Source organism: Amycolatopsis sp. NPDC048633, from assembly GCF_040650695.1.
Taxonomy (GTDB): Bacteria; Actinomycetota; Actinomycetes; order Mycobacteriales; family Pseudonocardiaceae; genus Amycolatopsis.
The window spans coordinates 166,119-256,090 of record NZ_JBEZHS010000009.1 but is presented as its reverse complement, the minus strand read 5'-3'; the positions used below and the strand labels follow the sequence as shown (position 1 = coordinate 256,090).

The window sequence follows — 89,972 nt, the reverse complement described above, 5'->3', positions numbered from 1 at the left end:
CCTCCCGCCCGCGCCGCGCCGCGGCGGCCCCCCGCCCCGCGCCCCCGGCCGCGGGGGGCGGGCGCGCCGCCCCCCCCCGCCGCCGCGCTCGGCGACCTGTCGCGCACGCTCGTCGGCGACTCGCAGTTCCGCTGGCTGGGCCCGGAAAAGGGCGTCGCGCACATGGCGGTCGGCGCGGTGGTCAACGCCGCGTGGGACCTCGCCGCGCGCCGCGCCGCGCTCCCGGTCTGGAAGTTCGCGGCCCGCATGACGCCCGAGGAACTCGTGTCCCTCGTCGACTTCCGCTACCTGTCCGACGCGCTCACCGAAGCCGAAGCCCTCGACATCCTGCGCGCCGCCGAGCCCGGCCGAGCCGAGCGGACCGCACAGCTGGAAGCCGACGGCTACCGCGCCTACAGCACGTCACCCGGCTGGCTCGGGTACGCCGACGCGAAGCTGGTGCGGCTGGCCGAACAGGCCGTCGCGGACGGCTTCGACATGATCAAGCTGAAGGTCGGCGGCAACCTCGAGGACGACGTCCGGCGCATGAAGCTCGCCCGCGAAACCGTCGGGGACGGCATCCGGATCGCCGTCGACGCCAACCAGCGCTGGGACGTCCAGGCCGCGGTCGACTGGATGACCGAGCTCGCGCCGTACGACCCGTACTGGATCGAGGAGCCGACGTCGCCGGACGACATCCTCGGGCACGCGGCGATCGCGAAAGCGCTTGCCCCCATCCGGGTCGCCACCGGCGAGCACGTCCAGAACCGCGTGGTGTTCAAGCAGCTGCTGCAGGCGAACGCGATTTCGGTGCTGCAGCTGGACGCCGCCCGCGTCGGCGGCTTCAACGAGAACCTCGCGATCCTGCTGCTGGCCGCCAAGTTCGGCGTCCCGGTGTGCCCGCACGCCGGCGGGGTCGGGCTCTGCGAGCTCGTCCGGCACCTCTCGATGTTCGACTTCGTGGCGGTGTCCGGCACCGACGCGGACCGCTCGATCGAGTGGGTCGACCACCTGCACGAGCACTTCACCGATCCGGCCGTCGTCGAACGCGGCCGGTACCTCGCCCCGACCGCCCCCGGGTTCTCCGCGCGCATGCACGACGCCACCCTGCGCCGGTTCCGCTTCCCGGACGGTCCCGAGTGGACGGAGACCGCAAGTGAGTGAATTCGAGGGCCTGGTGGCCGCCGTCACCGGAGGCGCCTCGGGGATCGGCCTCGCGACCGCCACCCTGCTGGCCGAACGCGGCGCGCAGGTGGCGATCCTCGACCTCAAGCCCGAGGGCACGCCGTTCGCCGGCTTCCGCTGCGACGTGAGCTCGGACGGCGAAGTGACGTCGGCGATCGACGCCGTCGTGGAACGCTTCGGGCGCCTCGACATCCTCGTCAACAACGCCGGGATCGGCGCGCAGGGCGACGTCACCGGCAACGACGGCGACGAGTGGCACCGCGTGTTCGACGTCAACGTCGTCGGCATGGTCCGGCTCGCGCGCGCCGCGCTGCCGCACCTCAAGAACTCGCCGTCCGCGGCGATCGTCAACACCAGCTCCATCGCGGCCTGGGCCGGCCTGCCCAACCGCGCGCTCTACTCGGCCACCAAGGGCGCGGTGCTCTCGCTGACCCTGGCCATGGCGACCGACCACCTGCCCGACCGGATCCGCGTCAACTGCGTGTGCCCGGGCACGGCGGACACCCCCTGGGTGAGCCGGCTGCTCGACGCCGCCGACGACCCGGCGGCCGAACGCGCGGCCCTCGCGGCGCGCCAGCCGATGGGCCGGCTGGTCACCGCCGACGAGGTCGCGAACGCCATCGCCTACCTCGCCAGCCCGCTTTCCGCTTCGACCACCGGCACCGCGCTCGCGGTCGACGGTGGCATGTACGGCCTGCGCCCGCGCGGCCCGGTGCAACCCCAATAAGGCTTTTTTCGCTGTCATCAAGGAGGATGCGGTGCACAACAGGGTGATCCAGGTGGCCGCCACGGCCGCCGTCTGCGGCCTCGTGCTGGCCGCCTGCGGGTCCACCAAGGACAACGCGACGGCGCCCGCGCCGGGCGGCGGTGCCGGTGGCAAGGTCGGGGCGACCCTGCCGCTGCTGACCTCGCCGTTCTGGCAGGCCTACAACAACTACGTGCCGCAGATGGCGAAGACCGAGGGCGTCGACGTCCTCCCGACCGTCAACGCGGACAGCGACCCCGCGAAGCTGATCACCGACATCGGCACCTTCCTCAACCAGGGCGTCAAGGGCCTGGTCGTGACGCCGCTGGACTCGGCGGCCATCGTCGCCGGGCTCAAGCAGGCCGAGAACAAGGGCGTGCCGGTGGTCGCGGTCGACGTCGCCCCCGAGAGCGGCAAGGTCGCCATGGTCGTGCGGGCCGACAACAAGGCCTACGGCACCAAGGCGTGCGACGCGATCGGCGAGAAGGTCAAGTCCGGCAAGGTCGTGCAGATCCAGGGTGACCTCGCCTCGGTCAACGGCCGCGACCGCTCGGAGGCCTTCAAGGCCTGCATGGCGCAGAAGTACCCGGGCATCCAGGTGCTGGACATCCCGGCCGAGTGGAAGGCCGACAAGGCGTCCTCCGGCCTGGACAGCATGCTGACCGCGAACCCGGACATCAAGGGCGTCTACATGCAGGCCGGCGGCGTCTACCTCGCCCCGACCCAGCAGGCGCTCAAGCGCAAGAACCTCTCCTTCCCGGTCGGCGACCCGAAGCACATCGTGCTCGTGTCCAACGACGGCATCCCGCAGGAGCTGGCCGCGATCCGGGCCGGTGAGCTGGACGCCACGGTGTCCCAGCCGGCCGACGCGTACGCGAAGTACGGCCTGTACTGGCTGAAGAAGGCCATGGCGGGCGAGACGTTCAAGCCCGGCCCGACCGACCACGGCAGCACCATCGTCGAGATCAGCCCCGGCATCCTCGAGGACCAGCTGCCCGCGCCCGTCATCACCAAGGCCAACGTGGACGACAAGGCCCTGTGGGGGAACAACCTGTGACCGCGCTGCCCGCCGGCGAATCCGCCCTCCCGGTGGTCAGCGCCGTAGGAGTCGGGAAGCGCTACGGCCCCACCGTGGCGCTCCACGACGTCAGTCTCGACGTGTTGCCCGGCGAGTCGCACGCGCTCGTCGGGCGCAACGGGGCCGGAAAGTCGACGCTCGTCACCATCCTCACCGGCCTGTCCGCCACGGACACCGGGCACGTCGAGTTCGGCGGCGAGCCGGCCCCCGCGCTGACCAAGCAGGACGACTGGAAGGCGCGCGTCGCCTGCGTGTACCAGCACGCGATGGTCGTCCCGCAGCTCACGGTCGCCGAGAACCTGTTCCTCAACCGGCAGGCGGGCGGCGGGTTCGCCATCGGCTGGAAGTCGCTGCGGCGCAAGGCCCGCGAACTGCTCGACTCGTGGGACGTGCACGTCGACGTCGACACCCCGGCCGGCGAGCTGTCGGTCGAGGACCGGCAGTTCGTCGAGATCGCCCGCGCGCTGTCCTACGGCGCCCGGTTCATCGTCCTCGACGAACCGACCGCGCAGCTGGACAAGCAGGCCATCGAGCGGCTCTTCGAGCGGATGCGCCAGATGCAGGCCAACGGCGTGACGTTCCTGTTCATCTCGCACCACCTGCACGAGGTGTACGAGGTCTGCCAGGCCGTCACGGTGCTGCGCGACGCGAAGCACGTGCTGACCGCGCCGGTGGCCGAGGTCGGCCGGGCCGAGCTGGTCGACGCGATGACCGGCGAACCCGGCGGCCTGTCCGTCCGCGACGCCGCCACGCGCGACGCCCTGGAGGCCGACGCGCCGGAGATCCTGCAGGTCGACGGCCTGTCCGGCGACGGCTTCTCCGACGTCTCGTTCCGGCTCCGCGAGGGCGAGGTCGTCGGGCTCGCGGGCAGCAACGCCAGCGGGAAGCACCAGGTCGCCGAGACGGTCTACGGCCTGCGGACGCCGTCCGCGGGCACGGTCCGCGTGGACGGCAAGCCCTTGCGGCCGGGCGACATCCCGGCGGCGCTGAAGGCCGGGATCGGCTGCGTTCCCCGGGATCGGCACCACGAAGGCCTGGTGCTGGAACACCCGATCATGGACAACACGACGCTGTCCATTTTGGACAAGATGGGCCGGGGCGGGATCGCGTCGCCGAAGACGCGGTTCACGAAGGCGTCGCAGGCACTCGCGGATTACGGCATCGTCGCCGCGAGCGCCGAGCAGCCGGTGTCCGACCTGTCCGGCGGCAACCAGCAGAAAGTCGTCCTCGCGCGGGCCCTGGCCAGCGACCCGCGGGTCGTGGTGCTGATCAACCCGACGGCCGGCGTGGACGTGAAGTCGAAGGAGGCGCTGCTCGCGGTCGTCGACCGCGTGCGTGCCGAAGGCAAGGCGGTGCTGATCGTCAGCGACGAGCTCGACGACCTGCGCCTGAGCGACCGGGTCCTGGTGCTGCGCGCCGGGGCCGTGGTCGCCGAGCACCAGGCCGGGTGGTCCGACGGCGACCTCGTGGCCGACATCGAAGGAGTCGAGCTTTCGTGACCGACGTGATGACCGATCCGCAGACGGAGCTGCCCGCGCCACCCCGGCGCCGCAAGGCCGTCTGGCTGCGCGAACTCGCGCTGCTGCCCGCGCTCATCGTGGTGTTCGTCATCGGTGGCCTGGTCGACGACACGTTCGTCGGCTGGAGCAACATCGTCAGCATCCTGACCGCGTCGGCGGCGCTGTCGCTGGTCGTGCTCGGCGAGTCGCTGGTGCTGATCACCGGCAAGTTCGACCTGTCGCTCGAGTCCACGATGGGCCTGGCACCGGCGCTCGGCGCAATGGTGGTCATCCCGGCGGCGTCGGCCGGCTTCGGCATGGAGCTGCCCGCCGCGATCGGCCTGCTGGTGATCCCGCTGTGCGGCGCGCTCGTCGGGTTCGTCAACGGCTTCCTGATCGTGAAGCTCAAGCTGAACGCCTTCATCGTGACGCTGGCGATGCTCACCGTGCTGCGCGGCGTCCAGGTCGGGTCGACCAAGGGCAAGACGCTGTTCAACCTGCCGGACTCGTTCACGAACCTGGCGACCACGACGTTCCTCGGGCTGCCGATGTCGGTCTGGCTGGCCGCGGCCCTGTTCGCGATCGCCGGCTGGGTGCTGCGCTACCACCGCGTCGGCCGCGCGCTGTACGCGATCGGCGGCAACCGCGAAGCCGCGCGGGCGGCCGGGGTGCGCGTCGACCGGATCGCGTGGGCGGTGTTCGTCGTCGCCGGCATCCTCGCCGCGATCGGCGGGCTCGCGTATACCGGTTACGTCGGCGCCCTCGGTGCGAACCAGGGGTCGGGGCTGATCCTGCAGGTCTTCGCGGCGGCGGTGATCGGCGGCGTCTCGCTCGACGGCGGCAAGGGCACCCTGGTCGGTGCCCTCACCGGCGTCCTGCTGCTGTCATCGGTGTCGAGCCTGCTCAACTACGCGCACGTGACAGCGGAGTGGCAGGGCGCGATCTACGGCGCCATCATCCTGGTCGCGCTGATCATCGCCCGCTACGCCGGCGGCAAACCCCAAACCTGAGCCCGGTCGCGTGATCATCCGACGTTCAAAGCCGGAGGTGCGTGTGGTGTCAGGAAGCTTCCGCGGACAGGTCGGGCATCGTCGGGTCGTCGGCCGTGCCCAGTGCGTTGCGCAGCCACTGCTCCACGCCCGCGACGTGCACGGTCGCCCACGAGCGCGCCAGTTCCGGCTCGCGGGCCGCGATCGCCTCGTAGATCGCCGAGTGCTGTTCCCGGGTCTTCGCGACCGCGCCCTCCTGGGTGAGGCCGCGCCAGATCCGGGCCCGGGCGGTCGGCCCGGAGAGGCTGTCGAGCAGCGAACAGAGCACGGGGTTGCCGGAGCCGTCGGCGATCTTGCGGTGGAACTGCAGGTCGTTGGCGACGAGGGCCTCGACGGTCGGCGAGTCGGCCAGCTCCCCGAGCAGGGTGCCTAGCTCCGCGATGTCGTCGTCACTCATGTGCAGCGCGGCCAGCGCGGTCGCGGCCGGTTCGAGGATCCGCCGCACCGCGAGGAAGTCGAGGACGGTGTCGTCGCGGTGGAAGTCGACCACGAACGTCATGGCGTCGAGCAGCAGGTTCGGCTCGAGGCTGGTGACGTACGTGCCGTCGCCCTGGCGGACGTCGAGCACCCGGATCAGGCACAACGCCTTGACGGCCTCCCGCAGGGAGCTGCGCGAAAGCCCGAGCCGCTGGGCCAGCTCGGCCTCCTTCGGCAGCCGGTCGCCGGGCGCCAGCTCGCCGGAGATGATCATGTCCTTGATCTTGTCGATCGCGACATCGGTGACGGGCATCGTGTCCGCCCTTCCCTGCAACAGACCTCGGATGTTTGGGTGGTACTCCCCAGCGTGCCATGTCCCGGCGAAGGAGTGGTGATGACCCACCAGGCCGCACCGCAAAGAGTGGCTCTGCACACCCGGCTCGAACCCGGCAAGGAGGCCGAGTACGAGTCCGTCCACGCGGTGATCCCGCCCGAGCTCGACGTCGCGCTGCGCGAGGCCGGCGTCCGGTCGTGGCGGATCTGGCGTAACGGTCTCGACCTCTTTCACGTCGTCGAAGTGGACGACTACGCGGCGATGCGGGCGGCGTTGCGGGACCACCCCGCGAACATCCCGTGGCAGGCCAGGATGGCCGAGCTGCTGGCCGTCGAGGACGACTACTCCGGCGACGACACCGGCATCGGACTGGTCTGGGAACTGCCGGTGAAGGAGTGACGGAGTTGGAACTCTCCCTGTCCCCGCTGGGACTCGGCTGCGCGCAGCTGGGCAACCTCTACCACGCGATCAGCGACGAGACCGCGGCCGCGACCGTGCGCCGCGCGTGGGACGAGGGCGTCCGGTACTTCGACACCGCGCCGCACTACGGCCTCGGCCTCTCCGAGACCCGCCTCGGCGCCGCACTGCGCGCGTACCCCCGCGACGAGTACGTGCTCTCGACGAAGGTCGGCCGCGTGCTGGAGCCGAACCCGGACGGCGCCGGCGCCGTCGACGACCAGGGCTTCGCCGTCCCGGCCGCGTACAAGCGCCGGTGGGACTTCAGCCGCGACGGCGTCCTGCGGTCCCTCGAGGACAGCCTGACGCGGCTCGGGCTCGACCGCGTCGACCTCGTCTACGTGCACGACCCCGACGACCACTTCGAGGAAGCCCTGCGCGGCGCGTTCCCCGCGTTGCGCGAGCTGCGCGAGCAGGGCGTGATCGGCGGGTTCGGCGCCGGGATGAACCAGGCGCCGATGCTCGGCGAGTTCGTCCGCCGCACCGGCCTCGACGCCGTGCTCGTGGCCGGCCGGTACACGCTGCTCGACCAGCCGGCGCTCGACGAGCTGCTGCCGCTGTGCGCCGAACGCGGCGTCACGGTGGTGGTCGGCGGCGCGTTCAACGGCGGCATCCTGGCGACCGCGGAACCGGGCAGCGTCTACGACTACGCCGAGGCGCCGGCCGAGCTGGTCGAGCGGGCGAGCCGGATCGCGAAGATTTGCGCGAAACACGGCGTCGAGCTGCCGGAAGCCGCGCTGGCGCTGCCGATGGCGCACCCCGCGGTGGCGTCGGTCGTCGTCGGCGCGCATGATCCGGACCAGGTGAGCGTGAACGCGCGGCGCGCGCGGGCCGCGGTGCCGCCGGCGCTGTGGACCGAGCTGGTCGACGCGGGCTTGCTGCGCGCCGACGTCGTGATCGCCGAAGGAGTCTCATGATCGACGCCCACCACCACTTGTGGGACCCGTCGCGGCGCAAGTACCCGTGGATGGCGGGGGCGGCGCTCGACCCGATCCGCCGCCCGTACACGGTGGACGACCTGCGCGCGGTCACCGCGGCGGCCGGCGTCCACGCGACGGTGCTCGTCCAGACGGTGTCCTCGCCGGAGGAGACGGAGGAGTTCCTCGCGACGGCGAAGGCGGAGCCGGTGATCGCAGGCGTCGTCGGCTGGGTCGACCTGCGGGCCCCGGACGTCGCGGACCGGCTGGCCGCGCTGCGGGCCCAGGGGCCGCTGGTGGGGATCCGGCACCAGGTGGAGACCGAACCGGACGACGACTGGCTGCTGCGTCCGGAGATCGTCGCCGGGCTGAGCACGGTGGCCTCGGCCGGGCTGGCCTTCGACCTGCTGGTCCGCCCGCCCCAGCTCCCGGCGGCGAGCGAGCTGGCGTTGCGGCTGCCGGAGCTGCGGCTGGTGCTGGACCACGCGGCGAAGCCGCCGATCGCGGCGGGGGAGTGGGAGCCGTGGGCGTCCGGGGTGACGGCGCTGGCCGGCCGGGAGAACGTGGTGTGCAAGCTCTCCGGGCTGGTCACGGAGGCGGACTGGACGGGCTGGGAGGTGGCGCACCTGCGCCGCTACGTCGACCACGTGCTGGACGCGTTCGGCCCCGAGCGGCTGCTGTTCGGCTCGGACTGGCCGGTCTGCGAGCTGGCGGCGTCCTACGAGCTGGTCCTGGACGCGGCGATCGCGCTGACCGGCGGGCTCTCGGATGCCGAGCGGCTGGGCGTGTTCGAGCACAACGCCCGTCGCGTCTACGGCTTGGATGCGAGCGGGGAAACGTCTTCCAGGGGGTAAAAGAGGTTTCCCCGCCCGCCGCTGGGGTGGTCTAGAACTCGTCTTCGTGGATCATGCCGCGCAGCCGGGTCAGCGCCCGGTGCTGCGTCACGCGCACGTTGCCCGCGGAAATCCCGAGCGCTTCGGCGGTCTCCTGCGCCGAGAAGCCGACCGCGATGCGCAGGGTCAGGATCTCCTGCTGCACGCGCGGCAGCGAGGCCAGCAGCCGGCCGAGGCGGGCGCCGAGGTCGAGGTGCAGCGCGTGGGACTCGGGCTCGTTGCCGGCGACCAGCGGGCGCTCCGGGAGCTCGGGGACGGGCTCGGAGCGGTCGCGGGCGACGGCGCGGTAGGCGTCGGCGACCTTGTTGGCCGCGATCGCGTGGACGAGGTAGAGGAAGGAGCCGCCGCGGTCCTGGTAGTCCGGGAGGGCCTTCAGCACCGCGAGGCAGACCTCTTGGGCGACGTCGTCGGCCGAGAGGTAGGAGAGGTCGCGGCCGCCCATGCGGGCCCGGCAGTACCGCACCACGACCGGCTCGATCATGTGGAGCAGGTTGTGGATGGCGGCGGGATTGCCCTCGCCCGCGTCTTTGACGAGCGGGTCGAGGTCCTCCTTGGTGAGCCGTCCGCTGGGCCTCGGCAATGACTCCGGGGTGCGATAATCGCGATCGCTGCTGTCGGACTGCTCGGCGGTCCTCGTCGGTGCTGTCATGAGTCGTCTCCCCGGCCGACCCCAGACCGTCGCTGCCGGGGGATCAACTCTCTGTGACTATCCGATCGCAGATACTCCGGGAGATCCCGGCTCACCTGCGATCCGTGCGACGCTGGGTAATCGTAAGCACCTCATGGCGGATCAGTCCAGATTTCAACGACCAATACCCCGTTAGCAGCAGTGACCGTGATGTTCCCGCGACCAGCCCGTGCACATTGCGATTAATCGGTTTCAGGATGTGCCGAGTTCACCCGTCAGTGGAAGACGACCACGGAAGTGGCAGTCATGGTCACGGCGAGCGACACGACGGCGGGCAGCGCGGGGCCCATCACCACCGGCGGGGCGGTCCGCAACACCCGTTCGCGGCGCGCGGCCACCGCTGCGAGCAGGGCGGATGTCACGGCGGCGAACAGTACGGGGACCAGAGAGACACCCCAATGGCGCTGGGCGGCGGAGTGCAGGAGAAGTACGGTGCAGGCGGCGGAGGCGAGAGCGGTCCGCCGCCAGGCGAGCCCGGTGCGCTCGGCCTGGGCGCCATCCGGGGTGGTCACGCGGTGACCCGCAGGTCGATGACGGTACTTCTGACGTCGCGATAATCGCGAAAGCGCGGTATTCGGGGGCGCAAGGGGTGCCGGGCGGGGTTGGGCCGAATGGCTTGAACGGCTGCCGGAGGGGCATACGGGGGCTGTTCGGACGGCCCAACGGCGTGTGCGGTGCGTGGTCGGGTATGCGGGCCGGGTACGACACGGGTGGTCCGCATCGGCCGCGGAACCCGGCTGGTCCGGTGCGGCGGCCGGTCCCGCGGGAGCTGTGTGGTCCGTGTGGGCTGAGGTGGCTCGGCCGGCTCCCTCACGACACCACCAGCAACACCGCCGCCGCCACGATCAACACCAGCAGGCCGCCGGTCAGCGCCACGATCATCAGGCTCCGCGGCAACGGCTCCCCGGCCCGCATCGCGATCTGCACCCGCCGCCACCGCGGATAAGCCGTCGCGGCCAGCGCCGCCGCCAGTGCCACGCACAGCCCGGCGAGCACCGCGCTGGCCGTCGCCGGCGCCGGGACCAGCTGGTGCACCGCGACCCCGCCGGCCAAGAGCCCCAGCGCCGTCCGGAGCCACGCGAGGAACGTCCGTTCGTTGGCCAGAGTGAAGCGATAGTCCGGTTCGCTGCCGCCCTCGTGGGGCGTGATGTCGTCCGAGGCCACGCCTCCAGACGCTAGCCGGTGTGCGCGGCCGCGGCCCCTTCGGAACGGTGCGCGAACACCCACCAGCGCAGCACGGCGAACCGCACGAACCCACCCACCACGCTGGCCAGCAGCAGCGTGCCGGTCTCCTCCCACGACGTCGGCCGCTCGACGACGGCGTCGAGGATCGCCAGCACGGCCGAGCCGTACCCGGCGTAGAAGGCGAACGTCAGAAAGTCCTGCAGGTGCCGCTTCCCGGCGTTGCTGGGCCGCCCGGCGAAGGTGACGCGGCGGTGGAACTCCGTGTTCCCGACCGTCGTCAGCGCGATCGCGACCAGGTTCGCCACCTGCGAGCCGAGCTCGTCGCGCAGCAGGAGGAACAGGACGGCCTGGACGCCGGTTGTCACTACGCCGGCCACGACGTACCACGCGGCGTGCGTGCCGAGCTCGTGGTGCCGCTCCGGGTCGGTGGCGAGCAGCCGGTGTCCCGGCGCGCACCTGGTGGTGGCCATGATCCGAAGCTACCCCGCGTTCACAAACTTGTGAATATGTTAAAGCGGTTGAAGAAATGTGATCCCGGCGACACCGCCGGAGTTTCGGCGCTCCCGGCCTCGGGTAGGTCACCGGCGATGACGGGAGAAACCTGTGACTGAACCGGAAGGCCTGGACCCCAGCGAGGCGCTGGACGAGGACGAACTGCGCGTGGACCCCCTCGAAGCAGGTATCGAACCGCCCGAGCACTGGAGCGCCGCCGACCGCTTCGGCACCACGCCCAGAGAAGCCCGCGAAGGCGAGCCGATGGCGCAACGCCTCGCCGAAGAGGTGCCGGACACCGAGCCGGAGCCGGTCCCGGAGCGTCCGCTCGCGGCGACCCCGGCCGACCAGCTCGACGAGACCGTCGAGGACGCGCCGGCCGACTACGAGCAGGTGGCCCCGGCCGACGAGATCCCGCGCCGCCACGCCGACCCCGATCCGCGCGAAGAGGCGGACTACGCGGGCGGGTCCGTGGCGGACGCCATCCGCGAGGCGCGGCAGGGCTGATCCGCTCAGACTGCACGCCCGAACGGACGCCCCTAGCGTGGGGCACCACAGTGCACCGGACCGCGACGAAGGAAGGCCGAAGATGCTGACCGTGACCGAAGCCGCCGCCGAGGCGATCACCGCACTGACCAGCCAGGGGGAGGGCGAAGCCGGACTCCGCCTGGCGGTCCAGAACGCCGACGGGGAAAGTGCCCAGCTGGCGCTGTCCGTCGCCCCCGAACCCGCGGAGGGCGACAGCGTGCTGGGCGTCGAGGAAGGCCCGAAGGTCTTCCTCGAGCCCCAGGCCGCGGCGTTGCTCGACGACAAGGTGCTCGACGTCCAAGAGGACGAAGCCGGCGGAGTCGCCTTCGCCGTGCTGCCGCAGCACACCAGCTGACCGCGGCGGTCGGGCCTTTCGCAGCGTCGCGAAGGGTCCGTTCGCCCGGGTGCCGACGTCATGAACGACTCGTTCATGACGTCCGGCGCGGTGAACGAGTCGTTCATGCGCTCGCTAGCGGGCCGCCCAGTCGCTGACCAGGACCGCGGCCCGCACCCGCAGCAGTTCGGCCGCGTGCGTCCGCGCGTGGTCGAGCGACGGCGCGTGGTCGATCAGCGCGCTGCTCCCCACCACGCCCAGCCGTGCCAGCCCGGCGGCGTCGAGCTGGATCCGCCCGGCCAGCGCCAGCAGCGGCACCCCACGCGGCCGCGCCCGGTCCGCGATCCCGGCCGGCGCCTTGCCGTTCAGGCTCTGCTCGTCGAGCGAACCCTCCCCGGTGATGACGAGGTCGGCGCCGTCGAGGGCCTGGTCGACGCCCGTCAGTCCCGCGATGAGGTCGAAGCCGGATTCGACGACCCCGCCGAGAGCGATCGCCCCCGCGGCGACCCCGCCGCCGGCACCCGCGCCCGGAATCCGTGAGACGTCCGGAGCGCCGCCCACCTGAAGTGCGTGCGCCCACCGGCCCAGCGCTTCGTCGAGCAACTTCACCTCCGCCGGCCCCGCGCCCTTCTGCGGCCCGAACACGGCCGCGGCGCCCTCCGGCCCCAGCAACGGGTTCGTGACGTCGGTGGCGACCGCGACAGGCACGCCGTCGAGGCGTTCCCGCACCGGCGTCAGCTCGGTCGAGGCCACTCGCGAGAGCGTGGCGCCGCCCAGGCCGACCGGCGCGCCGAACGCGTCCAGCACGCCGGCGCCGAGCGCGCCGAGCATCCCGGCCCCGCCGTCGGTGCTGGCCGTGCCGCCGACCGTCAGGACGAGCCGGCGAGCGCCGTGGATCAGCGCGTCGCCGAGCAGTTCCCCGACGCCCCAGGTGTGCGCGGCCAGCGCGGTGTGCGGGCTCGGCTCGACGAACTCGATCCCGCACGCGCGCGCCGATTCGACGTACGCCGTACCGTCCAGCACCGCGTAAGAAGCCTGGACCGGGTCTTCGAGCGGCCCGCGGACGGCCAGCCGGACGATCCGCGCGCCCGCCGCTTCGAGCACGTCGAGGGTGCCTTCGCCGCCGTCGGCGACCGGGCAGGAGACGATTTCGGCGTCCGGCAAGGCGTCCCGCACGCCGAGCGCGATGGCCTCCGCGGCCTCGACCGCGGTGAGACTGCCCTTGAACTTGTCGGGCGCGATGACGACACGGGTCACGGCTTCACCTCCGTCAGCGGGGGACGCCCGGCGAGCACCGCCGCGACGTTGCGGGCCGCCAGCACGGCCATCGCCGTGCGCGTCTCGAGCGTGGCGGACCCGAGGTGCGGGCTCAGCACGACGTCGTCGCGGCCGAGCAGCCGCGGTTCGACCTCGGGCTCCTTCTCGAACACGTCCAGCGCGGCGCCCGCGATCTCCCCGGCCTCCAGGGCGTCCGCGAGCGCGGCTTCGTCGACGACCGGGCCGCGCGTCGTGTTCACCAGGTAGGCGCCGGGTTTCATGGCGCGCAACGCGGCGGCGTCGATCAGGTGCCGCGTCTCCGGCGTCAGCGGGCAGTGCAGCGAGACGACGTCCGAGCGTTCCAGGAGTTCTTCGAAGGAAACGGAACCCTGTTTCGAACGTCCGGTGTAGACGATCGACATGCCGAACGCTTCGGCCCGCTTCGCCACCGCCCGGCCGATCTGGCCGAAGCCGACGATGCCGAGCGTCTTGCCCTGCAGGCCCGAGCCCAGCAGGAAGCCGAGGTGGAACGACCAGGGTGTGCGCGAGCGCAGCAGCCGTTCACCCTCGCCGAGGCGCCGCGTGATCGCGAGGAGCAGGCCGAAGGCGAGGTCGGCGGTGGCGTCGGTGAGCACACCCGGGGTGTTGGTGACGACGACGCCGCGTCCGGCCAGCGCCGGGACGTCGACGTTGTCGTAGCCGACGGCGACGTTCGCGACCACCTTCAGCCCGGGCCCCGCGGCGTCGGCGAGCGCGCCGTCGAGCCGGTCGTGCAGCATGCCGACCACGGCGTCCGCGCCGGCCGCGAACTCGTGCAGTTCGGCCGGGGTGAGCGGCCGGTCGGCGGGCGACACCACCACGTCGCCCGCCTCGGCCAGGACCTTCACCGCGGCGTCGGGAATCCACCGGGTCACCGCGATCTTGGGCACCCGGACAGCCTAGCCCCCGAGGACGGCTCCGAGAACGATCTCCGACTGCGCCGCGGCACCCGCGCCGTTGGGGTGGAAGGGGAACGCGAGCAGCAGCGGGTTGCTCGCCGAGATCGGGATCAGGCCCTCGGCGTACCGCACGGTGGGCGCCTGGCACGCGTCGTGCCCGACGGTCGGGGTGTAGGTGTCGACGAGCTCGGCGTCGTTGGCCGCGGCGACCCGGGCGAGCATGGCGTTCATCTGGAGGAACTTCGCCTGCAGGTAGGCGATGTCGCCGTCGGCGATGGGGATCACCGGCCAGCACCCCTTCCCGCTCGCTGGCAGCCCGGCGAGGTAGTTCACCAGCAGGACCCGTGCCTGCGGCGAACGCTCGTGGATCTGCTGCAGCGCGTTCGCGACCTTGGGCTCGCTCGCCGTGACCGCGTTTTCCAGCTGGTCGACGCCGCCCGCGGTGAACTTCGCCTTGCACGTGCTCACCGGCAGGAGGTTGAGGCACTTCGTCACGGCCGACGCGAGCCCGATGTCGTTGCCGCCGATGCCGACGGTGACCAGGTCCGTGGTGGCCGTGAGCCGGTCGAACTGCGGTGGGTTGGTCCCGCCCAGCGGCAGCTTCTGCGGCTGGGTGAAGTCGGTCGTCGTGGCCCCGCCGCAGCTGGCGTCGCGGAACGTTTCGACGCCGAGCGCGCCGGCGACCTCGTGCGGGTAGTCCGAAGTGGACTGTGCGCAGTCGAGCGGGGTGAACTGGGTGGCGGGCGGGAGGGTGACGAAGACGTCGGCGGTCCAGGAGTCCCCCAGGGCGACGTACTCGTGGTAGCTCGTGCTCGCCGACGCCGGAGCGGCGAAGGCGAGCATGGCGAGCGCGGGCACGACGAGCAGAGCGGACAGGCGCTTGCGCATGCTGCCTCCGTTGGCGAGCGAAGTGAAGGACTTTCACATTCGGCTCACGTCCGGTGAAAAGTCAATCCAGGTCACCCGTCCTGGTGACGCCGGTCGGCGTGGGTATTCAGACCCTGGTCAGCCGCACGACCGCGCTCGCGTACCCGCTCCCGGGCAGGTCGACGCCGAGACCGTGGCTCAGCAGCACCGCGCCGTCGTGCTCGACGCCGTCCTGGTCGCGGTACCGCGCGGAAGGATCCAGCCCGGCCAGGCGTGGCGGGGTGACCGGCCGCGCGAACTCCGTCGGCCGCCGCCAGAAGAACACGACCACCTGGCCCTCCAGCACGTACTGCACGGCGGTCAGCGCCGACTTCGCCGGGTCCGCCAGCCGGTACAGCTCGCCGTGCTGCACCACCGGCCGGATTTCCTTGTACAGCGCGACGAGCCGAGTCGCCTCGTCGAGTTCGGCGGCGCTCCACCGCGGCAGGTCGCCGCCCAGGCCGAGCACTCCCGCCATCGCGACGTGGAACCGGAAGCTCAGCGGCGCTTCGCGGCCGGTGGTCGGGTTCGGGCTGTCGGTGACCCAGGCCGACATCGTGCCGGCGGGGTAAATCTGGCCGTAGCCGTGCTGGATGGTGATCCGGTCGGCGGCGTCGGTGTTGTCGGACGCCCAGATCTCGTCGGTGCGCGCGAGGATCCCCAGGTCGGTGCGCCCGCCGCCGCCCGCGCAGCCCTGGATCCGCAACGCGGGGTGATCGGCGCGCAGCCGGTCCAAGATGGTGTGCACCGCGCGGACGTGCTCGACCCAGAGCCGGCCGGCGTCCTCGCCCGCCGTGGGCCAGCCGGCCTCGGTGAACGCGCGGTTCATGTCCCACTTGAGGTAGTCGATGCCGTGCTCGCCGACCAGGCGGTCGAGCCACTTGTGCGCCCAGTCCGCGACGTCCGCGCGCGCGAAGTTCAGCACGAGCTGGTTCCGCAGCGTGGTGCGCGACCGGTTGGCCATGTGCAGCACCCAGTCCGGGTGCGCGCGGTAAAGATCGCTGTCCGGGTTGACCATCTCGGGCTCGACCCACAGCCCGAACTTCATCCCGTGCGCGTGGACGGCGTCGACCAGGGGCCGCAGGCCGGCCGGGAAACGCTGGGCGTTGGCGGTCCAGTCGCCGAGCCCGGCCGTGTCGCCGGTGCGGGCGCCGAACCAGCCGTCGTCCATGACGAACAGCTCCGCGCCGAGCTTCGCCGCGGCGTCGGCGAGGGACGTTTCGGTGGCTTCGTCGACGTCCCAGCCGGTGGCCTCCCACGAGTTGTAGACGATCGGCCGCAGCTCTTCGGGGTGCGGCTGGACGAACTCGCGGACGTAGGCGTGCCACCGACGGCTGGTGCCGCCGAAGCCGTCGGCCGCGTAGAGCCCGGCGAACACCGGCGTCTCCCAGGTTTCGCCGCGCAGCAGCCGCCAGGTGACGTGCTCGTGGCCGAACCCGCCGGTCCACGTGACGCGGCCGGTGTGCGTGTGCTCGACGGTGATCCGCCAGCTCCCGCTCCAGGCGAGCGCCGTCGACCACACTTCGCCGGACGTCTCGGTCGCGTCACCCGCGTCGAGCATCACCCACGGGTTGACCTGGTGGCTGGACACCCCGCGGCGGCTGGTGAGGGTGGTTTCGCCGACCGCCAGCGGTTCGCGCAGCACGCCGTACTCGGCGCTCCACGCGCCCGTGGTGCGGGTGAGCCGGGCGCCGTCGCGCCGGGGGAGCGTCCACGACGCGGAATCCGTGCGCAGCAGGGAGATCGGGGCCACGCCGGTGTTGCGCAGCGACGTCCAGCGCTCGACGACGTCGCCGCGGAGGCGATAGTGCAGGGCGAGTTCGAGGGGGTAGTGCCGGTCGGCGAGGCGGACGACGAGCGCCTCGTCCTCGATCGCGAAGCCGTCGTAACCCCACTCGAGCGCCGACGTCCCGTCCTCGTACCGCACGGCCAGCGCCGCGACGCCGAAGAAGGCGCCGCCTTCAGCCGGCAGTTCCTGTCGCTCGTCGCCCGGCTCGTCGAAGCTGCTGTCGGCCGGGTTGCGACGCGCGGCGACCTGCGTGGCCTGCGCCAAGGTGAGCGGCGGGCCCCAGTGGACGTGCCGCGGCCGGTCGTCGGCGTCGAGCCGGAAGGCGTACGAGCTCTCGGGGGTGCGCAGCAGCCAGAGCCGGTGCGCGGGGTCGTGTTCGACGAGCGACATGATCCCGAGCGTAGGCATGACCAGCCGAAAAATAAATTCTTGACGAAGTTAATTAATACTGCCTACCCTTCCGGCCATGCCTCGCAGTGCACCGGCAAGGGCGCCGATCACCAGTCCGGCGGCCGCGACCGTCTTCACCACGGTCCTGACCGAAGGGCCGGTTTCCCGCGTCGACGTCGCCCGGCGGACCGGCCTGTCGTCGGCCGCGGTCACCAAGGCGGCCCGGCCGTTCATCGAAGCCGGCTACCTCGAAGAGCTCGCCTCCGAAGGCCGCACGGGCCCCGGCGCGGGCCGGCCCGCCAACCCCCTCGCCATCCGGCCCGACCGCGAGTACTTCGTCGGCGTCAAGATCACCGGCGACGACCTGATCGGCGTGGTCACCGACCTGCGCGCCGACGTCCGCGCCAGCGCCCACCACGCGCTGACGAGCCACGACGTCGACCACGTCGTGCGCGCCTTGGCCGACCTCGTCGGCGAGCTGCTCGCCGGCGCGACCCCGGACGGCACCAGCAACCTGCGCGAACGCGCCTACTGCCTGGGCGTCGCAGTGTCCGGCGACGTCGACCGCGCGTCCGGCGTCGTCCGGTACTCGCCGTTCCTCGGCTGGCGGGACGTGTCCCTCGCCGAGCTGCTCGACGAGGCGACCGGCCTGACGACGACCCTGGAGAACGACGTCAAGGCACTGACCGTCGCCGAGCAGTGGTTCGGCGAGGGCGTCGGCGCGTCGTCGTTCGCGCTGGTCACGGTGGGTACCGGCATCGGCAGCGCGCTCGTGGTGAACGGCGACCTGGTCCGCGGCGCGCACGGCGTCGCCGGCGAGATCGGGCACGTTCCGGTCGCCGACGGCGGTCCGCCCTGCCACTGCGGCGGCCGGGGCTGCGTCGAGGCGATCGCGTCCACCGAGGCGATCCTGCTGCGCGCCCGCGAAGTCTCCGGCGAACCCGGGCTGACCATGGACGACGCCGTGACGCGCGCCCGCGGCGGGGACGAGCCGCTGCGCGAGGTGTTCGCCGCGGCCGGCCACGCGATCGGGCTCGGCCTGGCCGCGCTGGTCAACCTGTTCGGCCCGGAACGGGTCGTCGTCTCCGGGGAAGGCGTCGCCACCTACGACCTGTTCGAGGACCAGATCCGCCGGACCTTCGCGGTCCAGGCGTTCGGCAGCGCCGCCCGCTGCGGCCTGGTGATCCGGCCACTGCCGTTCGAGGAGTGGGCGCGGGGCGCGGCCGCCGTCGCCATCCAAAGTCTTTTCGTCGCCGAGAGCGTGTAAGGAGAGATCGAGTGAGCCCTGAGACATTCAGACTGAATCGTCGAAGCTTCCTGGTCGGTTCCGTCCTGTTCGCCGGGGGAGCGGCCCTCGCGGGCTGCACCTCGGACCCGCTGAACAAGAACGCGGGCGCCGCCTCGGGCGCGAAGGTCACGTTGCAGCAGTGGTACCACGCGTACGGCGAATCCGGGACGCAGCAGGCGGTCCAGCGTTACGCGCAGGAGTTCACCAAGGCCAACCCGGACATCGCGATCAACGTCAGCTGGATCGCCGGCGACTACGAGACCAAGCTCAACTCGGCGATGCTCACCGCGCAGGCGCCCGACCTGTTCGAGCTCGGCGACTTCCGGTACCAGAACGTCAAGAACGGCCTGCTCGCGCCGCTCGACGACATCGTCACGCCGGTCAAGAACGACTTCAGCCCGGCCGCGCTGGACACCGTGACCGTCGACGGCAAGATCTACGGCGTCAAGATGATCGACGACGTCATGATGCTGTACTACCGCAAGAGCGCGCTGCAGGCCGCGGGCGTCCAGCCGCCGCAGACGTTCGCCGAGCTGCTCGAAGCGACCCGGAAGCTCACCAGCGGCAAGCAGAAGGGCCTCTACGTCGGCACCGACGGCGTCGGCGAGGCCGCGACGCTGCTGCTCTGGTCGGCCGGCGGCGACTTCTTCGACAGTAGCGGCAAGAAGGTCGCGTTCGCTTCGCCGGAGGCGGTCGCGGCGATCGCCGGGCTCAAGCAGCTGCACGACACCGGCGGCCTGCTCCAGGGCTACCCGACCGACTGGTCCGACCCCGGCGCGTTCGCCAACGGCGCCACCGCCATGCAGTGGGGCGGCCTGTGGTCGCTGCCGGACATCAAGAAGGCGCTCGGGGACGACTTCGGCGTCGTCGCGTGGCCGAAGTTCGGCGACGCCGGCAAGCAGGTCGCGCGGGTCGGCGGCTGGTACCAGCTCGCCAATGCGAAGTCGGCCAATTTGGACGCGGTCAAGAAGTTCATCGACTGGCTGTGGATCAAGAACGCCGACCTGCAGAAGGACTGGTGCGTCAAGTACGGCTTCCACATCCCGGCCCGCAAGCCGGTCGCCGCGCAGACGACCGAGTTCTCCAGCGGCCCGGCGAAGGACGCCGTGACGATCTCGCAGCAGAACGGCAAGTCCTACTCGGGACTGTGGAACAAGGCGTCGGCGACGCTGTTCCTGCAGGCCGCGACGAAGATCGCGAACGGGCAGGCCGACCCGGCCGCCGAACTGGGCGACGCGGCGAAGAAGGCCCAGGCCGAAGTCGACAAGCAGCTGGCCTGATGACGGCCTTGATGGAGGCTCCGGCGGTCCCGGTGGCGGCGAAGAAGCGCCGCCGTCGCCGGGACTGGCGGGCGATCGGCGCGTTCGTGGTGCTGACCGGGCCGGTCGTGATCGGGCTGGGGCTGTTCAAGTACGTCGCGATCGCGTGGAGCTTCCTGCTCAGTTTCAACGACGCCCGCGGCACCATCACCATCGGGCACTGGATCGGCTTCGACAACTACGCGTTCCTGCTCGGCGACGACGCCTTCCTGACGTCGCTGTCGACGATCGCGCTCTTCACCGTGTTCATCGTGCCGATCACGTTCGTCGCGTCGCTCGGTCTCGCGGTGCTGATCAACAGCATCAAGCGCGGCAAGGCGTTCTTCCGGACGATCTTCCTCATCCCGGCGGCGGTGTCGTACGTCGTCGCGGCACTGGTGTGGAAGATGGCGCTGTTCAACGGCCTGCCGTCCGGCGTCGCGAACGTCCTCGGCGGGCTGTTCGGCGCCGACCCGGTGCCGTGGCTGTCGGAGACGAGCCCGCCGGTGTACTGGGTCGCGGTGGTGACGCTGCGGCTGTGGCTGCAGGTCGGGCTGTACATGATCCTGTTCCTCGCGGGACTGCAGGCGATCTCGCCGTCCCTGTACGAGGCCGGCGAGCTGGACGGCACGACGAAGTGGCAGGCCTTCCGCTACATCACGCTGCCGCAGCTGCGGAACACGTCGGTGGCGGTGCTGCTGCTCATCCTCATCGCCGCGTTCCAGGCCTTCGACGAGTTCTACAACCTGTTCGGCACCGGGCTGTCCGGCACCGCGACGGCGCCGGTGAAGCCGCCGCTGGTGTACCTCTACGACTCCGCGCTCGGCGACCAGAACTACGGCGTCGGCTCGGCGGGCGCGTTCCTGCTGACCGTGCTCATCGTCGTGATCACCCTGCTGCAGGGCCGGTTCGTCGGCTTCGGGAAGAAGGACTGATGGCCGTCGTCGCGGTGCCCCGGAAGGCGCCGAAGTACGTCCTCGCGTCGGTCCTCGCGGTGATCTTCCTGACGCCGTTCTACATCATGCTGCGCAACGCCCTGATGACGCGGCAGCAGGTCAGCTCGCCGGACTGGTCGTGGCTGCCGGACCCGCTGTCGTGGGTCAACTTCGGTGACCTGTTCGCCGACGCGTCGGTGCCGATGGCGCACTCGCTGTGGAACTCGTTCCTGGTGGCAATCGTCACCGCTCCGGTCGGCACGCTGTTCGGCTCGATGGCCGGGTACGCCCTTGCCCGGATCAACGTGCCCGGGCGGCGTGCGGTGTTCACGTACGTGCTGGTCACGCTGATGATCCCGCAGTCGGTGACGTTCGTGCCGACGTTCGTCGTCGTCGGCTCGATGGGCGGGGTCAACACGGAGTGGGGGATCATCGCGCCGAACCTGTTCAGCGCGTTCACCGTGATCCTGTTCCGCAACTTCTACCTGCGGTTTCCCGTCGAGCTGGAAGAGGCGGGCCGGCTCGACGGGCTCGGCTACCTGGGCGTCTACCGGCGGCTCGTCCTGCCGAACTCGGGGAGCATGATCGCGTCGCTCGGCGCGCTGATGTTCATCGAAAGCTGGAACGCGTTCCTGTGGCCGCTGGTGATCGGGCAGGACCCGTCGTCGTGGACCGCGCAGATCGCCCTCTCGACGTTCCTGACCGCGCAGTCGGTCAACCTGCCGGCGCTGTTCGCCGGCGCTCTGGTCACCATCGCGCCGCTGGTCGCGATGTTCCTGGTCGCCCAGCGGTTCATCGTCAGCGGGATCGCCGCGAGCGGGCTCAAGGAGTAGGTCCCCGTCCCCGTTTTGAGGAGTGTTCAGTGAAGCGCCTCCTTTCCGTTTTCCTCGCTGTGCTCGGTTTTCTTTCCCTCTTGGTGCCGGTCGCCGAGGCGCGGACGCCGTTCGTCAAGCCGTTCATGGGCTGGAGCAGCTGGAGCCTCGAGTCGTCGACCCGCGCGGGTTACGGCACTTCGTGGCTGAACGAGTCGCACGTCCGCGACGCGGCCTCGGCCATGGCATCGAAGCTCAAGTCCGCGGGCTACACCTACGTCAACATCGACTCCGGCTGGAACGCCGACCTCTCGTGGGTGTTCCACACCGACGTCAACGGGATCCCGACGCCGGATCCGGGGCGGTTCCCGTCCGGCATCCCCGCGTTGGCCTCCTACGTGCACGGTCTCGGGCTCAAGCTCGGCCTGTACGCCGTGACCGGGCTGGAGAAGGAGGTCTACGACAAGAACGCGCCCATCCTCGGGACTTCGTGCCACGCGCAGGACATCGCCTATCGACCGCTGACGCCGTCGAACGGCTGGGGCGGCAACTGGAAGGTCGACTTCAGGAACCCGTGTGCGCAGAAGTACTACGACTCGATCGTGGCTCGCTTCGCGTCCTGGGGCGTCGACTTCGTCAAGGTCGACGGCACGACCGCGGACAACGTCCCGGATATCGCCGCCTGGTCCAAGGCGATCGACCACGCGCGGCGGCCGATGTGGCTGACGGCGAGCGCGTGGCCGGTGCCGCGGTCCATCGGGCCCGCTCTCGCTCCGCATGCCAACGGCGTCCGGATCGACACCGACGTCGAGTGCTACTGCGAGACCGTGTCCACCTGGGACAGTTCGGTGAAGGCGCGCTGGACGGACCTGCCGAACTGGCAGGGGGTGTTCGGCTCGCAGTACCGGCCGGACCTGGACTCGATGCCGATCAGCAACAACACCGGCAGCGGCATCCAGGACGGGATCTCAGACGTCGAGCGGCAGAGCGTCATGACGTTCTGGTCGATGGCGTCGTCGCCGCTGTACGTCGGGGGAGACATCTACTTCCTGGACTCCGCCGCCGTCTCGATCCTGACGAACCCCGAGGTCATCCGGGTCGACCAGTCCGGGTCCTACGCGACCCAGGTGGCCGGCGGGAACCTCCAGGTGTGGAAGAAGCGCGCGCCGGACGGCCGGACGTACGCGGCCGTCTACAACCTGGGTTCCACGCCCGCGGACATCACGGTGGACCTGGGTGTTCCCGGGGCGCGGCCGGTGCGTGACCTCGTCGCGCGGAAGGACCTCGGGCGGTTCCGGGGCTCGTGGACGGCTTCTTCGGTGCCGCCGCACGGCTCCCGGCTGGTCCGGATCGGCTGACTCCTTGTCCTCGAAGGGGACTTTCCTCGCTGGTCACGCGCGGAAAGTCCCCTTCGTCATGCCTGCGTCATCCATTGGGTGGAAGACGTCTGGTCGGCGGCCCGCGCGGCATGCTATGTTCGGTTTCAGAACGAGTGTGCGTGATGCGAACTAATGCGGGAGAGTGAGATGGCAGAGCTGCTGTCACTGGAGGAGGCCGTCGGCCGGCTGGTGCACGACGGCGACACCGTCGCGCTCGAGGGCTTCACGCACCTCATCCCGGTCGCGGCCGGGCAGGAGATCATCCGGCAGGGCCGGCGAGGTCTGACGCTGGTGCGGATGACCCCGGACATCGTGTACGACCAGCTGATCGGCGCGGGCTGCGCGAGCAAGCTGATCTTCTCCTGGGGTGGCAACCCCGGTGTCGGCTCCCTGCACCGCTTCCGTGACGCGGTCCAGCACGACTGGCCGGTACCGCTGGAGATCGAGGAACACAGCCACGCGGGCATGGCGAACCGGTACGTCGCCGGCGCGTCCGGCCTGCCGTTCGCGGTGCTGCGCGGCTACACGGGCACGGACCTGCCCGCGCAGACCGACACGATCAAGCCGATCACGTGCCCGTTCACCGGCGAGCGGCTCACCGCGGTCCCGGCGCTGAACCCGGACGTCACGATCGTCCACGCGCAGCGCGCCGACCGCGCGGGCAACGTCCAGATGTGGGGCATCACCGGCGTCCAGAAGGAAGCGGTCCTGGCGGCGAAGCGCTCGATCGTGACGGTCGAAGAGATCGTCGACGAGCTGGAGCCCCGGGTGGGCGCGGTGATCCTCCCGTCCTGGGTGGTCACGGCGGTGGCCGAGGTCCCGGGCGGCGCGAAGCCGTCGTACGCGGCGGGCTACTACGAGCGCGACAACTCGGCGTACCAGGCGTGGGACGAGGTGGGCCGTGACCGCGACGGGTTCACGAAGTGGCTGAACGAGCTGACCGGGGTGAAGGCATGAGCACCGACTACACCGCCGACGAGATGATGAGCGTCGCGGCGGCCCGCGCGCTCGGCGACGGCATGTCCTGCTTCGTCGGCATCGGCCTCCCGAGCAAGGCGGCGAACCTCGCCCGCCGCGCGCACGCCCCGAACCTCACGCTGATCTACGAGTCCGGCTGCCTGGGCGCGAAGCCGTCTCGCCTCCCGCTGTCCATCGGCGACGGCGAGCTGGCCGACACCGCCGACGCGGTGGTCAGCGTCCCCGAGGTGTTCAACTACTGGCTCCAGCCGGGCCGGATCGACGTCGGCTTCCTCGGCGCCGCCCAACTGGACAAGTTCGGCAACATCAACACGACGGTGATCGGCTCCGACTACCACGACCCGAAGGTCCGGCTGCCGGGCGCGGGCGGTGCCCCGGAGATCGCGGCGTCGTGCGGCGAGGTGTTCATCGTGCTGCGCCAGAGCCCCCGCGCGTTCGTGGAGAAGGTCGACTTCGTGACGTCCTTCGGCCACGGCTCGGGCAAGGGCGACCGCGAAGCGCTCGGCCTCCCGGGCCAGGGCCCGACGCTGGTCGTCACCGACCTCGGCCTGATGCGTCCCGACCCGGAGACGGCCGAGCTGACCCTCACCGAGCTCCACCCGGGCGTGGAGCTGGAGCAGGCGATCAAGGCGACGGGATGGGCCCTGAAGGTGGCGGACGACCTGAAGGTCACCCCCGCCCCGACCGAGCAGGAGCTGACCCTCCTCCGAGAACTGGAGAACGCGTGATCCGCCGTGGCAAGGTGAATCGGTGACCGTCGCCCTGCTCTCACAACCGCACTGAACCGTCCCCACTCGACCACCCGGCGACCTTCGCGCCGCCGACCCGGAAGGCGAACGCATGACCGACGTCTACGTCCTCGACGCGATCCGCACCCCGTTCGGCCGCTACGGCGGCGCACTGGCCGGCGTCCGCCCGGACGACCTGGCCGCGGGCGTGCTCAAGGCCCTCGTGGCCCGCACCGGCCTCGACCCGTCCACAGTGGACGAGGTCACTCTCGGCGATGCGAACGGCGCGGGCGAGGACAACCGCAACGTCGCCCGCATGGCCACCCTCCTGGCCGGCTGGCCCACGAGCGTTCCCGGCAACACGGTCAACCGCCTGTGCGGCTCCGGTCTCGACGCGGTGATGCAGGCCAGCCGCGCGATCCAGGTCGGCGACGCGTCCTTGGTGGTCGCCGGCGGCGTCGAGTCCATGACCCGCTCGCCACTCGTCATGCCGAAGCCGGAGAAGGCCTTCCCCGCGGGCAACCAGACCCTCTACAACACCGCGCTCGGCTGGCGCATGGTCAACCCGGAAATGCCGTCACAGTGGACGATCTCCCTCGGCGAGTCCACCGAAAAGCTCGCCGAGCGCTACGGCATCGGCCGTGCCGAGCAAGACGAGTTCGCCGCCCGCAGCCACGTCAACGCCGCGAAGGCGTGGGACGAAGGCTTCTACGACGACATGGTCGTCCCGGTCGAAGGCGTGGACCTGGCCCGCGACGAAGGCATCCGCCCGGACTCGAGCGCCGGGAAGCTGGCCAAGCTGAAGCCCGCCTTCCGCAAGGAGAACGGCACTGTCACGGCGGGCAACGCCTCCCCGCTGAACGACGGCGCGTCGGCGCTCCTCCTCGGCGACGAAGCGAGCGCGAGCCGGCTCAACGCGACCCCGCTGGCCCGGATTGCCGGGCGCGGCGCGGCGGGCGTCGACCCGGACGTCTTCGGCATCGGCCCGGTGCGCGCGGCGGAGATCGCCCTCGAGCGCGCCGGCATCGGCTGGGACGACCTGGTCGCGGTCGAGCTCAACGAAGCCTTCGCCGCCCAGTCGCTGGCCTGCCTGCGCGACTGGAAGAAGCTCGACCCGGAGATCGTGAACACCCACGGCGGCGCGATCGCGATCGGCCACCCGCTCGGCGCGTCCGGCGGCCGCATCCTCGGCACCCTGGCGCACGACCTCCACCGCCGCGGCGGCGGCTGGGGACTCGCCGCCATCTGCATCGGCGTCGGCCAGGGCCTGGCCGTCGTCCTCGAAGGCCGGTAAGGGAGAGAAGACATGGCTACTCCGACCGAACTCAGGCTGCCCCGCTACGGCGAAGACCCCGAAGGCACGCATCCCCCGCTCGACTTCACCGGCTATCGCTCCACGGCGCTGCGGTACCCCAAGCAGGACCTGGTGCTGCTCCCGCAGATGCTGACCGAGGTCACCGGCCCGCTGCTCGGGCCCGGCCGCCTCGGCGAGCTCGACAACGACCTCACCCGCCGGCACGCCGGCGAACCGCAGGGCCAGCGGATCATCGTCACCGGCCGGCTGCTCGACGGCGACGGCCGCCCGGTGCGCGACTCCCTCGTCGAGATCTGGCAGGCGAACGCGGGCGGCCGCTACCGCCACACCGGCGACCGCTGGCCGTCGCCGCTCGACCCGAACTTCGACGGCGTCGGGCGCGCCCTGACCGACAGCGACGGCCGCTACACCTTCACCACCATCAAGCCCGGCGCGTACCCGTGGAAGAACCACGACAACGCCTGGCGCCCCGCGCACATCCACTTCTCGGTGTTCGGCTCGGCGTTCACGCAGCGGCTGGTCACCCAGATGTACTTCCCGGACGACCCGCTCTTCTCCCAGGACCCGATCTTCAACTCCATCCCGGACGAGAAGGCCCGGCAGCGCATGGTCTCGCGCTACGACCACGAGATCACGCAGCCGGAGTGGGCGCTGGGGTTCCAGTTCGACATCGTCCTGCGGGGGAGCGAGGCGTCGGTGTTCGAAGAGGAAGAGGACGAGGACGAATGACCAAGCTGCTTCCCACCCCTTCGCAGACCGTCGGCCCGTACCTGTCGATCGGGCTGCCCTGGCCCGACGGCCCGCACGTCGTGCCCGAGGGCACGCCCGGCGCGTTCTGGATCCGCGGCGTCGTCCGCGACGGCCACGGCGACCTGGTCCCGGACGCCATGATCGAGACGTGGCAGGCCGACCCGGACGGCGGGTTCCGCCACCCCGACGACCCGCGCGGCGAGGCGTCCGGCGACTTCCGCGGCTTCGGCCGCTGCCCGACCACTCCCGAGGGCACGTACGGGATCCTCACCGTGCTCCCGGGTGTGGTGCCCGGCGAGGGCGGCGCCACGCAGGCCCGGCACATCGACGTGTCGGTGTTCGCGCGCGGCCTGCTCAACCGGTGCGTCACGCGGATCTACTTCGAGGACCAGGACAACTCGGAAGACCCGGTGCTGGCGACGGTCCCGGAGGAGCGGCGCGGCACGCTGATCGCGGCGAAGACCGGCGACGGCTACCGGTTCGACGTGCGCCTCCAAGGCGACGGCGAGACGGTGTTCTTCCGGGTATGACGAGCGCGAACGGAGGTGACGGCGTGGGTTCCGTGCGGCTGCACCGGGTCGTCGAAGGGCCCGAAGACGGGCCGGTGGTGGTGTTCGGCGGATCGCTCGGCAGCGACATCCGGATGTGGGAACCCCAGGTCGTGCCGCTGCTGGAGCGCGGCTTCCGGGTGGTCCGCTACGACACGCGCGGGCACGGCGCCTCGCCGGTGCCGCCGGGCCCGTACGACCTCGAAGACCTCGGCTTCGACTTCATCGCGTTGCTCGAAGACCTCGGGGTCGCGAAAGCGCACCTCGTGGGCTTGTCGCTCGGCGGGATGACGGGGATGTGGCTCGGCGCGCACGCGCCGGACCGGATCGCGAGCCTGGTGCTCTGCTGCACGTCCGCGAAGCTCGGCCCGCCGGAGATGTGGGCCGACCGGGCCCGCACGGTCCGCGAGAAAGGCACCGGCGCGGTGGCCGCCGCCGGGGTCACCCGCTGGCTGACCCCCGGGTACGCCGAGCGGCACCCGGACCGCGCCGCGTTCCTGCGCTCGATGATCGCCGCCGTCCCGGCCGAGGGCTACGCGGAATGCTGCGGCGCGATCGAGCGGATGGACCTGCTCGACGTGCTGCCGAAGATCACCGCGCCGACCCTGGTCATCGCGGGCGCCGACGACCCGGCCACCCCACCGGAAGGCCACGCCGACCTGATCGCGGCGGGCATCCCGGGCGCGCGGCTGGAGGTCGTGCCGGACGCCGCGCACCTGGGCAACTACGAACAGCCCGAAGAATTCACGAGGCTGATCCTCGAGCACTTGGAGGCGCTGTGACACCGAAAGACATGAGCGAAGACCGTCACGAGCAGGGCATGAAGGTCCGGCGCGAGGTGCTCGGCGACGAGCACGTCGACCGCGCGGTCGCGGGCACCACGGACTTCAGCCGCCCGTTCCAGGACTACATCACCGAAGGCGCGTGGGGCTCGGTCTGGGCCCGCGACGGCCTCGACCGCCGGACGCGCAGCTGCGTCACGCTCGCGGCGCTGACCGCGCTGCAGGCGCACAACGAGCTGCCGATGCACGTCCGGGCCGCGGTCCGCCACGGCCTCACGGCGGCCGAGATCGGCGAGGTCCTGTTGCACACGGCGGTCTACGCGGGCGCCCCGGCGGCGAACGCGGCGTTCGCCATCGCGCAGCGCACCCTGGCCGAGCTCGGCGAGCCGACCGCCCTGCCCGCTGACGCCGGATAAGGTGCCGGACATGGACGCGGGGAGGCCCATCGAAGCCGAGCTGGACAGCGAGCCGGCGCACCGTGGTGCCCACCACGTGCAGTCGCTGGAGCGCGGCTTGGCCGTGATCAAGGCATTCCACGCGGACGCGGCGGAGCTGACCCTGAGCGACGTCGCCCGCGCGACGGGCCTGACCCGCGCCGCGGCCCGCCGTTTCCTGCTGACGTTGACCGACCTCGGCTACGTCCGCACGGACGGCAAGTACTTTTCTCTGACGGCCCGCGTCCTGGAGCTGGGCTACTCGTACCTGTCGAGCATGACGCTGCCGGAGGTGGCCCAGCCCCACCTGGAGCACCTGTCGGCGGGCGTCCACGAGTCGAGCTCGGTATCGGTCCTGGAGGGAACGGACATCGTCTACGTGGCGCGGGTGGCGGTCTCCCGCATCATGACGGTGAGCATCAACGTGGGAACCCGCTTCCCGGCGTACGCGACGTCGATGGGGCACGTCCTGCTGGCCGGCCTGAGCAAGGCGGAGCTGGAGGCGTACTTCGTGGTGGCGAAGCTCGACCGCCTGACGGACCGCACGGTCACGGCCCCGGACCGCCTCCGAACGGAACTGGCCAAGGTGACCGACCAGGGCTGGGCCATGGTGGACCAGGAACTGGAGGAAGGCCTCCGCTCGGTGGCGGCCCCGATCCACGACCGCCAGGGCCGGGTGGTGGCGGCGGTGAACCTGTCAACGCACGCGAGCCGCACAACGGCGGAGTCGGTCCGGAAGGACCTGGTACCACCCCTACTGGAAACGGCGAAGGCAATAGAAGCCGACCTGGCAGTAGGCGCCCCCGGCCGAGCCCATGGCTGAGCAAGCCCCCACCCGACCACCAACGGACAACTCGGCCGAGCCCGTGGCTGACCGGTGTCGGCGGACTGCCCGGCTGGTGCTGGAGTTCCCGCCGACCGACTCGCCTTGGCCTTCCGCAACGGCGCCCCGCGCAAAGCCGGCGCGCCCATGACCTCGGCCGCACCCCGCACTCCGCCCGTCGCGGGCCTTCTTCTCGCCGCCGGGGCCGGCCGTCGCTTCGGCGGCCCGAAAGCGCTCGCCGAACTCGATGGCCAACCCCTCGTCCTGCGCGCACTCGCCACCCTGACCGCCGCCGGCTGCACTCCCGTCCGAGTCGTTCTCGGCGCGGCGGCCGACGAGGTCAGCGCACTCCTGCCCGACCCCACCCAAGCCATACGGGCCGAAGGCTGGGAGACCGGGATGGGCGCTTCCCTCAAAGCCGGCCTCGCCGCGCTCGCCCAGGAAACCGGCCCGGTCGCCGCGCTGGTGCACCTCGTCGACCTGCCCTGGGTGGGTGCGGACATCCTCGCCCGCGTCGCGGCAGACGCGACCCCCGAAACCGTCGCCCGCGCGGCCTACGACGGCATCCCCGGCCACCCAGTCCTCCTCGGCCGCCACTGGTGGCCCGAAATCGCCGAAACCGCCCAGGGCGACCGCGGCGCCCGAGACTGGCTGTCAGGCCGCCCCGACCTGAAGCTCATCGAGTGCGCCGACCTGGGCAGCGGCCGCGACGTCGACCACCGCACCGACCTCCCCACCTGACCACCACCCGCACCCCACCCGACTCGCAAGCTGACCCCCCCAGACACACAAACCGACCCTCCGGGTACGCGAGCCGGCTCTGCAGGTACGCGAGCCGACGCTCCGGGCACACGGGCCGACCTTCCAGGCATGCGAGCCGACTCCCCAGGCACACAAGCCGACCCTCCAGGCACGCGAGCCGACCGCCCAGGTACGCGAGCCGACCCTCCAGGTACGCGAGCCGACCCTCCAGGCGCGCGTGTCGTCCGCCCAGTCACGCGTGTCGACCATCCAGTCACGCGTGTCGTCCCTCCGAACACCCCGAGCCACCCCGTCCACCCCGTCCACAACGGTGACCCGCGCCGAGCCGTCGCGCCGCCTACGATCGACAGCGTGACCGACTCGCCTGAAGAACTCGCCGCCGCGCTGGACTCCACCGGCTACCTCGCCGATGACGGCCTCGCCACCGCCGGGTTCCTCGCCCTCCGCATGGGCCGCCCGCTGTTCTGCGAAGGCGAACCCGGCACCGGCAAGACCTCGCTCGCCATCGCGCTGGCCACCGCGCTCGACCGGCCGCTCGTCCGCCTCCAGTGCCACGAGGGCATCGACGCCGCCCAGGCGCTCTACGAATGGGACTTCCCGCGCCAGCTCCTGCACCTGCGGGCCCTCGAAGCCGCCGGGGACGGGCGGGTCGACGTCGAGTCCGCCGAGCGCTCGCTCTACACCGAACGCTTCCTGCTCGCGCGCCCGCTGCTGCAGGCCCTCATCACCTCGCCGTGCGTGCTGCTGGTCGACGAGATCGACCGCGCCGACGACGAGTTCGAAGCCTTCCTCCTCCAGCTGCTCGACGAGCACGCCGTGACCATCCCCGAGTACGGCGAAGTCCGTGCCGAGGTGCCGCCGCTCGTGGTGCTGACCTCGAACCGGACCCGCGAAGTGCACGACGCCCTCAAGCGCCGCTGCCTCTACCACTGGCTGGAGCACCCGGACTTGGCGCGCGAGGTCACCATCCTGCGCCGGCGGATTCCGGACATCGGCGAGCTCCTGGCCCGGCAGATCGCGGAAGCGGTGCACCGGCTCCGCGAGATGGATCTGCTGAAGCCGCCGGGGGTGGCGGAGTCCCTCGACTGGGCGAGGGCCCTGCAGGCCCTGCATCGCGACGAGCTCGACGCGGCATCGGCGGCGCGGACACTCGGTGCCGTCCTGAAATACAGCGAAGACCTCGACCGGGTCCGGGCGAAACTCGACGCCCTGTTCGCCTGACCGCCGGATAGTCCACAAAGGACCGCGTTAATTGCGTTGACCACCTCGGCGGGCTCCGGCATGCTTTTCCCAGCACAGCAGGCAACACCACCGAGAGGAGGAGATCGTGACCGAAGTCCGGCAATACCGATGCGGCACGATCTCCCGTGCCGTTCGCTGAATCTTCCTGAAGGCTCTTCGCGCCCACCCCTCGCTACCTCGGGTCGGTTGCGGCGAAGAGCGCGGTCTGCGCCCGTCCGGGGAGGGACGTGCGCGCAGACCGCCCCGTCCCGGTAGCTCAGCAGGACAGAGCGCGGCGCTACGAACGCCGAGGTCCGAGGTTCGACTCCTCGCCGGGACGCAGAGACAGCACGCAGGTCGGACAGCACGGGCGAGGCGCTCGTCCACCCCTTGAACCCGGTCGAGCGCACAATGGAGTCATGACCACCGCCGCCGATCCCGTCGCCGGGTACGCCGGGTTCGCCGCCGCTCTGCGCGAAGCCGGGGTTGCCTGCGACGCGCGTCGCGTGCAGGCCTACCTGGCCGCCGTCGCCGAGATCGACGTCGCCGAGCCCACCCAGCTCTACTGGGCGGGCCGCCTCACGCTGTGCTCGAGCCCCGACGATCTCCCGTGCTACGAAGAGGCCTTCAGTCAGTGGTTTTCGATCGAAACCACCACCCCGCAGCGCGCCAAGTCCGCCATGCCGAAGCAGGCCCGGATCGCACCGCTCGTCGACGCCGACGGCTCGAACGCCGAGGGGGGCGACGGCCCTGAGCAGCTGAAAGTCGCCGCGAGCGCCCAGGAGGTCCTGCGTCACCGGGACCTCGCCGCGCTGACCACCGCCGAACGCGAACACCTCCGCGAGCTGCTGGCCACCCTGAAACCCGTGCCCCCGAAGCGGCCGGCCTCGCGCAAGACCCCCGCCAGGCGCGGCCGGCTCGATCCCTCCCGGACGCTGCGCGCCATGCTCGCCAGCGGCGGCGAACCCCTGAAACTGGCGTACGTCCGGCGGGCCAGCAAGCCGCGGCGGGTCGTGCTGCTCATCGACGTCTCGGGTTCGATGAGCCCGTACGCCGACGCCCTGCTCCGGTTCGCCCACGTCCTCACGCGCAGCGCCCCCCAGTCCGTCGAGGTCTTCACCCTCGGCACGCGGCTGACCCGGGTCTCGCGCCAGCTGCGTCAACGCGACCCGGAACGCGCGATGCTCGCGGCGGGCTCGGCGGTGCCGGACTTCGCCGGTGGCACCCGGCTCGGCGAGACGCTGCGGGCGTTCCTCGACCGCTGGGGCCAGCGCGGCGTGGCCCGCCGCGCCGTGGTCACGGTGTTCTCCGACGGCTGGGAGCGCGGCGACACCGGTCTGCTCGGCGAGCAGCTCGCTCGCCTGCGCCGGCTCGCGCACGCCGTATTCTGGGTGAATCCGCACGCCGGCCGTGCGGGGTACGCTCCGGTCCAGTCGGGCATCGTGGCCGCACTGCCCCACATCGACCGGCTGCTGGCCGGGCACACCCTGGCCACTTTGGAACGACTGCTCGGGGAGATTTCCGATGCGTGACGTACTGGACGACGTGTTCCGCCGCTGGTCCGACGGTGAGACCGTGGGGCTCGGCACCGTGGTCGCCACCTTCTCGTCGGCTCCGCGCGCCCCCGGCGCCGCGATGGTCGTCGCGCCCGACGGCACCGTCGCCGGCAGTGTGTCCGGCGGCTGCGTCGAAGGCGCGGTCTACGAGCTGGCGCAGGAGGTCGTCGCCGAGCGCAAGCCGGTGCTGCAGCGCTACGGCGTCACCGACGACGACGCGTTCGCGGTCGGCCTGACCTGCGGCGGGATCATCGACATCTACGTCGAGCACGTCGACCGCGCGTCGATGCCGGAGCTTGGCGACGTCGTCGCGTCGGTGCGCAGCGGCGAGCCCGTCGCGGTCGTCACGGTCATCGAGCACGAGCGCGAAGGCCTGGTCGGCGAGCACATGATCGTCTGGCCGGACCGGGCCGTGGGCTCGCTGGGGTCGTCGCGGATGGACGACGCCGTCGCCGACGACGCGCGCGGCCTGCTGGCCAGCGGCCGCACCGGCACCCTGCACTACGGCCCGGACGGGCAGCGCCGCGGCGAGGGCATGGCGGTGTTCGTCAACTCCTTCGAGCCGCCGCCCCGGCTGCTGGTGTTCGGCGCGATCGACTTCGCCGCCGCGATGGCGCGGATGGGCGCCTACCTCGGCTACCAGGTCACGGTCTGCGACGCGCGGCCGGTGTTCGCCACCAGCAGCCGCTTCCCGGACGCGCACGACGTCGTCGTCGACTGGCCGCACCGGTACCTGCAGGCGGAAGCCGCGGCGGGCCGGATCGACCAGCGCACGGCCATCGCGGTGCTGACCCACGACCCGAAGTTCGACGTGCCGCTGCTGGAGGTCGCGCTGCGGCTGGACGTCGGCTACGTCGGCGCGATGGGCTCCCGCAAGACGCACGACGACCGGTTCTCGCGCCTGCGCGAAGCCGGGATCACCGAGCCGGAGCTGGAAAGGCTGTCCTCGCCGATCGGTCTCGACCTCGGTGCGCGGACTCCGGAAGAGACGGCTGTGTCGATCGCCGCGGAGATCATCGCGCTGCGGTGGGGCGGCGGCGGCAAGCGTCTCGCGGAGCTGACCGGTCGCATTCACGGCTGAGGCGCTCGGGGGAAGCGCTGCTCCGGGTGGCCCACAAAAGTTCACCCATCCGGACTTCCGCAGATGCGGAGTTCCACAGTGGATACTCGCGTATCTGCGGAACAGATAGTTGAACGTGTGACATCAGGACTTGTCCGCGCGAAGGTCGCGTAGCACGCTCGGGAGTCTGTGAGCCCGATCACGGTCGGGCGGGCCGTTCCCGAACCGGCTTTTGGAGGCCTGATGCGCATTACCGTCACTGTCGACGGGACGAAGTACACCGACGAAGTCGAGCCCCGCACCCTGCTGGTGCACCACCTCCGGGAAAAGCTCGGGAAGGTCGGCACCGTCGTCGGCTGCGACACCAGCAATTGCGGCGCCTGCACCGTCCACCTGGACGGGCACAGCGTGAAGTCCTGCTCCGTCCTGGCCGTGCAGGCCGACGGCTGCGAGGTCACCACCATCGAAGGCCTCGCCCGCGACGGGCAGCTGCACCCGGTGCAGAAAGCTTTCCACGACAACCACGCCCTGCAGTGCGGGTTCTGCACGCCGGGCATGATCATGCAGTCGATCGACCTGCTGGCCGACAACCCGGACCCGGACGAACAGGCCGTCCGCGAAGGCCTCGAAGGCAACCTCTGCCGGTGCACCGGCTACCAGAACATCGTCCGCGCCGTGCGGGACGCCGCACAGAACATGAGTCCCGGCGCCGGTCCCGAAGCCGAGCGGATCACCGAGACCAAGCACGCCGGCGTGGGTGGTGACTGATGACCGCCACGATCGAACCGGAAGTCGGAAAGTCACGACGCCGCAAGGAAGACGAGCGGCTGATCACCGGCCGCACGCGCTGGACCGACAACATCGCGCTGCCCGGGATGCTGCACATGGCGGTCCTGCGCAGCCCGTTCGCACACGCCAAGATCGTCTCGATCGACACGTCGGCGGCGAAGGGCGCGTCCGGCGTCGTCGCCGTCTTCACCGCGAAGGACCTCGACCCGGACGGCTCGATCGGCATGCCCTGCGCGTGGCCGATCACGCCGGACATGAAAGCCCCGCGGCGGCCGATCCTCGCCTCCGACCAGGTCAACTTCGCCGGTGAAGGCGTCGCGGTCGTGGTCGCCCGCACGTCCGCCGAAGCGCACGACGCGCTCGAAGAGATCGACGTCGAGTACGACGAGCTGCCGGTCATCCTCGACATGGAAGCCGCCATCGCCGACGGCGCCGCGCTGGTCCACGAGGACCTCGGCACCAACACGAGCGCGGTCTGGAAGTTCGACTCCGCCGAGGCCGGCACCGGTGGCAGCGTCGAGGAAGCGATCAGCTCGTCGGAGGTCGTCGTCAAGCGCCGCTTCCGGCAGCAGCGCCTCGTCCCGGCGTTCATGGAGCCACGCGCCTGCGTCGTCGACCCGACCAGCGCCCAGATCACCATGTGGGCGGCCACTCAGGTCCCGCACATCCTGCGCGTGATGTCGGCGCTGACGCTCGGGATCCCCGAGCACAAGCTGCGCGTGATCGCCCCGGACGTCGGCGGCGGTTTCGGCGGCAAGATCGGTGTCCTGCCCGAAGAGATGATGTCGCTGCTCGTCGCGCAGAAGCTCGGCAAACCGGTCAAGTGGAACGAGACGCGGTCCGAGACGATGCTCGCGGCGCACCACGGCCGTGACCAGATCCAGGACATCACCATCACCTCGACCCGCGACGGCCAGGTGACCGGGCTCAAGGTCGAGCTGCTCGCCAACCTCGGCGCGTACAACGGCCTCGTCGGTCCCGGGGTGCCGATCCTCGGCGCGTTCATGTTCAACGCGATCTACAAGTTCCCGGCGTACCACTTCGCGTGCACCAACGTGTACACGACGACGACGCTGACCGACGCCTACCGCGGCGCCGGCCGCCCGGAGGCGACGTTCGGGATCGAGCGGATCATGGACGAGCTCGCCGTCGAGCTCGGCATGGACCCGATGGAGCTGCGCGAGAAGAACTGGATCAAGCACGAAGAGTTCCCGTTCACCACGGTGTGCGGGCTGACCTACGACTCGGGCAACTACGAAGCCGCGACGGCCAAGGCCAAGCAGCTCTTCGACTACGACGGCCTGCGCGCCGAGCAGGAGAAGCGCCGGGCGTCGAAGGACAAGGTGCAGCTCGGCATCGGCATCTCGACGTTCACCGAGATGTGCGGGCTCGCGCCGTCGCGGGTGCTCGGCTCGCTGGCCTACGGCGCCGGCGGCTGGGAGTACGCGTCGATCCGGATGCTGCCCACCGGCAAGGTCGAGGTGACCACCGGTGCGTCCGCGCACGGCCAGGGGCACGAGACGGCGTGGAGCCAGATCGTCGCCGACCAGCTGGGCGTCGCGTTCGAGGACGTCGAGATCCTGCACGGCGACACGCAGTCGTCGCACAAGGGCCTGGACACCTACGGCTCGCGGTCGCTGGTGGTCGGCGGGATCGCCGTCATCAAGGCCGCCGAGAAGGTGGTCGCGAAGGCCAAGCCGATCGCGGCGCACCTGCTCGAATGCGCCGAGGACGACCTGGAGTTCGCCAACGGCAAGTTCACCGTGAAGGGCACCGACACGTCCACGACCATGGGCGACGTCGCGCTCGCGACGTTCTTCGCGCACAACCTGCCCGACGGGATCGAGCCGTCGCTCGACTCGGACGCGACGTTCGACCCGGAGAACTTCTCGTTCCCGCACGGCACGCACCTGTGTGCCACCGAGGTCGACACCGAAACGGGCCGGATCAAGCTGCGCTCGTACGTGTGCGTCGACGACGTCGGCGTGGCGGTGAACCCGCTGATCGTCGAGGGCCAGGTGCACGGCGGGCTCGCGCAGGGCATCGCGCAGGCGCTGTTCGAAGGCACCGAGCACGACGAGAGCGGCACGCTCACCACCGGCACGTTCGCCGACTACCTGCTGCCGTCGGCGGCCGACCTGCCCTCGTTCACCACGGACCGCACGGAGACGCCGTCGACGACGAACCCGCTCGGCGCCAAGGGCGTCGGCGAAGCGGGCACGATCGCGTCCACGCCGGCCGTCGTCAACGCGGTGATCGACGCGGTGCGGCAGTTCGGGGTGAACGACATCGAGATGCCGTTGACGCCGATGCGGGTGTGGCACGCCCTGCGGCACGGCACCACCGACGCCGGCGGCCCCGGCCGCGAGGAAGCCGGCGGCGGCCTCGGCTCCATCGACGCCACCGGAGGTGCGCAGTGATCCCGGCTTCCTTCGACTACGTCCGCCCGTCCACAGTGGACGAAGCGGTGCAGGCGCTGGCGTCGGCGGGCGAGGACGCCAAGGTGCTGGCCGGCGGGCAGAGCCTGCTGCCGGTGCTGCGGATGCGGCTGGCCACGCCGACGACGCTGATCGACCTCGGGCGCGTCGCGGAGCTGCGTGGCGTGCGCGAAGACGGCGATGAGCTGGTGATCGGGGCGATGACCACGCACTACGACGTCCAGCGTGACCCGCTGGTCGCCGAGCACGCGGCGCTGCTCAAGGAGGCGACCGACACGGTGGCCGACCCGCAGATCCGCCACCGCGGCACGCTCGGCGGCGCCATTTCGCACGCCGACCCGGCCGGGGACCTCCTCGCGCCGGTGCTGGCGCTGGAGGCGTCGCTGGTGCTGGCCGGGCCTTCGGGGCGCCGGACGATGCCGGCCGCGGAGTTCTTCCAGGACCTCTTCACCACGGCGCTGGCCGCGGACGAGCTGCTGGTCGAGGTCCGCGTGCCCAAGCACACCGGGTGGCGGGCGCACTACGAGAAGTTCAACCGCGTCGCCCAGGCGTGGTCGATGGTCGCGGTCGCGGTCACCGTCCGCACCGAAGCGGGCGTCATCGAGGAGGCCCGGGTCGCGCTGACGAACATGGGCTCGACCCCGGTGCGCGCTTCGGGCGTCGAAGCGGCGCTGGTCGGGGCCCAGGCCTCGGCCGACTCGATCGCGGCGGCGGCGTCGCACGCGGCGGAGGGCACGAATCCGCCGGTCGACAGCAACGCCGACGTCGAATACCGCCGTCACCTGGCCGAGGTGCTGACGGGCCGGGCCATCGCGGCGGCGGCCGGCGCCTGACGTTCGGAGTTCGTCCCCCTGGCCGCCGCCCCGGCGGCGGCTAGGGTGGGCACCGGACACCTCAGGTCTGGCAGAGAGGAGGTCGGCCCGTGCGGCTCGACCACGAATTCACCGTCCCGGCTCCGATCGGCGAGGTCTGGCAGGCGGTCGTCGACCCCGAGCGCGTCGCGCCGTGCATGCCGGGCGCCACGCTGACCAAGGTCGAAGGAGACAAGTTCAGCGGGACGGTGAAGGTCAAGCTCGGGCCGATTTCCCTGCTGTACAAGGGAAACGGCGAGTTCCTGGAGAAGGACGACGCCGCTCACAAGGTCACGATCAAGGCATCGGGCAAGGACTCCCGCGGATCGGGCACGGCAGCGGCGACGGTGACGCTGACGCTGACGGAGGCCGAAGGCGGGACGCACGGCACGGTGGCGACGGACCTGTCGATCACGGGCAAGCCGGCCCAGTTCGGCCGCGGCCTGATCAGCGAGGTCGGCGGCAAGATCCTGGACACGTTCGCGGGGTGCCTGTCGGGCAAGCTGGCCCCGCCGGAATCGACTCCGGCTCCGGCTGAGCCCGCCCCGGCGCCCACGCCCGAGGCACCGGCACCCGAGCCGACGGCGACCGCGGAGCCGGTGGCCAAGCCGGCGGTCAAGCCCGCCCCGACGACGGCCGAGATCAACACGGACCCGAAGCCGGCGACGGAGCGCCCGCCGCTGCGCAGTGTTCCGGCGGCCCCGGAGACGGAAGCGATCGACCTGCTCGACTACGCGGGGCAGTCGGTGTTGAAGCGCCTGGCGCCGGTGGTGCTGGGAATCGCGGCGGTGGTCGGCCTGGTGGCGATCATCCGGGCGCTGCGGAAGTAGCCGCTGTTCGGCGGTGGGGCGAAGCTGAGCTGGGCCTGCGTTGCGCGGGTGAGGTGGGTTTGTGCTGTCCGCTCGCCGCGCGGGCGAGCTGGATTGGCGCAGGTGCCCGCGCTGTGCTCGGCCATCTGCGCTGGTGGCGGCGACACGCGCATCCGGGATCGCGTGGGTGGGATTCCCCCTTCGGCGTTCTCAGGTCCGCCTTCCCGGCGCGATGATCCTTTGGTGAGCCGCTGAGCTGGGTGGATCTACCCTGCGCGGGTCTTCGGGCAGGTGTGTTGCCCGCAATTCGCCCGGACTGGCGACGCGCTTCGTCGGAACGGCTACGCTGGGCTACCTGGTCGGCCGAACTTCGCGCAAGGGGTACGTCACGATGCCGGTCCGTCACTTCTGTGGCCTCGGCTCTTGAGAGCCCAGGCCGCCGTGCGCCGGGAAACGCTTTCCGCCTGGCCGGGCTGGCCCGCGCGATGGGAGATGTGGGCCGGGGCGAAAGCCCGCTGGATCACCTACGCGCTCGGTTGTGAGCTGGTCGCCGTCGTCGCGACCGGGGCCGCGCTGGTCACCGGGTTCGGCGGGCCCGTGCGGCCGGTCTGGTTCGCGGTGCTGGTCGCGCTCGGCGTCGCGCAGGCCGAAATGTCGCGCCGCATCGAGCGGCTGCGGCGGTGGATGAGCGGGCAGACCCACATCAACGTCACGTCGGTCTGGTACCTCGCCGGCGTCGTCCTGCTGCCGCCGGCCTGGGTGGCACTGCTGGCCGTCGTGCTCTACACGCACCTGTGGGTGCGCGTGTGGCGTCAGGTCCGTACGCGGCCCGCGCATCGCTTCGTCGCCAGCACGGCTTGGGCGATGCTCTCGTGCTTCGCTGCTTCGTCCGTTCTCGCGGTGTCCGGGCTGCACGGGACGCCGTTGCAGACGACGCGCGGGCTGTTCGCGCTCTGCCTGGCCGCCGCGGTGTTCGAGCTGGTGAACATCGGCCTGGTCTCGGCCGGGATCTACCTCTACACGAGCAAGCGCTCGGCGGCCGACCTGATCGGCACCTGGGAGGACAACGCCTTCGAGCTGGCGACCCTCTGTCTGGGCGGCCTCGCCGCGCTGGCGCTGGCCGAGCAGCCGGTGCTGGTGGTGTTCGTCGTCGCGCCGTTGTTGCTGCTGCACCGCTACCTGCTGCTGAAACAGCAGTTGCAGGTCGCGGCCGTCACCGACGAGAAGACGGGGCTGCTCAACACCGCCGGCTGGCACGACTCCGCGGTGCGCGAACACACCCGCGCGCACCGGCGAGGCTCCACCGGCGGCTCCACCGGCGGCGGCTTCGCGGTGCTGATGATCGACCTCGACCACTTCAAGCGCATCAACGACACGTACGGCCACCTCACCGGCGACGACGTCCTGGCCGCGGTCGCGGTGGCGATCTCCGGCGCGGTGCGCCAAGGCGACACGGTCGGCCGCTTCGGCGGCGAGGAGTTCGTGGTGCTGCTGCCGGCCATCGGCCGCGTCGACGTGCTCGGCATCGCCGAACGCGTGCGGGTGGCGGTGGGGGAGCTGAACGTCGTGATCTCGACCGGCAGCGGCACGGTGCGGGTGAGCGGGCTGTCGGTGTCGATCGGAGTGGCCCGCCACCCGGAAACGGGGCCGACGCTCGATGACGTGCTCCGCGCGGCCGACGCCGCGTTGTACCGCGCCAAGGAGGCTGGACGTAACCGCGTTGCCGTGTGACCGGCGACGCGCGGCTGGCTGGGGTGGCCGGTCGCGCCGGCGGGTGAGGTTCGGTTGTACGCCGGTTGTCGGGGTGGCTGGGCGCGATCGTTGTCGGTGGGTGGGGGTTGGGCTGCGCGTTGGTTGCCGGGGGTGGCTGGGCGCGGTCGTTGTCGGTGGGCGAGGTTGGGCTGCGCGTCAGTTGTCGGGGTGGCTGGGCGCGATCGTGTTGGTGGGCGGGGGTTCGGTTGTACGCCGGTTGCGGGGGTGGCTGGGTGCGGTCGTGTTGTCGGGCGGGGGTTGGGCTGCGCGTTGGTTGCCGGTGTGGCTGCGCACGATCGTGCTTCCGAGCGAGGTGAGCTGCGCGCAGGCCTCGGGTAGCTGCGATCGCGCCGCCGGCTGAGCTGGCGTATGGATTGGCTGCGCGAGGCTCGTGGCCGACAGCGCCGCGCGTTCTCGCAAGCCCGCGCGCAACCAGAAGCCGTGTGATCTATGGCGCGAAATACCCTCCGCTGCCAGCCGTTGAACCTCACATGAGCGGTGCGGATCACGAGACCGACGTGGTGGTGATCGGTGCGGGGCAGGCGGGACTCTCGGCCGCCTATCACCTGCGCCGGGCCGGGTTCGCCAACGACCGTGGCTTCGTCGTCCTCGATCACGGGAAGCGCGCCGGGGGCGCGTGGCAGTACCGGTGGCCCTCCCTCGTGCTCGGCAAGGTGCATGGCATCTACGACCTGCCCGGCATGGCCTTCGGCCGCCCGGACGTGACGCGGCCCGCCTCCGAAGTCGTTTCGGAGTACTTCGCGCGCTTTGAAAGCGTCTATGACCTCCCGGTTTTCCGGCCCGTCGACGTCCAGTCCGTGACGCGGGCGGGGGAGCGATTGGTGGTGGCGAGCCCAGCCGAGTCCTGGGCCGCGCGGGCCGTGATCAGCGCTACCGGCACGTGGGACCGGCCCTTCTGGCCGCACTATCCCGGCCAGGAGAGCTTCGCCGGCCGCCAGGTGCACACGGCGGACTACACCGGCCCCGAAGAGTTCCGTGGCCGGCGGGTCGTCGTGGTCGGGGGTGGGGCGTCGGCCGTTCAGCTACTCATGGAGTTCGCCCCGCTCGCTCGCGCGACCGCGTGGGTGACCCGGCGTCCGCCTGTGTGGCGCGACGAGCCGTTCAGCGAGAACTGGGGACGCGACGCCGTCGCGAAGGTCGACGAGCGCGTGCGGGCCGGGTTGCCGCCCGAGAGCGTGGTGAGCGTGACCGATCTCGCCGTGACGCCGGAGGTGCGGGCCGCGCGCGCGGCCGGGATCCTCGAGCGGCGGCCGATGTTCGAGCGCATCACGCCCGACGGCGTCGAGTGGGCGGACGGCTCGCGCTTCGACGCCGACGTCATCCTCTGGGCGACGGGTTTCCGCGCGGCGATCGACCACCTCGCGCCGCTGCACGTGCGCGAACCCGGGGGCGGGATCCGGATGGACGGTACGCGCGTGGTGCGTGAGCCGCGGCTGCACCTCGTGGGGTACGGGCCATCGGCCAGCACGGTCGGGGCGAACCGGGCGGGGCGCGCCGCGGCCACCGAGATCAAGAAACTGCTGGGTTGAGGTCATACATCCGAAGCTACCCGAACATCTGAGCGAAGATCATCGCTGGATCGGGTGAACTCCGGCGACCGCGCGCGACACGATTTTGTTGTGAAACAAGGGAAGCGTGCGCGAGGTGATGGGCGCTGCCCCCGGTTCCCACGCTACCCGCGACCACCGACAAAAACGGGAAAGGTCGGGCGTCTGCGACCCCCTGTCCCGAGGTGCGGAGCAGTGCGCCGCTCAACGGGAACCCCTTTGACCAGCGGAAAACCCGCGAAACTCACCCTCTTGACCGATTCAACGACAAGACACGTCTTGTCAGCCGAAACCGGTCACCGATACAGTCCGCCTTAGTTAGGAAACTTTCTTAACAGATTGAACGCCGCAGCCCACCAGCCACCGCCAGGCCCAGAAGGAGCGCGACGTGCCGTCGACCCGTCTACGCACATTCACCCGTCTCACGCCCGTGATAGCGGCGATCGTCCTGCTGCCCTCGGCGATCGCCACGGCCGGTACCCAAGCCGATGTCCTGCTCTCCCAAGGGAAACCCGTCGCGACCTCCACCACCGAGAGCTCGTCGTACGCCGGAACCAAAGCCGTCGACGGCAGCACCACCACCCGCTGGGCCAGTGCCGAAAGCGCCGACCCGCAGTGGCTGCGGATCGACCTCGGCCAGTCCGCCGCGATCCACCGGGTCCTCCTCACCTGGGAAGCCGCCTACGCCAAGAAGTACCGCATCGAAGTCTCCGACGACGGCACGAACTTCACCGCCGCCACCACCGTCGACAACGGGGACGGCAAGACCGACGACCTCACCCTGAACGCCCACGGCCGGTACGTCCGCTTCGTCGGCGTCACCCGCGCGACGAGCTACGGCTACTCCTTTTGGGAGATGCAGGTCTTCGGCTCCACGGACTCCTCCGGCGACACCCAGGCCCCGACCACCCCGGCCGGCCTCACCGCCGGCCCGACCACCGCCACCAGCGCCGCCCTGACGTGGAGCGCCGCCACGGACAACGTCGGCGTCGCCGGGTACGACATCCTCCGCGACGGTACCGCCGTCGCCACCAGCACGACCCCGTCCTACACCGACAGCGGCCTCACGCCCGACACCAGCTACTCCTACGCCGTCCGCGCCCGCGACGCCGCCGGCAACGTCTCGGGAAACAGCGCCCCGGTCACCGTGAAGACCAAGGCGGGCAGCGGATCCGGCTTCGTCCTCGCCGCGGCGGGCGACATCGCCGAGCGCTGCACGGCGAGCAGTTCGAGCTGCGTCCACGTGAAGACCGCCAAGCTGGTCGAGCAGATGAACCCGGCCGCCCTGATCACCATGGGCGACAACCAGTACGACGACGCCCACCTCTCGGACTTCAAGTCCTACTACGACAAGACCTGGGGCAAGTTCAAGAGCATCACCCACCCGATCCCGGGCAACCACGAGTCCTACGACGACACGCCGTTCAAGGGCTACGAGGACTACTTCGGCGCCATCGCCAAGCCGCAGGGAAAGCGTTACTACAGCTGGGAAATGGGCAACTGGCACTTCATCGCTCTCGATTCCAACGACTTCGTCACCCACGACGACTTCGCCGAGCCGCCCCAGATCACCTGGCTGAAGCAGGACCTCGCGAACAACAAGAAGGGCTGCGTCGCCGCGTACTACCACCACCCGCGCTGGAGCTCCGGCGACCACGGCGACAACAAGGACAGCCTCGAGCTCTGGAACATCATGACCGCCAACAAGGTCGACCTCGTCCTCAACGGCCACGACCACGACTACGAGCGGTTCGTCCCGCAGAACGCCGACGGCAAGGCCGACGCGAAGGGCCCCGTCGAGATCGTCGGCGGTTCCGGCGGTGCGAACCTCTACGACCTGAGTCCCGCCCACGCGACGACCGCCAAGCTGCTGAAGACCTTCGGCGTCCTGAAGCTGTCGATGACGGACAACTCGTTCCAGTCGCAGCTGATCGGCGTCGACAGCAAGGTCCTCGACAGCAGCCCGACCTACACCTGCCACCGGTAGGAGCGGGCATGTACATCGCGGCAAGCCGTACCTCGGACCTGGCGGCCGGCACCGACCGGAAACCCGCGCTGAAACGGGTGTCCGCCAACGTGGTGGCGCTCGGCATGGTCAGCCTGGTCACCGACGTCTCTTCGGAGATGGTCACCGCCGTCCTCCCGCTCTACCTGGTGCTCGGCCTCGGCCTGAACCCGCTGCAGTTCGGCCTGCTCGACGGGCTCTACGCGGGCGCCACCGCCCTCGTGCGGGTGCTCGGCGGGCACCTCGCCGACCGGTGGCGGCGGCTCAAGGCCGTCGCCGGGTTCGGGTACGGCTTGTCCGCGGTGTGCAAGCTCGGCCTGGTCGCGGCCGGTTCGTCGGTCGCGGCGATCGGCGTCGTCCTCGCCGCCGACCGCACCGGCAAGGGCCTGCGCACCGCCCCGCGCGACGCCCTGATCTCCCTCAGCAGCACGCCGGACGCGCTCGGCCGGTCGTTCGGGGTGCACCGTGCCCTCGACACCGTCGGCGCGTTCCTCGGCCCCCTGGTCGCGATGGCGGTGCTCGCGCTGAGCCTCGGCAGCTACACGAGCGTGTTCTTCACGAGTTTCTGCGTCGCCACGATCGCCGTGCTGCTGCTGGCCTTGTTCGTCAAGGATCATCCCGGCGGCGTCGACCGCGCCGCAGTTTCCGCCAGAGCCGCGTTCAGCCTCCTGAAGCAGAGCGACTTCCGGCGCGTGACCCTCTGGGCCGCGCTGCTCGGCCTGGTGACCGTCGGCGACTCGTTCGTCTACCTCGCCCTCCAGCGGCGCTGGGAGATCGCGGCGACGTTCTTCCCGCTCCTGCCGCTGGGCACCGCCGGGGTCTACCTGGTGCTGGCCGTGCCGCTCGGCAAGCTCGCCGACCGCGTCGGCCGCTGGCCCGTCTTCCTCGGCGGCCACGTCGCCCTGTGCCTGGCGCTGGTCTTGCTCTGCGGCCCGGCCTACGCGGTGCTCCCCGTCGTCGCCCTCGGCCTGCACGGCGTGTTCTACGCGGCCACCGACGGCGTCCTCATGGCCGCCGCCGGCCCGCTCATCCCGCGCGAACTCCGGGCCACCGGGATGGCGGTCGTGCAGACCGGGCAGGCCGTGGCCCGCATGCTCTCGTCCGTCCTCTTCGGACTGGCCTGGACGCTCTGGGACCTGCGGCCCGCGGTGCTCGTCGCCGCGGTCTGCCTGGCCGTCGTCGCCCTCGCCGCCGCTCTCGCGAAACCGGTGCGCCCGTGAAGAAACTCGTCCTCGCCCTCCTCGGCACGGCACTCCTGATCGCCGCGGCCGTCGGCTACACCGTCAGCGCCCGCCACGACACCGCGGACGCCGAACCGGCCGCCCCGCTCGCGCTGAGCCCCGGTCAGCTGCTGTTCCGCGACACCGCCACCGGCCGCGTCGGCACCATCGACCAGGGAAAACGGCAGCTCAGCGGCCTGAAGTGCGACCGGTTCGCGGCGGCGAAGCAGACCGCGGTGTGCCTCGCGGTAAAGCCCGGCACGCTCCCGGCGGTGACCGACGTCCTCGTCCTCGACGACCACCTCGCCGTCCGCCACAACGAAACCCTGCCCGGCACGCCGAGCCGCGCCCGGGTGTCCCCGGACGGCAAGCGCGTCGACTGGACGCTGTTCGTCACCGGCGACTCGTACGCGCAGACCGGCTTTTCGACGCGCGCCGGGCTCTACGAGGTCGACACCGGACGGCTCGTCAAGACGATCGAGGAGCTCCCGGTGTTCGTCGGCGACCAGCGGTACTTCGCCGCGGACGTCAACTACTGGGGCATCACGTTCGCCCCGGACGGCAACCGCTTCTACGCCACGCTCGGCAGCAAGGGAAAGACGTACCTCGTCGAAGCCGACTACGCGCGCTACCGCGGGAAGACCGTCAGGGAGAACGTCGAATGCCCGTCGCTCTCCCCGGACGCGACCCGGGTCGCCTTCAAGAAGAAGACGAGCGAAGGCGTCTGGCGGCTGTCGGTCCTGGACCTGAAGACGATGCAGGAAACCGAACTGGCGGAACAGCGAAGCGTGGACGACCAGGCGCTGTGGCAGGACGGCCACACCGTCCTCTACGGGCTGGACAACGCCGTCTGGGCGGTTCCGGCGGACGGTTCCGGCGCACCGCGGAAGCTGGTGGACAACGCCGCCTCGCCGGCCGTCACGGGGTGACGCCGACCGCCGCGAACAACGTCCGGACGCCCAGGTCGCGCAGCTCCTCCTGGGTGATCGTCGGCTGGTCGAGCCAGGCGAGGATCGTCGTCGAGACGAACGCGAGCCAGCCGCGGACGGCCAGCCGTGTCACGTCGGTGATGGGCGTCAGCCGGCTGACGGCGTCCAGGATGCGCGAGGCGTTCGCGGCCATCCCGGCCTCGCGGATCTCCTGGATCTCGCGGTCGGCTCCGCTCGCGGCCCGGTGCACGATCCGGTAGCCGTCCGGGTGGGTGCGCGCGAACTCGAGGTACACGTCGAGCCCGGCTCGCAGCTGCTCCGCCACGGGCAGCGCCGGGTCGGGCTCGCTCATTTCCAGGAGCTGGTCGCGTTGCGCGCGGACGATCGACGCGAAGAAGTCCTTCTTGGTGGGGAAGTAGTGGTACAGCAGGCCGCGGGAGACCTGGGCGATCTCGGCGACCTCCTCGATCCACACCTCGTCGTACGGCCGTTTCGCGAAGAGTCCGGCCCCGATCGTGAGGAGCTGCTCGCGTCGCTGCTCGGTGCTCAGCCTCGTCCGCATTCCCCCGACCTTACTTGACACGGGTTCAGTAGCGGGGGATCGTGACCCTATTGGATCCGAGTTCAATAGGGGGTACGCCGTGGACACCACCGGGCTTCCGCACCGGCCGGGCCGGCTGCCGGTGATCGGCGACCTGATCGGGGCGAACCCGCGCACGCCGCTGCAGGACACCCTGCGCATCGGCCGGCGGATCGGGCCGATCTTCACGCGCAAGATCTTCGGGTTCGAGATCGTCTTCGTCGGCGGCGTCGACCTGGTCACGCAGCTGAACGACGAGACGAAGTTCGGCAAGCACGTCGGCATGGGCATCGAGAACCTGCGCGCGCTCGCCGGCGACGGGCTGTTCACCGCGCACACGCACGAGCCGAACTGGCGGCTCGCGCACGACATCCTGCAGCCGGCTTTCTCCGCCGAGGCGATGCGCCGCTACCACCCGGTCATGCTGGACGTCGCCCGCGAGCTCGTCGCGCGCTGGGACGCCGCGACCGGGCCCGTCGACGTCGCCGCCGACATGACCCGGCTGACGCTGGAGACGATCGGGCTCGCCGGGTTCGGCTACCGGTTCGGCTCGTTCGAGCGCAGCGAACCGCACCCGTTCGTCACGGCGATGATCCGCGCGCTGCGGTACGCGCAGCTGCAGAACGTCAAGCTGCCGTTCGTGCGGCGCGCGTTCGCCGGGACGGCCGAGCAGAACCAGGCCGACATCGCGACCATGACGAACCTGGTCGACGAGGTCATCGAAGCCCGTCGCGCAGCAGGCGAGGAGAGCCGCGACCTGCTCGGCCTGATGCTCACCGAGGGCCACCCGGTGACGGGGGAGCGCCTGGACCCGGTGAACATCCGCAACCAGGCCATCACGTTCGTCGTCGCGGGTCACGAGACGACGTCCGGCGCGCTGTCGTTCGCGTTGTACTACCTGACACGCCACCCCGAGCTGCTGGCGAAGGCTCGCGCCGAGGTGGACGCGGTGTGGGGCGACCGCGAGCCGGCCTTCGGAGACGTCGCGAAGCTGCGTTACGTGCGTCGCTGCCTCGACGAAGCGATGCGGCTCTGGCCGACCGCGCCGGGTTACGCCCGCGAAGCACGCGAAGACGTCGTGCTCGGCGGCGAGCACCGGATGCGCGAGGGCGACTGGGTGATCGTGCCGCTTCCGCTGGTGCACCGCGATCCCGCGGTGTGGCCGGACCCGGAGAAGTTCGATCCGGACCGGTTCGAGCCCGCCGCGGTGAAGAAGCGGCCGGCGCAGGCGTACAAGCCGTTCGGGACGGGCGAGCGCGCCTGCATCGGCCGCCAGTTCGCGCTGCACGAGGCAGTGCTGGCATTGGGGATGGTGTTGCAGCGCTACGACTTCGACGTCGATCCGTCGTACGAGCTCAAGATCGTCGAGTCCTTGACGCTCAAGCCGAGCGGGTTCACCTTGCGGCCGCGGGTCCGGGCGGCGACCACCGCGGTCGCCAAATAGACGAGCTGTTCCGGGATCCGGAACCACAGCGGCACGTCCGCGTGGTGGATGTTCGCGGGGAGCAGGCAGACGAGCAGTGCGGCCAGGCACCAGCCCGCCACCACCCGCGTCCGGTGCAGGACGAGCCCGAGGGCGCCGAGCAGCTCCAAGACGCCGGTCACCGACACGACCAGGGACGGGAACGGCACGAACGGCGGAACCATGGCCGCGAGGTCGTCGTGGCCGGGCATGAAGCCGAGGCCGCTCGGGGCGAAGTGCGCCGACGCCGTCATCACGAGCATCACCGCGAGTCCGTGGGCGGCGGCGATCCGCCACGGGAACTTCAGCCGGAGCAGGAGGCTCGCGACCGCGAGCACGGCCAAGGTCATGGCAGTTCCAGGTCGGGACCGTCGCCCGCGACGGTCATCGCTTCGAACCGGGACACCGGACCGGGGACGATCTCCAGCCGCGCGTCGCCGACGGTGAACACGGGGGCGGGCGCCACGCCGAGCATGCGCGCGTACCGGTCCACGGTCGCGTCGAAGTCGGCCGCGGCGATCCGCACCGCGGCCAGCCTGCGGGCGCCGTTCGGGTGCTCGACGGCCTGCGTGTACTCGCGCGTCAGGTGCTGGGCGATGCCGACGTACCCCTCCGGCGTCGAGCGCGGGTCGAGGTGCACGGCCCGCGCCCGCAACGTGCCGCCGCCCTCGACGTCGCGTTCCAGGTCGAGAACGCCGGAAGCGGGGATACCCGGCAAAGAGAGGGCCGAGACGTCGGGCGTCTCGAAGTTGAGGATCCGGAAGCCCGTCCCCATTTCGCGGCTGTGCCAGGGATCGGGTGCGGTGTCGTCGACGATGCCCAGCAGTTCGAGGTAGGCGTTGCCGAGGTACACGCACTGGTTCGCCGTGCAGCCGGGTACCGGCGGCGAACCGGGTTCGGCGCTGAGCAGGTGCCGTGAGCGCGGGCTCACGGTGAACCCGAGCGCGGTGTACCGGGCCGCGAGCCCGTCGAGGTCGCGGGTGACGACGCCCGTGTGGTGAAAGCCGGTGATGGTCATGCGCCGATCGTGCGGCCGCGAGCCGGCCGGGAGCCCGTCCGGAAAGGACGGAAGCCGGAATCCGGCACGCACCTATCCTGGCCGGGTGGAATCCGTCAGCCTCGACGAGCTCGACCGGCAGCTGCTGCACGCGCTGCAGCTGGACGCGCGGGTGCCGTTCAGCCGGATCGCGGCGGTCCTCGACGTCTCGGACCGCACGGTCGCCCGCCGCTTCACGCGCCTGCGCGAAGCCGGGGCGGTGCGGGTCAGCGCGGTGCCGCGGGGACGGTCGGAGTGGCTGGTCCGGCTGCGCGTCCTCCCGCACGCCGCTGCCGGGCTCGCGCAGTCGCTGGCCGCCCGCGCCGACACCGCGTGGGTGACGATCCTGTCCGGCGACACCGAGATCGCGTGCGTGCTGCGCACCGCCGCGCCCATGGCGGAGCTGAGCCGGCACCCGCACGTCACCGACGTCCGCGCGCAGCAGATCCTGAAGTCCCTCATGGACGGCTGGTGGCCGGGCCGCACCTCGGCCCTGACCACCGAGCAGATCGCCGCCCTGCGGGAGCCCGAGGCCGAGCCGGCGCCGGTCGAGCCCACCGACCTGGACCGGCGGCTGCTGCCCGCCCTGGCCGCCGACGGCCGGGCGGCGTACGCGGACCTCGCCGGACGCGTCGGCTGGTCGGAGTCCGCGGTGCGCCGGCGCCTGGACGAACTGCGCCGCGCGGGGCGGCTGCGGTTCCACGTCGAAGTCGACCCGGCGCTGTACGGCTACACGACGCAGTGCCTGCTCTGGCTCGCCGTGGCCCCGGCGCAGGTCACGACCGTGGCCGAGGCCCTTTCCGCCGACGACGAGACCGCGCACGTCGCCGCGACGACCGGCCCCCACCACCTCCTGGCCGTCGTGGTCTGCCGGACCCCGGACGACCTCTACGCGTACGTCACCGAGCGGGTCGGCGCGCTCCCGGGCGTCGAGCGGATCGAGACCGCGACCGTCAGCGCGTACACCAAGCGGTTCGCGCCGGCTCAGGACCGCAGGTAGCGCACCTGGTCAGCCTTCGAACGGTCGTACTCGTCCCGGCCCGCGAGGTGCTCGGGTACGCCGACCTCCCACCACGCGCCGGCCTCGGTCCACGCCGACGGCTGCGTCTTGACGACGACCACGGCCGGGCGCCGTTCCGAGACCGCCGCTTCGCGAGCCTGGGCGTAGGCGGAACGCAGTGAGTCCACATCGGACGCCGTGAACACCAAGCAGCCCAGCGATTCCGCGTGACGAGCGAAGTCCACTCGCGGCGGCGAAGCGTGCGAAGTCGTGCAGTCGGCGTAGAAGTTGTTGAACGGCTTCCCGCCCTGACCCTCCTGGAGCCGCGCGATCACCGCGTACCCGTCGTTGTCGCACACGACCGCGACGAACGGGTGACCCGCGAAGGCGGCCGAGAACAGCTCGGAGTTCAACATCAGGTACGAGCCGTCACCCAAGAGCGTCGTCACCAGGCCCGGATGGGCGATTGCCGCGCCCCACGCGCCGGACAGCTCGTAGCCCATGCACGAAAAGCCGTACTCGACGTCCATCGAGACCGAGCCGGACCCGCGCCACCCGCCGATCAGCTCGCCCGGCAGCCCGCCGGACGCCGTCATCACGTAGTCGTCCGGCGCCGCCAGGTCGTTCACCACGCCAACGACCTGGGCGTAGGACGGAACCTCGGCGTCAGCCGAGCGCAGGGAGTCGACGTGCGCGTCCCAGGAAGCCCGCTCGGTCTCGGCTCGCGACGTCCACGACGGGTCGACCCGCCAGCTCTCCAGCTGCGCGCCCAGGTCGACGAGACCGGCGTCAGCGTCAGCGACCACGGAGAGAGCGCCGTGCTTCACCGCGTCGAAGCGGGCCGCGTTGAGCGCGACCAGGCGGACGTCGGGGGAGAAGACCGTCCACGACGCCGTCGTGAAGTCCTGCAGCCGCGTCCCGACCGCCAGGACGACGTCGGCCGCGGCCGCGAGGACGTTCGCCGACGTCGAGCCGGTGACGCCGAGCGGCCCCGCGTGCAGGGGATGGTCGTGGGACACCAGTGTGCGGCCCGCGGTGGTCTCGACGAGAGGGATCCCGTGCCGCTCGGCGAAGTCCAGGGCGCGCCGCCCGGCGCCGGAGTACCGGACGCCGCCGCCGAGCACGAGCAACGGCCGTTTCGACGCACGCAGGACGCTCGCCGCTTCGGTGACCGCACGCCGGTCGGGACGCGGCCGGAGCGGCCGGTGCGTCACCGGGGCGAACAGCGCGTCGGGGAAGTCGTACGTCTCGGCCTGGACGTCCTGCGGCAGCGCCAGGACGACGGGCCCGCTGTCCGCCGGGTCCGTGAGCACCCGCGCGACCTGCGGCAACGTCGAGAGCAGCTGCTCGGGCCGGGTGATCCGGTCGAAGTAGCGCGAGACCGCGCGGAAGGCGTCGTTGACCGTCGCGGTCGCGTCGCCGAAGGGCTCGATCTGCTGCAGCACCGGGTCGGGCGCGCGGCTGGTGAACGTGTCGCCCGGCAGCAGCAGCACGGGCAGCCGGTTCGCGTGCGCGACGCCGGCCGCGGTGACCATGTTCAGCGCGCCCGGCCCGATCGACGACGTCACGACGCCGACCTGCCGCCGGTGCGTGGCCTTCGCGTAGCCGACCGCGGCGAGCGCCATGCCCTGCTCGGTGTGCCCGCGCCACACCGGGATCTCGCCGCGGTGCTCTTCCAGGGCCGTGCCGAGGCCGAGGACGTTGCCGTGCCCGAAGATCGCGAAGACGCCGGGGAAGAGCGGAACTTCGCGCCCGTCCAGGGTTTCCGAGCGCTGGGCGAGGATCCAGCGGACCAGGGCCTGAGCCGTCGTCAGCTTCACTGGACACGCCCTTCGTGGTCGGTCACCGGACAGCGCGGATCGAGGTCTTGTGACGCCCACGTGTCGCGGACCCAGCTGTGCGCCGGGTCGTCGCAGAACGCCATCGACCGTTCGGGCGCCGGTCCGGCCAGGACGTTCAGGTAGTACATCGGGTAGCCGGGCGCCGCGACGCACGGGCCGTGATAGCCCCGCGGGATCAGGAAGACGTCCTGGTCGCGCACGGCGACGTCTTCGTCCAGGTCGCCGTCCGCCGTGTACGTCCGATGCAGGCCGAAACCCTCGCGCGACGGCGTCACCCCGTCGCGGCCGGCGACGCGGAAGTAGTAGATCTCCTCGTTGACGACCTCGCACTCGGACGCTTCGTCGTGCTTGTGCGGCGGGTACGACGACCAGTTGCCGCCCGGTGTGATCAGCTCGCACGCGTTGAGCTTGTCGGCGTGGTCCCAGACCCCCGGCACGCCGAAGTTGGTCACCTGCCGCGTCGCCTGCCCGGCGCCGCGGACCTCGACCGGGACGTCTTCGGCGGGTCCGTACTTCGGGGTCAGCCGCCGGGTGCAGCGCGCCATCGGCAGCGCGACCTGCGCGCCGGTCTCGGAAGTCAGCTCGACCTCGGCGTCGCGGGGGACGTAGACGAAGTCCGTGACCCGGGTGAACACCGACTCGCGCCCTGCCAGTTCGAACTCCTCGCCGTCGACGCGGACGTTGAGCGAGCCGGACAGCGGGAGCACGAACGCCTCGAACTCGCCGGTCCTGACCGTGCGCGGGAGCCGGGTGCCGATCCGGAGCACCCGCAGCCCCGTGTACGCCCAGCCCGCCGAATCCGGGGTGAGCCGGACCGGGTCGGCGTCGTCGGACAGTGTCCCGAGTGGACGGTGCAGCTTGCTCACTTCGCGGCCTCCAAGACCTTCGCGGCGGCTTCCACGGCAGCGCGGGTGTTTCCCTCGGACGGGTAGAGCAGGGTGCGGCCCAGGACCAGGCCGCGCACGACGTCGTGGCGCAGCGTCCGGCCCCAGGAGGCCAGGCCGGCGGCCTGCAGCGTCGGGACGGTGCCCGGGTCGGAGTCGACGAGCCGCAGCATCTTGCCGCCGTCGACCAGCGTCCGGGCGTCGTAGCCGGTGAAGCGGTCGTCGATCTCCCAGTCCGCGCCGGCGCGGACGTGGAGGAGGTCCTTCCAGCGCTCGTCGGTGAGGATCACAGCAGCTCCTCGATCTCCGCGGCGGTGGGCATGGCGTCGGCGCAGGCCAGCCGGGACGCCACCAGCGCACCCGCGGCGTTCGCGTACTCGGCGATGCGCACCGGGTCCCAGCCCGACAGCAGCCCGTGGATCAGCGCGCCGCCGAAGCCGTCGCCGGCGCCGAGCCCGCAGACGACCTCGACGCGCTGCGGCGGCACGGTCCGGCGCTCCTCCGGTGTCGCCACGAGCACGCCGTCCGCGCCCTTCTTGATCACCGCCAGCCGCAGGCCGCGTTCGAGCATCCGGTCGGCGGCGGCGTCCGGGTCCGCGGTGCCGACGGCGACCTCGACCTCGGTGCGGTTGCCGACCGCGACGGTGACGTGGTCGAGCAGCGCGCCGATCTCTTCCCGGGCCTGGTCCACCGACGGCCAGAACATCGGCCGGTAGTCGAGGTCCAGGACCGTGTGCGCACGACGCCCGCGGGCTTCCAGGATCTTCCGCTGCGTGGTGCGGGCCGGCTCGGCGGAGACGCCGGTGCCGGTGACCCACAGCAGCGGCACGGACTCGACGACGTCCCAGGGCACGTCGTCGTCGGTGAGCGTCAGGTCGGGCGCGATGGGGGAGCGGTAGAACAGCAGCGGCGGGTCCGCGGGCGGGTTCAGCTCGCAGAACACCACCGGCGTCTGCAGGTCCGGCGAAGTGGCCACAAAGGACGGTGAGACGCCGAAGCCGTCCAGCGCCTGCCGGACGTAGTCGCCGAAGCCGTCCGGCCCGACCTTGGTCAGGACCGCCGTGCGCCGGCCGAGCCGCGCGGCGGCGACCGCGACGTTGGTCGCGGTGCCGCCGAGCGACTTGGCGAACGTGCTGACGCCGGCCAGGGGGACGCCGCTCTGCTCGGGGTAGAGGTCGACACCCACCCGGCCGATCGTCAGCGCTTCGAGACTCATGGGGTCTTTTCCACCTGCCGCAGTTCGTGTTCCAGGGCTTCCAGCTCCGCACCGCCCGCCATCTGCCGGGTCAGCTCGTTGATGTCGATGTCCTTCTTCTCGTACGCCCCGAGCGGCGCACCCCGCTTGAGCAGCAGGAACCGGTCCGCGACCGGGAACGCGTGGTGCGGGTTGTGCGTGATCAGCACCACCCCGAGGCCGCGGTCCCGGGCCTGCGCGACGTACTTGAGCACCACGCCGGCCTGCTTGACGCCCAGGGCCGCCGTCGGTTCGTCGAGGATCAGCACCTTCGCGCCGAAGTACACCGCCCGCGCGATCGCCACGCACTGGCGCTCACCGCCCGAGAGCGTCCCGACCGGCTGTTCGACGTCCCGCAGGTCGATGCCCATGTCGGACAACGCCTGCTTGGTCGTCTCGCGGCCCTTGCGCCGGTCGAGCATCTTGAACGGGCCGAACCCCGTCGTCGGCTCCGAGCCGAGGAAGAAGTTCCGCCAGACGCTCATCAGCGGCACCACCGCGAGGTCCTGGTACACGGTCGCGATGCCGTGGTCGAGGGCCTCCCGCGGCGAGGCGAGCCGCACCGGCTGCCCGTCGATGAGGAACTCGCCCCGGTCGTGCTGGTGCACGCCGGCCAGGATCTTGATCAGCGTGGACTTCCCGGCGCCGTTGTCGCCGAGCACGCAGGTCACCTCACCCGCGTTGACCACAGTGGACACATCGCGCAGCGCGATGACGCTGCCGTAGGTCTTCCCGATCTCGCGAACTTCGATCAGGCTCATCGGCGTACCCTTTCCGCGCGCCGCCGGAAGGCGTTGTTGACCAGGACCGCGGCCAGCAGCATGATCCCGAGGAACAGCATGAACCAGTCGCTGTTCCACTGCGCGAACACGATGCCCTGGCGGGCCATGCCGAAGATCAGCGCGCCGATCGCCGCGCCCACCGCCGAGCCGAACCCGCCGGTGAGCAGGCAGCCGCCGATCACCGCCGCGATGATGTACTGGAACTCCAGCCCGATGCCCTGGTTGGCCTGCACGCTGGCGAAGCGCAGGATGTTGATCGAGCCGACCAGCCACGCGCCGAGCGCGGTGCCCATGAACAGCAGGATCTTCGTGCGCACCACCGGCACGCCGACCGAGCGGGCCGACACCTGCGACCCGCCGACCGCGAAGATCCAGTTGCCGAACCGGGTCCGCACCAGCAGCCACGCGGCGATCGCCGTGACGACGACCCACCAGATGATCGACGACTGGAACTCGGTGCCGCCGATGCTGAACGTGGACGCGAACAGCGCCCCGGCCGACTCGTAGCCGCTGGTCGAGCGCATGCCCGAAACCTGGACGGTGTTGGTGACCAGCCGCGTCACGCCGAGGTTCAGCCCCTGCAGGGCCAGGAACGACCCCAGCGTGACGATGAAGCTGGGCAGGCCGGTCTTCATGACCAGCCAGCCGTTGAACGCGCCGACGCCGAGCGCGAACACCAGCGAGACCAGCAGCGCGAGCCAGACGTTCAAGCCCGCCTGCGTCGCCAGGATCGCCGTGACCAGCGAGGTCGACGCCGTCATGACACCGGCCGAGAGGTCGAACTCGCCGCCGACCATGAGCAGCGCGACCACGACGGCCATGATGCCCAGCGTCGAGGAGTCGTCGAGCCAGGTCGCCACGCCGAGCGGGCTGAGGAACTGGCCGGTGACGACGGAGAAGAAGACGAACACCAGGACCGCGCCGAGCAGGGCCCCGATCTCCGGCCGGACGACCAGCCGGTCGGTCAGGCTCTTCTTCGCCACGCGTTCGTCGGGTTCTGCCTGGATCGCTGCGGTCATTTCACTCCCCTTAGCGGGTGCCGCGCTGCGCGTACGGGGCCACGGTGTCGATGTTCGTCTTGTCGACGAAGCCGGGGCCGGTCTGCACCGGGTGGCCGCCGCCGATGGTGTTGCCGTTCTCCTTGTAGAGCTTGAGGAACACGATCGGCAGGTAGCCCTGCTCGTACTGCTGCTGGTCGACGGCGAAGAGGATGGTGCCGGCCTTGATGGCCGCGACGACGTCGGCGTTCAGGTCGAACGTGGCGACCTGCGCCTTCGAGCTCGCCTCCTTGGCCGCGTCCACCGCGCGGGCCGCGACCTGCGAGTTCAGCGCCAGCACGGCGTCGATCGACGGGTCGGACTGCAGCGCGCCGCGGATCCGGGCCTGCGCGTCGGTCGGGTTGGAGATGTCGACCTGCAGCGTCGAGACGTTGCCGAACGCCTGCTTCGCGCCGTCACAGCGCTGGTTCTGGCCGATGTTGCCGGCCTCGTGGATGACGCACAGCAGCTTCGTCTTGCCGGCCGCCTTGAGGCGCTGGCCCGCGCCCTGGCCGGCGAGGCCCTCGCTCTGCCCCACGTGCGCGATCGCGCCGAACGCCGCGCTCTGGTCCTCACCCGAGTTGATCGTGACCACCGGGATGCCGGCCTTGACCGCGTTTTGGATCGACGTCTGCAGGGCCTGCGGGTTCGCCATCGAGACGACCAGGCCACTGACCTTCTGCGCGACGGCGTTGTCGATCAGCCGGGCCTGGTTGCCGGGATCGCCGTCGGCGAAGTAGTCGACGCCGATGTTCAGGTCCTTGCCGGCCTGCTCGGCGCCGTTCTTCACGACGTTCCAGAAGGCGTCGCCGGAGGTGCCGTGCGTGACGACGGCGATCTTCAGCGGGCCGCCCGTGCTCGGGGCCGCGGCGGACGGGGCGTTCGAGCTGCTGGACGAGTTGTCGGCGCTGGGGCCGCTGCAGGCGGAAAGCACCAGTCCGGTAGCGGCGATCGCCGCCACACCGGCCAGCTTCTTGAAAGAGAACACAGTCACTCCTTTGGGACCAGTTACAGGGAGTCGATGATCTTCGCGAGGTGGGCCAGGCTGCGCCCGGTGTCCCGGCGGGGGAGGTCGTCGGGGCTGGAGTCGCCGAGGGCGGTGTCCTGTTCGAGGACGTACCAGCCGTCGTAGCCGGCCGCCTGGACGGAGCGCACCATCGACGCCACGTCCACGTCCCCCTCGCCGAGCGGGGTGTAGATGCCCCGCCCGACCGCGTCGGTGTACCCGAGCCGTCCCGTGCGGACTTCGGCCGCCAGGTCCGCTCGGACGTCCTTCAGATGCACGTGCCCCACCCGTTCGGGATACCGCTTGGCCAGCTCGACCGGATCCGTCCCGCCGATCATCAGGTGCCCGGTGTCGAGGCACAAGCCGAGATCGGAATCGGCGAGGAAGCGCTCGACCTCGGCCTGCTGCTCCACGTGCGTCCCGACGTGCGGGTGCAGCACGGTACGCAGGCCGTGAGCTGCCGCGATGTCGCGGATCTGGCCGGCGGTGCCGATGAGCGTGGCCCATTCGGCGTCAGAGAGCTTCGGGCGTTCGTCGTAGCCGTCGAGCCCGGTCGCGGCGGCGAGGACGAGGACGTCACCGCCGCACGCGGCGAACAGCGCGGCCGACTCCTCGGCTTCCTTCAGGGCGTTTTCCTGGTTCGCGTGCAGCACGACGGCGAGGAAACCGCCGACGAGCGTCAGGTCGTGCTTCCCGAGCAGCTCCCGCAGCTCCGCCGGGTCGCGGGGGAGGTACCCCGGCGGGCCCAGCTCCGTCGCCTGGACGCCCAGCCCGGCCATCTCGCCGAGCACGGTCGCCGCGTCGAGCACTCGCCCCCACCCCGGGACTTCGCAGACGCCCCAGGAGATCGGGGCGGCGGCGACACGGATCTTCACTGTCATAGGGACGACTCCGTTGCTCTGATCGGGTGCGTTGGAGCGCTCTATTGATTAGAGCGCTCTAATCTTGTAGCGTCCGTCACAGCAAGTCAAGGCTGAGTTTTCCGTGGTCAGGGGAGGTGCGGTCATGCGTCCGACCATGGAGGACGTCGCCGCGCGGGCGGGGGTTTCCCGCGCACTGGTCTCCCTGGTGATGAGGAATTCACCGAAGGTCTCCGATGTCCGGCGCGCCGCTGTTCTGCGTGCGGCCGAAGAACTCGGCTACCAGCCGCACGTCATGGCGCGGTCCCTGGCCAGCCGGACGTCCACTGTGCTCGGCGTGATGGTCAACGACCTGCGCAACGCCTTCTTCGCCGACGTCGTCGAGGGACTCGACGCGGCCGCCCAGGCCGCGGGCTTCGACCTCGTCCTCAACACCGGCGGCCGCCGCCCCGCGCGCGAGGGGACCGCCTTGCGCAGCCTGCTTTCCTTCCGGCCGGCGGGAGTCATCCTGCTCTCGCCGGTCGTGCCCGCGTCGGCCATCGAAGCCGCGGCCCGGCAGTGCCCGGTGGTGCTGGTCTCCCGCACGTCGCGAGCGTCCGGTGTGGACACCGTGAACGACGACGGCGAGGCGGGGTCGGCGCTGGCTGTCGACCACCTCGCCGGCCTCGGGCACCGGCGCATCGCCCACCTCGACGGCGGTGGCGCGGCCGGGGCGGCCCAGCGCCGCCGCGGGTTCCAGGCGGCGATGCGGCGGCACGGCCTGGACCCGATCGTCGTGCGCAGCGAGCACACCGACACTGGTGGCGAGAAGGCCGTGCGGGAGCTGCTGGCGACGTACTCGCGCGCCGAACTGCCCACGGGTCTGGTGGCGGGCAACGACTTCAACGCCGTCGGCGCGATCTCGGCACTCGAAGAGGCCGGGCTGCGCGTGCCCGAGGACGTCTCGGTCGTCGGCTACGACAACACTTCGCTGGCCGCGCTGCGGCACCTTTCACTGACCACAGTGGACCAGCCGCGGACCGAAATGGGGCGGCTGGCCTTCGAGGCCTTGATCGAACGCGTCCGCGGGGAGCGCACGGAGCCCGTCCGGCACCTGCTGCACCCCTCCTTGGTGGTCCGCGCGACCACGGCCGGGATTTCTGCGACAGGAGGAGCACGACGATGAGGTTGGGACTGGCGGGCACCGGCCGGATCGGCACCGCGCACGCGGAGACGCTGAAGGGGTTCGACGAGGTGGACTCGGTCGTCGTGGCCGACGTCGACAGCGTGCGCGCCCAGTCGGCTGCCGCGAAGCTGGGTGTCGAGGCGGCTTCCCTCGACGAGCTGTTCGCGGCGGGGCTCGACGGCCTGGTCGTCACGGCCGCCACCGACGCGCACCCGGGTCTGATCATCGCGGCGGTCGACGCGGGCATCCCGGTGTTCTGCGAGAAGCCGGTCGCCGCGGACATCCCCGGCACGCTGGCCGTGATCGACCGCATCGGCGCCTCGGACGTCCCGGTCCAGATCGGCTTCCAGCGCCGCTTCGACGCGGGCTACGCGGCGGCGCGCGCGGCCGTCGCGTCGGGCGAGCTGGGGTGGCTGCACACGCTGCGCGCGACGACGTTCGACCCCGCGCCCCCGCCGGCGGAGTACGTCGCCCACTCGGGCGGGCTGTTCCGCGACTGCGGCGTGCACGACTTCGACATCATCCGCTGGGTGAGCGGCCGCGAGGTTTCCGAGGTGTACGCGATCGGCGCCAACCGCGGCGAGCGGTTCTTCGCGGACGCGGGCGACGTCGACACGGCGGCGGCGACGCTGACCCTGGACGACGGCACGCTGGCGACGGTGTCACTGACCCGCTACAACGGCGCGGGCTACGACGTGCGGCTCGAGGCGCTGGGGTCCGTTTCGGGGGTGGTCGTCGGCCTGGACGACCGGGCGCCGCTGCGGTCGGTGGAGCCGGGCGTGGCCCCGCTGCCGGGCCCGGCGTACCCCGGGTTCATGGAGCGCTTCCGCCCGGCGTACACGACGGAGCTGCGGGCGTTCCTGGACGTCGTCGCGGGCCGGGCGCCTTCGCCGTGCGTCGCGGCGGATGCGTTGGAGGCGTTCTACATCGCGGAGGCGTGCGAGCTGTCCCGCCGGGAGCGGCGTCCGGTGGAGCTGGCGGAGGTCAGGCGCTGAGCAGCTTGCGGACGGTGCGTTCGACGAGCGTCGCGGCTTTCGGCGGGGGAGTGCGGCCGGTCGAGAGGTAGCGGTGGACGACCGCGCGCGGGATCTCGACCAGGGCGAGGACGACTTCTTCGTCGGTGCAGCCGGTGAGCGGCGGGAGGGCTCGCGTGGCGCGTTTGAGCGTGTCGCGCAGTTCTTGCTCGTCCTCGGCCACGGCTTTCGCGGCTTCGGGTGACCAGTCGGCGGGCCCGAAGGCGTGCTTGCCCGCGTCGAGGACCAGCGCGCCTTCGGGATGCTTGCGGCACCAGTGGACGACGCTAGTCGCGGCTTCGACCGCCGCTTCGATCGTCGTCGCATCGCCGAGGCTCCGGGTGAAGGTGTCCTGGAAGTCGCGCAGGGTCCGGCGCCAGAGCTCGGCGAGCAGCGCGGGCCGGTCCGGGAAGCGGTGGTAGATGGAGCCGTTGGGCGCCCCGGCGGCCTTCGCGGTGGCGGCCATGGTGACGGCGCGGGCCCCGCCTTCGGCGAACAAGGCCGTGGCGGCGTCGAGGAACTGCGCTGTGGTGTGCGTCGCGGGGCGGCCCATGTTGTAGAGATTATGCTCTAATACGTTCTGGAGGACAGTCTCTAGAACGGAGAGTCTCGTGGTCCGCAACGTGCACACCCGAAGGTTCCCGGTCTCGGCCGACCGGCTGGTTCCACTCCTCGAAACGCTCGGCACCCCGGAGGACCGCTTGTGGCCGGTCGCCGACTGGCCCCCGACCCGCCTGGACGGCCCCCGCGCGCCGGGCACACCGGCCGGTCACGGACCGGTGCGCTACGTCGTGGAGGAGGTGGCACCGGACCGGCTGCGGTGCCGGTTCACGGCCCCGGCGGGCGTGGTGGGGTACCACGAGCTGACGATCGACGGCGGCGCGCTGACCCACGTCCTGGAGGCATCCCTACACGGCTGGGCCCGGCTGACCTGGCCGTTGTTCTTCCGGCCGCTGCACGACGCGCTGCTGGAAGGGTTGCTGGACCGGGCGGAGCTCGAGGTGACGGGCCGGGTGGCGCGGCCGGTCCGGTGGTCGCCGTACGTCCGGTTCTTGCGCAAGCTGGGCAAAATCGCCTCGCGCGGCGGCCGTCCTGCGGCGAAACTCCGAGCGTGACAGTTCTGACCCCGCTCGACGAGCCTGCCCTGGCGCGGCTGCTCGACGCCGCTGTCGCCGGCGCCGATCCGCTGGAGGTCATGCCCCCGGTCTCGGGCCCGCCCGGCTGGACCTCGTCCCGTCGCGACGCGTTCTTGGCCTTCCACCGCGGCCGGACCCTGGACCCGGCGACGGCGGTGGAGCGCACGTGGGTGGTCGACGTGGACGGCACGGCGGTCGGCGCGGCCCGCCTGGAGCGGCACGGCGACGCCGTGGAGGCGGGCATCTGGCTGAGCCGCGAGGCCCGCGGCCGCGGGATCGGCACGCGGGTGACGGCGTTGCTGCTGGCCGAAGCGCAGCGCTCGGGCGCGGCCCGCTTCATCGCCTCGACCACGCCGGGCAACGGCGGAGCCCGGGCACTGCTCGGCGGAATCGGCGCGGCGCTCACCGCGGAAGGGGACGAGGTCGCGGCGGAGCTACCGCTGAGCTGACCTCAGCTTCGGCAGGATCTCCGTCCGCACGTACTCCAGCGCATCCCGTGATGGCTCAATGTGCGGCCCCTGCACCCACACGACCCCGTGCCGCACAGCCGCCGCCGTCACGCGCTCGCGCAACGATCCCACCACTCCCGCCCCCAGCACCAAGGCGTCGACCACGCCGAGCCGGGTCAACACCGCTTCCTCCGAAGCGACGCCGTCCGCGGCGAGACCCGCCGCGGACAGCGCCGCTGTCACCCTTGAGACCGTGGCCGGGTTGCGGCCGAACAGCAGCACCTTCATGCCACCCAGCGTCCAACCTCAAGGGCACTCGAAGTCAAGACAGTTCGAGCGTGGGGGAGTACATCTCGATCCAGTGGTACAGGTCGAGCAGGCGGTCCAGGCCGACCCGCGCCGCCGGGTTCATGGTCGCCGGGTCCACTTCGGACGTCCGGTGCGCCCACGCCTTGTCGACCAGGCCGAACACCGCGTGGCCCGGGTCCGCGAGGACCTCCTTGGTCTGCTGCTGCAGCGCCGCCGCGTAGCCCGGGTCCTGGGTCGACGGGTACGGGCTCTTGACCCGCTGGGCCACCGACTCCGGCAGGACGTGCTTGGTCGCGTGCCGCAGCAGGCTCTTCTCGCGGCCGTCGAACGTCTTCAGCGACCACGGCGTGTTGTAGACGTACTCGACCAGCCGGTGGTCGCAGAACGGCACGCGGACCTCGAGCCCCACCGCCATCGACGCGCGGTCCTTGCGGTCGAGCAGCATCCGCACGAACCGGGTCAGGTGGAGGTTGCAGATCGTCCGCATCCGCGCGTCCCGCGCGGACTCACCGTCCAGGTGGTCGACCGCGTCGACCGCGGTCCGGTACTGGTCCGCGACGTAGGATTCCAGGTCCAGCTTCTGCCGCAGCTCGGTCGTGTAGAGCGACGCCCGGTCGTCCATCATCGACGTCCGGAACGCCAGCCACGGGAACGTGTCCGCGTTGACGGCCTGCTCGTCGTGGAACCAGCGGTAGCCGCCGAACACCTCGTCGGCCGACTCGCCCGACAGCGCCACCGTCGACTCACTGCGGATCGCCTTGAACAGCAGGTACAGCGACGTGTCCATGTCGCCGAGCCCGGCCGGGATGTCGCGGGCCTTCAGCACCGCGCGCCGCACCGCCGGGTCGCTCAGCTCGGCCGGGTTCAGCATGACGTCCTGGTGTGCGGACCCGACCAGGTTCGCGACGTCGCGGATGTACGGCGAGTCGGCGGTGTCGCGCATCTCGTCCGGCTTGAAGTTCTCCTCCTGGCCGAAGAAGTCGACCGAGAAGGTCCGCAGCTGCTCACCCTGCTCGGCGAGGTGGGGCGCGGCGAGGCCGGTGACGGCACTCGAATCGAGCCCGCCCGACAGCAGCACGCAGCGCGGGACGTCCGCGACGAGCTGGCGGTGCACGATGTCGGTCATCAGCTCGCGGACGCGGGCGACCGTGGTCTCCTGGTCGTCCGTGTGCTGCTTCGCGTCGAGCTTCCAGTACGTGCGGGTGCGGATGCCCTCGCGCGTCACGGTGACGATCGTGCCGGGCTGGACCTCTTCCATGTCCTTCCACAGCGACCAGCCGGGACGCTTGGTGAACGCCATCAGCTCGCGCAGGCCGTCGGTGTCGACGACCTTCTTCGCGAGCGGGTTCTCGAGGATCGCCTTCGGCTCGGAGCCGAACAGCACGCCGTCGCGAGTGGGGTAGTAGTAGAACGGCTTGATGCCCATCCGGTCGCGGATCATGACGAGCCGGTCGTCGCGCTCGTCCCAGATCGCGAACGCGTACATGCCGTTGAGGTGGTCGACGACCTCGTCGCCCCACTGCAGGTAACCGTGCAGCACGACCTCGGTGTCGCTGTCGGTCTCCCACTTGTGGCCGAGCTTCGTCAGCTCTTCCTTCAGCTCGGTGAAGTTGTAGGCCTCACCGCTGTAGACCATCGCGACGTCGCCGTTCGGCGTGTGCACGGACATCGGCTGCCGGCCGCCGGGCAGGTCGATGATGGCCAGCCGCCGGTGGCCGAGCGCGACGTGCTTGCGCACCCAGGTGCCCTCGTCGTCCGGGCCGCGGCAGGACATGGTCGCCGTCATGGCGTCGACCACGTCCCGGCGGCGGGTGAGGTCGGCGTCGTAGGAAACCCAGCCGGCGATACCGCACATAGGTGAATCCCCTCTCGCAGATTTGCTTAGCCGATACAACTATCGGTAACACAGGTGTAACACGGGCCGAAGATCTTGTCTGCCCGAATTGCACTTTCCGCACTTGTTCGGTCACTCATTGTGTCGCGAGTCACTAACCAACTGCATACAGTGAGATGCGGGCAAACGTTTGCGTGACGCCCGCCACCCGCCATAAAGACGGCGTAAATGGGTGTCAGGAACGCGTCAAGAGGCCGTCAGCCGCAGGTCGGGACGGGGTCCCGCAGCCGCACAGTGAACGCGTCCGGTCACCGAACCCGGTGACCCGTCTTGAGAGGTGCCCTGTGGCCGACTTGCTCTACGCCGTCCTGCTGATCGGCGTGTTCGTGGTGCTCGCACTGGCGCTGCGCGGGCTGGAGAAGCTGTGAGCGGCGCGGGAACCGTGGCCAACGTCGTCGGCGGGTTGCTGGCGCTGGGTCTGCTCGTCTACCTGTTCGTCGCCTTGATCAGGCCGGAGAAATTCTGATGTCCGACACCGCGGCCGGGCTCATCCAGCTCGGCCTCCTCCTCGCCGCCCTCGCCGCGGTCTACAAGCCGCTCGGCGACTACCTGGCGCGCGTCTTCTCGACCGAGAAGCACTCGAAGCTCGAAAAGGGCCTCTACAAGCTCTTCCGCGTCAACCCGGACTCCGAGCAGCGGTGGCCGACCTACGCCGCCGGCGTGCTCGGCTTCTCGTTCGTCTCGATCGTCCTGCTCTACCTGCTGCAGCGCCTGCAGCCGCTCCTGCCGTGGAACCTGGGCCGCGGCTCGGTGAGCCCGGGCGTCGCCTTCAACACGGCGGTTTCGTTCGTCACCAACACGAACTGGCAGTCCTACGTCCCCGAGACGACGATGGGCCACTTCGTGCAGATGGCCGGGCTGACCGTGCAGAACTTCCTGTCGGCCGGCGTCGGCCTCGCCGTGGCGATCGCGGTGACCCGCGGGTTCGTCCGGGCGAAGACCGACCGGCTCGGCAACTTCTGGGTGGACCTCACGCGCGGCACGGTCCGCGTGCTGCTGCCGATGGCGTTCGTGTTCGCGATCGTGCTGGTCGCGCTCGGCGTCGTGCAGAGCCTCAAGGCGGGCGTCGCCGTCACCAACCCGGACGGCAGCCAGAGCACCATCGCCCTGGCTCCCGCCGCGAGCCAGGAGACGATCAAGGAGCTCGGCACCAACGGCGGCGGCATCCTCAACGCCAACTCCGCGCACCCGTTCGAGAACCCGAACGCGTGGACCAACCTCATCGAGCTGTTCCTGATCCTGGTGATCCCGGTCAGCCTGACCCGCGCGTTCGGGAAGCTGGTCGGCAAGCCCAAGCAGGGGTACGTCCTGCTCGGCGTGATGAGCCTGCTGTGGGCCGCGTCGCTGGCGATCATCTGGTTCTCCGAAGCCAACGCGAGCAACCCGGCCGCACTGGCGGCGGGCGCGAGCATGGAAGGCAAGGAGCAGCGGTTCGGCATCGGGCTGACGTCGATCTTCGCCGACACCACCACGGGTACGTCGACCGGCGCGATCAACGGCGCCCACGACAGTCTCTCGGGGCTCGGCGGCGGGGGACCGTTGCTGAACATGCTCTACGGCGAGATCTCGCCGGGCGGCGTCGGCACCGGCCTCTACGGGATCCTGGTCATGGCGATCATCGCGATGTTCCTGGCCGGCCTGATGGTCGGGCGCACGCCGGAGTACCTGGGCAAGAAGCTCGGCAAGCGGGAGGTCACCTGCGCGGCGATCGCCATGCTGGCGATGCCGACCGTGGTGCTCCTCGGCTCCGGGATCGCGCTGCTGCTGCCGGACACGGCGGGTGCGCTCGGCAACCCCGGCGCGCACGGCCTGTCCGAAATCCTCTACGGCTACGCGTCCACCGGCAACAACAACGGCAGCGCGTTCGGCGGCCTGACCGCGACGAGCGACTGGTTCCAGTCGTCGTTCGGCGTGGCGATGCTGATCGGCCGGTTCATCCCGATCGTCGCCGTGCTCTGCCTGGCCGGTTCGCTGGCCGCCCAGCGCAAGGTGCCCGAGACCGCCGGCACCCTGCCCACCACCGGACCGCTGTTCGCCACCATGCTCACCGGCACGGTGGTGCTCGTCGCGGCCCTCACGTTCATCCCGGCGCTCGCGCTCGGGCCCATCGCGGAGGCACTCGCATGACCGTCACCGAAGAACGACCTCAGGTGACCCCGACAGAAACCGCCGGGCGCGTCGGCGCCGGGGTGTTCAGCCCTCGCCAGCTCTGGACGTCGCTGCCCGACGCCTTCCGGAAGCTCAACCCGAAGCACCAGCTCGCCAACCCGGTGATGTTCGTGGTGTGGGTGGGCTCCGCGCTCACCACGGTCTTCGCGATCACCGACCCGAGCGTGTTCACCATCCTGATCGCCGTCTGGCTGTGGTTCACGGTCCTCTTCGCGAACCTCGCCGAGGCCGTCGCCGAAGGACGCGGCAAGGCACAGGCGGAAAGCCTGCGGCGGTCGAAGAAGGAGACCGTTGCCCGCCGGCTCACCGCTACCGGCGAGGAGCAGGTACCCGGCGTCGAGCTGAAGATCGGCGACCTGGTCGTCGTCGAGGCGGGCCAGGTGATCCCGGGCGACGGCGACGTCGTCGAGGGCATCGCGACCGTCGACGAGTCGGCGATCACCGGCGAGTCGGCCCCGGTCATCCGGGAGTCCGGCGGCGACCGCAGCGCCGTCACCGGCGGCACGACCGTGCTGAGCGACCGGATCGTCGTCAAGATCACGACGAAGCCGGGCGAGTCCTTTGTGGACCGCATGATCGCGTTGGTGGAAGGCGCTTCGCGGCAGAAGACGCCGAACGAGATCGCCCTGACGATCCTGCTGTCGACGCTCACGATCATCTTCCTGCTCGCCGTCGTGGCGCTGCAGCCGATGGCCCGCTACTCCGGCAGCGAGCAGTCCGTGATCGTGCTGACCGCGCTGCTCGTCTGCCTGATCCCGACGACGATCGGCGCGCTGCTCAGCGCCATCGGCATCGCGGGCATGGACCGCTTGGTGCAGCGCAACGTCCTCGCGACGTCAGGCCGCGCGGTGGAGGCCGCCGGCGACGTCTCGACACTGCTGCTCGACAAGACCGGCACGATCACCTTCGGCAACCGCCGGGCGACCGAGCTCATCCCGGTCGGCTCGTCCACGCCGGACGAGCTCGCGCGGGCCGCTCGCCTGGCCAGCCTCGCGGACGAAACCCCCGAGGGGCGCAGTGTCGTCGAGCTGACCGAGGCCCAAGCGGGTCAGGACGAGCGCGGCGAGTTCGTCCCCTTCACCGCGCAGACGCGGATGAGCGGGATCGACATCGGCAACCGGCGGATCCGCAAGGGCGCCGCGAGCGCCGTGCGCGCCTGGGTGCGCGACAACGGCGGCGAGTTCCCCGACGAGACCGAGCGCGTGGTCGACGAGATCAGCGCCCAGGGCGGCACGCCGCTGGTCGTCGTCGAGGACACCGTGGTGCGCGGGGTGATCCGGCTGTCCGACGTCGTCAAGCCGGGCATGAAGGAGCGGTTCGGGGAACTGCGGGCGATGGGCATCAAGACGGTGATGATCACCGGCGACAACCCGCTCACCGCCAAGGCCATCGCCGCGGACGCGGGCGTCGACGACTACCTCGCCGAGGCCAAGCCCGAGGACAAGATGGCCCTCATCAAGCAGGAGCAGGAGGGCGGCCGCCTGGTCGCGATGACCGGCGACGGCACCAACGACGCGCCCGCGCTCGCGCAGTCCGACGTCGGCGTCGCGATGAACACCGGCACCTCGGCCGCCAAGGAGGCCGGGAACATGGTCGACCTCGACAGCGACCCGACGAAGCTGATCGAGATCGTCGAGATCGGCAAGCAGCTGCTGATCACCCGCGGCGCGCTGACCACGTTCAGCGTCGCCAACGACCTCGCGAAGTACTTCGCGATCCTGCCCGCGATGTTCACCGGCATCTTCGCCCAGCTCGGCGCGCTGAACATCATGCACCTGGCCACGCCGAAGTCGGCGATCCTCAGCGCGGTCATCTTCAACGCGCTGATCATCGTCGTGCTCATCCCGCTGGCCCTGCGCGGCGTGCGGTACAAGCCGTCGTCGGCCTCGGCCCTGCTGCGCCGCAACCTGCTCGTCTACGGCCTCGGCGGGATCGTCAGCCCCTTCCTCGGGATCTGGCTGATCGACCTGCTCGTGCGCCTCATCCCTGGAATCGGGTGAATCTCGTGAACACTCTCGTCAAGCAGACCTGGGCCGGGCTGCGCGTCCTCATCGTGATGACCGTCCTGCTCGGGGTGATCTACCCCCTGGCGGTGTGGGCGGTCGCCCGCATCCCCGGGCTGGAGGGCAACGCCGAAGGCTCGGTCGTCACGCAGAACGGCCAGGCGGTCGGGTCGTCGCTCATCGGCGTCGACCCCGTGCCGGCCGACCCGGCGCACGACCCGTGGTTCCACAACCGCCCGTCGGCGCTGTCGAAGGACGCGCTCGGCCCCGGTGACCCGTCGACCTCCGGCGCGTCCAACAAGGGCCCGTACAACGAGGACCTGGTGAAGACCATCCAGGAACGGCGCGACGCCATCGCCAAGCGCGAAGGCGTGTCACCCGACCAGGTGCCGCCGGACGCCGTCACCGCGTCCGGTTCGGGCCTCGACCCGGCGATCAGCGTCGCCTACGCCGACCTCCAGATCGCCCGCGTGGCGCAGAACACCGGGCTTCCGGTCGACCGGGTGCGGCAGCTGGTCGAGGCGAACACCTCGGGCGCCGGGATCGGTGTCCCCGGCGTGAATGTGCTCCAGCTCAACTTGGCCGTGCGAGCCGCGGCCGGAGGGGCACACTGACAGCGTGACCACCGCAAAGAAGCCGCGCCGGGGGGAGCTGAGGATCTACCTCGGCGCGGCTCCGGGCGTCGGCAAGACCTTCGCCATGCTCGGCGAGGCGCGGCGGCGGCTCGACCGCGGCACCGACGTCGTCGTCGGGCTGGTGGAGACGCACGGCCGCGACAAGACCGCGGTGCTCCTCGAAGGTTTGGAGACCGTGCCGCGGCGGCACGCCGGCCACCGCGGCCGCGAGTTCGACGAAATGGACGTCGACGCCATCCTCGCCCGCGCGCCCGAGGTCGCCGTCGTCGACGAGCTCGCCCACACGAACGTCCCGGGTTCGCGCAACGCCAAGCGCTGGCAGGACGTCGAGGAACTGCTGGCGGCCGGCATCGACGTGCTGTCCACGGTCAACGTGCAGCACCTGCAGAGCCTCAACGACGTCGTCGAGCGGATCACCGGCGTCACCCAGCAGGAGACCGTGCCGGACGAGGTCGTCCGCCGCGCCGAACAGCTCGAGCTGGTCGACATCACCCCGGAGGCGCTGCGGCGGCGGCTCGCCCACGGCAACGTCTACCCGGCCGAGCGGATCGACGCCGCGCTCGGCAACTACTTCCGGCCCGGCAACCTCACCGCGCTGCGCGAGCTCGCCCTGCTCTGGGTCGCCGACCAGGTCGACGTCGCCCTGCAGCGCTACCGCGCCGAGCAGCGGATCACCGACACGTGGGAGGCGCGCGAACGCGTCGTCGTCTCCATCACCGGCGGCGTGGAGAGCGAGACGCTCATCCGCCGCGCCAGCCGGATCGCCACCCGGGCCGGCGCCGAGCTGCAGGTCGTGCACATCCTGCGTGGCGACGGCCTCTCCGGGCTCGGGCCCGCCGCGATCGCCCGCTGCCGGACGCTGGCCGAAGAGGTCGGCGCGACCTTCCACACCGTCGTCGGCGACGACGTGCCGACCGCCCTGCTGGACTTCGCCCGCGGCGTCAACGCGACCCAGCTGGTGATCGGCACCTCGCGGCGCTCGCGCGTGGCGCGGCTGTTCGACGAGGGCATCGGCGCCGGCGTCGTGCGGCAGTCCGGGTCGATCGACGTGCACATGGTCACCCACTCCGAAGCCGGTGGACGCCTGCGAGCCCGGCTCAGCGCGAGCCCGCTGGGGTTCTCGCGGCTGGTCGCGGGCTGGGTGCTCAGCGTCGTGCTGCCGGTGCTGGTCACCGTCGTCGGCTTCTTCATCCCGGCCGGGCTCGACTTCGCCACCGACGTCATCTCCTACGTGCTGGCCACCGTCGTCGTGGCGCTGGTCGGCGGCCTCGGGCCGGCGCTGGTCGCGGCCGTGCTCGGGGCCGGGCTGCTGAACTTCTTCTTCACGCCACCGCTGTACACGCTGACCGTGCACACCCCGCAGAACCTCGTGACGCTGATCGCGATGGTCGTGGTCGCGGTGCTCGTCGCGCTGGTCGTCGACCAGGCGGCGCGCCGGGCCACGCAGGCGGCGCGGGCGCGGACCGAGGCGGCGCTGCTCGCGTCCTACGCCCGGACCGTGCTGACCCACGCGAACCCGATCGAGCGGCTGCTGGAGAAGGTCCGCGAGAACTTCGCGCTGACGTCGGTGACGCTGCTGGAGAAGCAGGAAGGGGAGTGGCGTCGGGTGGCGGTCGCGGGGGAGCACCCGTGCGCGGACCCTGATGAGGCCGACGTCGACATCGCCGTCACCGCCGACGTGCACCTGACCCTGCGCGGCCGCGCCCTGCCTGCCGCGGACCGGCGGGTGCTGGAGGCCGTCGCCGGGCAGGCGCTGCTGTCCCTGCGCCAGCAGCGCAGTGCCGACGCCGCGGCGAAAGCCGAGCGCAAGGCCGAAGCCACCGAGCTGCGCACGACGTTGCTTTCGGCCGTCGGGCACGACCTGCGGACGCCGCTGACGTCGATCAAGGCGTCCATCGGCAGCCTGCGCGCGCCGGACCTTCGACTGTCCGAAGAGGACACCGCCGAGCTGATGGAGGCCATCGAGCTGTCCGCGGACCGGCTGGCCGGGCTGATCGACAACCTGCTGGACTCCTCGCGGCTGGCCACCGGAGCCGTGGTGCCGCACCTGCGTCCGGTCGGCTACGAGGAGGTCGTCGCGCACGCGCTGTCCACGGTGGACGCTTCGGACGCGGTCGTGGTCGCGGTCGACGACCAGCTGCCGTCCGTGCTCGCCGACCCCGGGCTGCTGGAACGGGTGGTGGCGAACGTGCTGGACAACGCGTTGCGGCACGGCGGAAGCCCGGTGTCCGCGCGCGCCAGCGCCCACTCCGGCCACGTGGAGCTGCGGATCGTCGACCACGGCAAGGGGCTGCGCAAGGGGACCGCGGACTCGGCGTTCGCGCCGTTCCAGCGCCTCGGCGGCGACCGGGACACGACGCCGGGGGTCGGGCTGGGGCTGTCGGTGGCGAAGGGGTTCACCGAGGCGATGGGCGGCACGATCCGTGCCGAGGACACCCCGGGCGGCGGGCTCACGGTCGTGGTCTCGCTGCCCGCTTTCAGCGTCGAGTTCGAGGAAGAGGGGGTGCGATGACCGAGCCGGGTGCCACCGTGCTGGTGGTGGACGACGAGCCGCAGATCGTGCGGGCGCTGCGGATCAACCTGACCGCCCGCGGCTACAAGGTGATCACCGCGCACGACGGCACGGCCGCGCTCAAGGCGGTGGCCGAGACCAAGCCCGACGTCGTCGTGCTCGACCTCGGGCTGCCGGACCTGGACGGCACGGAGGTGATCGCCGGCCTACGCGGCTGGACGACGGTCCCGATCATCGTGCTGTCGGCCCGCGGCGACTCGGCGGACAAGGTCCAGGCCCTCGACGCGGGCGCGGACGACTACGTCACGAAGCCGTTCGGCATGGACGAGCTGCTGGCGCGGTTGAGGGCGGCGGTCCGCCGCTCGGCGGTGACCGGAGCGGACGACGTGGACGCGGTGGTGGAGACGTCGTCGTTCAGCGTGGACCTGGCCGCGAAGAAGGTCCGCCGCACCGACGGCGTCGAGGTCCACCTGACGAAGACGGAGTGGGGCGTGCTGGAGCTGCTGGTCCGCAACCGCGGCCGGCTGGTGGCGCAGAGGCAGCTGCTGCACGAGGTGTGGGGCCCGTCGTACGAGCGGGAGTCCCACTACCTGCGGGTGTACCTGGCCCAGCTGCGGCGCAAGCTGGAGCCGGAGCCGTCGCGGCCCCGGCACCTGCTCACCGAGCCGGGCATGGGTTACCGCTTCGAGGTCTAGGACGGCTCCGGACGGGGTACCTCACCGGGCATGGACGGGTCGAAGACGTGGCTGCTCGGCGGTGACCGCATCCCGCCGGTGATCGTGCTGACGCTGGCCGTGGGGGCGACCTTCGGCGTGACCGGCTGGATCCTCACGGCCTTCGACGGCGATGAGGTCGGCTGGGCGAGGTGGCTGCGCGTCGCGGCCGCCGGCGCGGGAGCCGTGCTGACGGTCTACCTGTGGAGGGTGTTCGCGCACCGTCTCCGGCGCGACAGCTAGCACCACCCCACCCCAGCCCGGCCGGACGCCAGGCGAGCGCCCCAATGTGGCCTTCGGTGCGTTGAACGCACCCAAGGCGGCCTTCGGTGCGTTCAACGCACCCAAGGCCGCCTTGGGGCGGTCGGATTTCTTACTGCGCGTGCGTGCTGCTCCCGGTCGGACCCGAGGACGCGTCGGTCGGCGTGGCCGTCGGCGAACCGCCGGTGCTTTCGCCGCCGCCGGTGGTCGTCGTCGTCGGTGTGGTGGGCGGCGTCGTCGGCGTCGTCGGGGTGGGCGGCGTCGTCTTGGTCGTCGGCGGGGGAGTCGTGGACGTGTGCGGCGGGGGCGGGTTGCCCGTGTCGTTGCGCGGCGGGGGCGTCGAGGCCTGGGTGACCACGGTCGTCGTGGTCTTGCCGTCCGGGCTGACCGACACGACGGTGGTCGGCGCGCTCGGCGACGTCGTGGCCGACTCGCTCGACGGTGCGCCGCCGACGGTCGACGGGCCGGCCGACGAGGGCGTGTTCGACGCCGTCTGCAGACCGGCCTGCGAGGTGCCCTGGCCGCCGGTGCCACCGATGCCGCCCGCGCTGCCGCTGGGGTCCGGGCCGGCGAGCTCGGCGACCGCGGCGAACGCGGTCGCGACCACCAGACCGGCCACCCCGAGCACGACGTACCCGGTGCGGTTCGGTTTGCTGCTCTTCGGCGGGGCGGTGTCGATCCTGGTCACGTGCGAGCTCGATGCGGACCCGTCGGGGCGGGGCATTGCAGGCTCCTCGGGGGTTCGGGAGAGGCGCGGTGTTTCTCGAAGATGCAGCGAGGCCGTTAATCGATCACTGCTTTCCCAGGTGGGGGAACCCGGGAGGACGACCTCGGCGGCGAGGCTATCACCGTCGGTGCCCTATTCGCCCAGGTAGTGGGCCTGCGCGATCACTGTGCGCAGTCGAAGTGTCCGGAAAGGATGAAAGCGTGAGTGAGGAACAAACGAACACCCGATTGACGGCGTGGGTCCGCGGGCGCGTCCAGGGCGTCGGTTTCCGCTGGTGGACCCGTAGCCGGGCGCTCGAGCTCGGACTGGTCGGCAGTGCTCGCAACATGCCCGACGGGCGTGTCGAGGTCATAGCGGAGGGTGATCGAGACCACTGTGAGCGGTTGCTGGCCGCTCTCCGGTCCGGAGAATCACCCGGAAGTGTGGAGAGTGTCGTCGAGCGCTGGTCCGACCCGAAAGGGGGACTCGGCGGCTTCCTCGAACGCTGACGCCGGCCTTGGTACTTCCGGGGCGGGTGTGGCGCACGAGGTTGCTGAGCAGATGCGCGCTGTGCTAAGGCGCGCCGATGAGGGGGCGCGTCCGGCGGTGCCCGGGGACCCCCGGGTAGCCTGGGACGATTGAATCGCCAGTACCGGCAGCCAGAGGGGTCAGCACCCAGTGCACCTGAAAAGCCTGACGCTCAAGGGCTTCAAGTCCTTCGCTTCGGCCACCACGCTGCGCTTCGAGCCGGGCATCACCTGCGTGGTCGGGCCGAACGGTTCGGGCAAGTCCAACGTGCTGGACGCGCTGCGCTGGGTCATGGGCACCCAGGGCGCCAAGGACCTGCGCGGCGGCAAGATGGAGGACGTCATCTTCGCCGGCACCGCGGGCCGCGCCCCGCTCGGCCGCGCCGAGGTCACCCTCACCATCGACAACGCCGACGGCGCGCTCCCCATCGAGTACGGCGAGGTGTCGATCACCCGCCGGATGTTCCGCGACGGCGCGAGCGAGTACGAGATCAACGGCGACCGCTGCCGCCTGATGGACGTCCAGGAGCTGCTGTCGGACTCCGGCATCGGCCGCGAGATGCACGTCATCGTCGGGCAGGGCCAGCTGTCGGCGATCCTCGAGTCGAAGCCCGAAGAGCGCCGCGCCTTCATCGAAGAGGCCGCCGGCGTCCTCAAGCACCGCAAGCGCAAGGAACAGACCCTGCGCAAGCTGGCCAACATGCAGGGCAACCTCGACCGCCTCGGCGACCTCACCACCGAGCTGCGCCGCCAGCTCAAGCCGCTGGGCAAGCAGGCCGAGATCGCCCGCAAGGCCCAGTCGGTCCAGTCCGAGCTGCGCGACTCCCGCCTGCGCCTGCTCGCCGACGACCTGGTCACCCAGCGGGGCACGATCGAGCGCGACGAGGCCGACGAGAAGACCGCCCGCCAGCGCCGCGCCGAGGTCGAGCAGACCCTCGAGATCGTCTCCGCCGAAGAAGCCGAGCTGGAGTCCTCGCTCGCCGAGGACGCGCCGCTGCTGCAGAGCGCCCAGGAGACCTGGTACAAGCTGTCCGCGCTGGCCGAGCGTCTGCGCGGCACCGTCCGGCTCGCGATCGAACGCCAGCGCCACCTGTCGGCCGACGTCTCCACCTCGACCGGCGGCCGCGACCCCGAAGAGCTCCTCGAAGAGGCCGAGCGCGTCGCCGAGCAGGAAGAGGAGCTCAACGAGGCCGTCATGGAGGCGCGGGAGCTGCTCGCCCAGACCGTGCTGCGGCGCGAAGACCTCGAACAGCGCGTCCAGGCCGCCGAGCGTGCCCACTGGGCCGCCGTGCGCGCCATCGCCGACCGCCGTGAGGGCATGGCCAAGCTGACCGGCCAGGTCGAGGCGCTGCGCAGCAAGAACGGCGCCACCTCCGACGAGATCGACCGCCTGAGCGTCTCCCTCGAGGAGTCCGCGGAACGCGCCGAGATCGCCGTCGAAGAGCTCGAAGTGGCCAAGGCGGAGGGCGGCGTCGAGGAGTCCGACGACTCCGGCCTGATGGACCGCCACGACCGCGCGGTCGAGGCCAACAACGCGGCCAAGGCGCGCGTCGAAGAGCTGGTCAAGGCCGAACGCACCGCCGAGCGCGAGATCGCCTCGGAGAAAGCGCGCGTCGAGGCCTTGTCGATGGGCCTGCGGCGCAAGGACGGCGCGGGTGCGCTGCTCGGCGCGTCCCACGAGCTGCCGGGCCTGCTCGGCTCGGTCGCCGCGCTGCTGACCGTCGAACCCGGTCACGAGGTCGCGCTGGCCGCGGCGCTCGGCCCGGTGGCCGACGCGGTCGCCGTCGCGGGCGGCGAAAACGCCCTGCGCGCGCTGAAGTACCTGAAGGACACCGACTCCGGCCGCGCCGGCATCCTGCTCGGCGGGCCCGAGTCCACTGTGGACACCTACTCGTGGCCGTCGCTGCCCGAAGGCGCGCGCTGGGCCCGCGAGGTCGTCACGGCGCCGGCGCAGCTGCGGCCCGCCGTCGAACAGGCCCTCGACAAGCTGGCCCTGGTCCGCGACCTCGACGCGGCCCGCCACCTGGTCGCGACGCACCCGGACGTCCGGGTGGTCACGGCCGAAGGCGACGTCTTCGGCGCCCGCTGGGCGATCGGTGGCTCCGGCAAGCGCGAGAGCGTGATCGAGGTCCAGGCCGCCGTCGACGAGGCCGGGGAGCGGCTCCGCACGGCCGAACGCTCGCTGGAGCGGTACGCGGCCGAGCTGGAAGGCGCCCGCGCCGAGCAGCAGGCGCGGCGCGAAGAGGTTTCCCAGGCCAAGGACGCGCTGGGTGAGGCCAAGGTCCGCAAGGCCCGGTCGTCGGAGCGGCTCAGCCGGCTGCAGCAGGCGGCCCGCCAGGCCCAGGCCGAGGTCGAACGCTTCAGCGGCCAGCGCGCGAAGGTCGAGCAGAGCCGCGAGCAGGCCCTGGTGCAGCTCGCCGAGCTGGAGGAACGGCTCGCCGCCGTCGCCGAGCAGCCCGTCGAGGACGACCCGGACACCGCCGAGCGCGACGCCGCGGTCGAGGAACTGGCCGTCGTCCGGCAGGAGGAGATGGAGGCGCGGCTCGCGCAGCGCACCGCCGAAGAGCGGGCGCGCAGCATCGCGGGCCGGGCCGAAGGGCTCCGCCGTGCCGCGCACGCCGAGCAGCAGGCCCGTGAACGCGCCGAGCGCGCTGCCGCGAACCGCAAGCGTGGCGCCGAGATCGCCAACGCCGTCGTCAACGGCGGCGAGATCGCCCTGGAGCGCATCGAGCAGTCCGTCCAGCGGGCGGCCACCGAACGCGACCAGGTCCAGGCTCGCCGCCAGAGCCGCGAGGCCGCGCTGACCGGCGTCCGCGCCAAGGTCCGCGAGCTGACCGGCGAGCTGGAGAAGCTGACCGACGCCGTCCACCGCGACGAGGTGCAGCGCGCCGAGCAGCGGCTGCGGCTGGAGACCCTGGAAGCCAAGATCGCCGAGGACTTCGGCATCGGCCTCGCCGACCTGGTCCAGGAGTACGGCCCGGACGTCCCGGTGCCGCCGAGCGCGGGCGAGATGGCCGAGTACGAAGCGGCGAAGGACCGCGGCGAGGACGTCACCCCGCCGCCGCCGATGCCCTACGACCGCGACACCCAGGCCCGCCGCGCCAAGCGCGCCGAGAAGGACCTTTCCCTGCTGGGCAAGGTCAACCCCCTCGCGCTGGAGGAGTTCGCGGCGCTGGAGGAGCGCTACAAGTTCCTCTCCACGCAGCTCGAGGACCTCAGGGACACCCGCAAGGACCTCGAGGCCGTGATCAAGCAGGTCGACGAGAAGATCCTCGAGGTCTTCGCCGGGGCGTACGCGGACGTGGCCCGCGAGTTCGAGACGGTGTTCAGCGTGCTGTTCCCGGGCGGCGAGGGCCGGATGGTCCTCACCGAGCCGGACGACCTGCTGAGCACCGGCGTCGACGTCGAAGCGCGCCCGCCGGGCAAGAAGGTCAAGCGGCTGTCGCTGCTGTCGGGTGGCGAGAAGTCGCTGGTCGCGGTGGGCATGCTGGTCGCGATCTTCCGCGCCCGGCCGTCACCCTTCTACGTCATGGACGAGGTCGAGGCCGCGCTCGACGACACCAACATGCGCCGGCTGATCGGGCTGCTGGAGCAGCTGCGCGACTCGTCGCAGCTGATCATCATCACCCACCAGAAGCCGACCATGGAGATCGCCGACGCGCTCTACGGCGTGAGCATGCAGGGCGACGGCATCACGAAGGTGATCTCGCAGCGCCTGCGCACGGCCGACGACGAACCGGTCGCGGTCGGCTGAGGCGTCACACCTCGTCTTCGCGCGGTGCGCGCCGGTCTTCGCCGCGCACCCGCGGCTCGTACGTGCCGAGGTCGTTGCCGATGTGGGTGGCGTCGTCGATCCGCGGCCGTCGCCCGCGCGGCGCCATCATGCCCCGCTTGACGCCGCGTTTGCGGTCGGACCGGTCCATGACCAGCGCGACGGCGAGCACGACGACGAGCACGGCGCCGATTCCGATGAAGAACCCCATGTGAAACCCCCTGTCCCGCTCCCAGGTTACCGGGAGCGGGAGGGCGTCACATCCGCTTATCCGGCGACCCAGAAGGCGTAGTCGGCCGAGTAGCGGACCGCTGTCTGTGCGCCGTCGGTGCAGGTCCCGGCCGGAGCCACCCCGCCCCGCGTGTTCAGGCGCTGGATGTAGGTCACCTTGCCGAAGACGCCGTCGCCGGTGTTGAGGTTCGCCTTGAGCAGCAGCTCCGGGATCGCGCCGTCCCGGGGCGACGAAGCCGCCGCCGCCGCGCCGACCGTGCTGCCGTCCACAATGGACGTCCACACCGGACCCTTGCTGTGCAGTGCCACCGGCTTGCCGTGTCTGGACAGCACCGCCGCGGGCTGGATCAGCGTCCACGCGCCCGCGGTGCACCCGTAGATCTGCACGCCTTCGGCCGGGTAGCTCGCCAGCGCCCGGTTGCCGGCCGGAACCTTGATCGCGTCCGGCACCTTCGCCGGCGCCGGGCTGGCCGAAGCCGTCGCCGCGCCGCCGAGCACCAGGGCGCCGACCGCGAGCGCCACCGTCATCCGTTTCATGAAGCCACCTTCGATTCCTCCCGCCGCTTCCCGGCGGGCTCCCGCAGACCGACACGGGCGCCCGCCGGAAACGGTTCAGAAGGATCAGGCGGCGGGAACCTCTTCCGGCGGCGGGACGGCGTCGGCCTCGGCGGCCTTCGGGTCCGGCGTGCGATGCCGCAAGGACAGCAACCCGCCCACGACCAGCGTGATCACCACGCCCAGCAGCGTGTACCACGGGTAGGCGAGGGCCACGCGATCTCCGGCCGCCTTGGAGAAGTCGATCCCGATCAGGCCGCCGGTCTTCGCGCTGAACTTCACGCCGAGGATGACGAACGCCATCACCAGGACCGTGGCGACGAACGCGACGATCGCGTCCAGCTGCCGCGCCTTCTTGATCAGCAGGCCGAGCAGGAACGATCCGAGCAGCGCGCCGTAGGTGTACCCGGTGATGGCCAGGCCGAGCTCGATCACCGAGTTCTTCGTGGTCGAGAACAGCGACGCGAACACCGCGAACACGACCGCCCAGATCAGCGTCCACATGCGACCGTGCTGCAGCAGCTTCGAATCCTCGGGCGCGCGCTTGGTGAACCGCTGGTAGAGGTCGGCCACGGTCGACGTCGAAAGCGCGTTGAGCGCCGAGGCCAGCGCACCCATGGTCGAGGCCAGTACGCCCGCGATGAGCAGGCCCGAGACACCGACCGGCAGGTCGTCGATGATGAACCGCGAGAACACGTCGTCCGGGCTCTGCAGGCCGAGCTCCGCGACCGACTTGCGGCCGTTGAACACCCACAGCATCGCCCCGACCAGCAGGAACAGCGCGAACTGGATGGTGACGATGATGCCGCTGCCGATGAGCGCCTTCTGGCCGTCGCGCAGGCTGCGCGTCGCCATCAGCCGCTGCGCGATCAGCTGGTCCGCGCCGTGCGAGGCCATCGACAGCGCCGCGCCGCCGAGCACCGCCGTGATGAAGGCGTACGGGCTGGTCAGCAGGTTCTTCGTGAAGTCGACGAGCATGAACTTGCCGTCGTCGGACGCCTGGGTCATCCAGTCGCCCGGCAGCTTGTTCAGCAGCACGATCGCGGCCACCGCGGCACCGCCGAGGTACAGCGTCAGCTGGATGACGTCGACCCAGACGACCGCCTTGATCCCGCCGATGTAGGCGTAGATCAGGGTCAGCGCGGTCAGGATCACCACGATCACCCAGTAGTCGAGGTGGATGTTGTAGTGCCCGAGGATCACCTTGATCGGGATCGCGCCGGCGAACAGGCGCACCCCTTCGGCGAGCAGCCGGGTGATCACGAACGTCACCGACGCCGTGCCCTGCAGACCCGAGCCGAACCGCTTGCCCAGGAACGCGTACGCGCTCACGAGGTTGCCGCGGAAGTACCGCGGCAGCAGCACGAACGCGGCGATGACCCGGCCGATGATGTAGCCGAAAGCCAGCTGCAGGAACAGGAAAGCGTTGCCGAAGACGAGCCCCGGCGTGCTGATCACGGTGAGCGTCGAGGTCTCCGTGGCCACCACGGACAGCATCACCGCGCCCCACGGGAGGCTGCGCTCGCCGACGAAGTAGTCGGCGGCCGAGCGTTGCTTCCGCCCGACCAGCACGCCTATCAGCGGCATCGCCGCCAGATAGACCACGATGATGGCGAGGTCAACACCACGCATGGACTTCTCCTACTGTCATCCGGCCTTCTCCGCGACTCGCAACCGCGTCACGGTGCCCCCCAGCGGGGCGGGAAGGATCAGGGGCCCGGCGCCCGGGACGAGCGCGCCGAGCAGGCGCGGCCCGTGGGCACCGGTCGCGGACGGCACCGTACCGGGTACGCCGCACCAGGTGAGCCAGCCGAGCAGCGCGGTGAGGTACGCCTCCTTGCCGGCGCCGGGCAGGCCGAGGTCGTCGCTGGTCTTGAGCACCGTCTCGGGCAGGTTCCGCGCGAGCGCCGTCATCACGGCCGGGTTCGCGACGCCGCCGCCGGACGCGATCACCGTCGTGACGCCGTGCCGCCGGCAGTCATCGGCGACCGTCACCGCGGTGAGCTCGGTCAGCGTGGCCAGGAGGTCCGCGGGGTCGACCGGCGGCAGCCCGGCGAGGGCGGCGTCGAGGTAGGGCGCGTTGAAGTACTCCTTGCCGGTGGACTTCGGCGGCGCGGCGGTGAAGTACGGGTCGGCGAGCAGCCGGGCGAGCAGGTCGGTGCGCACCGACCCGCTGAGCGCGAGCCGGCCGTCGACGTCGCTGCGCTGCCCGGTGACGCGGTGGGCCGCGAGGTCGAGCAGCGCGTTGGCGGGCCCGGTGTCGTAGGCGATCGCCGGCTCGCCGTCGGCGACGACGGTGATGTTCGCGATGCCCCCGAGGTTGAGCGCGGCGACCGGCCGGCCGGTGTCCTCGGCCAGGCCGCGCAGCCACAGCTGGTCGAACGTGCTCGCCAGGGGCGCGCCGTGGCCGCCCGCGGCGACGTCGCGGGCCCGCAGGTCGGCCAGCACCGGCAGCCCGGTCCGCTCGGCGATCCAGGCGGGCTGGCCGAGCTGCAGCGTGCCGCGGACGTGGCCGTCCTCGACCCAGTGGAACACCGTCTGGCCGAGCGAGGCGACGAGGTCCGCACGGCCGCCGGCGAGCTCCTCGGCGCCTCGCGCGGCCGCGTCGGCGAACGCCTGGCCGACGCCGGTGTCGAGCCGCGTCAGCTCGCCGGCGGTGCAGGGGTTCGGCGGCAACGCGGCGAGCAGGCCTTCGCGCAGCGGGTCCGGGTAGGGGACGTCGAGCTCGCCCAGCGGCGTCAGGACCACGGTGCCGTCTTCGGCGTGCAGGTCGGCGGCGGCCACGTCGATACCGTCGATCGACGTGCCCGAAATCAGGCCGATCACCCGGAAGTGGTGGCTCGCGTGCATCCCCATCCGGAGGGGTTTAGTGCAGGCCTCCGGGTGGCGCAACCCGCGTCGTGAAGTCTTGGCCCAATCGGGATCTACGTCGTTATGAATTGCCTGTGCGGACGGGGTGTCCGGGCCGGTGCGGTGCGGATGAAAGGATGGGCGGGTGTCGAGCACCTGGTTTCTGTTCGTAGTCCTGGCCGTCGTCGTGCTGGTCGCCCTCCTGGTGACCGGCCTGCTGGTCGCGCGCAGGCGGCGGATCAGCCTGGACGCCCAGCGCAAGGTCGAGGAGAAGCCGAAGGGCGGCTCTTACGCGGCCAGCGGGGGCATCGCGCTCGCGCCCGGCGGCACGGCTCCGGAAGTCGAGCACCCCGTCGAGGAACGGCCGGAAACCGACGGCCAGCCGGCGGTGGGCGACGACGCCGCCGTGCCGCGCGATTCGGCGCAGCGCACGGTGCGCGACGTCAAGCTGCCGGAAGAGCCGGAGGCCGCTCCCGCCGTCGAAGAGATCGACCCCGCGACCGGCCGCCTGGAGCGGCTGCGCGGCCGGCTGTCGAAGTCGCGGTCGGTGTTCGGGACCAGCCTGCTCGGCCTGCTCGGCGCGGGCGACCTCGACGAAGACTCCTGGCAGGACGTCGAAGACACGCTGCTGATGGCCGACCTCGGTGCGGCCACCACGACCCAGATCGTCGAGCGGCTGCGCGACGAGCTGTCCCGGCGCGCGATCCGGTCGTCGGCCGAGGCGCGCGAGGTGCTGCACGAGGTGCTGACGGCGCAGCTGTCCACCGACAGCGAGCGCGCGGTGCGGGCGCTGCCGCACATCGTCGACGGGCAGAAGCAGCCCGCGGTGGTCCTGGTGGCCGGCGTCAACGGCACGGGCAAGACGACAACCACGGGCAAGCTGGCCCGCGTCCTCGTCGCCCAGGACAAGACGGTGCTGCTGGGCGCGGCGGACACGTTCCGCGCGGCGGCGGCCGACCAGCTGCAGACGTGGGGCGAGCGCGTGGGCGCGGAGGTCGTGCGCGGCAAGGAGGGCGCCGACCCGGCGGCGGTGGCGTTCGACGCGGTCAAGCGCGGCGTGGACACCGGCGTCGACGCGGTCCTGATCGACACGGCGGGCCGGCTGCACACGAAGACGGGCCTGATGGACGAGCTGGGCAAGGTCAAGCGCGTCGTCGAGAAGCAGGCGAAGGTCGACGAGGTCCTGCTCGTCCTCGACGCGACGACGGGCCAGAACGGCCTGATGCAGGCACGCGTGTTCGCCGAGGTCATCGACGTGACGGGCATCGTCCTGACGAAGCTGGACGGCACCGCCAAGGGCGGCATCGTGTTCCAGGTCCAGCGCGAGCTCGGGGTGCCGGTGAAGCTGGTCGGGCTCGGCGAGGGCCCGGACGACCTGGCGCCGTTCGAGCCGGGTGCCTTCGTGGACGCCCTGCTCGGCTAGAGCTTGAAGAGCGGCGTCCCGTCCGCCTTGCGCAGGCCCAGCTGCAGCAGCACCGGCGCGGTCGGGCGGCTCGCCGGGATGAGACAGGGGGACGTCCGGCGCGCGGCCACGGTCAGCCGCGACCAGCCGATGCCCTGCAGGGTGCGCCGGCGCGGGTCGACCACCATCGCCGCGCCGAAGTAGTCGCCACCCGGGACCGCGATGCGGGCGGTGTTCCCCAGGACGACCGAGAACACCGTGCCCGTGCGGCTGCCGGTTTCCTGCAGTGTCAGGATCACCGGCGTGCGCCCCTTCGCGGTGGCGTGGTGCCGCACGGTGATTTCGACGGTCCCGGCGGGAGCCCCGGCCGGGCGCGGCCAGGCGGGGGAGAGCGACGAGCCTTCGAGCGCGCGGTCGACCAGGCGGTCCAGCAGGTTCGAAGCGGCACCCTGGGCGAGCCAGGTCAGCGCGCCGGTGTGCGTGTCCATGCGGCCTCCGGCGATATTCAGGTGACGGGGCCCGCGCGGCGGCGCACACTCCGGGCATGCCCGGTTGACGCACTTCCGCTCGTGCCCCTCCTCGTAGCAGACGCCCCGAAGCCGTCATTCGCTACGAGAGAGGACCAATCATGACTGTCATCACCGGCGACCGGGTCCGGTTGCGCCCGATCGTCGCAACCGACCGCGCCCGCCTGCGCGAGATCCTCGCCACTCCGGAGGTCGCCCGCTGGTGGGGCGACCCCGACACCGAGGCCGAAGGCCTGTACACCGTCGAGGACGGGTTCACCTGCTACGCCATCGAACTCGACGGCGTGGTCGTCGGGCTGATCCAGAGCTGCGAGGAGCTGGACCCGCAGTACCGCCACGCGGGCATCGACATCTCGGTGCACCCGGACTTCCACGGCCGCGGCGTCGGCACGGACGCGCTGCGCGCCCTGGCCCGCCACCTGCTCGAAGCCGGCGGCCACCACCGCCTGACGATCGACCCGGCGGCGTCGAACGAGACGGCGATCCGGGTCTACACGAAGGTGGGATTCCGCCCGGTCGGCCTGCTGCGCGACTACGAGCGCGCCCCGGACGGCACCTGGCACGACGGCCTGCTGATGGACCTGCTGAAAGGGGAGCTGACCTAAACCGTGACGGTCGCCTGGGAGAGGCTCGCCCCCAACGCGTCCGCCACCCGCTGCACCGCCGGGGCGATGTGCGCCACCGCCTCGGCGGTCAGCCGCCCGGACGGGCCCGACACCGACACCGCGGCGGGCACCGGTGCGCCCGGCACCGCCACCGCGACGCACCGGACCCCCAGCTCCTGCTCCGCCTCGTCCAGCGCGTAGCCCTGCTCGGCGATCCGGGAAAGCTCGACGGCCAGCAGGTCCGCGTCGGTGAACGTGTGCTCGGTATAAGCCGGCATGCCGGTCCGCGAAAGCAGTGAACGCACGTCGGACGACGGCAGGTGCGCCAGCATCGCCTTGCCGACGCCCGTGCCGTGGGGCAGCAGCCGGCGGCCGACCTCGGTGAACATCCGCATCGAGTGCTTCGAGGGCACCTGGGCCACGTACACGACTTCGTCGCGTTCCAGGACCGCCAGGTTCGCCGTCTCGCCGACCTCCTCGACCAGCTCCGCCAGCAGCGGCCGGGCCCAGGCGCCGAACTGCATGCTCGCGTTCTCGCCGAGCCGGATCAGCCGCGCGCCCAGCGCGTAGCGGCGGTTGGTGTTCTGCCGGACGTACCCCAGGTCGACCAGGGTGCGGATGAGCCGGTGGATCGTCGGCATCGGCAGCCCGGACAGCGTCGCGAGCTCGGACAGACTGGCCTCCCCGCCGGTGTCCGCGAGGTGTTCCAGCAGCTCGAAGGCACGCTGCAGGGACTGGACGCCGCCGTCGCGCCCGTTCTTCTCCGCTGCCACCGGTGGCCCTCCTTACGTCGGCGTTGAGGTTCCGCTATGCAGAAACTATAGTCCGGCTGGTAGAAAACCGTAGGGCCGTTATCCAAAGATCCGAACCTTCGAGGTGTTTCCCCATGTCTTCTGAAGTCCAGGTGCTGGGCGATCCGGTCGAGCGCGGTGACGAGATCCTCACTCCGGAGGCGCTCGACTTCCTCGCCGGCCTGCACGACGCCTTCGCCGGCCGTCGCGACGAGCTGCTCCAGGCGCGGGGCAAGCGGCGCGAGGAGGCCCGGACCACCGGCAGGCTCGACTTCCTGCCGGAGACGAAGGAGATCCGCGAGGCCGACTGGCAGGTCGCCGGCGCCCCGCCCGCGCTGCGCGACCGCCGCGTCGAGATCACCGGGCCGACCAGCCGCAAGATGACCATCAACGCGCTCAACTCCGGCGCGAAGGTGTGGCTCGCCGACCTCGAGGACGCCAACACGCCGCACTGGGCGAACGTCGTGTCCGGCCAGGTCAACCTGTACGACGCCGTCCGCGAGACGATCTCGCTGGAGAGCGGCGGCAAGAGCTACGCGCTGAAGGACGACGTCGAGCACGCCACGATCGTGGTCCGCCCGCGCGGCTGGCACCTGCCCGAGCGCGGCCTGTCCTTCGGCGGCCGCGAAGCCGTCGGCGCGCTCGTCGACTTCGGCCTGCACTTCTTCCACAACGCGGCCGAGCAGCTCAAGCGCGGCAAGGGCCCGTACTACTACCTGCCGAAGATGGAGAGCCACCTCGAAGCGCGGCTCTGGAACGACGTCTTCACCCACTCGGAGAAGGCGCTCGGCATCGAGCACGGGACCGTCCGCGCGACCGTGCTGATCGAGACCATCCCGGCCGCGTTCGAGATGGAGGAGATCCTCTACGAGCTGCGCGAGCACGCGTCGGGCCTCAACGCGGGCCGCTGGGACTACCTGTTCAGCGTGATCAAGTACTTCCGCGACGCGGGCGAGAAGTTCGTGCTGCCGGACCGCAACTCCGTCACCATGACCGCGCCGTTCATGCGCGCCTACACCGAGCTGCTGGTGCGCACCTGCCACAAGCGCGGCGCGTTCGCGATCGGCGGCATGGCCGCGTTCATCCCGAGCAAGGACCCCGAGGCCAACCAGGGCGCCTTCGACAAGGTGCACGCGGACAAGTCCCGTGAGGCCGGCGACGGTTTCGACGGCTCCTGGGTCGCGCACCCGGGCATGGTCGAGCTCTGCAAGGAGGAGTTCGACAAGGTCCTCGGCGACGAGCCGAACCAGCTCGGGCGCACCCGCGACGAAGTCAGCGTGACCGCCGACCAGCTGCTGGACGTCGCCTCGACGCCGGGCGGCGCGACGGCGGCCGGCCTGCGTGCCGCGGTCGACGTCGGCGTCCGCTACATCGCGTCCTGGCTGAGCGGCAACGGCGCGGCGGCGATCCACAACCTGATGGAGGACGCGGCCACGGCGGAGATCTCGCGGTCGCAGATCTGGCAGTGGGTCAAGAACGGGACCACGCTGGACACCGGCGACGTCGTGACGTCGGAGCTGGTGCGCGGCGTGCTGGCCGACGTCCGCGGCGAGCTCGCCCGCGAGCTGCCCGCCGACCGGCTGCTGCCGGCCATCGAGCTGTTCGAGCAGGTCGCGCTGGCCGACGAGTTCCCCGACTTCCTGACGCTGCCCGCCTACGAGCGGATCAAGTAGTGCGTCTTCCCGAAGACGTCTACGCCGCCGCCGACGCGCGCCTGGCCGAGGCCGACGCGCGCGTCGCGGCGGCGTACCCGGGGGAGCGGCCGGGACGGCAGCCGGTGCACACGGTCTACGTCCCGGCGTCGCAGTACCGGACCCGCCTGGTCGCCGACTGGGGCAAGCAGGCGATGCGCGTCTTCATCGAGCACGACGAGCTCCTCGGCGTCGACGCCGATGTGTACGAACGCGTCCGCGCGAAGCTGCTGACCGAGCCGATCGAGGACCTGCGGATCGACTTCGAGGACGGCTACGGCCGCGTGCCCGACGACGTCGAGGACGCGGCCGCGCGGGCGGCGGGCCAGACCCTGGCCACCACCGGCGGGACGCCGTTCTGCGGCATCCGCTTCAAGAGCTTCGAAGCGGCGACGCGCCGGCGTGGCATCCGCACCCTGGACCTGTTCCTGGGTTCGCTGCTCGACAACGGGCCGCTGCCGCCCGGGTTCGTCGTCACGCTGCCGAAGGTGACGGCGGTCGAGCAGGTGTCGGTGGCCGCGGAGGTCCTGGAGCGCTTGGAATCCGCGTACGGCCTCGATCCCGGGACGCTGCGGTTCGAGGTCCAGATCGAGACGGCCCAGTCCATTGTGGACCTCGACGGGACGCTGTCGGTGGCGCGGATCGTGCAGGCCGCGTCGGGCCGGTGCTCGGGCCTGCACTACGGGACGTACGACTACAGCGCGGGCCTGGGCATCGCGGCGGCGTACCAGAGCATGGAGCACCCGGCGGCGGACCTGGCGAAGGGCCTGATGCAGGTCGCGGCGGCGGGCACCGGCGTCCGGTTGTCCGACGGCTCGACCAACCGCCTGCCCATCGGCGACGCGCTCCCGGAGGCGTGGGCCGAGCACCTGCGCCTGGTACGCCGGTCCTTGGAGCGCGGCTTCTACCAGGGCTGGGACCTGCACCCGCACCAGCTGCCGACGCGCTTCGCGGCGACGTACACGTTCTACCGCGAAGGCTTCTCGGCGGCGGTGGAGCGGTTGCGGGCGTACGCGGAGAAGCAAGCCGGGGGAGTCCTCGACGAACCGGCGACGGCCCAGGCCTTGGCGGTCTACCTGCTGCGCGGCCTGGACTGCGGTGCCCTGGACGAGACCGAGCTGCCGTTCGGGCGGCCGGAACTGGAGAAGTACGCGCTACGGCTCGCGTGAGAGCCGGGCGCGGTCGGCGGCCGACCGGCCGGCGTGCCAGCCCTCGTGGCTGCGCACGGTCACCGATTTGCTGACCACCGCGGGGAAGAGCGTGGTGAAAGCCGACTCCACCGCCAGGTCGTGCGAGGCCAGCACCGGCAGCAGCCGGTCCGGGTCCGGCGACTCCGCGATCGTCGCTTCGGCGGCCTGGTCGAGCCGCTCGCCGATGCGGGTCGCGTACGAGACGAGGAACGACTTCCGGAACGCCCGGTCCCGGCCGGCGGGGTCGGCGATCATCGCCCGCGTCGCCTGGACGAGCAGGGACGTGGTCAGCAGCGCGACGGCGTCCAGGTCGTCCTCGTCGCCGACGACGGTGACGAAGTCCCAGCGCGAGTCGTAGACGGCCCGGCAGCGGTTCGCCCTCGCGACCACGTGGACCAGCAGCGACTTCGCGTCGACGTAAGGGGTGTCGAGCCAGATCCGGCGGGACGCGGGCAGCTCGGGCCCGGCTTCGACCAGCACCCGGTCGAGGGCGTGCCGCGTCATGAGCTCCTGCGCCTTCGCCGAAAGGGCTTCGGCCTCCTCCGGGAACGAGCTCGATTCGGCTTTCGCCAGCAGCGCGCGGACGCGGCTCAGCTTCTTCTCGTCCACAGTGTGGCGGGCCGGTGCCGCGGTTCCCGGCGGGACGAGGGCCGGCAAGGTCAGCAGGAAGCCCAGGGCTTCGATGACGGAGGTCAGCGCCTCGGCCGGGGTCAGGATGTGCTTCGCCGCCCACTGCGTCAGGTGCGGCTCGGACTCCGTCCACCAGCGGACGGCACCCACCTCGTCGAGCTGGTCCGCATGCGCGGCCAGCGTGTCGAGCACGAAGGACCGGGCGAACTCGTCGACGCGCCGCCGGGCGGCTTGCTGGAGGTCTTCGGGCTGCCAGCCGCCCCGGCAGGCCCGGGCGATCAGCTGCTGTCCGGCCCGGTGGGCGCCTTCGGCCGCCTCGGCCGGCAGTTCGAGGTCCGGTGCCAGCCGGTTCGCGCTCTTCCCGGCCGCGCCGCGGACTCCGCGCGCGACCTCGGAGGCGGCGGCCAGCAGTGCGTCGCCGAACTCCTCGGCGGTCCGAGGCCGCGCGGTCTCTTCGGCCGGAACGCGTCGCTTCTGCTTGCCCACGTCGCGAGTGTGCCGCAGCCCGGTCACCTTCCCGGCGGCCGCCCCGTCGGGAAGGCATGCACACCGCCGTCATCATCATCGTGATCGTCCTGAACGCCGGAATCGGCGTCGCCGACCTGCTCAAGGCCCGTTTTGTGCTCGCCACGTCGGCCGCCGTCGACGTGCCGCCGAGCTGGCTGCCGATGCTCGGCACGCTGAAGCTCGCCGGCGCGGCCGGCCTCACGCTGGGCCTGCTCGGCGTGCCCGCCCTGGGGGTCGCCGCCGGGATCGGCCTGGTCCTGTTCTACGCCGGGGCCATCGTCGCGCACATCCGAGCCCGCAAGTTCGCCACCGGCGCTGCCCCGCTGCTCTTCCTCGGCTTGGCCGCGGCGACGCTGCTCTAACGCAGCCGCGGAAGGGCGTCCCGCGCGAAGTGGCTCAGTGTCCGCAGGTCATCGGCGAACCGCTCGCGGTGCTCCGGCGGCAACGGCCTGAAGAAGAACTGCTCGATGTTCTCGACGTGCAGCCGGCTCGCCCGCACCGTGGTCTCTTCGCCGAGCGGAGTCAGCCTCACGAGCTGGACGCGCCCGTCGCGCGGGGACGCCGTCCGCGTCACCAGGCCGAGCGATTCCATCCGGTCGACCAGCCGGGTCGCCCCGCCCGTCGTGAGCACCTGCTCCTGTGCGACCGAGCGCATGGTCAGCCCGCCCGCACCCGCGCGGCCCACGATCAGCAGCACCTCGTACATCAGGTGCGTGATCCCGCATTCGCGTTCCAGTGCCCGCCCGAGCAGGTACTCGAGCCGGTTCGCCGCGCCCTGCAGCCGCCCGAAGGCCAGCACCCGCGGGTCGTACCCCGCCTGCTGGGCCGAAGTGATTTCGTCGCTCATCCCGGCTGGTCTCCCGCGCACAACGCCAGGTAGACGTCGAGCTGGTCGGTGAACTCGGTCAGGTCCGCGCCGAGCAGCTCGCCGGCCCGGCCGATGCGGTAGCGCAGGGTGTTGACGTGGACGTGCAGGGCTTTCGCCGCCCGCGTCGGCGAGCCCGAGCACTCGAGGAACACCCGGACGGTGTGCACCAGGTCCGAATGCTGCTCGGCGTCGTAGTCCAGCAGCGGCCCGAGGACACGCCGTCGCAGCGCCGCCCGCACCCCGGCGGGGGCGCCGGCCAGCAGCAGCTGGTGCGCGTCCACCTCGCCGGCCGTGACCACCGGGACGCGCCGCCGGGCCGCGACCTCCAGCGCGTACCGGGCCGACTCCCACGCCTCGTCCCGGGGGCCGGGATCGCCGACCCCGCAATAAATCCGCTTCGCCCGGAGCAATGGTTCCACAGTGGACAGTTCGGTCGCGGCGGGCTGCCGTGCGGTGGCCGCGACGGAAGTGTCCCCGGCGGACTCCAGCAGGAGCGCGTCCGGCAGCAGCTCCAGCAGGACGTCCCGGCTCTCATCGCTGCCTTCGGTCCGCAACGCGACGACGCGCGCTTCGCCGGGTAATTCGGCTTCAGGTCGTGGAGAACGAGCCCGCGTGACGCCCACCAGCCCGGCGAGCTCTTCGGCCAGTTCCGCCTGTGCCGTGCTCAGCGGCCCGCCGACGGCGATCAGCCACGGAACGGCGTGCCGTCCCTCGACCGGGACCACCGTCAGTGAACCGGGCTCCTTGGCCGCGTACCGGCGGATGACGTCCGGCGCCGGCGCCGGCAGCGGGGCGGCCCCGGCGACCACCCGGCCGAGCCCCGACAGCACCCAGCACGGCAGCCCGAGCTCCGCCGACGCGCGCTCCAGCAGCGTCTCGACGGGCGCGTCCGCGGCGGCCTGCAAACGTTTGCGCGCGCTCTCGGACGCGGCCGCGAGCGCCAGCACCACCTGCTCGGTGATCACCGAGAACGACAGGTCGGTGGGCACTTCCAGCAGCGGGATCCGGTGCCGTTCGCAGGCCTCGGCGACGTCGGCGGGGATGCCGCCG

At 71.3% G+C, this 89,972-nt stretch carries 88 protein-coding genes and 1 tRNA gene (1 of these 89 only partly in view); 57 read left to right on the top strand and 32 right to left on the bottom strand.

Annotated features, from left to right (window positions below; translation table 11 throughout):
* The 5 genes from AB0C38_RS19515 to AB0C38_RS19495 form a co-directional block, all read left to right on the top strand.
* Nucleotides 1-1,143: enolase C-terminal domain-like protein (locus AB0C38_RS19515; RefSeq protein WP_360674883.1), on the top strand; the 1,143-nt coding region annotated here is incomplete at its 5' end.
* Nucleotides 1,136-1,891 (top strand): SDR family oxidoreductase, encoded by a 756-nt coding sequence (locus tag AB0C38_RS19510; RefSeq protein WP_360674880.1) that lies wholly within the window; start codon nt 1,136-1,138, stop codon nt 1,889-1,891. The genes AB0C38_RS19515 and AB0C38_RS19510, both read left to right, overlap by 8 nt.
* A gap of 43 nt (nt 1,892-1,934) precedes the next feature.
* Nucleotides 1,935-2,966 (top strand): sugar ABC transporter substrate-binding protein, encoded by a 1,032-nt coding sequence (locus AB0C38_RS19505; RefSeq protein WP_360674913.1) that lies wholly within the window; start codon nt 1,935-1,937, stop codon nt 2,964-2,966.
* Nucleotides 2,963-4,486 (top strand): sugar ABC transporter ATP-binding protein, encoded by a 1,524-nt coding sequence (locus AB0C38_RS19500; RefSeq protein ID WP_360674877.1) that lies wholly within the window; start codon nt 2,963-2,965, stop codon nt 4,484-4,486. The genes AB0C38_RS19505 and AB0C38_RS19500 overlap by 4 nt, the downstream gene beginning before the upstream one ends.
* Nucleotides 4,483-5,496, top strand: coding sequence for an ABC transporter permease (locus tag AB0C38_RS19495; protein WP_360674874.1), 1,014 nt, complete (start codon nt 4,483-4,485; stop codon nt 5,494-5,496). Before AB0C38_RS19500 ends, AB0C38_RS19495 begins: the two co-directional genes overlap by 4 nt.
* Before the next feature lie 49 nt (nt 5,497-5,545).
* Here the strand turns inward: AB0C38_RS19495 and AB0C38_RS19490 are convergent, their stop codons facing one another.
* Complete coding sequence (locus AB0C38_RS19490) at nt 5,546-6,265, bottom strand: FadR/GntR family transcriptional regulator (RefSeq protein ID WP_360674871.1); 720 nt, start codon at nt 6,263-6,265, stop codon at nt 5,546-5,548.
* A gap of 81 nt (nt 6,266-6,346) precedes the next feature.
* Here AB0C38_RS19490 and AB0C38_RS19485 point away from each other — a divergent pair, with 81 nt between their 5' ends.
* The 3 genes from AB0C38_RS19485 to AB0C38_RS19475 are packed head-to-tail and all read left to right on the top strand — an operon-like array spanning nt 6,347 to nt 8,513.
* Nucleotides 6,347-6,685, top strand: a complete 339-nt coding sequence (locus tag AB0C38_RS19485) for an L-rhamnose mutarotase (RefSeq protein WP_360674868.1) — start codon at nt 6,347-6,349, stop codon at nt 6,683-6,685.
* 5 nt (nt 6,686-6,690) lie between these two features.
* Complete coding sequence (locus tag AB0C38_RS19480; protein ID WP_360674910.1) at nt 6,691-7,659, top strand: aldo/keto reductase; 969 nt, start codon at nt 6,691-6,693, stop codon at nt 7,657-7,659.
* Nucleotides 7,656-8,513, top strand: coding sequence for an amidohydrolase family protein (locus AB0C38_RS19475; RefSeq protein WP_360674865.1), 858 nt, complete (start codon nt 7,656-7,658; stop codon nt 8,511-8,513). The genes AB0C38_RS19480 and AB0C38_RS19475 overlap by 4 nt, the downstream gene beginning before the upstream one ends.
* A gap of 31 nt (nt 8,514-8,544) precedes the next feature.
* Here AB0C38_RS19475 and shbA read toward each other — a convergent pair whose 3' ends face one another.
* From shbA to AB0C38_RS19455, 4 genes are all read right to left on the bottom strand, one after another.
* On the bottom strand, nt 8,545-9,201 hold the full coding sequence (gene shbA, locus AB0C38_RS19470) for an RNA polymerase sigma factor ShbA (RefSeq protein ID WP_360674862.1): 657 nt from the start codon (nt 9,199-9,201) through the stop codon (nt 8,545-8,547).
* Between the two features lie 254 nt (nt 9,202-9,455).
* On the bottom strand, nt 9,456-9,752 hold the full coding sequence (locus tag AB0C38_RS19465; protein WP_360674859.1) for a DUF202 domain-containing protein: 297 nt from the start codon (nt 9,750-9,752) through the stop codon (nt 9,456-9,458).
* Nucleotides 9,753-10,050: 298 nt separating this feature from the next.
* The gene (locus tag AB0C38_RS19460; protein WP_360674856.1) at nt 10,051-10,404 is read right to left on the bottom strand and encodes a DUF202 domain-containing protein; all 354 of its coding nucleotides are present in this window, start codon (nt 10,402-10,404) and stop codon (nt 10,051-10,053) included.
* An 11-nt stretch (nt 10,405-10,415) separates the two neighbouring features.
* The gene (locus tag AB0C38_RS19455; protein ID WP_360674853.1) at nt 10,416-10,895 is read right to left on the bottom strand and encodes a GtrA family protein; all 480 of its coding nucleotides are present in this window, start codon (nt 10,893-10,895) and stop codon (nt 10,416-10,418) included.
* Nucleotides 10,896-11,028: 133 nt separating this feature from the next.
* On the opposite strand from AB0C38_RS19455, the gene AB0C38_RS19450 reads away from it, so the two are divergent.
* Nucleotides 11,029-11,424, top strand: coding sequence for a hypothetical protein (locus AB0C38_RS19450; protein ID WP_360674850.1), 396 nt, complete (start codon nt 11,029-11,031; stop codon nt 11,422-11,424).
* Nucleotides 11,425-11,506: 82 nt separating this feature from the next.
* On the top strand, nt 11,507-11,800 hold the full coding sequence (locus AB0C38_RS19445) for an iron-sulfur cluster biosynthesis family protein (RefSeq protein ID WP_360674847.1): 294 nt from the start codon (nt 11,507-11,509) through the stop codon (nt 11,798-11,800).
* Nucleotides 11,801-11,914: 114 nt separating this feature from the next.
* Here AB0C38_RS19445 and AB0C38_RS19440 read toward each other — a convergent pair whose 3' ends face one another.
* From AB0C38_RS19440 to AB0C38_RS19425, 4 genes are all read right to left on the bottom strand, one after another.
* Nucleotides 11,915-13,036, bottom strand: a complete 1,122-nt coding sequence (locus AB0C38_RS19440; RefSeq protein WP_360674844.1) for a glycerate kinase — start codon at nt 13,034-13,036, stop codon at nt 11,915-11,917.
* Nucleotides 13,033-13,965, bottom strand: a complete 933-nt coding sequence (locus AB0C38_RS19435) for a D-glycerate dehydrogenase (RefSeq protein ID WP_360674841.1) — start codon at nt 13,963-13,965, stop codon at nt 13,033-13,035. Before AB0C38_RS19435 ends, AB0C38_RS19440 begins: the two co-directional genes overlap by 4 nt.
* Before the next feature lie 9 nt (nt 13,966-13,974).
* The gene (locus tag AB0C38_RS19430) at nt 13,975-14,862 is read right to left on the bottom strand and encodes an SGNH/GDSL hydrolase family protein (protein WP_360674838.1); all 888 of its coding nucleotides are present in this window, start codon (nt 14,860-14,862) and stop codon (nt 13,975-13,977) included.
* Between the two features lie 106 nt (nt 14,863-14,968).
* Nucleotides 14,969-17,059 carry an alpha-galactosidase gene (locus AB0C38_RS19425; protein ID WP_360674835.1) on the bottom strand — a complete coding sequence of 697 codons (2,091 nt, stop codon included), beginning with the start codon at nt 17,057-17,059 and terminating at the stop codon, nt 14,969-14,971.
* A 76-nt stretch (nt 17,060-17,135) separates the two neighbouring features.
* Between AB0C38_RS19425 and AB0C38_RS19420 the strand changes: the two genes are divergently transcribed.
* The 27 genes from AB0C38_RS19420 to AB0C38_RS19290 all read left to right on the top strand — a co-directional run bounded on the left by AB0C38_RS19420 (nt 17,136) and on the right by AB0C38_RS19290 (nt 46,089).
* Nucleotides 17,136-18,326: an ROK family protein gene (locus tag AB0C38_RS19420; protein ID WP_360674832.1), complete on the top strand. Its 1,191-nt coding sequence runs from the start codon at nt 17,136-17,138 to the stop codon at nt 18,324-18,326.
* Between the two features lie 11 nt (nt 18,327-18,337).
* Complete coding sequence (locus AB0C38_RS19415; RefSeq protein WP_360674829.1) at nt 18,338-19,627, top strand: extracellular solute-binding protein; 1,290 nt, start codon at nt 18,338-18,340, stop codon at nt 19,625-19,627.
* Complete coding sequence (locus AB0C38_RS19410) at nt 19,627-20,580, top strand: sugar ABC transporter permease (RefSeq protein WP_360674826.1); 954 nt, start codon at nt 19,627-19,629, stop codon at nt 20,578-20,580. The genes AB0C38_RS19415 and AB0C38_RS19410 overlap by 1 nt, the downstream gene beginning before the upstream one ends.
* Complete coding sequence (locus AB0C38_RS19405) at nt 20,580-21,413, top strand: carbohydrate ABC transporter permease (protein WP_360674823.1); 834 nt, start codon at nt 20,580-20,582, stop codon at nt 21,411-21,413. The genes AB0C38_RS19410 and AB0C38_RS19405 overlap by 1 nt, the downstream gene beginning before the upstream one ends.
* A 29-nt stretch (nt 21,414-21,442) precedes the next feature.
* Nucleotides 21,443-22,750 carry a glycoside hydrolase family 27 protein gene (locus tag AB0C38_RS19400; RefSeq protein WP_360674820.1) on the top strand — a complete coding sequence of 436 codons (1,308 nt, stop codon included), beginning with the start codon at nt 21,443-21,445 and terminating at the stop codon, nt 22,748-22,750.
* Between the two features lie 168 nt (nt 22,751-22,918).
* A complete protein-coding gene (locus AB0C38_RS19395) occupies nt 22,919-23,728 on the top strand; it encodes a CoA-transferase (protein ID WP_360674817.1) in 810 nt (269 codons plus the stop codon).
* Nucleotides 23,725-24,477 (top strand): CoA-transferase subunit beta, encoded by a 753-nt coding sequence (locus tag AB0C38_RS19390; protein WP_360674814.1) that lies wholly within the window; start codon nt 23,725-23,727, stop codon nt 24,475-24,477. Before AB0C38_RS19395 ends, AB0C38_RS19390 begins: the two co-directional genes overlap by 4 nt.
* A gap of 112 nt (nt 24,478-24,589) precedes the next feature.
* On the top strand, nt 24,590-25,771 hold the full coding sequence (locus AB0C38_RS19385) for a thiolase family protein (protein ID WP_360674811.1): 1,182 nt from the start codon (nt 24,590-24,592) through the stop codon (nt 25,769-25,771).
* 12 nt (nt 25,772-25,783) lie between these two features.
* Nucleotides 25,784-26,521 (top strand): protocatechuate 3,4-dioxygenase subunit beta, encoded by a 738-nt coding sequence (pcaH, locus tag AB0C38_RS19380; protein ID WP_360674808.1) that lies wholly within the window; start codon nt 25,784-25,786, stop codon nt 26,519-26,521.
* A complete protein-coding gene (pcaG, locus tag AB0C38_RS19375; protein ID WP_360674805.1) occupies nt 26,518-27,072 on the top strand; it encodes a protocatechuate 3,4-dioxygenase subunit alpha in 555 nt (184 codons plus the stop codon). The genes pcaH and pcaG overlap by 4 nt, the downstream gene beginning before the upstream one ends.
* Nucleotides 27,073-27,095: 23 nt before the next feature.
* The gene (pcaD, locus tag AB0C38_RS19370; RefSeq protein WP_360674802.1) at nt 27,096-27,872 is read left to right on the top strand and encodes a 3-oxoadipate enol-lactonase; all 777 of its coding nucleotides are present in this window, start codon (nt 27,096-27,098) and stop codon (nt 27,870-27,872) included.
* 11 nt (nt 27,873-27,883) lie between these two features.
* Nucleotides 27,884-28,288 carry a 4-carboxymuconolactone decarboxylase gene (pcaC, locus tag AB0C38_RS19365; RefSeq protein WP_360674799.1) on the top strand — a complete coding sequence of 135 codons (405 nt, stop codon included), beginning with the start codon at nt 27,884-27,886 and terminating at the stop codon, nt 28,286-28,288.
* Between the two features lie 10 nt (nt 28,289-28,298).
* Nucleotides 28,299-29,129, top strand: a complete 831-nt coding sequence (locus AB0C38_RS19360; RefSeq protein WP_360674796.1) for an IclR family transcriptional regulator C-terminal domain-containing protein — start codon at nt 28,299-28,301, stop codon at nt 29,127-29,129.
* A 147-nt stretch (nt 29,130-29,276) separates the two neighbouring features.
* Complete coding sequence (locus AB0C38_RS19355) at nt 29,277-29,870, top strand: nucleotidyltransferase family protein (RefSeq protein ID WP_360674907.1); 594 nt, start codon at nt 29,277-29,279, stop codon at nt 29,868-29,870.
* A gap of 372 nt (nt 29,871-30,242) precedes the next feature.
* Nucleotides 30,243-31,112: a MoxR family ATPase gene (locus tag AB0C38_RS19350; protein WP_360674793.1), complete on the top strand. Its 870-nt coding sequence runs from the start codon at nt 30,243-30,245 to the stop codon at nt 31,110-31,112.
* Between the two features lie 266 nt (nt 31,113-31,378).
* A tRNA-Arg gene (locus AB0C38_RS19345) sits at nt 31,379-31,452 on the top strand.
* Nucleotides 31,453-31,531: 79 nt separating this feature from the next.
* Nucleotides 31,532-32,644: a VWA domain-containing protein gene (locus AB0C38_RS19340; protein ID WP_360674790.1), complete on the top strand. Its 1,113-nt coding sequence runs from the start codon at nt 31,532-31,534 to the stop codon at nt 32,642-32,644.
* On the top strand, nt 32,637-33,749 hold the full coding sequence (locus AB0C38_RS19335) for an XdhC/CoxI family protein (RefSeq protein WP_360674787.1): 1,113 nt from the start codon (nt 32,637-32,639) through the stop codon (nt 33,747-33,749). The genes AB0C38_RS19340 and AB0C38_RS19335 overlap by 8 nt, the downstream gene beginning before the upstream one ends.
* A 222-nt stretch (nt 33,750-33,971) precedes the next feature.
* The gene (locus AB0C38_RS19330; RefSeq protein ID WP_360674784.1) at nt 33,972-34,496 is read left to right on the top strand and encodes a (2Fe-2S)-binding protein; all 525 of its coding nucleotides are present in this window, start codon (nt 33,972-33,974) and stop codon (nt 34,494-34,496) included.
* On the top strand, nt 34,496-36,937 hold the full coding sequence (locus tag AB0C38_RS19325; RefSeq protein WP_360674781.1) for a molybdopterin cofactor-binding domain-containing protein: 2,442 nt from the start codon (nt 34,496-34,498) through the stop codon (nt 36,935-36,937). The genes AB0C38_RS19330 and AB0C38_RS19325 overlap by 1 nt, the downstream gene beginning before the upstream one ends.
* Nucleotides 36,934-37,788: a xanthine dehydrogenase family protein subunit M gene (locus AB0C38_RS19320; RefSeq protein ID WP_360674778.1), complete on the top strand. Its 855-nt coding sequence runs from the start codon at nt 36,934-36,936 to the stop codon at nt 37,786-37,788. The genes AB0C38_RS19325 and AB0C38_RS19320 overlap by 4 nt, the downstream gene beginning before the upstream one ends.
* 89 nt (nt 37,789-37,877) lie before the next feature.
* Nucleotides 37,878-38,636: an SRPBCC family protein gene (locus AB0C38_RS19315; protein WP_360674775.1), complete on the top strand. Its 759-nt coding sequence runs from the start codon at nt 37,878-37,880 to the stop codon at nt 38,634-38,636.
* A gap of 402 nt (nt 38,637-39,038) precedes the next feature.
* Nucleotides 39,039-40,346 carry a GGDEF domain-containing protein gene (locus AB0C38_RS19310; protein WP_360674772.1) on the top strand — a complete coding sequence of 436 codons (1,308 nt, stop codon included), beginning with the start codon at nt 39,039-39,041 and terminating at the stop codon, nt 40,344-40,346.
* Between the two features lie 512 nt (nt 40,347-40,858).
* Nucleotides 40,859-41,917, top strand: coding sequence for an NAD(P)-binding domain-containing protein (locus tag AB0C38_RS19305; RefSeq protein WP_360674769.1), 1,059 nt, complete (start codon nt 40,859-40,861; stop codon nt 41,915-41,917).
* A gap of 448 nt (nt 41,918-42,365) precedes the next feature.
* Nucleotides 42,366-43,922: a discoidin domain-containing protein gene (locus AB0C38_RS19300; RefSeq protein ID WP_360674904.1), complete on the top strand. Its 1,557-nt coding sequence runs from the start codon at nt 42,366-42,368 to the stop codon at nt 43,920-43,922.
* 8 nt (nt 43,923-43,930) lie between these two features.
* Nucleotides 43,931-45,160 carry an MFS transporter gene (locus AB0C38_RS19295; protein ID WP_360674766.1) on the top strand — a complete coding sequence of 410 codons (1,230 nt, stop codon included), beginning with the start codon at nt 43,931-43,933 and terminating at the stop codon, nt 45,158-45,160.
* Entirely contained in the window at nt 45,157-46,089 is a 933-nt protein-coding gene (locus tag AB0C38_RS19290; protein ID WP_360674763.1) for a hypothetical protein, read from the top strand. Before AB0C38_RS19295 ends, AB0C38_RS19290 begins: the two co-directional genes overlap by 4 nt.
* Here AB0C38_RS19290 and AB0C38_RS19285 read toward each other — a convergent pair.
* Nucleotides 46,079-46,651, bottom strand: coding sequence for a TetR/AcrR family transcriptional regulator (locus AB0C38_RS19285; RefSeq protein WP_360674760.1), 573 nt, complete (start codon nt 46,649-46,651; stop codon nt 46,079-46,081). The two genes, AB0C38_RS19290 and AB0C38_RS19285, sit on opposite strands and share 11 nt — an antisense overlap.
* A gap of 79 nt (nt 46,652-46,730) precedes the next feature.
* Here AB0C38_RS19285 and AB0C38_RS19280 point away from each other — a divergent pair, with 79 nt between their 5' ends.
* Nucleotides 46,731-48,113: a cytochrome P450 gene (locus AB0C38_RS19280; protein WP_360674757.1), complete on the top strand. Its 1,383-nt coding sequence runs from the start codon at nt 46,731-46,733 to the stop codon at nt 48,111-48,113.
* 364 nt (nt 48,114-48,477) lie between these two features.
* Here the strand turns inward: AB0C38_RS19280 and AB0C38_RS19275 are convergent, their stop codons facing one another.
* A complete protein-coding gene (locus tag AB0C38_RS19275; RefSeq protein WP_360674754.1) occupies nt 48,478-49,149 on the bottom strand; it encodes a VOC family protein in 672 nt (223 codons plus the stop codon).
* An 85-nt stretch (nt 49,150-49,234) separates the two neighbouring features.
* Here AB0C38_RS19275 and AB0C38_RS19270 point away from each other — a divergent pair, with 85 nt between their 5' ends.
* Entirely contained in the window at nt 49,235-50,167 is a 933-nt protein-coding gene (locus tag AB0C38_RS19270) for an Lrp/AsnC family transcriptional regulator (protein ID WP_360674751.1), read from the top strand.
* On the opposite strand, the gene iolD is transcribed toward AB0C38_RS19270, so the two are convergent.
* The 8 genes from iolD to AB0C38_RS19230 are packed head-to-tail and all read right to left on the bottom strand — an operon-like array spanning nt 50,152 to nt 57,832.
* A complete protein-coding gene (iolD, locus tag AB0C38_RS19265; protein ID WP_360674748.1) occupies nt 50,152-51,987 on the bottom strand; it encodes a 3D-(3,5/4)-trihydroxycyclohexane-1,2-dione acylhydrolase (decyclizing) in 1,836 nt (611 codons plus the stop codon). The genes AB0C38_RS19270 and iolD overlap by 16 nt on opposite strands.
* Complete coding sequence (gene iolB / locus AB0C38_RS19260; RefSeq protein ID WP_360674745.1) at nt 51,984-52,874, bottom strand: 5-deoxy-glucuronate isomerase; 891 nt, start codon at nt 52,872-52,874, stop codon at nt 51,984-51,986. Before iolB ends, iolD begins: the two co-directional genes overlap by 4 nt.
* Complete coding sequence (locus AB0C38_RS19255; protein WP_360674742.1) at nt 52,871-53,182, bottom strand: hypothetical protein; 312 nt, start codon at nt 53,180-53,182, stop codon at nt 52,871-52,873. The genes iolB and AB0C38_RS19255 overlap by 4 nt, the downstream gene beginning before the upstream one ends.
* Nucleotides 53,179-54,108, bottom strand: a complete 930-nt coding sequence (iolC, locus tag AB0C38_RS19250; protein WP_360674739.1) for a 5-dehydro-2-deoxygluconokinase — start codon at nt 54,106-54,108, stop codon at nt 53,179-53,181. Before iolC ends, AB0C38_RS19255 begins: the two co-directional genes overlap by 4 nt.
* Entirely contained in the window at nt 54,105-54,887 is a 783-nt protein-coding gene (locus AB0C38_RS19245; RefSeq protein WP_360674736.1) for an ATP-binding cassette domain-containing protein, read from the bottom strand. Before AB0C38_RS19245 ends, iolC begins: the two co-directional genes overlap by 4 nt.
* Entirely contained in the window at nt 54,884-55,927 is a 1,044-nt protein-coding gene (locus AB0C38_RS19240) for an ABC transporter permease (RefSeq protein WP_360674733.1), read from the bottom strand. The genes AB0C38_RS19245 and AB0C38_RS19240 overlap by 4 nt, the downstream gene beginning before the upstream one ends.
* A 10-nt stretch (nt 55,928-55,937) precedes the next feature.
* Nucleotides 55,938-56,933: a sugar ABC transporter substrate-binding protein gene (locus tag AB0C38_RS19235; protein WP_360674730.1), complete on the bottom strand. Its 996-nt coding sequence runs from the start codon at nt 56,931-56,933 to the stop codon at nt 55,938-55,940.
* Between the two features lie 20 nt (nt 56,934-56,953).
* A complete protein-coding gene (locus tag AB0C38_RS19230; RefSeq protein ID WP_360674727.1) occupies nt 56,954-57,832 on the bottom strand; it encodes a TIM barrel protein in 879 nt (292 codons plus the stop codon).
* Nucleotides 57,833-57,956: 124 nt separating this feature from the next.
* On the opposite strand from AB0C38_RS19230, the gene AB0C38_RS19225 reads away from it, so the two are divergent.
* Entirely contained in the window at nt 57,957-58,976 is a 1,020-nt protein-coding gene (locus tag AB0C38_RS19225) for a LacI family DNA-binding transcriptional regulator (protein ID WP_360674724.1), read from the top strand.
* Nucleotides 58,973-59,971, top strand: coding sequence for a Gfo/Idh/MocA family oxidoreductase (locus AB0C38_RS19220; RefSeq protein WP_360674721.1), 999 nt, complete (start codon nt 58,973-58,975; stop codon nt 59,969-59,971). Before AB0C38_RS19225 ends, AB0C38_RS19220 begins: the two co-directional genes overlap by 4 nt.
* Here AB0C38_RS19220 and AB0C38_RS19215 read toward each other — a convergent pair.
* Nucleotides 59,961-60,542, bottom strand: a complete 582-nt coding sequence (locus tag AB0C38_RS19215) for a TetR/AcrR family transcriptional regulator (RefSeq protein WP_360674718.1) — start codon at nt 60,540-60,542, stop codon at nt 59,961-59,963. The genes AB0C38_RS19220 and AB0C38_RS19215 overlap by 11 nt on opposite strands.
* Nucleotides 60,543-60,600: 58 nt before the next feature.
* Between AB0C38_RS19215 and AB0C38_RS19210 the strand changes: the two genes are divergently transcribed.
* Nucleotides 60,601-61,104, top strand: coding sequence for an SRPBCC family protein (locus AB0C38_RS19210; RefSeq protein WP_360674715.1), 504 nt, complete (start codon nt 60,601-60,603; stop codon nt 61,102-61,104).
* On the top strand, nt 61,101-61,574 hold the full coding sequence (locus tag AB0C38_RS19205) for a GNAT family N-acetyltransferase (protein WP_360674712.1): 474 nt from the start codon (nt 61,101-61,103) through the stop codon (nt 61,572-61,574). Before AB0C38_RS19210 ends, AB0C38_RS19205 begins: the two co-directional genes overlap by 4 nt.
* On the opposite strand, the gene AB0C38_RS19200 is transcribed toward AB0C38_RS19205, so the two are convergent.
* Nucleotides 61,560-61,862 (bottom strand): hypothetical protein, encoded by a 303-nt coding sequence (locus AB0C38_RS19200; RefSeq protein WP_360674709.1) that lies wholly within the window; start codon nt 61,860-61,862, stop codon nt 61,560-61,562. The two genes, AB0C38_RS19205 and AB0C38_RS19200, sit on opposite strands and share 15 nt — an antisense overlap.
* A gap of 34 nt (nt 61,863-61,896) precedes the next feature.
* Nucleotides 61,897-63,738, bottom strand: coding sequence for an asparagine synthase (glutamine-hydrolyzing) (gene asnB, locus AB0C38_RS19195; RefSeq protein WP_360674706.1), 1,842 nt, complete (start codon nt 63,736-63,738; stop codon nt 61,897-61,899).
* Between the two features lie 403 nt (nt 63,739-64,141).
* On the opposite strand from asnB, the gene kdpF reads away from it, so the two are divergent.
* From kdpF to AB0C38_RS19160, 7 genes are read left to right on the top strand one after another with little or no spacing between them, the layout of a single operon-like run.
* Complete coding sequence (kdpF, locus tag AB0C38_RS19190; RefSeq protein WP_247062298.1) at nt 64,142-64,243, top strand: K(+)-transporting ATPase subunit F; 102 nt, start codon at nt 64,142-64,144, stop codon at nt 64,241-64,243.
* On the top strand, nt 64,243-65,904 hold the full coding sequence (gene kdpA, locus AB0C38_RS19185) for a potassium-transporting ATPase subunit KdpA (RefSeq protein ID WP_360674702.1): 1,662 nt from the start codon (nt 64,243-64,245) through the stop codon (nt 65,902-65,904). The genes kdpF and kdpA overlap by 1 nt, the downstream gene beginning before the upstream one ends.
* Nucleotides 65,901-67,946, top strand: coding sequence for a potassium-transporting ATPase subunit KdpB (kdpB, locus tag AB0C38_RS19180; RefSeq protein ID WP_360674699.1), 2,046 nt, complete (start codon nt 65,901-65,903; stop codon nt 67,944-67,946). Before kdpA ends, kdpB begins: the two co-directional genes overlap by 4 nt.
* Before the next feature lie 5 nt (nt 67,947-67,951).
* Nucleotides 67,952-68,563 (top strand): potassium-transporting ATPase subunit C, encoded by a 612-nt coding sequence (locus tag AB0C38_RS19175; protein WP_360674696.1) that lies wholly within the window; start codon nt 67,952-67,954, stop codon nt 68,561-68,563.
* Between the two features lie 4 nt (nt 68,564-68,567).
* Nucleotides 68,568-71,096: a DUF4118 domain-containing protein gene (locus tag AB0C38_RS19170; RefSeq protein WP_360674693.1), complete on the top strand. Its 2,529-nt coding sequence runs from the start codon at nt 68,568-68,570 to the stop codon at nt 71,094-71,096.
* A complete protein-coding gene (locus tag AB0C38_RS19165; RefSeq protein WP_360674690.1) occupies nt 71,093-71,791 on the top strand; it encodes a response regulator in 699 nt (232 codons plus the stop codon). Before AB0C38_RS19170 ends, AB0C38_RS19165 begins: the two co-directional genes overlap by 4 nt.
* 30 nt (nt 71,792-71,821) lie before the next feature.
* A complete protein-coding gene (locus tag AB0C38_RS19160; protein ID WP_360674687.1) occupies nt 71,822-72,052 on the top strand; it encodes a hypothetical protein in 231 nt (76 codons plus the stop codon).
* A 130-nt stretch (nt 72,053-72,182) separates the two neighbouring features.
* Here AB0C38_RS19160 and AB0C38_RS19155 read toward each other — a convergent pair whose 3' ends face one another.
* On the bottom strand, nt 72,183-72,758 hold the full coding sequence (locus tag AB0C38_RS19155) for a hypothetical protein (protein ID WP_360674684.1): 576 nt from the start codon (nt 72,756-72,758) through the stop codon (nt 72,183-72,185).
* A gap of 239 nt (nt 72,759-72,997) precedes the next feature.
* On the opposite strand from AB0C38_RS19155, the gene AB0C38_RS19150 reads away from it, so the two are divergent.
* Both AB0C38_RS19150 and smc read left to right on the top strand, forming a co-directional pair.
* Nucleotides 72,998-73,285 (top strand): acylphosphatase, encoded by a 288-nt coding sequence (locus AB0C38_RS19150; protein ID WP_360674681.1) that lies wholly within the window; start codon nt 72,998-73,000, stop codon nt 73,283-73,285.
* 169 nt (nt 73,286-73,454) lie between these two features.
* The gene (gene smc / locus AB0C38_RS19145; protein ID WP_360674678.1) at nt 73,455-77,057 is read left to right on the top strand and encodes a chromosome segregation protein SMC; all 3,603 of its coding nucleotides are present in this window, start codon (nt 73,455-73,457) and stop codon (nt 77,055-77,057) included.
* A 4-nt stretch (nt 77,058-77,061) separates the two neighbouring features.
* Here smc and AB0C38_RS19140 read toward each other — a convergent pair whose 3' ends face one another.
* The 4 genes from AB0C38_RS19140 to AB0C38_RS19125 form a co-directional block, all read right to left on the bottom strand.
* The gene (locus AB0C38_RS19140; protein WP_360674675.1) at nt 77,062-77,286 is read right to left on the bottom strand and encodes a hypothetical protein; all 225 of its coding nucleotides are present in this window, start codon (nt 77,284-77,286) and stop codon (nt 77,062-77,064) included.
* Between the two features lie 56 nt (nt 77,287-77,342).
* Complete coding sequence (locus tag AB0C38_RS19135) at nt 77,343-77,843, bottom strand: DUF3455 domain-containing protein (protein WP_360674672.1); 501 nt, start codon at nt 77,841-77,843, stop codon at nt 77,343-77,345.
* An 84-nt stretch (nt 77,844-77,927) separates the two neighbouring features.
* Nucleotides 77,928-79,493 carry a sodium:solute symporter gene (locus AB0C38_RS19130; protein ID WP_360674669.1) on the bottom strand — a complete coding sequence of 522 codons (1,566 nt, stop codon included), beginning with the start codon at nt 79,491-79,493 and terminating at the stop codon, nt 77,928-77,930.
* 15 nt (nt 79,494-79,508) lie between these two features.
* Nucleotides 79,509-80,717 (bottom strand): anhydro-N-acetylmuramic acid kinase, encoded by a 1,209-nt coding sequence (locus AB0C38_RS19125; RefSeq protein ID WP_360674666.1) that lies wholly within the window; start codon nt 80,715-80,717, stop codon nt 79,509-79,511.
* A gap of 139 nt (nt 80,718-80,856) precedes the next feature.
* Between AB0C38_RS19125 and ftsY the strand changes: the two genes are divergently transcribed.
* Entirely contained in the window at nt 80,857-82,134 is a 1,278-nt protein-coding gene (gene ftsY / locus AB0C38_RS19120; RefSeq protein WP_360674663.1) for a signal recognition particle-docking protein FtsY, read from the top strand.
* Here the strand turns inward: ftsY and AB0C38_RS19115 are convergent.
* The gene (locus tag AB0C38_RS19115) at nt 82,131-82,601 is read right to left on the bottom strand and encodes a hypothetical protein (protein WP_360674660.1); all 471 of its coding nucleotides are present in this window, start codon (nt 82,599-82,601) and stop codon (nt 82,131-82,133) included. The two genes, ftsY and AB0C38_RS19115, sit on opposite strands and share 4 nt — an antisense overlap.
* A gap of 140 nt (nt 82,602-82,741) precedes the next feature.
* Between AB0C38_RS19115 and AB0C38_RS19110 the strand changes: the two genes are divergently transcribed.
* A complete protein-coding gene (locus AB0C38_RS19110) occupies nt 82,742-83,245 on the top strand; it encodes a GNAT family protein (protein WP_360674657.1) in 504 nt (167 codons plus the stop codon).
* On the opposite strand, the gene AB0C38_RS19105 is transcribed toward AB0C38_RS19110, so the two are convergent.
* Nucleotides 83,242-84,018, bottom strand: a complete 777-nt coding sequence (locus AB0C38_RS19105) for an IclR family transcriptional regulator (RefSeq protein ID WP_360674654.1) — start codon at nt 84,016-84,018, stop codon at nt 83,242-83,244. The genes AB0C38_RS19110 and AB0C38_RS19105 overlap by 4 nt on opposite strands.
* Before the next feature lie 113 nt (nt 84,019-84,131).
* Here AB0C38_RS19105 and aceB point away from each other — a divergent pair, with 113 nt between their 5' ends.
* Both aceB and AB0C38_RS19095 read left to right on the top strand, forming a co-directional pair.
* Nucleotides 84,132-85,709, top strand: a complete 1,578-nt coding sequence (aceB, locus tag AB0C38_RS19100; protein ID WP_360674651.1) for a malate synthase A — start codon at nt 84,132-84,134, stop codon at nt 85,707-85,709.
* Entirely contained in the window at nt 85,709-86,896 is a 1,188-nt protein-coding gene (locus tag AB0C38_RS19095) for an aldolase (RefSeq protein WP_360674648.1), read from the top strand. The genes aceB and AB0C38_RS19095 overlap by 1 nt, the downstream gene beginning before the upstream one ends.
* Here AB0C38_RS19095 and AB0C38_RS19090 read toward each other — a convergent pair.
* Nucleotides 86,882-88,033 carry a DUF2786 domain-containing protein gene (locus AB0C38_RS19090; RefSeq protein ID WP_360674645.1) on the bottom strand — a complete coding sequence of 384 codons (1,152 nt, stop codon included), beginning with the start codon at nt 88,031-88,033 and terminating at the stop codon, nt 86,882-86,884. The genes AB0C38_RS19095 and AB0C38_RS19090 overlap by 15 nt on opposite strands.
* Nucleotides 88,034-88,089: 56 nt before the next feature.
* On the opposite strand from AB0C38_RS19090, the gene AB0C38_RS19085 reads away from it, so the two are divergent.
* Nucleotides 88,090-88,416: a DoxX family protein gene (locus tag AB0C38_RS19085; protein ID WP_360674642.1), complete on the top strand. Its 327-nt coding sequence runs from the start codon at nt 88,090-88,092 to the stop codon at nt 88,414-88,416.
* On the opposite strand, the gene AB0C38_RS19080 is transcribed toward AB0C38_RS19085, so the two are convergent.
* Entirely contained in the window at nt 88,413-88,901 is a 489-nt protein-coding gene (locus AB0C38_RS19080; protein ID WP_360674639.1) for a MarR family transcriptional regulator, read from the bottom strand. The genes AB0C38_RS19085 and AB0C38_RS19080 overlap by 4 nt on opposite strands.
* Nucleotides 88,898-89,972 carry the 3' portion of a PucR family transcriptional regulator ligand-binding domain-containing protein gene (locus AB0C38_RS19075; RefSeq protein WP_360674636.1) on the bottom strand. Its footprint extends 251 nt past the window's final position, so 1,075 of the gene's 1,326 nt are visible here — the last part of the coding sequence; its start codon lies off the right edge, out of view; its stop codon occupies nt 88,898-88,900. Before AB0C38_RS19075 ends, AB0C38_RS19080 begins: the two co-directional genes overlap by 4 nt.

Coding starts and splice junctions, on each gene's coding strand:
- AB0C38_RS19490 (WP_360674871.1), bottom strand. CDS start 6,265: ATGCCCGTCACCGATGTCGCGATCGACAAGATCAAGGACATGATCATC.
- AB0C38_RS19485 (WP_360674868.1), top strand. CDS start 6,347: ATGACCCACCAGGCCGCACCGCAAAGAGTGGCTCTGCACACCCGGCTC.
- AB0C38_RS19475 (WP_360674865.1), top strand. CDS start 7,656: ATGATCGACGCCCACCACCACTTGTGGGACCCGTCGCGGCGCAAGTAC.
- shbA (WP_360674862.1), bottom strand. CDS start 9,201: ATGACAGCACCGACGAGGACCGCCGAGCAGTCCGACAGCAGCGATCGC.
- AB0C38_RS19455 (WP_360674853.1), bottom strand. CDS start 10,895: ATGGCCACCACCAGGTGCGCGCCGGGACACCGGCTGCTCGCCACCGAC.
- AB0C38_RS19445 (WP_360674847.1), top strand. CDS start 11,507: ATGCTGACCGTGACCGAAGCCGCCGCCGAGGCGATCACCGCACTGACC.
- AB0C38_RS19430 (WP_360674838.1), bottom strand. CDS start 14,862: ATGCGCAAGCGCCTGTCCGCTCTGCTCGTCGTGCCCGCGCTCGCCATG.
- AB0C38_RS19425 (WP_360674835.1), bottom strand. CDS start 17,059: ATGTCGCTCGTCGAACACGACCCCGCGCACCGGCTCTGGCTGCTGCGC.
- AB0C38_RS19420 (WP_360674832.1), top strand. CDS start 17,136: ATGCCTCGCAGTGCACCGGCAAGGGCGCCGATCACCAGTCCGGCGGCC.
- AB0C38_RS19410 (WP_360674826.1), top strand. CDS start 19,627: ATGACGGCCTTGATGGAGGCTCCGGCGGTCCCGGTGGCGGCGAAGAAG.
- AB0C38_RS19405 (WP_360674823.1), top strand. CDS start 20,580: ATGGCCGTCGTCGCGGTGCCCCGGAAGGCGCCGAAGTACGTCCTCGCG.
- AB0C38_RS19395 (WP_360674817.1), top strand. CDS start 22,919: ATGGCAGAGCTGCTGTCACTGGAGGAGGCCGTCGGCCGGCTGGTGCAC.
- AB0C38_RS19390 (WP_360674814.1), top strand. CDS start 23,725: ATGAGCACCGACTACACCGCCGACGAGATGATGAGCGTCGCGGCGGCC.
- AB0C38_RS19385 (WP_360674811.1), top strand. CDS start 24,590: ATGACCGACGTCTACGTCCTCGACGCGATCCGCACCCCGTTCGGCCGC.
- pcaH (WP_360674808.1), top strand. CDS start 25,784: ATGGCTACTCCGACCGAACTCAGGCTGCCCCGCTACGGCGAAGACCCC.
- pcaG (WP_360674805.1), top strand. CDS start 26,518: ATGACCAAGCTGCTTCCCACCCCTTCGCAGACCGTCGGCCCGTACCTG.
- pcaC (WP_360674799.1), top strand. CDS start 27,884: ATGAGCGAAGACCGTCACGAGCAGGGCATGAAGGTCCGGCGCGAGGTG.
- AB0C38_RS19360 (WP_360674796.1), top strand. CDS start 28,299: ATGGACGCGGGGAGGCCCATCGAAGCCGAGCTGGACAGCGAGCCGGCG.
- AB0C38_RS19355 (WP_360674907.1), top strand. CDS start 29,277: ATGACCTCGGCCGCACCCCGCACTCCGCCCGTCGCGGGCCTTCTTCTC.
- AB0C38_RS19340 (WP_360674790.1), top strand. CDS start 31,532: ATGACCACCGCCGCCGATCCCGTCGCCGGGTACGCCGGGTTCGCCGCC.
- AB0C38_RS19335 (WP_360674787.1), top strand. CDS start 32,637: ATGCGTGACGTACTGGACGACGTGTTCCGCCGCTGGTCCGACGGTGAG.
- AB0C38_RS19330 (WP_360674784.1), top strand. CDS start 33,972: ATGCGCATTACCGTCACTGTCGACGGGACGAAGTACACCGACGAAGTC.
- AB0C38_RS19325 (WP_360674781.1), top strand. CDS start 34,496: ATGACCGCCACGATCGAACCGGAAGTCGGAAAGTCACGACGCCGCAAG.
- AB0C38_RS19305 (WP_360674769.1), top strand. CDS start 40,859: ATGAGCGGTGCGGATCACGAGACCGACGTGGTGGTGATCGGTGCGGGG.
- AB0C38_RS19295 (WP_360674766.1), top strand. CDS start 43,931: ATGTACATCGCGGCAAGCCGTACCTCGGACCTGGCGGCCGGCACCGAC.
- AB0C38_RS19285 (WP_360674760.1), bottom strand. CDS start 46,651: ATGCGGACGAGGCTGAGCACCGAGCAGCGACGCGAGCAGCTCCTCACG.
- AB0C38_RS19275 (WP_360674754.1), bottom strand. CDS start 49,149: ATGACCATCACCGGCTTTCACCACACGGGCGTCGTCACCCGCGACCTC.
- iolC (WP_360674739.1), bottom strand. CDS start 54,108: ATGAGTCTCGAAGCGCTGACGATCGGCCGGGTGGGTGTCGACCTCTAC.
- AB0C38_RS19245 (WP_360674736.1), bottom strand. CDS start 54,887: ATGAGCCTGATCGAAGTTCGCGAGATCGGGAAGACCTACGGCAGCGTC.
- AB0C38_RS19240 (WP_360674733.1), bottom strand. CDS start 55,927: ATGACCGCAGCGATCCAGGCAGAACCCGACGAACGCGTGGCGAAGAAG.
- AB0C38_RS19230 (WP_360674727.1), bottom strand. CDS start 57,832: ATGACAGTGAAGATCCGTGTCGCCGCCGCCCCGATCTCCTGGGGCGTC.
- AB0C38_RS19225 (WP_360674724.1), top strand. CDS start 57,957: ATGCGTCCGACCATGGAGGACGTCGCCGCGCGGGCGGGGGTTTCCCGC.
- AB0C38_RS19220 (WP_360674721.1), top strand. CDS start 58,973: ATGAGGTTGGGACTGGCGGGCACCGGCCGGATCGGCACCGCGCACGCG.
- AB0C38_RS19215 (WP_360674718.1), bottom strand. CDS start 60,542: ATGGGCCGCCCCGCGACGCACACCACAGCGCAGTTCCTCGACGCCGCC.
- AB0C38_RS19200 (WP_360674709.1), bottom strand. CDS start 61,862: ATGAAGGTGCTGCTGTTCGGCCGCAACCCGGCCACGGTCTCAAGGGTG.
- asnB (WP_360674706.1), bottom strand. CDS start 63,738: ATGTGCGGTATCGCCGGCTGGGTTTCCTACGACGCCGACCTCACCCGC.
- kdpA (WP_360674702.1), top strand. CDS start 64,243: ATGTCCGACACCGCGGCCGGGCTCATCCAGCTCGGCCTCCTCCTCGCC.
- kdpB (WP_360674699.1), top strand. CDS start 65,901: ATGACCGTCACCGAAGAACGACCTCAGGTGACCCCGACAGAAACCGCC.
- AB0C38_RS19165 (WP_360674690.1), top strand. CDS start 71,093: ATGACCGAGCCGGGTGCCACCGTGCTGGTGGTGGACGACGAGCCGCAG.
- AB0C38_RS19160 (WP_360674687.1), top strand. CDS start 71,822: ATGGACGGGTCGAAGACGTGGCTGCTCGGCGGTGACCGCATCCCGCCG.
- AB0C38_RS19140 (WP_360674675.1), bottom strand. CDS start 77,286: ATGGGGTTCTTCATCGGAATCGGCGCCGTGCTCGTCGTCGTGCTCGCC.
- AB0C38_RS19135 (WP_360674672.1), bottom strand. CDS start 77,843: ATGAAACGGATGACGGTGGCGCTCGCGGTCGGCGCCCTGGTGCTCGGC.
- AB0C38_RS19130 (WP_360674669.1), bottom strand. CDS start 79,493: ATGCGTGGTGTTGACCTCGCCATCATCGTGGTCTATCTGGCGGCGATG.
- AB0C38_RS19125 (WP_360674666.1), bottom strand. CDS start 80,717: ATGGGGATGCACGCGAGCCACCACTTCCGGGTGATCGGCCTGATTTCG.
- AB0C38_RS19115 (WP_360674660.1), bottom strand. CDS start 82,601: ATGGACACGCACACCGGCGCGCTGACCTGGCTCGCCCAGGGTGCCGCT.
- AB0C38_RS19110 (WP_360674657.1), top strand. CDS start 82,742: ATGACTGTCATCACCGGCGACCGGGTCCGGTTGCGCCCGATCGTCGCA.
- aceB (WP_360674651.1), top strand. CDS start 84,132: ATGTCTTCTGAAGTCCAGGTGCTGGGCGATCCGGTCGAGCGCGGTGAC.
- AB0C38_RS19085 (WP_360674642.1), top strand. CDS start 88,090: ATGCACACCGCCGTCATCATCATCGTGATCGTCCTGAACGCCGGAATC.
- AB0C38_RS19080 (WP_360674639.1), bottom strand. CDS start 88,901: ATGAGCGACGAAATCACTTCGGCCCAGCAGGCGGGGTACGACCCGCGG.